112 protein-coding genes and 1 rRNA gene (1 of these 113 cut by a window edge) are annotated in these 110,986 nt (G+C 70.9%); 41 read left to right on the top strand and 72 right to left on the bottom strand.

Annotation, left to right across the window (positions count from 1 at the left end; all coding sequences use genetic code 11):
* The 6 genes from ACZ7CH_RS22780 to ACZ7CH_RS22755 all read right to left on the bottom strand — a co-directional run.
* Positions 1–605 carry the 5' end (the start) of a type VII secretion system-associated protein gene (locus ACZ7CH_RS22780; RefSeq protein ID WP_470374780.1) on the bottom strand. Its footprint begins 1,633 nt before the window's first position, so only the first 605 of its 2,238 coding nucleotides appear in the window; it begins with the start codon at positions 603–605; its stop codon lies beyond the left edge, outside the window.
* A gap of 11 nt (positions 606–616) precedes the next feature.
* Positions 617–1,210: a hypothetical protein gene (locus ACZ7CH_RS22775; protein WP_360396257.1), complete on the bottom strand. Its 594-nt coding sequence runs from the start codon at positions 1,208–1,210 to the stop codon at positions 617–619.
* 249 nt (positions 1,211–1,459) lie between these two features.
* A complete protein-coding gene (locus tag ACZ7CH_RS22770) occupies positions 1,460–2,827 on the bottom strand; it encodes an NAD(P)/FAD-dependent oxidoreductase (RefSeq protein WP_360396255.1) in 1,368 nt (455 codons plus the stop codon).
* Positions 2,824–3,651 (bottom strand): 4Fe-4S domain-containing protein, encoded by an 828-nt coding sequence (locus ACZ7CH_RS22765; RefSeq protein WP_458431302.1) that lies wholly within the window; start codon positions 3,649–3,651, stop codon positions 2,824–2,826. The genes ACZ7CH_RS22770 and ACZ7CH_RS22765 overlap by 4 nt, the downstream gene beginning before the upstream one ends.
* Positions 3,652–3,826: 175 nt before the next feature.
* On the bottom strand, positions 3,827–4,537 hold the full coding sequence (locus ACZ7CH_RS22760; protein ID WP_360396252.1) for a DUF4142 domain-containing protein: 711 nt from the start codon (positions 4,535–4,537) through the stop codon (positions 3,827–3,829).
* Between the two features lie 91 nt (positions 4,538–4,628).
* Positions 4,629–5,204, bottom strand: a complete 576-nt coding sequence (locus ACZ7CH_RS22755) for a hypothetical protein (protein ID WP_458431301.1) — start codon at positions 5,202–5,204, stop codon at positions 4,629–4,631.
* A 115-nt stretch (positions 5,205–5,319) separates the two neighbouring features.
* On the opposite strand from ACZ7CH_RS22755, the gene ACZ7CH_RS22750 reads away from it, so the two are divergent.
* From ACZ7CH_RS22750 to ACZ7CH_RS22735, 4 genes are all read left to right on the top strand, one after another.
* Positions 5,320–5,889: a sigma-70 family RNA polymerase sigma factor gene (locus ACZ7CH_RS22750; RefSeq protein ID WP_030468711.1), complete on the top strand. Its 570-nt coding sequence runs from the start codon at positions 5,320–5,322 to the stop codon at positions 5,887–5,889.
* On the top strand, positions 5,886–6,629 hold the full coding sequence (locus ACZ7CH_RS22745; protein WP_360396248.1) for an anti-sigma factor family protein: 744 nt from the start codon (positions 5,886–5,888) through the stop codon (positions 6,627–6,629). Before ACZ7CH_RS22750 ends, ACZ7CH_RS22745 begins: the two co-directional genes overlap by 4 nt.
* A 157-nt stretch (positions 6,630–6,786) precedes the next feature.
* Positions 6,787–7,128, top strand: coding sequence for a hypothetical protein (locus ACZ7CH_RS22740; protein WP_360396246.1), 342 nt, complete (start codon positions 6,787–6,789; stop codon positions 7,126–7,128).
* Between the two features lie 2 nt (positions 7,129–7,130).
* Positions 7,131–7,601 (top strand): YkvA family protein, encoded by a 471-nt coding sequence (locus tag ACZ7CH_RS22735; RefSeq protein ID WP_360396244.1) that lies wholly within the window; start codon positions 7,131–7,133, stop codon positions 7,599–7,601.
* On the opposite strand, the gene ACZ7CH_RS22730 is transcribed toward ACZ7CH_RS22735, so the two are convergent.
* Positions 7,536–8,021, bottom strand: coding sequence for a GNAT family N-acetyltransferase (locus tag ACZ7CH_RS22730; RefSeq protein WP_458434360.1), 486 nt, complete (start codon positions 8,019–8,021; stop codon positions 7,536–7,538). The two genes, ACZ7CH_RS22735 and ACZ7CH_RS22730, sit on opposite strands and share 66 nt — an antisense overlap.
* Before the next feature lie 65 nt (positions 8,022–8,086).
* On the opposite strand from ACZ7CH_RS22730, the gene ACZ7CH_RS22725 reads away from it, so the two are divergent.
* From ACZ7CH_RS22725 to ACZ7CH_RS22715, 3 genes are read left to right on the top strand one after another with little or no spacing between them, the layout of a single operon-like run.
* Positions 8,087–9,235: a PP2C family protein-serine/threonine phosphatase gene (locus tag ACZ7CH_RS22725; protein WP_360396240.1), complete on the top strand. Its 1,149-nt coding sequence runs from the start codon at positions 8,087–8,089 to the stop codon at positions 9,233–9,235.
* Between the two features lie 7 nt (positions 9,236–9,242).
* Complete coding sequence (locus tag ACZ7CH_RS22720; RefSeq protein ID WP_470374779.1) at positions 9,243–10,745, top strand: sensor histidine kinase; 1,503 nt, start codon at positions 9,243–9,245, stop codon at positions 10,743–10,745.
* Entirely contained in the window at positions 10,742–11,182 is a 441-nt protein-coding gene (locus ACZ7CH_RS22715; protein ID WP_360396236.1) for a response regulator, read from the top strand. Before ACZ7CH_RS22720 ends, ACZ7CH_RS22715 begins: the two co-directional genes overlap by 4 nt.
* A 119-nt stretch (positions 11,183–11,301) precedes the next feature.
* Here ACZ7CH_RS22715 and ACZ7CH_RS22710 read toward each other — a convergent pair whose 3' ends face one another.
* The 5 genes from ACZ7CH_RS22710 to ACZ7CH_RS22690 all read right to left on the bottom strand — a co-directional run bounded on the left by ACZ7CH_RS22710 (position 11,302) and on the right by ACZ7CH_RS22690 (position 15,059).
* On the bottom strand, positions 11,302–11,436 hold the full coding sequence (locus ACZ7CH_RS22710; RefSeq protein WP_360396235.1) for a hypothetical protein: 135 nt from the start codon (positions 11,434–11,436) through the stop codon (positions 11,302–11,304).
* On the bottom strand, positions 11,433–12,167 hold the full coding sequence (locus ACZ7CH_RS22705; RefSeq protein WP_458431299.1) for a lysophospholipid acyltransferase family protein: 735 nt from the start codon (positions 12,165–12,167) through the stop codon (positions 11,433–11,435). Before ACZ7CH_RS22705 ends, ACZ7CH_RS22710 begins: the two co-directional genes overlap by 4 nt.
* Before the next feature lie 24 nt (positions 12,168–12,191).
* A complete protein-coding gene (locus ACZ7CH_RS22700) occupies positions 12,192–13,523 on the bottom strand; it encodes a hypothetical protein (RefSeq protein WP_360396232.1) in 1,332 nt (443 codons plus the stop codon).
* 241 nt (positions 13,524–13,764) lie between these two features.
* Positions 13,765–14,754: an MBL fold metallo-hydrolase gene (locus ACZ7CH_RS22695; protein ID WP_470374778.1), complete on the bottom strand. Its 990-nt coding sequence runs from the start codon at positions 14,752–14,754 to the stop codon at positions 13,765–13,767.
* 35 nt (positions 14,755–14,789) lie between these two features.
* Positions 14,790–15,059: a GNAT family N-acetyltransferase gene (locus tag ACZ7CH_RS22690; RefSeq protein ID WP_360396228.1), complete on the bottom strand. Its 270-nt coding sequence runs from the start codon at positions 15,057–15,059 to the stop codon at positions 14,790–14,792.
* Positions 15,060–15,098: 39 nt separating this feature from the next.
* Here ACZ7CH_RS22690 and ACZ7CH_RS22685 point away from each other — a divergent pair, with 39 nt between their 5' ends.
* The 4 genes from ACZ7CH_RS22685 (at position 15,099) to ACZ7CH_RS22670 (ending at position 20,099) form a co-directional block, all read left to right on the top strand.
* A complete protein-coding gene (locus ACZ7CH_RS22685) occupies positions 15,099–16,076 on the top strand; it encodes an LLM class flavin-dependent oxidoreductase (protein ID WP_470374777.1) in 978 nt (325 codons plus the stop codon).
* Between the two features lie 46 nt (positions 16,077–16,122).
* On the top strand, positions 16,123–16,608 hold the full coding sequence (locus ACZ7CH_RS22680; RefSeq protein ID WP_360396224.1) for a hypothetical protein: 486 nt from the start codon (positions 16,123–16,125) through the stop codon (positions 16,606–16,608).
* 184 nt (positions 16,609–16,792) lie between these two features.
* A complete protein-coding gene (locus tag ACZ7CH_RS22675) occupies positions 16,793–17,584 on the top strand; it encodes an ABC transporter ATP-binding protein (protein ID WP_360396486.1) in 792 nt (263 codons plus the stop codon).
* The gene (locus ACZ7CH_RS22670) at positions 17,577–20,099 is read left to right on the top strand and encodes an ABC transporter permease (RefSeq protein WP_470374776.1); all 2,523 of its coding nucleotides are present in this window, start codon (positions 17,577–17,579) and stop codon (positions 20,097–20,099) included. Before ACZ7CH_RS22675 ends, ACZ7CH_RS22670 begins: the two co-directional genes overlap by 8 nt.
* 73 nt (positions 20,100–20,172) lie before the next feature.
* Here ACZ7CH_RS22670 and ACZ7CH_RS22665 read toward each other — a convergent pair whose 3' ends face one another.
* Positions 20,173–21,003 carry a dienelactone hydrolase family protein gene (locus ACZ7CH_RS22665; RefSeq protein ID WP_470374775.1) on the bottom strand — a complete coding sequence of 277 codons (831 nt, stop codon included), beginning with the start codon at positions 21,001–21,003 and terminating at the stop codon, positions 20,173–20,175.
* 184 nt (positions 21,004–21,187) lie between these two features.
* On the opposite strand from ACZ7CH_RS22665, the gene ACZ7CH_RS22660 reads away from it, so the two are divergent.
* On the top strand, positions 21,188–23,113 hold the full coding sequence (locus tag ACZ7CH_RS22660) for an endo-beta-N-acetylglucosaminidase (RefSeq protein WP_470374774.1): 1,926 nt from the start codon (positions 21,188–21,190) through the stop codon (positions 23,111–23,113).
* On the opposite strand, the gene ACZ7CH_RS22655 is transcribed toward ACZ7CH_RS22660, so the two are convergent.
* Entirely contained in the window at positions 23,097–24,800 is a 1,704-nt protein-coding gene (locus tag ACZ7CH_RS22655; protein WP_470374773.1) for a discoidin domain-containing protein, read from the bottom strand. The genes ACZ7CH_RS22660 and ACZ7CH_RS22655 overlap by 17 nt on opposite strands.
* A gap of 214 nt (positions 24,801–25,014) precedes the next feature.
* On the opposite strand from ACZ7CH_RS22655, the gene ACZ7CH_RS22650 reads away from it, so the two are divergent.
* Genes ACZ7CH_RS22650 through ACZ7CH_RS22640 form a run of 3 tightly spaced genes read left to right on the top strand, consistent with a single transcriptional unit; the run spans position 25,015 to position 27,292 of the window.
* A complete protein-coding gene (locus tag ACZ7CH_RS22650; protein ID WP_458431288.1) occupies positions 25,015–25,851 on the top strand; it encodes a DUF1996 domain-containing protein in 837 nt (278 codons plus the stop codon).
* On the top strand, positions 25,848–26,315 hold the full coding sequence (locus ACZ7CH_RS22645; protein WP_458431287.1) for a hypothetical protein: 468 nt from the start codon (positions 25,848–25,850) through the stop codon (positions 26,313–26,315). Before ACZ7CH_RS22650 ends, ACZ7CH_RS22645 begins: the two co-directional genes overlap by 4 nt.
* A 5-nt stretch (positions 26,316–26,320) precedes the next feature.
* The gene (locus ACZ7CH_RS22640) at positions 26,321–27,292 is read left to right on the top strand and encodes a LacI family DNA-binding transcriptional regulator (RefSeq protein WP_360396212.1); all 972 of its coding nucleotides are present in this window, start codon (positions 26,321–26,323) and stop codon (positions 27,290–27,292) included.
* 4 nt (positions 27,293–27,296) lie between these two features.
* On the opposite strand, the gene ACZ7CH_RS22635 is transcribed toward ACZ7CH_RS22640, so the two are convergent.
* The 12 genes from ACZ7CH_RS22635 to ACZ7CH_RS22580 all read right to left on the bottom strand — a co-directional run bounded on the left by ACZ7CH_RS22635 (position 27,297) and on the right by ACZ7CH_RS22580 (position 38,870).
* The gene (locus ACZ7CH_RS22635) at positions 27,297–27,956 is read right to left on the bottom strand and encodes a hypothetical protein (protein WP_470374772.1); all 660 of its coding nucleotides are present in this window, start codon (positions 27,954–27,956) and stop codon (positions 27,297–27,299) included.
* Positions 27,953–28,828 carry an ATP-binding cassette domain-containing protein gene (locus tag ACZ7CH_RS22630; RefSeq protein WP_470374771.1) on the bottom strand — a complete coding sequence of 292 codons (876 nt, stop codon included), beginning with the start codon at positions 28,826–28,828 and terminating at the stop codon, positions 27,953–27,955. Before ACZ7CH_RS22630 ends, ACZ7CH_RS22635 begins: the two co-directional genes overlap by 4 nt.
* Complete coding sequence (locus ACZ7CH_RS22625; RefSeq protein ID WP_458431283.1) at positions 28,828–29,193, bottom strand: GntR family transcriptional regulator; 366 nt, start codon at positions 29,191–29,193, stop codon at positions 28,828–28,830. Before ACZ7CH_RS22625 ends, ACZ7CH_RS22630 begins: the two co-directional genes overlap by 1 nt.
* Positions 29,194–29,519: 326 nt before the next feature.
* The gene (locus ACZ7CH_RS22620; RefSeq protein ID WP_458431281.1) at positions 29,520–29,714 is read right to left on the bottom strand and encodes an MbtH family protein; all 195 of its coding nucleotides are present in this window, start codon (positions 29,712–29,714) and stop codon (positions 29,520–29,522) included.
* A gap of 41 nt (positions 29,715–29,755) precedes the next feature.
* Positions 29,756–31,024, bottom strand: coding sequence for a lysine N(6)-hydroxylase/L-ornithine N(5)-oxygenase family protein (locus ACZ7CH_RS22615; protein ID WP_470374770.1), 1,269 nt, complete (start codon positions 31,022–31,024; stop codon positions 29,756–29,758).
* 80 nt (positions 31,025–31,104) lie between these two features.
* On the bottom strand, positions 31,105–32,463 hold the full coding sequence (locus ACZ7CH_RS22610) for a GH1 family beta-glucosidase (RefSeq protein ID WP_470374769.1): 1,359 nt from the start codon (positions 32,461–32,463) through the stop codon (positions 31,105–31,107).
* Positions 32,456–33,412 (bottom strand): ABC transporter ATP-binding protein, encoded by a 957-nt coding sequence (locus ACZ7CH_RS22605; protein WP_470374768.1) that lies wholly within the window; start codon positions 33,410–33,412, stop codon positions 32,456–32,458. The genes ACZ7CH_RS22610 and ACZ7CH_RS22605 overlap by 8 nt, the downstream gene beginning before the upstream one ends.
* Positions 33,409–34,227, bottom strand: a complete 819-nt coding sequence (locus ACZ7CH_RS22600) for an ABC transporter permease (protein ID WP_360396198.1) — start codon at positions 34,225–34,227, stop codon at positions 33,409–33,411. Before ACZ7CH_RS22600 ends, ACZ7CH_RS22605 begins: the two co-directional genes overlap by 4 nt.
* Before the next feature lie 6 nt (positions 34,228–34,233).
* Positions 34,234–35,214 carry an ABC transporter permease gene (locus ACZ7CH_RS22595; RefSeq protein ID WP_360396197.1) on the bottom strand — a complete coding sequence of 327 codons (981 nt, stop codon included), beginning with the start codon at positions 35,212–35,214 and terminating at the stop codon, positions 34,234–34,236.
* Positions 35,211–36,119 carry an ABC transporter ATP-binding protein gene (locus ACZ7CH_RS22590; protein ID WP_458431274.1) on the bottom strand — a complete coding sequence of 303 codons (909 nt, stop codon included), beginning with the start codon at positions 36,117–36,119 and terminating at the stop codon, positions 35,211–35,213. The genes ACZ7CH_RS22595 and ACZ7CH_RS22590 overlap by 4 nt, the downstream gene beginning before the upstream one ends.
* Entirely contained in the window at positions 36,116–37,759 is a 1,644-nt protein-coding gene (locus tag ACZ7CH_RS22585; protein WP_470374767.1) for an ABC transporter substrate-binding protein, read from the bottom strand. The genes ACZ7CH_RS22590 and ACZ7CH_RS22585 overlap by 4 nt, the downstream gene beginning before the upstream one ends.
* A 115-nt stretch (positions 37,760–37,874) precedes the next feature.
* Positions 37,875–38,870, bottom strand: coding sequence for a LacI family DNA-binding transcriptional regulator (locus tag ACZ7CH_RS22580; RefSeq protein WP_360396193.1), 996 nt, complete (start codon positions 38,868–38,870; stop codon positions 37,875–37,877).
* A 285-nt stretch (positions 38,871–39,155) separates the two neighbouring features.
* Between ACZ7CH_RS22580 and ACZ7CH_RS22575 the strand changes: the two genes are divergently transcribed.
* The 3 genes from ACZ7CH_RS22575 to ACZ7CH_RS22565 all read left to right on the top strand — a co-directional run bounded on the left by ACZ7CH_RS22575 (position 39,156) and on the right by ACZ7CH_RS22565 (position 40,758).
* The gene (locus ACZ7CH_RS22575; RefSeq protein ID WP_360396192.1) at positions 39,156–39,695 is read left to right on the top strand and encodes an MOSC domain-containing protein; all 540 of its coding nucleotides are present in this window, start codon (positions 39,156–39,158) and stop codon (positions 39,693–39,695) included.
* Positions 39,696–39,761: 66 nt separating this feature from the next.
* Positions 39,762–40,607, top strand: a complete 846-nt coding sequence (locus ACZ7CH_RS22570; RefSeq protein ID WP_470374766.1) for a helix-turn-helix domain-containing protein — start codon at positions 39,762–39,764, stop codon at positions 40,605–40,607.
* Positions 40,582–40,758: a DUF397 domain-containing protein gene (locus ACZ7CH_RS22565; protein WP_458431271.1), complete on the top strand. Its 177-nt coding sequence runs from the start codon at positions 40,582–40,584 to the stop codon at positions 40,756–40,758. The genes ACZ7CH_RS22570 and ACZ7CH_RS22565 overlap by 26 nt, the downstream gene beginning before the upstream one ends.
* Here the strand turns inward: ACZ7CH_RS22565 and ACZ7CH_RS22560 are convergent.
* The gene (locus ACZ7CH_RS22560; protein ID WP_470374765.1) at positions 40,755–41,489 is read right to left on the bottom strand and encodes an alpha/beta fold hydrolase; all 735 of its coding nucleotides are present in this window, start codon (positions 41,487–41,489) and stop codon (positions 40,755–40,757) included. The genes ACZ7CH_RS22565 and ACZ7CH_RS22560 overlap by 4 nt on opposite strands.
* Before the next feature lie 274 nt (positions 41,490–41,763).
* Between ACZ7CH_RS22560 and ACZ7CH_RS22555 the strand changes: the two genes are divergently transcribed.
* The 3 genes from ACZ7CH_RS22555 to ACZ7CH_RS22545 all read left to right on the top strand — a co-directional run bounded on the left by ACZ7CH_RS22555 (position 41,764) and on the right by ACZ7CH_RS22545 (position 44,845).
* Positions 41,764–42,663, top strand: coding sequence for an anti-sigma factor RsbA family regulatory protein (locus tag ACZ7CH_RS22555; RefSeq protein ID WP_470374764.1), 900 nt, complete (start codon positions 41,764–41,766; stop codon positions 42,661–42,663).
* A gap of 61 nt (positions 42,664–42,724) precedes the next feature.
* Positions 42,725–44,023, top strand: coding sequence for a wax ester/triacylglycerol synthase family O-acyltransferase (locus ACZ7CH_RS22550; RefSeq protein WP_470374763.1), 1,299 nt, complete (start codon positions 42,725–42,727; stop codon positions 44,021–44,023).
* A gap of 156 nt (positions 44,024–44,179) precedes the next feature.
* Positions 44,180–44,845 carry an HAD family hydrolase gene (locus ACZ7CH_RS22545; protein WP_470374762.1) on the top strand — a complete coding sequence of 222 codons (666 nt, stop codon included), beginning with the start codon at positions 44,180–44,182 and terminating at the stop codon, positions 44,843–44,845.
* Between the two features lie 154 nt (positions 44,846–44,999).
* On the opposite strand, the gene ACZ7CH_RS22540 is transcribed toward ACZ7CH_RS22545, so the two are convergent.
* From ACZ7CH_RS22540 to ACZ7CH_RS22530, 3 genes are all read right to left on the bottom strand, one after another.
* Positions 45,000–46,289: a serine/threonine-protein kinase gene (locus ACZ7CH_RS22540; RefSeq protein WP_470374761.1), complete on the bottom strand. Its 1,290-nt coding sequence runs from the start codon at positions 46,287–46,289 to the stop codon at positions 45,000–45,002.
* Between the two features lie 210 nt (positions 46,290–46,499).
* On the bottom strand, positions 46,500–47,117 hold the full coding sequence (locus tag ACZ7CH_RS22535; RefSeq protein ID WP_360396178.1) for a ScbR family autoregulator-binding transcription factor: 618 nt from the start codon (positions 47,115–47,117) through the stop codon (positions 46,500–46,502).
* Positions 47,114–47,527 (bottom strand): nuclear transport factor 2 family protein, encoded by a 414-nt coding sequence (locus ACZ7CH_RS22530; RefSeq protein ID WP_360396176.1) that lies wholly within the window; start codon positions 47,525–47,527, stop codon positions 47,114–47,116. The genes ACZ7CH_RS22535 and ACZ7CH_RS22530 overlap by 4 nt, the downstream gene beginning before the upstream one ends.
* Positions 47,528–47,778: 251 nt before the next feature.
* Here ACZ7CH_RS22530 and ACZ7CH_RS22525 point away from each other — a divergent pair, with 251 nt between their 5' ends.
* Positions 47,779–48,087 carry a helix-turn-helix transcriptional regulator gene (locus ACZ7CH_RS22525; RefSeq protein WP_360396174.1) on the top strand — a complete coding sequence of 103 codons (309 nt, stop codon included), beginning with the start codon at positions 47,779–47,781 and terminating at the stop codon, positions 48,085–48,087.
* A 446-nt stretch (positions 48,088–48,533) separates the two neighbouring features.
* On the opposite strand, the gene ACZ7CH_RS22520 is transcribed toward ACZ7CH_RS22525, so the two are convergent.
* Positions 48,534–48,995, bottom strand: coding sequence for a MarR family winged helix-turn-helix transcriptional regulator (locus ACZ7CH_RS22520; RefSeq protein WP_470374760.1), 462 nt, complete (start codon positions 48,993–48,995; stop codon positions 48,534–48,536).
* A 75-nt stretch (positions 48,996–49,070) separates the two neighbouring features.
* Between ACZ7CH_RS22520 and ACZ7CH_RS22515 the strand changes: the two genes are divergently transcribed.
* Positions 49,071–50,243, top strand: coding sequence for an FAD-dependent monooxygenase (locus ACZ7CH_RS22515; protein ID WP_470374759.1), 1,173 nt, complete (start codon positions 49,071–49,073; stop codon positions 50,241–50,243).
* Here ACZ7CH_RS22515 and ACZ7CH_RS22510 read toward each other — a convergent pair.
* A complete protein-coding gene (locus ACZ7CH_RS22510; protein ID WP_360396168.1) occupies positions 50,240–50,800 on the bottom strand; it encodes a dihydrofolate reductase family protein in 561 nt (186 codons plus the stop codon). The two genes, ACZ7CH_RS22515 and ACZ7CH_RS22510, sit on opposite strands and share 4 nt — an antisense overlap.
* Positions 50,801–50,887: 87 nt before the next feature.
* On the opposite strand from ACZ7CH_RS22510, the gene ACZ7CH_RS22505 reads away from it, so the two are divergent.
* Entirely contained in the window at positions 50,888–51,688 is an 801-nt protein-coding gene (locus ACZ7CH_RS22505) for an intradiol ring-cleavage dioxygenase (RefSeq protein WP_470374758.1), read from the top strand.
* On the opposite strand, the gene ACZ7CH_RS22500 is transcribed toward ACZ7CH_RS22505, so the two are convergent.
* Positions 51,662–52,927 (bottom strand): PucR family transcriptional regulator ligand-binding domain-containing protein, encoded by a 1,266-nt coding sequence (locus ACZ7CH_RS22500; RefSeq protein ID WP_470374757.1) that lies wholly within the window; start codon positions 52,925–52,927, stop codon positions 51,662–51,664. The two genes, ACZ7CH_RS22505 and ACZ7CH_RS22500, sit on opposite strands and share 27 nt — an antisense overlap.
* A gap of 81 nt (positions 52,928–53,008) precedes the next feature.
* On the opposite strand from ACZ7CH_RS22500, the gene gabT reads away from it, so the two are divergent.
* The 4 genes from gabT (at position 53,009) to ACZ7CH_RS22480 (ending at position 57,607) form a co-directional block, all read left to right on the top strand.
* Entirely contained in the window at positions 53,009–54,292 is a 1,284-nt protein-coding gene (gene gabT, locus ACZ7CH_RS22495; protein WP_470374756.1) for a 4-aminobutyrate--2-oxoglutarate transaminase, read from the top strand.
* On the top strand, positions 54,289–55,599 hold the full coding sequence (locus ACZ7CH_RS22490; protein WP_458431261.1) for an aldehyde dehydrogenase family protein: 1,311 nt from the start codon (positions 54,289–54,291) through the stop codon (positions 55,597–55,599). Before gabT ends, ACZ7CH_RS22490 begins: the two co-directional genes overlap by 4 nt.
* 23 nt (positions 55,600–55,622) lie before the next feature.
* Positions 55,623–56,585 carry a LacI family DNA-binding transcriptional regulator gene (locus ACZ7CH_RS22485; protein ID WP_360396160.1) on the top strand — a complete coding sequence of 321 codons (963 nt, stop codon included), beginning with the start codon at positions 55,623–55,625 and terminating at the stop codon, positions 56,583–56,585.
* A gap of 62 nt (positions 56,586–56,647) precedes the next feature.
* Positions 56,648–57,607, top strand: a complete 960-nt coding sequence (locus tag ACZ7CH_RS22480) for a zinc-binding dehydrogenase (RefSeq protein WP_470374755.1) — start codon at positions 56,648–56,650, stop codon at positions 57,605–57,607.
* A gap of 7 nt (positions 57,608–57,614) precedes the next feature.
* Here the strand turns inward: ACZ7CH_RS22480 and ACZ7CH_RS22475 are convergent, their stop codons facing one another.
* Positions 57,615–58,085, bottom strand: a complete 471-nt coding sequence (locus ACZ7CH_RS22475) for a hypothetical protein (protein WP_360396157.1) — start codon at positions 58,083–58,085, stop codon at positions 57,615–57,617.
* Positions 58,086–58,197: 112 nt separating this feature from the next.
* Here ACZ7CH_RS22475 and ACZ7CH_RS22470 point away from each other — a divergent pair, with 112 nt between their 5' ends.
* On the top strand, positions 58,198–59,511 hold the full coding sequence (locus ACZ7CH_RS22470; RefSeq protein WP_458431259.1) for an amino acid permease: 1,314 nt from the start codon (positions 58,198–58,200) through the stop codon (positions 59,509–59,511).
* A 48-nt stretch (positions 59,512–59,559) separates the two neighbouring features.
* On the top strand, positions 59,560–60,327 hold the full coding sequence (map, locus tag ACZ7CH_RS22465) for a type I methionyl aminopeptidase (RefSeq protein WP_458431258.1): 768 nt from the start codon (positions 59,560–59,562) through the stop codon (positions 60,325–60,327).
* 28 nt (positions 60,328–60,355) lie between these two features.
* Here the strand turns inward: map and ACZ7CH_RS22460 are convergent, their stop codons facing one another.
* The 3 genes from ACZ7CH_RS22460 to ACZ7CH_RS22450 all read right to left on the bottom strand — a co-directional run bounded on the left by ACZ7CH_RS22460 (position 60,356) and on the right by ACZ7CH_RS22450 (position 61,692).
* Positions 60,356–60,610, bottom strand: coding sequence for a helix-turn-helix domain-containing protein (locus ACZ7CH_RS22460; protein WP_360396151.1), 255 nt, complete (start codon positions 60,608–60,610; stop codon positions 60,356–60,358).
* A gap of 295 nt (positions 60,611–60,905) precedes the next feature.
* Positions 60,906–61,535 carry a UdgX family uracil-DNA binding protein gene (locus ACZ7CH_RS22455; RefSeq protein ID WP_470374754.1) on the bottom strand — a complete coding sequence of 210 codons (630 nt, stop codon included), beginning with the start codon at positions 61,533–61,535 and terminating at the stop codon, positions 60,906–60,908.
* Complete coding sequence (locus tag ACZ7CH_RS22450; protein WP_458431256.1) at positions 61,513–61,692, bottom strand: CsbD family protein; 180 nt, start codon at positions 61,690–61,692, stop codon at positions 61,513–61,515. Before ACZ7CH_RS22450 ends, ACZ7CH_RS22455 begins: the two co-directional genes overlap by 23 nt.
* A gap of 221 nt (positions 61,693–61,913) precedes the next feature.
* On the opposite strand from ACZ7CH_RS22450, the gene ACZ7CH_RS22445 reads away from it, so the two are divergent.
* Positions 61,914–62,258, top strand: a complete 345-nt coding sequence (locus tag ACZ7CH_RS22445) for an ANTAR domain-containing protein (protein ID WP_360396146.1) — start codon at positions 61,914–61,916, stop codon at positions 62,256–62,258.
* Here ACZ7CH_RS22445 and treZ read toward each other — a convergent pair.
* The 6 genes from treZ to ACZ7CH_RS22415 form a co-directional block, all read right to left on the bottom strand.
* Positions 62,177–63,850 carry a malto-oligosyltrehalose trehalohydrolase gene (gene treZ, locus ACZ7CH_RS22440; RefSeq protein ID WP_360396145.1) on the bottom strand — a complete coding sequence of 558 codons (1,674 nt, stop codon included), beginning with the start codon at positions 63,848–63,850 and terminating at the stop codon, positions 62,177–62,179. The two genes, ACZ7CH_RS22445 and treZ, sit on opposite strands and share 82 nt — an antisense overlap.
* Positions 63,847–65,940, bottom strand: a complete 2,094-nt coding sequence (gene treY, locus ACZ7CH_RS22435; protein WP_458431254.1) for a malto-oligosyltrehalose synthase — start codon at positions 65,938–65,940, stop codon at positions 63,847–63,849. Before treY ends, treZ begins: the two co-directional genes overlap by 4 nt.
* Positions 65,940–68,048, bottom strand: coding sequence for a glycogen debranching protein GlgX (glgX, locus tag ACZ7CH_RS22430; protein WP_470374753.1), 2,109 nt, complete (start codon positions 68,046–68,048; stop codon positions 65,940–65,942). Before glgX ends, treY begins: the two co-directional genes overlap by 1 nt.
* 171 nt (positions 68,049–68,219) lie before the next feature.
* Complete coding sequence (locus tag ACZ7CH_RS22425; protein WP_360396140.1) at positions 68,220–68,522, bottom strand: hypothetical protein; 303 nt, start codon at positions 68,520–68,522, stop codon at positions 68,220–68,222.
* 87 nt (positions 68,523–68,609) lie between these two features.
* On the bottom strand, positions 68,610–70,436 hold the full coding sequence (locus tag ACZ7CH_RS22420) for a 4-alpha-glucanotransferase (RefSeq protein WP_470374752.1): 1,827 nt from the start codon (positions 70,434–70,436) through the stop codon (positions 68,610–68,612).
* Between the two features lie 105 nt (positions 70,437–70,541).
* Positions 70,542–70,967: a RidA family protein gene (locus tag ACZ7CH_RS22415; protein WP_360396137.1), complete on the bottom strand. Its 426-nt coding sequence runs from the start codon at positions 70,965–70,967 to the stop codon at positions 70,542–70,544.
* A 63-nt stretch (positions 70,968–71,030) separates the two neighbouring features.
* On the opposite strand from ACZ7CH_RS22415, the gene ACZ7CH_RS22410 reads away from it, so the two are divergent.
* On the top strand, positions 71,031–71,405 hold the full coding sequence (locus tag ACZ7CH_RS22410) for a hypothetical protein (protein ID WP_360396135.1): 375 nt from the start codon (positions 71,031–71,033) through the stop codon (positions 71,403–71,405).
* Here the strand turns inward: ACZ7CH_RS22410 and ACZ7CH_RS22405 are convergent.
* Positions 71,398–72,309: a LacI family DNA-binding transcriptional regulator gene (locus ACZ7CH_RS22405; protein WP_360396484.1), complete on the bottom strand. Its 912-nt coding sequence runs from the start codon at positions 72,307–72,309 to the stop codon at positions 71,398–71,400. The two genes, ACZ7CH_RS22410 and ACZ7CH_RS22405, sit on opposite strands and share 8 nt — an antisense overlap.
* 32 nt (positions 72,310–72,341) lie before the next feature.
* On the opposite strand from ACZ7CH_RS22405, the gene ACZ7CH_RS22400 reads away from it, so the two are divergent.
* Entirely contained in the window at positions 72,342–72,791 is a 450-nt protein-coding gene (locus ACZ7CH_RS22400) for a peroxiredoxin (RefSeq protein ID WP_360396134.1), read from the top strand.
* On the opposite strand, the gene ACZ7CH_RS22395 is transcribed toward ACZ7CH_RS22400, so the two are convergent.
* The 15 genes from ACZ7CH_RS22395 to ACZ7CH_RS22325 all read right to left on the bottom strand — a co-directional run bounded on the left by ACZ7CH_RS22395 (position 72,788) and on the right by ACZ7CH_RS22325 (position 88,447).
* Positions 72,788–73,291, bottom strand: a complete 504-nt coding sequence (locus ACZ7CH_RS22395; protein ID WP_470374751.1) for an MmpS family transport accessory protein — start codon at positions 73,289–73,291, stop codon at positions 72,788–72,790. The genes ACZ7CH_RS22400 and ACZ7CH_RS22395 overlap by 4 nt on opposite strands.
* Before the next feature lie 43 nt (positions 73,292–73,334).
* Positions 73,335–73,904 carry a TetR/AcrR family transcriptional regulator gene (locus ACZ7CH_RS22390; protein ID WP_360396131.1) on the bottom strand — a complete coding sequence of 190 codons (570 nt, stop codon included), beginning with the start codon at positions 73,902–73,904 and terminating at the stop codon, positions 73,335–73,337.
* Positions 73,905–73,906: 2 nt separating this feature from the next.
* Entirely contained in the window at positions 73,907–74,860 is a 954-nt protein-coding gene (locus tag ACZ7CH_RS22385) for an LLM class F420-dependent oxidoreductase (RefSeq protein WP_470374750.1), read from the bottom strand.
* A gap of 51 nt (positions 74,861–74,911) precedes the next feature.
* Positions 74,912–75,568 carry an O-methyltransferase gene (locus ACZ7CH_RS22380; RefSeq protein ID WP_360396127.1) on the bottom strand — a complete coding sequence of 219 codons (657 nt, stop codon included), beginning with the start codon at positions 75,566–75,568 and terminating at the stop codon, positions 74,912–74,914.
* Positions 75,569–75,581: 13 nt separating this feature from the next.
* Complete coding sequence (locus tag ACZ7CH_RS22375) at positions 75,582–76,340, bottom strand: L-tyrosine 3-hydroxylase (protein WP_470374749.1); 759 nt, start codon at positions 76,338–76,340, stop codon at positions 75,582–75,584.
* Positions 76,337–77,863, bottom strand: coding sequence for an HAL/PAL/TAL family ammonia-lyase (locus ACZ7CH_RS22370; RefSeq protein WP_360396123.1), 1,527 nt, complete (start codon positions 77,861–77,863; stop codon positions 76,337–76,339). The genes ACZ7CH_RS22375 and ACZ7CH_RS22370 overlap by 4 nt, the downstream gene beginning before the upstream one ends.
* A 193-nt stretch (positions 77,864–78,056) precedes the next feature.
* Entirely contained in the window at positions 78,057–78,779 is a 723-nt protein-coding gene (locus ACZ7CH_RS22365; RefSeq protein WP_470374748.1) for an SDR family NAD(P)-dependent oxidoreductase, read from the bottom strand.
* A 209-nt stretch (positions 78,780–78,988) separates the two neighbouring features.
* Positions 78,989–79,777, bottom strand: a complete 789-nt coding sequence (locus tag ACZ7CH_RS22360; protein WP_360396120.1) for a M23 family metallopeptidase — start codon at positions 79,775–79,777, stop codon at positions 78,989–78,991.
* 744 nt (positions 79,778–80,521) lie between these two features.
* Entirely contained in the window at positions 80,522–82,606 is a 2,085-nt protein-coding gene (locus ACZ7CH_RS22355) for a transglycosylase domain-containing protein (RefSeq protein ID WP_360396118.1), read from the bottom strand.
* A gap of 134 nt (positions 82,607–82,740) precedes the next feature.
* Entirely contained in the window at positions 82,741–83,769 is a 1,029-nt protein-coding gene (locus ACZ7CH_RS22350; RefSeq protein ID WP_360396117.1) for a carbohydrate kinase family protein, read from the bottom strand.
* A gap of 68 nt (positions 83,770–83,837) precedes the next feature.
* Positions 83,838–84,527, bottom strand: coding sequence for an RNA polymerase sigma factor ShbA (gene shbA, locus ACZ7CH_RS22345; RefSeq protein ID WP_360396115.1), 690 nt, complete (start codon positions 84,525–84,527; stop codon positions 83,838–83,840).
* Between the two features lie 146 nt (positions 84,528–84,673).
* Positions 84,674–85,903 carry a cyclopropane-fatty-acyl-phospholipid synthase family protein gene (locus ACZ7CH_RS22340; RefSeq protein WP_360396113.1) on the bottom strand — a complete coding sequence of 410 codons (1,230 nt, stop codon included), beginning with the start codon at positions 85,901–85,903 and terminating at the stop codon, positions 84,674–84,676.
* Positions 85,904–86,581 carry a DUF1365 domain-containing protein gene (locus ACZ7CH_RS22335; RefSeq protein ID WP_360396111.1) on the bottom strand — a complete coding sequence of 226 codons (678 nt, stop codon included), beginning with the start codon at positions 86,579–86,581 and terminating at the stop codon, positions 85,904–85,906.
* Positions 86,578–87,816, bottom strand: coding sequence for an NAD(P)/FAD-dependent oxidoreductase (locus ACZ7CH_RS22330; protein WP_470374747.1), 1,239 nt, complete (start codon positions 87,814–87,816; stop codon positions 86,578–86,580). Before ACZ7CH_RS22330 ends, ACZ7CH_RS22335 begins: the two co-directional genes overlap by 4 nt.
* A complete protein-coding gene (locus ACZ7CH_RS22325; protein WP_470374746.1) occupies positions 87,809–88,447 on the bottom strand; it encodes an alpha/beta fold hydrolase in 639 nt (212 codons plus the stop codon). The genes ACZ7CH_RS22330 and ACZ7CH_RS22325 overlap by 8 nt, the downstream gene beginning before the upstream one ends.
* Positions 88,448–88,571: 124 nt before the next feature.
* Here ACZ7CH_RS22325 and ACZ7CH_RS22320 point away from each other — a divergent pair, with 124 nt between their 5' ends.
* The 4 genes from ACZ7CH_RS22320 to ACZ7CH_RS22305 all read left to right on the top strand — a co-directional run bounded on the left by ACZ7CH_RS22320 (position 88,572) and on the right by ACZ7CH_RS22305 (position 92,814).
* On the top strand, positions 88,572–89,396 hold the full coding sequence (locus ACZ7CH_RS22320) for an alpha/beta fold hydrolase (RefSeq protein ID WP_360396106.1): 825 nt from the start codon (positions 88,572–88,574) through the stop codon (positions 89,394–89,396).
* A gap of 137 nt (positions 89,397–89,533) precedes the next feature.
* Positions 89,534–90,187, top strand: a complete 654-nt coding sequence (locus ACZ7CH_RS22315) for a nucleotidyltransferase family protein (RefSeq protein ID WP_470374745.1) — start codon at positions 89,534–89,536, stop codon at positions 90,185–90,187.
* Positions 90,188–90,376: 189 nt separating this feature from the next.
* A complete protein-coding gene (locus tag ACZ7CH_RS22310) occupies positions 90,377–91,117 on the top strand; it encodes an SIS domain-containing protein (RefSeq protein WP_360396103.1) in 741 nt (246 codons plus the stop codon).
* Between the two features lie 125 nt (positions 91,118–91,242).
* Complete coding sequence (locus ACZ7CH_RS22305) at positions 91,243–92,814, top strand: penicillin-binding transpeptidase domain-containing protein (protein ID WP_470374744.1); 1,572 nt, start codon at positions 91,243–91,245, stop codon at positions 92,812–92,814.
* Between the two features lie 652 nt (positions 92,815–93,466).
* Here ACZ7CH_RS22305 and ACZ7CH_RS22300 read toward each other — a convergent pair.
* From ACZ7CH_RS22300 to ACZ7CH_RS22285, 4 genes are all read right to left on the bottom strand, one after another.
* Entirely contained in the window at positions 93,467–95,353 is a 1,887-nt protein-coding gene (locus ACZ7CH_RS22300) for an ABC transporter ATP-binding protein (RefSeq protein ID WP_470371290.1), read from the bottom strand.
* Positions 95,354–95,439: 86 nt separating this feature from the next.
* Positions 95,440–96,255 (bottom strand): enoyl-CoA hydratase/isomerase family protein, encoded by an 816-nt coding sequence (locus ACZ7CH_RS22295; protein WP_360396099.1) that lies wholly within the window; start codon positions 96,253–96,255, stop codon positions 95,440–95,442.
* Between the two features lie 58 nt (positions 96,256–96,313).
* Positions 96,314–96,523, bottom strand: coding sequence for a helix-turn-helix domain-containing protein (locus tag ACZ7CH_RS22290; protein WP_030473247.1), 210 nt, complete (start codon positions 96,521–96,523; stop codon positions 96,314–96,316).
* A 175-nt stretch (positions 96,524–96,698) separates the two neighbouring features.
* Positions 96,699–98,327, bottom strand: coding sequence for an ABC-F family ATP-binding cassette domain-containing protein (locus ACZ7CH_RS22285; protein ID WP_360396095.1), 1,629 nt, complete (start codon positions 98,325–98,327; stop codon positions 96,699–96,701).
* 139 nt (positions 98,328–98,466) lie between these two features.
* Between ACZ7CH_RS22285 and ACZ7CH_RS22280 the strand changes: the two genes are divergently transcribed.
* Positions 98,467–99,219 (top strand): SDR family oxidoreductase, encoded by a 753-nt coding sequence (locus ACZ7CH_RS22280; protein ID WP_470374743.1) that lies wholly within the window; start codon positions 98,467–98,469, stop codon positions 99,217–99,219.
* 78 nt (positions 99,220–99,297) lie between these two features.
* On the opposite strand, the gene ACZ7CH_RS22275 is transcribed toward ACZ7CH_RS22280, so the two are convergent.
* Positions 99,298–100,188 (bottom strand): LysR family transcriptional regulator, encoded by an 891-nt coding sequence (locus tag ACZ7CH_RS22275; protein WP_470374742.1) that lies wholly within the window; start codon positions 100,186–100,188, stop codon positions 99,298–99,300.
* A 79-nt stretch (positions 100,189–100,267) separates the two neighbouring features.
* Here ACZ7CH_RS22275 and ACZ7CH_RS22270 point away from each other — a divergent pair, with 79 nt between their 5' ends.
* The gene (locus tag ACZ7CH_RS22270) at positions 100,268–101,149 is read left to right on the top strand and encodes an EamA family transporter (RefSeq protein ID WP_458431240.1); all 882 of its coding nucleotides are present in this window, start codon (positions 100,268–100,270) and stop codon (positions 101,147–101,149) included.
* Positions 101,146–101,763, top strand: a complete 618-nt coding sequence (locus ACZ7CH_RS22265; RefSeq protein WP_470374741.1) for an NAD(P)-dependent oxidoreductase — start codon at positions 101,146–101,148, stop codon at positions 101,761–101,763. The genes ACZ7CH_RS22270 and ACZ7CH_RS22265 overlap by 4 nt, the downstream gene beginning before the upstream one ends.
* On the opposite strand, the gene ACZ7CH_RS22260 is transcribed toward ACZ7CH_RS22265, so the two are convergent.
* From ACZ7CH_RS22260 to ACZ7CH_RS22240, 5 genes are all read right to left on the bottom strand, one after another.
* Entirely contained in the window at positions 101,747–102,220 is a 474-nt protein-coding gene (locus tag ACZ7CH_RS22260) for a GNAT family N-acetyltransferase (RefSeq protein ID WP_470374740.1), read from the bottom strand. The genes ACZ7CH_RS22265 and ACZ7CH_RS22260 overlap by 17 nt on opposite strands.
* A gap of 16 nt (positions 102,221–102,236) precedes the next feature.
* On the bottom strand, positions 102,237–102,734 hold the full coding sequence (locus tag ACZ7CH_RS22255) for a hypothetical protein (protein WP_470374739.1): 498 nt from the start codon (positions 102,732–102,734) through the stop codon (positions 102,237–102,239).
* Entirely contained in the window at positions 102,734–103,186 is a 453-nt protein-coding gene (locus ACZ7CH_RS22250; protein WP_360396084.1) for a SigE family RNA polymerase sigma factor, read from the bottom strand. The genes ACZ7CH_RS22255 and ACZ7CH_RS22250 overlap by 1 nt, the downstream gene beginning before the upstream one ends.
* 61 nt (positions 103,187–103,247) lie before the next feature.
* On the bottom strand, positions 103,248–103,655 hold the full coding sequence (locus ACZ7CH_RS22245; RefSeq protein WP_458431234.1) for a hypothetical protein: 408 nt from the start codon (positions 103,653–103,655) through the stop codon (positions 103,248–103,250).
* 29 nt (positions 103,656–103,684) lie between these two features.
* Positions 103,685–104,362 (bottom strand): acVLRF1 family peptidyl-tRNA hydrolase, encoded by a 678-nt coding sequence (locus tag ACZ7CH_RS22240; RefSeq protein ID WP_470374738.1) that lies wholly within the window; start codon positions 104,360–104,362, stop codon positions 103,685–103,687.
* A gap of 415 nt (positions 104,363–104,777) precedes the next feature.
* Between ACZ7CH_RS22240 and ACZ7CH_RS22235 the strand changes: the two genes are divergently transcribed.
* Positions 104,778–105,680: a hypothetical protein gene (locus tag ACZ7CH_RS22235; protein ID WP_232837002.1), complete on the top strand. Its 903-nt coding sequence runs from the start codon at positions 104,778–104,780 to the stop codon at positions 105,678–105,680.
* A gap of 132 nt (positions 105,681–105,812) precedes the next feature.
* Here ACZ7CH_RS22235 and ACZ7CH_RS22230 read toward each other — a convergent pair whose 3' ends face one another.
* The 3 genes from ACZ7CH_RS22230 to rrf form a co-directional block, all read right to left on the bottom strand.
* Positions 105,813–108,605 (bottom strand): S8 family serine peptidase, encoded by a 2,793-nt coding sequence (locus ACZ7CH_RS22230; RefSeq protein ID WP_470374737.1) that lies wholly within the window; start codon positions 108,603–108,605, stop codon positions 105,813–105,815.
* Positions 108,606–108,754: 149 nt separating this feature from the next.
* Positions 108,755–110,296, bottom strand: a complete 1,542-nt coding sequence (locus ACZ7CH_RS22225) for a deoxyguanosinetriphosphate triphosphohydrolase family protein (protein ID WP_360396077.1) — start codon at positions 110,294–110,296, stop codon at positions 108,755–108,757.
* Between the two features lie 599 nt (positions 110,297–110,895).
* Positions 110,896–110,986, bottom strand: a 5S ribosomal RNA gene (rrf, locus tag ACZ7CH_RS22220); the annotation flags it as partial.

Raw genomic sequence — 110,986 nt, 5'->3', positions numbered from 1 at the left:
ACCTGCACCGCGGCACGTTCCCCGGTGGCACCGTTCCCCATCGAGGTCTCCGCGGTGACCGCGAGCCCGGCGGTGACCGCGGCCGTGTCCTCGCCGCGGCGCAGGTGCACGACCAGCGTCCACCGCACCAGGTCGACCACGTTCGTCACCGGGGCCAGCACCAGCTCGGCGACCTCCCCCGCCGCCACCCGCAACGGCAGGGTCGTGGCGCCGTCGAGTCCGCGCGTGGTGCCGCGGTCCAGGTCCACCTCGACGTCGGGAGCCGCCAGCGGCGCGTACGCGGCGCCCGACCGCACCACCTCCTCGACGAAGTCCGGTGTCAGCGGCGCGGTGTGGTGGTTGTGGACCAGGCTGACCCCGTCGGCGTCCAGCGGCAGCTCCAGGACCTGCGCGATGCCGACCCGTTCGACCACGACCGCGCCGCGCACCCGCAGCACGACGTTGTGCCCCGTGAGCGGGACGTGCTCGGCCACCGGCCCGGTGACCGGTCCCGGAGCGATGACCGCGCTCATGTGGGTGCGGGTGCTGACCTCGACCACGCCGGCGAACGCGGGGTTCTCGACCACCACCGGCACGACCCGGACGGGGTGGGTCAGCACGTACACGCGACCTCCCGTCACCGCACCGCCCCGGGGTAGCGGGCGGCGGTGCGGAACGGCCAGTGCCCGAGCCCGACGCGCAGGGACCCGCTGCGCCGCCCGCACACCCAGTCCAGGTGCAGCACCCACTCGACGTCGCCCTGCTCGGTGACGACCTTGAGGTCGAACGCCTCCGACTCGTGCAGGCCGACCTCGTAGGGGAAGTCGGTGTCCCCCAGCGCACGCAGCCGTGGAGGCGTGGCGTCGAGCAGCACCTCGAACCGGCGGCGGGGCACCGCGGCGGCGTGCCGGTTCAGCGGCCCTGACCGGTCGGTCCTGGTGAGCACCTCGACCCGCAGCTCGGCGAGCACCACCGGAGTCCTGGACACGCCGGTGACGATCAGCTGCACGGAGTGGCCGCTGGCCGGCACGTCCACGACCCGGTCGCCGTCGGTGAGGGAGACGTAGTCGAGGTTGCGCAGCCGCACGTCGACCACGAGCGGGTCGGCGCCGGGATCGTCCTCGGGCACCTCGGGTGGCACGTGCACGGTGACCGGGCCGTTGATCGTGCCCACCTGGAGGGCGACGCCGTTGACGGTTCCGATCTCGTTGCGCACCGGCGGATCGCTCATGGCGACGACGTTATCGGGGCACCGGCGGGCCCAGTGGTGGATTCCACCTGACCGCGGGACTGGAAAGGCCGGTGTGGCGGCCCGGGAGCCCACCGGGCCGCCACACCGCTGTGGACGCGAGAGGGCGAGGCCGGCCCCACCGGCGCGGTACGAGCGCACGCCGCGGGCGTCTGGTCCGCCACCTGGCCGCGCGGCGCGTCGGAGTCGCTCGTCTCCGCTTGCCCTGTACCGGTGGGGCCGGCCTCGGATCTAGGGCCTCGCGCGTCCTCCGCCCGAGCGCACCATCTCCGGCCTCGACCGCGAGTGCCTCCGCCGCTGCAAAGGCGGGGACGTCGACGACGAGACCGACGGGGGAACCGACGATGCGCGGGCGGCGACTGGTTCGGGAACGGGGATCTGGGTGGTGGGCAGCGGCTGCGGGGTCTCCTCGGCCGGCTGGGTCCACACCGGACGGCTGAGGTCCACGGTGTTCTGCCGGAACAGCTCCGGCGTCTCGGTGATAATCTTGCCGGGTTGTTCGAGGCCGACGATGCCGACGAGCTTGCCGTCGGCGATGAAACCGGTCAGGCCGTTGACGTCGGTGGTGTCGGTGCCCAGCACGGGCAGGCCCGCGCCCTGCACGCGCATGCCGTACTGCTCGGTCCAGAACCGCGGGACCGGCGTGTAGGGCTTGGCGGAGTTGCGGCCCACCAACAGGTTCTCGGCTGCCGCGCGGCCGCCCTCGACCGCGTTCAGCCAGTGCTCGACGCGGCGGACGACGCCGTTGAAGCGCAGGTTCGGCCACCGGGCCACGTCACCGCAGGCCACGATGTTCTCGGCGCCGACGACGTGGTTGGTCGCGTCGCAGAGCACGCCGTCCTCGATGACGAGGCCGGAGCCGCGCAGCCAGTCGACAGCGGGCGAGGCGCCGACGGCGAGCACGACGCAGGAGGCGAAGAACACCTGGCCGTCGCTCAGGTGGATGCCGATGCCGCCGGGCTGGCGCACCCAGTGCTTGATGCCGACGCCGGTGGCCAGCCGCACGCCGTGCTCGACGTGCGCCTCGGTGATCTTCTTGCCGATGTCGTCGCCGACGACACCGCCCAGCAACGCGGGCGACCGGACGATGAGGGCCACGTCGCGGCCCATGTGCCGCACGGAGCAGGCGAGCTCGCAGCCGATGAAGCCACCGCCGATGACGGCGACGAGCCCCTGCGACTGGCGGATGTTCCTGCGGATCGCGACCGCGTCGTCCAGCGTGCGCAGCACGTGCACCCGCGGGTCGTGGCGCGGCGCCCCGCCCATCGCCCTGGCGTCCACGCCGGTGGCGATGATCATGCCGTCGTACTTGATCTCCTCACCGCCGGGCACCCAGACGGACTGCGTCTTCGGGTCCAGGTGCAGCGCGGGGGAGTTGAGGCGCCACTCGGCGTCGAGGTCGCCCGAGTACGACAGCAGCGAGTCGTCGGGGTGCCACTCCCCCGTGATGATCTGCTTGGACAGGCATGGGCGGTGGTACGGGAGGTGGCGTTCGGCCGACAGGATCGTGATCCTGCCGTCGAAGCCCATCTCGCGCAGCCGTTCCGCGGAGCGGACTCCACCGAGTCCGCCGCCGACGACCACAATCCGCTCGCTCACTTCACTCGCTCCCTGATCTCGATCGCGCGCATGGGGCACGCGCGGGCGGCCGACCGCGCCTGGGCGAAGTGCTCCTCCGGCGGGCGGCGGTTGTAGGTCAGGCGGTTGTCCTCGATCAGCTGGAAGACGTCGGGGGCCTCCGCCTGGCAGGTGCCGTAGCGGTGGCACTTCTCGTTGTTGACGCTGACGTCCATCGCGTCGCCCTCGCCGATGCCGGGCTCCTTGCCCCGCTCGGGCTCCAGCATGCCGATGCGCATCAGCACCTCCGGGGGCAGGAACCGCGCCAGGGCGAGGGTCGCGGTGGGGACGAGGATCGTGAGACCGGCGAGCCACAGCACGGCCAGGTTGCCGTTCGCGATGGCGCCGAACCAGGAGTGCACAACGGTGATCGCCACGGCGATGTACGCCGTCTGGTGGAACCGCAGCCACTTGCGGTAGAAGACCTTGTGCCGCATGGACGCCAGGATGGCGATAGCGGCCATGACCTCCAGTCCGAGGATGCCGAGGGCGTGCCGGAAGAGGCCGCCGTCGACGAAGGGCAGGATGAGCTTGACGTAGCTGAACGCCCCGTTCTGCAGCAACGTGAACGCAAAGGCGTGCACCGCACCGAACGCGATCGCGAGCGACGCGAGCACCATGTGCCCGTTCTTCAGTCCTTCCCGGCCGGTGAGCTTCTCGGCCCACCCGGTCGCGATGAGCACGCCCCAGGACAAGGTCGCGCACATGAAGACGTAAGCCAGCCTGGCGGAGAGTTGGGCCATCTTCTTCAGGCCCGAGTCGAACTCGGACGCCTGGGCCACCAGGAGCGGAATCTGGCTGGACAACAACACTTCCTCCGAACGAACTCCGAACGGGTGAAACTCTCGCGGGAACCCGCCCGGTCCTGCGGTGCAGGAGTGGGCACAGCAGGGCCGGGCGGGTGGGAACAGGTCCGCGTTGGAGTGCCTCTGACCTGGGACACCACCTCCGTTTCCCGTTTTCAGACGGGGTCTTGCAGACTCACCGCACCGGCCGTCGCGGGCGGAGGACTCGGAGCAGGAGGATCGTCAGGACCACTCCCGCGGCGGTGACCGTGAGGATCACCCACATGTTCGGCCCCTCACCGGAGGCCAGGGTCGCGTTGATGATGCCGCCGGCGGGCACGGGCTCGGCGAACGCGGCGTCACCCGCGAGGCCGGTGCTCTCCAGCAACGTCATGTGCTTCATCACCACGTCGATGCCGACCTGCGCGAACGGCCGGATGAGGTCGTTGCGGGTCTGGATGCGCACCTTCGCGACGAACGCGAACACCGATCCGTGCGCCGCGCGCAGCCGGTCGGCGAACGCCTGGTCGAACGCGGCGCCCTCCAGGCCGTTCAGCTCGTCCATCCAGGACTGCTGCGCCGCGCTGGGCAGGTCGGGGATCGGGACGTTCAGCTGGGCCGAGAGCTTCTTCACCGCCTCGTCCAGCTTCATGTGGTCGAGCATCAGCTGCTTCCCGACCACCTTCACGCGCGGGTTCTGCGCCTTGGTCTGGGCGAGCTCGCCCATCGGCATCTCCCACAGACCGGCCTGGCGCACCTTCACCAGGAGGTCCCGGTCGTTCGCGGTCAACGGGCCGCCTTCGGCCTGCACCGTTCCCCCGGTGTCCGCGGGCTGGGCGGACGCGGTGACCGCACCGCCGGAGAACAGGAACAACATCGCCAAGACGGTGGCGAGGGCTCTGGTCATCGTCTTGAAGTCCTCGTTGTCCAGGAAGTTGGTTCTGGGAGTTGGTTCTGGGAGTTGGTTCAGGAAGTTGGTTCCGGGGATCGGCACGAGGTCAATAACCGGGTGCGGCCGCGGACGACGAGGGCGGTGGCGCCGTCGGCGTGGCACCGGTCGTACCGGTTTTCGCGTTGTTCTGGGCCTTGCCGCCGGTGATCTTGGCGCCGTTGGGGGCGGTGGCGAACCACACGCCGCCCTTGGCCTGGCCCTTGAGGTCACCGGCCGTCTCGTCCTCGGCGAACGTGTACTGCGGCCACCCGGCGATCGTGAGCTGCTTCGTGCCGTCGGACCTGGTCACGGTCCCGATGAGACCGGGGTCCACGCCGGCGGCCATCGGGTCGTTGTCGGCCTTCACCGGCTTCCACGCCTTCGCGCACTCACCCTCGCAGTTGGACTTCGCGGGTTTGGGCGTGTCCTTGTCGTACCGGTAGAGCGGCAGGCCGTCGCCGTCGGTGACGTGCCAGCCGACCTGCGCGGACTCCGCCACCGCGAGCAGCGTGACCTTGCTCAGGTCCGCCGGTGCGGCCTTGAGACCGCCATCGGGCGTGGTGGCGGGCGTTTGCGAGCTGCCGCACGCGGTGAGGCTGAGAGCCAGTGCCGCCAGGGCGGTGACGGCCTGTCCACGTCGCATCGGCAGGGTCCTTTCTCGGCTTGGGTACCGAGGAGTACGGACACGATCCGGCAACGGTTCACGAACTTCGTGAGGAATATTTGCCTCTCGACTTGAGACGGTTGATGGGGCAAGGATGTCCCCCGTGGCGCGGCATAGACGTCAACGTGAGTTAGACGAACAATCACCAAGACCGGGATCTCTCGAAGAAGAGTTGATCCGTCGGCTGTACGAGGAATTCGGCAGCGCCCTGCTGGGACACTGCATGCGGTTGACCGGCCATGATCGTCAATGGGCCGAGGACATCGTGCAGGAGACACTGGTCAGGGCTTGGCGCAACGCCGAGAAGCTCGAACGTGACCCCGTGCTCCTGCGGTCGTGGTTGTTCACGGTGGCAAGGCGGTTGGTCATCGACGACAGGCGAAAGCGGAGCGTCCGTCCGCAGGAGTTCGAACTGACCCCTTCGGACGAGTCGCCCTCGGGCGGTGAGGAGGACCGCACCCTCGCGGCGATCGTCGTCGCCGAGGCGATGAACGGTCTCTCCGAGGAGCACCGGGAGGCTATTCTCGAGACGTACCTGCGGGACCGCACCGTCGGTGAGGCCGCGGCGGCACTGGGCGTGCCACCGGGGACGGTCAAGTCGAGGGTGTACTACGCGCTGCGTGCGTTGCGGCGTGCGTTGCACGATCGGGGAGAGACGCGGTGACAACGGCACCAGACCACCTCGACGTCGCCGCCTACGTGCTCGGCATCCTCGATGCCGATGAGGTGGAGGCGTTCGAGAACCACCTGACCGAATGTCGGCGGTGTGCTCTTGACCTGCGCGACTTCGCGGTGGTGCCGGACCTCATCGACGAGGCCGACGCGGGCGGGATGCTGAGGGGGACGGCTCCGGAACGCCCGGACGGCAAGTCGGTGCGGGTCATGCTCGACGCGGTGGCGGCCCGGCGCAAGCGCAGGCGGTGGTTCATCGCGCAGGGCGTGGCCGCCGCGGCAGCCGGTGTCATCGCGGTGACCGCCGTGGTCACCACGCTGGTCGTCGGTGGCGACGACGGGTCGAACCAGGCGGGGGGCGGGCAGAACCCCAGCACGTCGACCTCGCAGACGCGGGTGGCCAACAACCAGGCCGACTCGTCGATGCAGGTGCAGCAGCAGGACCCGAACAGCGGTGTGTTCACGAAGATCACCGCGTCCGACGAGCCGTGGGGCACGTCGATGGACATCGAGGTCAGCGGGATGTCCGGCCCGTCCAAGGGCTCGCTCGTCGCGGTCGGCCGCGCGGGCCGCGTCGCCCAGGTCACGTCCTGGTTCGCACCGGAACCCGTGGCCGGCGACAAGAAGACGATCCGGTTGCAGGCGAACGTGGCCATGCGGTGGCACGAGATCGCCACCTTCCGCATCCACGACGAGAACGGCAAGGTGTTGCTCGAGGTCGTCGCTTCCTGACCCGAGCGGCGAAAAGCGCCCGGACCACCTGCCCCCGCTCGATCCGTGAGATCCTGTGGGGGCGGTTGTCGTTCTCGGGGAGGCTGTGCACGTGGCGATTGGCCCGTCAGCGGTCGAGCGTTGGCTCGATCTGTCCACATCGGAGCTGCGCGCTCAGGTGACGAAGCTCGTCTCGGCCCGGTTGCCGGGTGATCACGCGGTGTGGCAGGCGGTCCGGCGGCATCCCGCGCTGGTCGCGCGCATCCGCGGTGTCCTCTCCGGACTCGCGGCGTCCGCGGCCGGCAGCAAGGACGAGGCGATGCAGAAGGTCTGGATCTCCAAGGCGCGGCAGGCGCTCGACGTGTCCGCGCCACCACCGGTGAAGGCGGCGCGCAAGCCGGTGGTCAAGGAGGTTCCCGCGGAGGAGGCACCGGAGCAGGTGTTCGACTTCGCGCAGCCGGAACCGCAGCGGCAGCCGCCGAAGTCCATCCCGACGATGCTGTTCCAGGAGCCGAGTTAGCGATGGTCGTCTTCGGAGCGTTCATCTCCCTGTCCGGCCTGTTGATCCTGCTGCTGCGCGACGCGCCGCTCGGTGGCCTGAGCCCGACGCCGGTCGGCTGGGTGATGACGGCACTGGGCCTGGTGTTCCTGGCGCTGGGCGTCGTGCGCTACCGCCGCAGGCGCGCGCAGGGCCTGCCGGGGCCGGTCGGCAACCCGATCACCCGCGCCAAGGCCCTCCCGCGGTTGTGGAAGGCCTGGCGCAGCGGCGCGTACCGGGGGCTGCCCCGCAACCAGCTCGCCCTGTGGGCGGTGGCGCTGGTGTACCTGGTCTCGCCGATCGACCTGGTGCCGGAGCTGCTGCCGGTGATCGGCGTGACCGACGACGCGGGGGTGCTGGTGTGGCTGCTCAGCAGCCTGTCGGTGGCGTCAGGGACGTTCGTGCGCTGGGAGAAGGACCATCGCGACCCTGGTCGCGGGATCGAGGCCCCGTGAGGCCTCCTCGCGCATGAGCTCCGCGAGCCCCGGTGACGGCTCGGTGACCGTCCGGAACCCGAGCCGCTCGTAGTAGGGCGCGTTCCACGGCACGTCGCGGAACGTCGTGAGCGTCACAGCGCGGTCGGCCGGCGTGACGTGCTCGATCAACGCCGCGCCGATGCCCTGCCGTGCGCACGACGGGTGGACGCTCACCTGGTGGATGTGGGTGGCGTCGTCCACGGGGCCGACCGCGATGAACGCCACGGGCACCCCGCTGCCGCCCACCGCGACCCAGACCTCGTGCTCTGCCAGGGCTTCCAGCGACATCGGGGCGTCGGCGGCGATCTCGGGCATGCCGACGTCGGTGAACGGTTCGCCGGAGGCGACTTCGATCTCCTGGAGGTACGGCAGTTCGGCTGGTTGGGCGAGGCGGATCAACACGCCCGCCATCCTGGTAGGCCGGACACCGACCGCGCAGCCGAATCGCGTTAAAGTCCGACGTGATGCGAACCAAGACCGTGCGCGTCCTCTTGGTCGAGGACGACGATGGTGACGCGGTCCTCGTCGAGGCGCTCCTCGAAGAGGCGAACGCGCCATTCCAGCTGACGCGTGCCCGCACGCTGGCCGAAGCGGAGACCCTGCTGGCCGACGCGGAGTGCGTGCTGCTCGACCTCGGCCTGCCCGACTCCCACGGCCTGAACGGCCTGCACCGGCTGCTGGGCATACCCCGCGCGCCCGCGATCATCGTGCTCACCGGCCTGGACGACGAGGGCGAGGGCATCGACGCGGTCGCGGCCGGTGCCGAGGACTACCTGGTCAAGGGTCAGGTCGACGGCGAGCTGCTGCTGCGCGGCGTGCGGTACGCGGTCGAACGGCGCCGGGCCGACGACGCCCAGCAGAAGCTGCGCGAGGCCACCCTGGTCGCCCAGGAACGCGCCCGCCTGGAACGCGGCCTGCTCCCTCCCCCGCTGCTCAAGGGCTCCGACCTGGACCTGGAGGTCCGCTACCAGCCCGGTGGCCAGCGGATGCTGCTCGGCGGTGACTTCTACGACGCGGTCGGCCTGCCCGACGGCACGGTGCACGCGATCATCGGCGACGTCTGCGGCCACGGCCCCGACGAGGCCGCGCTGGGCGTCTGCCTGCGGATCGCGTGGCGTGCGCTGGTGCTCGCGGGCGAACCGCCGGAGAAGGTGCTGCGGACGCTCGACCAGGTGCTGGTCGCGGAGCGGCACGGTGAGGGCATCTTCACCACGGCCTGCACCGTCACCGTGGCACCGGACCGGCGCTCGGCCCGGTACTTCCTCGCCGGTCACCCCGAACCGCTGCTGGTGGCCGGTCAGCAGATCGTGGACCTGCCCCAGTCGAAGATCGGCGTGCCGCTGGGCGTGCTGCCCGACTACGCGTGGACCGGCGTGGACGTGCCGCTGCCGCCCGGCTGGTCGCTCATGTGCTTCACCGACGGCCTGATCGAGGGCCGGGTGCCCGACGACACCGACCGCCTCGGTGTCGAGCGCCTGTGCGAGATCATGCAGGACGAGCTGCGCCGCGGCACCGCGTCGTGGCTCGATCCGGTGATCGCGGAGGTTACCCGGCTCAACGGCGGGGAACTAGACGACGACATGGCCGTCCTGCTGCTGAAAGACCCCAGGTGAAGCTCACGTGAAACTGTCCGACCGGATGCCGGCCAGCCGGATGCTGGTCGTCATCGTCACGGTGCTGCTCGTGATGACGGCGGTGGCGATCTCCTCGACCGTGGTGGCGCTCGACTCGCTTTCGACGGCCCGCCAGCGCGCGGTCGACGCGGTCGAGCCGGCCGCACGGGAGGCGAAGGACCTCAACCGGGCGTTCCTCGACCAGGAGACCGGCCTGCGCGGGTTCGTCCTCACCGGTGAGGACGACTTCCTGCGGCCCTACCTCGACGGGCAGAACGCCGAGCGGGAGGCCGCGCAGCGGGTGCGCGACCACGTCGGTGACCCCGGCGGCCGGCTCGACCGCATCGGCCGGCTGGCGGACCAGTGGCGTGCCGAGTACGCGGAGCTGACGATCACCGCGGTCCAGCTGTCCGGTCCCGGCAGCCCGAGCGACATCGAGCGCGGCAAGGTGCTGTTCGACCAGATCCGCGCCGAGCTGGCCGGGTTGCAGACCGACATCGGCGAGCTGGGCCGGCAGGCCAGGCAGGACCTGAGCGCCGCGGCGAACGTGGTGTTGTGGCTGGTCATCGGCATGGGCGTGCTGCTGGTCGCGGTGATCGGCGGCCTGTCGGCGCTGCTGCACCGCATGCTGATCGGTCCGCTCGCGAGCCTCGCCGAACAGGTCAGGGAGGTTGCGAACGGCGACTTCCAGCGCCGCATCGACGTGCACGGCCCGCGCGAGACGGTGATGCTCGGCGACGACGTCAACGCGATGCGCCACCGCATCGTGCAGGAGCTGGCGACGCTGGAGGCGGCGAAGACGGAGCTGCAGCGCTCGAACGCCGAGCTGGAGCAGTTCGCCTACGTGGCCTCGCACGACCTGCAGGAACCGCTGCGCAAGGTGGCGTCGTTCTGCCAGCTGCTGCAACGCCGTTACGGCGGGCAGCTCGACGAGCGCGCCGACCAGTACATCGACTTCGCCGTCGACGGCGCCAAGCGGATGCAGGGCCTGATCAACGACCTGCTGGCGTTCTCCCGCGTGGGCCGCATCACCCGCGAACGCACGATGGTGGACCTCAACCAGGTGGTGCGCCAGCTGGAGGACAGCTTCTCCGAGCGGATCGAGGAGACCGGCGCGACCCTCGTGGTCGCCGACCTGCCCCCGGTGCGCGGCGAGGCGACGCTGCTCAGCGCGGTGTTCCAGAACCTGATCAGCAACGCGCTGAAGTTCAGGGGCGAGGACCCGCCGGTCGTCACCATCGCGGCGGAACGCGACGGCGACATGTGGAGGTTCTCGGTGCACGACAACGGCATCGGGATCGAGCCGGAGTACGCTGACCGGATCTTCGTCATCTTCCAGCGCCTGCACCCGAAGGACGCCTACCCCGGCACGGGCATCGGACTGGCGATGTGCCGGAAGATCGTCGAGTACCACGGCGGCACCATCTGGCTGAACACCGGTGTGGACTCCGGTACGCGCTTCGAGTTCACGCTGCCCGCCACCGACGCACTGCCTGAGGAAACCGCATGAACGAGGCACCGCTGACCGTGATCGACGTCCTGCTCGTGGAGGACGACCCCGGCGACGCGCTGATGACGCAGGAGGCGTTCGAGCACCACAAGATCCGCAACCAGCTGCACGTGGTGAAGGACGGTGTGGAGGCGCTGGAGTTCCTGCGCCGCGAGGGCCAGTACGCGAACGCGCCGCGGCCGGGCCTGATCCTGCTGGACCTGAACCTGCCCCGCAAGGACGGCCGCGAGGTGCTGGCCGAGGTCAAGGCGGACGCCGAGCTGCGGTCGATCCCGGTGGTAGTGCTGACGACGTCGGAGGCGGAGGAGGACATCCTGCGCAGCTACAGCCTGTACGCGAACGCCTACGTGACCAAGCCGGTGGACTTCGACCGGTTCATCGACGTGGTGCGCCAGATCGACGACTTCTTCGTCACCGTGGTGAAGCTGCCGCGCTGATCACGGGCGGTTTCCCGGACAGCGCGGGCAGCCCCGCCGTTCTGGCGGGACTGGTCCACGGGGATGCCTGCTCCGCCGAGCCCACCAGAGCTGGGCGGTAGCGGGTCCGTCGCCGGCGGTCAGTCGACGCTCAGCACGATCAACGGGTCGTCGTCCGCCTGCACGACCCACTGCTGCTCCTCGCGCGGTTCCGGGATCACGGAAGCCCACAAGCCGTCGCCGCCGGGCCTGATGCTTTCCTTGGGCAGAGTCATGTCCTTCGGCTACCCGGTTCCCCGGAACGTATGCCGGACAACGTGACCGCAATCGCATCCATGACCCGCGCGGTCGCCTCGTCCAGCACCTCGGCGGTCAGTTCGCGGTCGTAGAGGTCGCTCAGGTCGACCGGCGCACCCGCGACCACCTCGACCCGTTTGCGCGGCAGCAACCGCGGCAGCACGGTGCCCCTGGGCAGCAGGTCCTGGGTGCCCCACTCGGCGACCGGGACGACCGGGGCGCGGCTCTCCAGGGCCATCCGCGCGACGCCGGACTTGCCCTTCATCGGCCAGTTGCCGGGGTCGTCGGTGAACCTGCCCTCGGGGAACACCATCACGCACTCCCCCGCCTTCAGCGCCTCCACGGCCGGGCGCAGCGCCCTGGCGGCCTTGACGGTGCCGCGTTCGACCGGGATGTGGCCGCCTGAGCGCATGACCCGGCCGAAGAGCGGCGTGCGCCAGAGCGAGGCCTTCGCGAGGATGCGCGGGACGCGGTCCGACATCAGCGCGAAGACGACGGCGGCGACCGTGTCCGAGTTCGACAGGTGGTTGAACGCGAGGATCACGCCACCGGTGCCGGGCACGTGCTGACGGCCCCGCACGCGCAGGCGGACGAACAGCACGACGATCGGCCACAGGACGTCGATGGCCAGGGAGAACCAGAAACCTCTGCCTCGTCGTGGCATCTTCCACGTCCAGGCGGCGAGCTCGAGCGGGGTCACGCCCGCCATTCCAGCACGCGAGCCCGGGACGGATCAGGGATTGACGGAAAGATCGACGATCGTGACCGCGGGGCGGGTGCACCGGTCGAGTGCGGCCTGCGCCTGGCTCAGCTCGGCTTCTCCCGCTCTCCCGACGACGTCGTCGAGAACGGGTTCGAGCCTGCGCTCGGTCAGTCGTTTGACGACGCTTTCGGTCATGCCCGTGATGCCGGCGTCGTTGGCCACCGCGGTCACCTCCAGGCCGGGGCGCTCGCCGGCCGGTGCCGAACGACGCCGGGGGACGAAGAGGAACCTCCTCGCCAGGCCCAGGTGCGCGGCGGCGCACAGGCCTGCCGCACGGTGGACAGCCCGTACCGCGAGCACGCCGGACAGCACCTGAGCCCGCCGGCTGCCGCCGCTGTCGTGGTCGGAGGAGAGGTGGCGCAGGCAGGCCCGCCGCACGACCTGTTCCAGGGAGGGGGACCGGAGGGCGTCCTCGACGCCTCGCACATCCCCTTCCAGCAGCTGTGGATACCTTCGGCGCACTTGGTCCACGTACTCGGGCGAGCGCTGACCGAGCATCATGTCGCGCTTGAGCCACTCCGCCTCGTGCGGACCGCTGGGGGCCTCCGCCCCGGGGTCCCAGGGAACGCCGTACTGGCGGATCTCACCCATGAAGACCTCGACCGACATGGAACCGCCGCCGGTCGGCCTCCTGACGGTGAACGAGCGCATTTCTTCGCGCATCCTGTCGATCAGCTCCGCGGCGAGGAGAGCCCGCCGGACGAACTCCGGGGACTCCACCTCCACCTCACCGGAGATCAGCGGCGACAGCAACTCGTTGGCGGCGGCACCGAGGGCGACGCTCTTCTTGAACAGCCTCCAAAGATTCGATTCGTCGCTCGTGCCCGTCCAGGTCCTCGTTCTTCCGTCGCCGTACGCGGATGCGATTCGGACGTCCGGCATGCCGTCGGCGCTCACGACGACCGTGGGCGCGTTCCACGTGACGACGGACGCGAAAGCCTGGCGTGGCGGATGCCCGGCTCCGGACGCTTCCGCCAGGTCGGCGTAGTAGCGCCGGAACGCGCACGCGGACCGCCCGACGCGGAGGTGCCCGAACGCCTGCTCGACCTCCTGCCCGGTCTCCACGGCGAACCGCGCCACCGCGCTGCCGCAGAACCCCAGGCCGACGAGCAAGCGCCGCGCCTCGTCCCGGCTGACCTCCGCCACCTCGGGCAGGCCGGCGAGCACTTCCGAGCTCAGCTCCCTCACGAGGTCCTCGGCCGCCGCCGCGCTCTTCCCGGCACCCCAGGCCGCCGTGGGCAGGCGCCGCAACACCCACTCGTCTGCCCGTGCGACGGCTCCCGATGCCGCTAGACCAATCATCGCAAACTCCACCGTGGGCCTGGAACACGACGAGTCGAAGAACAAAAGATGTGCGCCGTATACCGGCGGAATTCACGACAAAGCCCGAGAACCACTGACGCGGTTCTGTCGAGGAAAGCCGGTGAGTCACCTCACCTCGTGGTGTCGACTGTAGTTTCCCCGTCAGGAAGAATGAAGCGAAAATGGAGGAATGCCCGTTTGGTCATCGCTCTTGCCCGAAACTCCCTCAGGCCCTCCGCCGTCAGGGCAAGTATTCGAACACGCCCCCGGACTCCGTCCGGGTCAGTTCGCCGCGTTCGACGAGGACGTCGAGGTGCGCGGCGGTCTCGCCGATCGCGAGCACCTGGTTGAACATGTCGAGGTCGTCGAACCGGCGTTGCCGGCGGGTCCAGCCGATCTTGCGGGCGGTCTCGAACGCGGTGCCCGCGACGGCCTTGCCGATCTCCTCCAGCCGCTGCTCGTGGAAGCTCAGCAGCTCGTCCACGCGGGCGTGGACGCTGTCGGTCACGGGACCGTGCGCGGGCAGGAGCTTGAGGTCGGGCAACCCGCGCGTGAGCCGCAGCGAGGTCATGTAGTCGCCCAGGGGCAGTTCGGGGCGCAACGGCTCGAAGCCGATCGACGGGGTGATGTGCGGCAGGACGTGGTCGCCGGAGAACAGGACCTTCGCGGTGTGGTCGACGAACACGACGTGGCCGCGGGTGTGTCCCGGCGTCGGGATGACCTCCAGGCTGCGGTGCTCCAGGTCGAGGGTCGACGCGGTGAGCCACTCGTCGGGTTCCTCGTAGTCGCGCAGGGCCTCGCCGCGGTCGACGCTGTGCATGATCTTGACCCACGTCTCCGCGAGTTCGCCGGCACCCCACTTGCGCAGGTCGGAGACGTGCTGGTCCTCCTGGCCGTGCAGCATGTGCCGCAGTGACGGCTGCTCGCCGAGGCCCAGGCCGATCTTGCTGCCGAACACCCTGCGCAGCGACACCGCCATCGTGAAGTGGTCGCGGTGCACGTGCGTGACGAGGAACCGGCGGATGTCCTCGAAGCCCTTGCCCAGGGTGCCGAGCGCGGCCTCCAGCTGGTCGCGGGCCTCGTCGAGGGCCCAGCCGGAGTCGATCATCACCAGGCCGTCGCCGTCCTCGACCGCGTACACGTTGACCGCACGCAGGCCGTCGTTGGGCAGCGGCAGCGGAATGCGGTGCACACCTGGTGCCACCTCGAACGCGCCCGGCTCACTCCACACGCCCGCTCACCCCGATCGTTAGCGCTCGCAACTATCTACCGGACGGTAACACGGTATTCGGGGTGCTTGTCGATGTACTTCGCCACGAACGGGCACAGGGGCGAAATCTTCACCCCGCGGGCCTGGACGTCGTCCAGTGCGAACTTCGCGAGCTGCCCGCCGAGGCCCTGCCCGGCGTAGGCGTCGTCGACCTCGGTGTGCACGAGCGCGAGGACGCCGCCCACGTCCCGGTACTCCAGGAAGCCCGCGAGCTTCCCGTCGACGTGGACCTCGTAGCGGCTCTCCGCGCGGTTGTCGGTGACCATGTCGACCATCTAACCCCGCGCGCTGGAAAAATGTCCGTCATGGACGTCTACCTGCTGATCCTCGGCGACCACCTGCCCAACCCGTGCACGGGCCGGGAGGTGCCGCAGGCCGAACGGCTGCGGGCGATGGTCGAGCAGGCGGTGGTGGCCGAGGAGGCGGGGTTCGCCGGCGTCGCGATCGGCGAGCACCACTTCACCCGCTACATCGTGTCCGCCCCCGAACTGCTGCTGTCGGCCGTGGCGGCGCGGACGTCCACGCTGCGGCTGTCCACGGGCGTCACGCTGCTCGCCCACCGCGACCCGGTCCTGGTGGCCGAGGCGCTGGCGACGCTCGACGTGCTGTCGAGCGGCCGCGCGGAGCTGATCGTGGCGCGCGGGGTGGACCAGCAGACCGACGCCGCGTTCGGGGTGCAGCCCGGTGAGCTGCGGGCCCGGTTCGAGGAACACCTGCGGCTGCTGCTCAAGCTGCTGGAGGAGCCGGAGGTGAGCTGGGACGGGCGGTTCCGCGGCCAGCTGACCGAGGTGACGACGACGCCGCGGCCGGTGCAGACGCCGCGCCCCACGGTGTGGATCGGGTCGGGATCGGCGGTGTCGGCCGACCTCGGGGCCGAGCTGGAGATGCCGCTGATGCTGCCCTCGACCCTGCGCGACCCGTCGATCTACCAAGACGTCGTGCAGCGCTACCGCGAACGCTTCCCCACCGGCCGCGTCGGGGTGCCCAGCCACGTGTTCGTGGCGGAGTCCGACGCGCGCGAGCGGTGGCGGCCGCACCTGGCCGAGTACGCGCGGTTCGCCGACCCGTGGCGCGGTGACGGTGACATCGATGTCGACGAGATCATGGAGGGTGCCGCGGTCTGCGGGACGCCCGACGAGGTGGCGGCGCGGCTGAACGCGTTGGCGCGGACGCTGTCCATCGACACGCACCTGGTGATGGTGGACATCGGGGGCATGCCCCACGAGTCGGTCATCGAGACGATCCGGCTCTTCGGTGCCGAGGTGCTGCCGAAACTTGTTTAACACCAACGGCGCCAAGGCTTAACACGGGCCGGTCAGGATCTGTCCCGTGGGCATCACCGTCATCGGCATCACGCACCCGGACCAGGTCGGGGCACTCCCCGGCGGCACGAACGTGCTGGTGCTGGCCGATGACGGCACGTGCGCCGACGAGTTCCTCGACACCGACTTCGGCGCGCACCAGCTGGTGGTACGGGCCTCCGGGCGCGGGTCGGCGTTCTTCGCGGTGGCGGACAAGGCCCGTGAGGTGGGCGCGGACCGGGTCCTCTTCGGTGGCGTGCACGAGACCGCCACCGGGTTCGTCACCGGGGAGGACCCCGTGCTCGTGCTGGGCGTGCGCCCGCCGGGCGGACCGATCGCGCTCAACGCCGCGTTCGGGCGGTGGCTGGACCGCTGGCCGCGGCCCGCGAGCGCCTACCTCGGCGACGTGGACCACTGGCTCGCCGCGAACGCGCTGCGCGAAGGCCTGCGGGTGGAACTGGTTTCGTGGCGGATGGAACCCACCGTCCCCATGCGACGGAAGTTGACCGCCTAGTCATCCGAAGGCGGAAGACACTGTGCCGCCTGTGGAATACCGTTCCCCTCGCGACCACGCGATGACGCGCACCCGCCGGGGCTGAGAGCTCTCTCAGCATGCCGGTGCTGAGGTGTGGGGGCACACTGGTTCAGGGTTGATCTCAGGGGAAGACCTGACCCTCCGGTACGCCGCGTCGTCGAAGATGGTGCGCAAGAAATCCCACAGGAGGGGACAGACAGTGAGCACGTCCGATGGAGTCGCGGCGAGAGCCGTCGACGTGTGGAAGGAATACGGGTCCGGCGACGCCGCCGTGACCGCGCTCGCGGGGGTGAGCGTCGAGCTGGAGCGGTCGCGGTTCACCGCGATCATGGGACCGTCGGGGTCGGGCAAGTCGACCCTGATGCACTGCCTGGCGGGGCTGGACGACGTGACCCGCGGCGAGGTGTGGATCGGTGACACCAAGGTCACCGGCCTGAAGGACCGGGGGCTCACCGAGCTGCGGCGCGACCAGGTCGGGTTCATCTTCCAGCAGTTCAACCTGCTGCCGACGCTGACCGCCGAGGAGAACATCACGCTGCCGCTCGCCATCGGCGGCAAGAAGGTCGACCGGGAGTGGTTCGACGTCGTCATCGACACCGTCGGCCTGCGCGACCGGCTCTCGCACCGCCCGACGCAGCTGTCGGGTGGCCAGCAGCAGCGCGTGGCCTGCGCGCGTGCCCTGGTGTCGCGGCCCGAGGTCGTGTTCGCGGACGAGCCGACCGGCAACCTGGACTCGCAGTCCGGTGCCGAGGTGCTCGCGTTCCTGCAGCGGTCCGCCCGCGAGTTCGGGCAGACGATCGTGATGGTCACGCACGACCCGAACGCCGCGTCGTACGCAGACCGCGTCATCTTCCTCAAGGACGGCCACATCGTCCGCGAGCTGCTGGCGCCCTCGGCCGACGAGGTCCTGGAGACGATGAAGCACCTCGACGGTGTCGTGGTGCCACATGCTTAAGGCCACTATCAAGAGCTTGCTGTCGCGCAAGCTCCGGCTGGTGCTGTCCGCGCTCGCGGTGGTGCTGGGCGTGATGTTCGTGTCCGGGTCGTTCGTGCTGACCGACACGCTGCAGCGGTCGTTCACCGACCTGTTCTCGTCGGCGTTCGCCAACGTGGACGTCTCGGTGTCGCCGAAGCAGGAGAAGGGCAAGGAGCCCCAGCCGCTCACGCCGCAGGCGATCGCCGACGTGAAGGCGGTGCCGGGCGTGGCGTCCGCGGTCGGCGAGGTGCAGGGGTCCGCGCGGCCGATCGGCAAGAACGGCAAGGTCATCACGACCTCCGGCGCACCGCGGTTCGGCACCAACTGGACCGGCACCGGCCAGGAGAAGATCCGCGACGGCAAGGCTCCCGCGGCCGACGACGAGGTCGTCGTCAACGCCTACCTCGCCTCGACCGGTGGCTTCAAGGTCGGCGACGAGATCGGGCTGCTCACGCTGGAGCCGAAGAAGACCTTCAAGATCGCCGGCATCTACGAGTACGCCGGTGGCCGCGAGTCGCTGGGCGGCGAGCTGTCCGTGGCGTTCACCGAACCCGTGGCGCAGCGGCTGTTGCTGGGCAAGCAGGACGCGTACTCCTCGGTCACCGTGACCGCCGCGGCCGGCACGTCCGACGACGCGCTGCGCGACGCCGTGGCCGCGAAGCTCGGCTCCGGCTACGACGTGAAGACCGGTGCGACGCTCGCGAAGGAGCAGGCCGACCAGATCAACGAGGGCCTGAAGTTCTTCAACTACGTGCTGCTTGGGTTCGCCGGCATCGCGTTGTTCGTCGGCATCTTCATCATCCTCAACACGTTCTCCATCATCGTCGCCCAGCGCACGCGGGAGCTCGCGCTGCTGCGGTCGATGGGCGCCTCCCGCGGCCAGGTCATCGGCTCGGTGGTGCTGGAGGCGTTCGTGATCGGCCTCATCGCGTCGATCGCCGGCCTCGGGGCAGGGGTCGGCGTCGGGGCGCTGCTGGCGACGATCTTCAGCTCGGTGGGCGGCACGAACCTGCAGCTCGCGGGCATCGGGGTGCCGGCGTCCGCGGTGATCTCGTCGTTCGCGGTCGGCATCGTCGTCACCGTGGTCGCGGCGGTCCTGCCTGCGCTGCGGGCGTCGCGGATCGCACCGGTCGCGGCCATGCGCGAGGCGGCCACGCCGGACCGGCCGCTGACGAAGATCACCATCACCGGCGCGCTGGTCGCGGCCGCCGGTGGCACGGCACTGGCCTTCGGCTTCCGGCAGGCGTCGTTGTCGTTGATCTTCGGCGGCATCCTGGTGGCGTTCGTGGGCGTGGCGCTGCTGACGCCGATCCTGTCGCGGCCGATGGTGTCGCTGATCGGCCGGCTGCTGTCGTGGTCGATGCCGGGCCTGCTGGGCCGGCGCAACTCCGCCCGCAACCCGCGCCGCACCGCCATCACCGCCGCCGCGCTGATGGTGGGCATCTCGCTGATCACCGGCGTGAGCGTGGTGCTGACGTCGGCGACCAAGTCGATCGAGAAGCTGGCCTCCGGTCAGCTGCAGACCGACCTGATCATCTCCGGTGAGGGCCAGGCGGAGGGCCAGCCGGCGACGTTCCCGCGGGACGTGCTGTCGGAGGTCGAACGGACCGAGGGCGTGAAGTCGGCCGTCGGCTGGTCGCAGGACGGTGTGCTCCAGGGCGACAGCCAGCTGTTCGCGGTCGGCGTCAACGACGTGCCCGCACTGGCGACGATGTTCGCGCTGAAGCCGAAGTCCGGTGAGATCGCGCCGCTGAAGGACGACCAGCTCGCGCTGTCCGAGGAGATGGCGGCCGAGAAGGGCTGGACGGTCGGCAGCACGGTGTCGCTGCAGCTGGCCAGGGCCGCGCAGCCGCAGACCTTCACGGTCGGGTTCATCTGGGCCAAGTCCCAGGTGCTGCAGGGTGCGCTGGTGCTGCCGGAGTCGGCGGGCAAGAACTTCCGCTCCGACCGGGTCGCCCAGGCGTTCGTGCAGGTGAACCCCGGCACCAGTGCGGCGGACGTGCAGAAGCGGGTCGAGCCGCTGTTCGCCGACAACCCCGAGATCACCGTGCAGGACCGCAGCGCGTTCGTGAAGCAGACGACCTCGCAGTTCGACACGGTCCTGCTGATGATCCAGATCCTGCTGGCGCTCGCGATCCTCATCGCGGTGCTGGGCGTCATCAACACCCTGGCGCTGTCGGTGATCGAACGGACCCGCGAGCTCGGTCTGCTGCGCGCCATCGGCATGCGGCGCTCGCAGGTGATGCGGATGATCACCGTCGAGTCGGTGGTGATCTCCGTGTTCGGTGCGGTCCTCGGTCTCGCGGTCGGCTTGGCGCTGGGCGTCGCGACCGTGCAGGCGCTGAAGGACCAGGGCATCTCCGAGCTCGGCTTCCCGTGGGCCACGATGGTCCAGTACCTGGTGGTGGCCGCGTTCGTCGGCGTGGTCGCGGCGATCCTGCCGGCCATCCGCGCCGCACGGCTCAACGTCCTGGACGCCATCGCCTACGAGTGATCCTTGTTCTGGCGTCTGCAAGTACTGCCGACCGCCGTGTCGGTAGTACTTGCAGACGCCTTGCCCACCGGGGTCAGGAGTGCGGGCAGGTGTCGCGGTACGCGCTGATGGCGGTGTTCGGCGCGGGGGCCGGGCACAGGAACTGGTCGTAGCGCAGGTCGTCGTCGACGAACCGCTTGAGCCACGACAGCGTGAACTTGCGGACGGTCACGTTGTCGCTGCGCGGGTCGGAGTGGTCGCCGCCGCGCAGTTCGAGGAACGCCTTGTCCGGTGCGGCGGTCATCGAGGTGTAGAACGGCAGCGAGTGCTGCGAGTTGGGTGCGGTCGGGTCGCTCTGGCCGCCGAGCACGAGGGTCGGGACGCCGACGGCCGACCAGTTCTTCGTGGTGTGCCAGGCGGCCAGCGGGATGGAGGCCTGCAGGGCGGGCCGGGAGACCGAGGCGCGCAGTGCGCCGCCGCCGCCCATCGAGTGACCCATCACGGCCAGGCGCGAGGCGTCGACGCGGGGGTTGGTGCGGACGGCGTAGTCCAGTGCCGCGAGCAGCTGGCGGCCGCGGCTGTCGGGGTCGTCGAAGCCGGACAGGGTGTTGATGGTGACCACCACGAACCCGAAGGACGCGAGCCGGGGACCGAAGTGCGCGACCGACGTCTGGGTGGCGGTGAAGCCGGGTGAGACGGCGACAGCGCCGAACTTGAGGTCGCTGGTGGGGGTGTAGACGGTGCCGCCGCCGAAGTCCGGCTGGCGGGCGATGGTGGTCTGGGTGACGGCGAAGGTGCCGCGCGACGCCTCGACCGATGCGGCCGTGGGTGCCGGACCGCGTTCATGGGGGTTGGCGACCGCGGTGGCGGTGGTGGTGGGGGCGAAGGCCAGGACGAGTGCCGCGACAACGACTTTGATGCGCACGACGAATACACCTCAATTGGTTGCAGGGGAACCAAAACGGCGTCCCCAACGCTACCGCTCGGTAGGCTCGTCCGATTCGTCCGGTCGGATGGTTACCGAGCGCAGCTGAGCAGGGAATTGTCGTCCGATCAGGTCACCGTAGAGGCGGTATGCGACGAATCAGATGCCGCACAAGGGTGAGCGCGTGCCCACCAGGAGACAGTTCCTCGTACTGAGCTCAACGGCAGCGCTAACAGGTCTGCTGCCCGACGCCCCCGCTTCCGCGCTGGCCGATGTCGCCCAGCCGTACGCGTCCTACTGGCACCCCGCCACGATCCTCGACTGGGATCCGGCGACGGACCGGGACGCGCGGTACAACCGCAGCTCGGTCCCGCTCGCCCGGCGCGTCGTGCCCGCCCAGCCGGCCAACCCGCACGCCCGCGCGAACGAGGCGCGGGTGCAGGCGCTGGTCGCGTACGCGCCGACGAGCGGCAACCCCGCCCAGGGCGCGCTCGACATGAACTACTACGCCACCAACTACTGGCAGTACGTCGACGAGCTGGTGTTCTGGGGCGGCAGCGCCTCCGAGGGCCTGATCCTCGCGCCGAACCCGACCGTCACCGACGCCGCGCACCGCAACGGCGTGAAGGTGATCGGCAACGTGTTCCTGCCGCCCACCGCGTACGGCGGTCAGCTGCAGTGGGTGCGCGACCTCGTCCGGCGCGAGGGCGACCGGTTCCCGGTGGCGGACAAGATGGTCCAGGTGGCCCGCCACCACGGTTTCGACGGCTGGTTCCTCAACCAGGAGACCGCCGGCGGCAACGCCCAGCTGGCCGCCGACATGCGCGACTTCATCGTCTACCTGAAGAGGAGCGGCCTGCGGATCATCTGGTACGACGCGATGACCGACACCGGCAGCGTCTCCTGGCAGAACGCGCTGACCGCGCGCAACCGGATGTTCTTCGCCCCCTCCGACGAGATGTTCCTGAACTTCTGGTGGAGCGCGCAGGGCTTGCAGAACTCGGCGAACCTCGCCCGGCAGATGGGTCGCAGCCCGTACGACCTGGCGTCCGGTGTGGACGTCGAGTCGAACGGCTACAACACCAGCGTCGCCTGGGCCTCGATCTTCCCCGAGGGCGGGCCGCACACCACCTCGCTCGGCTTCTACCGTCCGGAGTGGACGTTCAAGTCCGCGACCGGTCCCGCCGACTTCTACGCGCGGGACAACAGGTTCTGGGTCGGTCCGAACGGCGACCCGGCCAACACGACGACAAACGCGGCGTGGAAGGGCGTCGCCCACCACATCACCGAGCTGACGCCGATCACCTCCCTGCCGTTCGTCACGAACTTCAACACCGGGCACGGCCGCAAGTTCGCCGTCGGCGGCACGGTCCGTTCGACGCAGCAGTGGAACAACCTGGCGTTGCAGGACGTGCTGCCGACCTGGCGGTGGAGCGTCACCGGCAGCGGCACGAAGGTCGTGCCCTCGCTGGACTGGGACGACCCGTACGACGGCGGCACCGCGCTGAAGATCACCGGCACACCCGCGTCCGCCAACGACGTGCGGCTGTTCGCGACGGCGCTCCCCCTCACCGGCAGCAGCCAGTTCGAGGTCGTGCACCGCACCGGCACCGGTCCGTCGCGGTTGCAGGCCGTGCTGCGGATCGGGACCACCGAGCGGGTGCTCGACCTCGGCGGCGTCAGCGGCGGGTGGCGGCGCAGCGTGTTCCCGCTCGGTGAGCACGCCGGTGCGACGCTCACCGAGATCGCGCTGCGGGTGCTGCCCGGCGGCCCGGTGACCGCCCTCGTCGGCCGCATCGGCGTCACCGACCCGGCCATGACCGCACCCGCCGCACCGGCGAACCCGCGGGTGGAGCTGGTGAGCCGCACCGACGCCGCCACGGTGTCGGCACGGCTCACCTGGACCCGCTCCCCCGGCCGGGTCCGGCAGTACCGGGTCTACAAAGCCGGTCCCGAACGGCTCTTCCTCGGTGGCACGCCGAACGACGCGTACTTCGTGCCCGCGATCCCGCTCACGAACGGCGAGACGGCGCAGATCGAGGTCGAGGCGGTCGACGAGGCGTTCGACGTCTCGCCACCCGCTCGCACGACGATCACTGGTACACCCTGACGTAGTCGAGCACCATGTCCTGCGGCAGCTGCGTCCCGGCCCCCGGCGGGCCGGGCCAGTCGCCGCCCACGGCGTTGTTGATGATCAGGAAGAACGGGTGGTCGTACACCCACGGCCCGCGGGTGGTCTCCAGGACGTTGCGGTCGACGGTGAAGAACCGGTTGCCGTCCACGCTGAACGTCATGTGGCTGGAGTCCCACTCGACGGCGAACGTGCGGAACGCCGCCGCCGCGGGCTGGCCGAGGTCGAGCGGGGAGCCGTACCCGCCCGCGCCGAAGTACGCCGGGGCGTGCAGCGTCGAGTAGACCCGGTTCGGCTCCTTGCCGACGTGCTCCATGATGTCGATCTCGCCGGTGTGGGGCCACGGCCGGCGCTGGTCGAAGAAGTCAGCGCCCAGCATCCAGAACGCGGGCCACAACCCCTGCGTGGACGACACCTTGATCCGCGCCTCGACCCGGCCGTAGGTGAACGTGAACTTGCCGTAGGTGTTGAGGCGCGCGGAGGTGTACTGGCAGGTCGTGCTGCCGCTGACCGGGTCGACCGGGCAGGCGCTGCCCGGCGTGACCTCGCGGCGGGCCTGCAGCACCAGGTTGCCGTTGCCGTCGTGGCGGGCGTTGTTGTTGTTCGTGTAGTACTGCAGCTCGTTGTTCACCCCGGGACCGGTCTCCGGCTGCCACTTCGAGGCGTCCGGCGCGGTGCCCGCGGGGGCGTTGAACTCGTCGGACCAGACGAGCCGGCCGGGGAACGACGGGTTCGGGGGCAGCGGTGGCGCGGGCGTCGGGTTGCCGCCGGTGCCGTAGACCTGGAACTCCCACAGCGAGTAGCCGTAGCCGTTCGACCGGGCCGTGCCGTACATCCGCACGTACCGGCCGGTGCCGCTGACGGTCAGCGTCTCCTTGAACCCGCGGCCGGTCGTGGTCGAGTAGAGCTGCCGCCAGGTCGCGTTGTCGTCGGACACCTCGATCCGGTACGCGGTCGCGAACGCCGGGTCCCACTGCAGCACGACCTTGGAGATCCGGGCCGTGGCGCCGAGGTCGACGGAGATCCAGCCGGGGTCGACCCAGCCGGTGGTCGCGCTGGTCGCCCACCGGGTGGCGGGGTCGCGGTCGAACGCCTTGGCCGGGGTGCAGCCGCCGCAGTTCGGGTCGTCCTGGAACGTCGAGGCGGACCCGGTCTTCCCGTACGACAGCAGGGTTTCCGCGCTGCCGGAGTCGCGGGTGCCGAACACCTGGAACTCCCACAGCGAGTAGCCGTACTGCGTGGCGCGCTGGGTGAGGTCGAGCCGCACGTACCGGCCGGTGCCGGAGACCGCGAGCGTCTCCGTGCCGCCGGGCCCGGCGGTGGTGCGGCGCAGCTCCTGCCACGAGTTGCCGTCGGCGGAGATGCTGAGCGTGTACGCCCTGGCGCTCGCGGCCTCCCAGGCCAGCACGACCTGGTCGACCTTCGCCGGGGAGCCGAGGTCGACCTGGATCCACTGCGGGTCGCTGAACTGGCTGGACCAGCGGGTGCCGGGGTCGCCGTCGACGGCGGCCGTCGCGCTGAACGCGGCGTTCTCGCTGCTGGAGGCGGTGACGGGACGGTTCTGGGAGAGCAACGGGCCGGCGGCCTGCGCCGGCGTGATCGTGGCCGCGACCAGCGCCGCGGCGACGAACAGGGGCAGTCTCGTGCGGTGGGGCCTTCCTGACATGGGTGCTCCTGAAGCCGATGAACGGGCGACGAGGCGTGAGAGAGCGCTCTCTGCGACAGGAGTTCAGCACCGAGAGTCAGGGCACGGGTGCGTGGTGTCAAGAAAACCGGGACTTCTGAACGTTTCTTGCGGATTGACGCCCGTTTGCGACCTGCGCCATGCTCGAACGGCGTGAGAGCGCTCTCCCAATCCTGCTGCGGAGAGGAAAGCTTCAATGAGGAAGCCTTTGTTCCACCTGGCCACGATCCTCGCACTGGCCGCCGGGGTGCTGAGCGTCCCCGGCGCGGCGCAGGGAGCACCGGTGCGCGTCGCCGAGTTCCTCGCGGAGTGCCCGATCAGCCACCGGCTCCCGGACGACCCGATCGTCCTGCCGAACCTGCCCGGTGCCTCCCACTCGCACGACTTCTTCGGCAACCGCTCGACCAACGCCCGCACCACCCAGCAGTCGCTGGAGGGCTCGACGGGCAACTGCAACCCGGCGGCGGACATCTCCTCCTACTGGGTGCCGACGCTCTACCGCGACAACACCGCGATCGCACCGACCGGCGTCACCTTCTACTACCTCGGCGAGGGCGTGAACAACCCGGCGGCGATCCAGCCGATGCCCTACGGGCTGAAGATCGTCGCGGGCAACGCGAAGGCCACCGGCGACGGCGACAGCAACGCGCGGTGGTCGTGCCTGCACGCCGGGCACGTGAACCCGTCCAAGAACTTCGTCGAATGCCCGTCCGGCACGATGCTGGAGACCTACCTGGACTTCCCGCAGTGCTGGAACGGCCGCGACCTCGACTCGTCCGACCACAAGTCGCACCTGTCGTACCCCGTCGCGGGCGGCTGCCCGTCCTCGCACCCGGTGCCGGTGCCGAAGCTGCGGATGGTGCTGCGCTACCCGGTGAACGGCACCACCTCGGGCCTGCGACTGGCCTCGGGCACCGGACAGACCATGCACGGCGACTTCTTCAACGTCTGGCCGCGTGCCGAGATGGAACGCCGTGTCCGCAACTGCATCAACGTGGTGATCAAATGCGACCACAACGGAAACCACGGGTGATCCTCTGCCTGCTGGCCGGCCTCCTCGCGGGCTGCCAGCAGGCACCTCCCCCCACCCCTGACACCCCGGTGAGCTCGGAAGCGCAGGGCGCGTTCGGCCAGACCGAACGCGCGTTCGTGGAGCTCTCGATCGGGACCAACGAACAGGTGCTGAAGCTGCTGGAGAACGGCGGCCCGGCCGAGATGGTGGCGCACCGCCGTGAGGAGCTGGAACGGTTGCGCGCGGTGCTGGACGTGCCGTACGTGAACAACCACGTCGGGCACGACATGCCGGGCATGCCGACCGACGCGGAGATCCAGCTGGCGGCGACCGACCCGCAGGCGCGTGACCAGTTCGTGCGCGCGCACCTGACGGAGTCGTTGAAGGTCCTGGAGAACGCGCGCGTGGACCTGAAGCACCCGCCGACGGTGGAGATCGTCGAGCTGATGGAACGCCACCGCACGGCGGAGCTGGCCGCCAGGTGAAACGCGTGACGCTGGAGGAGGTGGCGCGCGTCGCCGGGGTGTCGCGCGCCACCGCGTCGAGGGTTGTGAACGGCCTCGGCACGGTCGACGAGGCGCTGCGGCACGCGGTGCAGCGCGCCATCTCCAGCACCGGGTACCTGCCGAACATCGCGGCGCGCTCGCTGGTGACGCGGCGGGCCGACGCGATCGGGCTGGTGCTGCCCGACGAGCACCGGATGCTCGGCGACCCGCACCTGGCGAGCGTCGTGAGCGGCGTGACCCGCGTGGTGCGGCCGCTGGGCATCCACCTGGTGCTCATGATGACCGGGCCGGGGACGCGCGAGCAGGCGGTGAGCGACCTGCGCTGCGGCCGGTTGGACGGGGTGGTCCTCGTGCACACCGACCCGGCGGACCCGGTGCCCGGTCAGCTGATCGCGGCCGGGTTGCCGGTCGTGCTGGCCGGGCGGCCGTGGCAGCCGATGCCGATCACCTACGTCGACGTGGACCAGGCGGCGGGCGGTGCGCTGGCCGGCGAACGGCTGCTGGCGCTCGGCTGCCGGCGCATCGCCACGATCACCGGCCCGCAGGACATGCCCACGGGCCGGGACCGCGTGCGCGGCTTCCTCGACGTCGTGCCGGACGCGGTCGTGGTGCACGGTGACTTCACCAGGGAGTCCGGGATCGCCTCGACCGAGGAGCTGCTCGCCCGCTGCCCCGACGTCGACGGCGTGTTCGCCGGCTCCGACCTGATCGCGACCGGTGCGATCGCGGTCCTGCACCGCCACGGCCGCACGGTGCCCGGTGACGTGGCGGTGGTGGGGTTCGACGACAGCAGCGCGGCGCTGACGTGCGAGCCGGAGCTCACGACCGTCCGCCAGCCGATCGCCGACATGGCGCAGGAGATGGCCCGTCAGCTGCTGCGGCAGATCGCGAACCCCGCCACGCCCGTCACGTCGGTGGTGTTCGCGCCTTCGCTCGTCGTGCGGGCGAGCGGCTGACCGCTCACGCGCTCTTGGACCTGACCGGCATGTTCTTGGCGATCAGCCACGTCGCCGCGACCGCCAGCAGCCACGCGACCGCGGACGCGACGTGCCAGCCGGCGCCGAGCAGGCTCATCTCGTTGCGCAGGAACGGGAGCTCGCCGGAGCCGGGTATCCGCACCTTGGCCATGACCGCGAAGGCGATGCCGAACGGCAGTGCGACGAGGCCCGCCGGTCCGGACGTGTCGAACGCCGCGGCGAGGAGCATGCCGACCGCGCACCACACGAGGTACATCAGGAAGTAGGCGTACGGCAGCCCGCGGTCCCCCGCGGTCCAGTCCATCAGCGCGTAGACGCCGCCCTCGACGGCGAACCCGAGCCACGCGACCGCGGCCATCGCGGCCGCGAACACCACGCTGAACCCGGTCGCGGCGCCCAGCAGCTCCCGGCGGGTGCGGCCGTGCGCGACCGCGACGGGCAGCACGTTGTGGATCACGTGGACGCCGACGAAGAGCACGAACCAGGGCCCGACCTGACCGGCGGCCACCGACCACCCGCTGATCACGACGTCCTTGAAGAGCGACACGGCGAACGTGAGGGCGACGGTGAAGGCGAACACCCCGGCCGCGACGAGCGCGCTGAACCCGGCGAGCGACGTGGCCAGGTGGCGGAAGACCCTCACCGCAGCCCCCCGACCGGTTCGGTGAGGTGCACGAACAGGTCCTGCAACGCGATCGGCCCTAGCTCCAGCCCCAGCCGGCGGGCGTGGACGAGCTGCGCGTCGTCGAGCGTGCCGTAGACCATGACCGACTTGGTGCGCCCCAGCGACTTCTCGCTCAGCACGGTGAGCCCTGCGGTGAACGCGTCGACGTCGTCGGCGGTCCCGGTGACCTCGGTGCCGCGCGAGCGCAGGACGTCGGCCTCCTCCTGGAGCACGAGCCGGCCGTTGTCGATGATCAGGACCTCCTCCAGCAGGGAGGCCAGCTCCTCGATGAGGTGCGTGGAGATGACGATGGTGCGCGGGTGCCGCATGAAGTCCTGCAGCAGCGCGTCGTAGAAGGCGTACCGGGTCGGCGTGTCCATGCCGAGGTGCGACTCGTCGAGCATCGTCAGCGGTGAGCGGCTGGCGAGCCCGATCGTGACGCCGAGCGCGGACCGCTGCCCCAGCGACAGCTCGCCGACCTTGGTCTTGAGTGGCAGCCCGAAGAGCTCGACGAGCTCGCGGGCATAGGTGTCGTCCCACGTCTCGCGCCACGCCTTGCCGTACTCCAGCGCGTGGACGACCTTGTCGCCCTTGTCGGCGGCGTCGGTCGTGTGCCGGACCAGGCAGACGTTCCGCATCGCCCGCGCGTTCTCGAAGACCGGCGCACCGTCGAGCAGCACCGAGCCGACGGGCCTGCGGTAGCCGGCGAGAGCGGACATCAGGCTGGTCTTGCCGGAGCCGTTGCGCCCGAGCAGACCGTAGATCTTGTTGCCGGACAACGAGAAGCTCATGTCGTCCACAGCGGTGATGGTGCCGTAGCGGACCGTTAAACCCCGCACGTCGACCTGCATCACACTTCCCCCCTGTCGTGCTGCTCGATGCGCCGGATGACGTCGGCGAGCGGAATGCCGATGGCGCGCGCCTCGGCGACCATCGGGTCGACCACCTCGCCGAAGAAGGTCTCCCTGCCCTGTGCCCGCAGCATGTCGCGAGCCCGCGTGCTCACGAACATCCCGATCCCCCTCTTCTTGTAGAGCACCTTCTCGTCCACGAGCTGCTGGAACGCCTTGGCCGCGGTGGCCGGGTTGATCCGGTAGTAGGCGGCGTACTGGTTGGTCGACATGACCTGCTCGTCCGCCTTCAGCGCCCCGCTGACCACGTCCGCCTTGATCCGGTCGGCGATCTGCCGGTAGATCGGACTCCGGTCGTCGAACACGACTACTTCCCTGGTTCGTTACTCATGTAATGAACCATAGCACCGCCGAGGCACGCCGGTCACCCGGTCCGACTCATGACTGGGGTGGTGGCCTTCATGTCGATCACCGCGGGCGCGACAGCCGGGCGCCCCGCCTCCACAAGCATCTGCAAGTACCACCAACTCAACATCAACAGGCACTTTTCTACTACCAACAGCGCTTCCGGCCGCCCGCGAACCCCAGTCCTGGTTCGGCGAGCGGTGAACATGTTGGTGGTAGTCAGCGGCGATTTGATCAAGTGTTGGTGGTACTTGCAGATGCCGGAAGAGCAGGAGGGGGAGAGGGGCTAGCGGATTGAGAGGGGGCGCATGTCGGTCCAGTTCTCCTCGACGTAGGCCAGGCACGCCTCGCGGCTCTCCTCGCCGAAGACCTTCGTCCACCCGGCGGGCACCTCCGCGAACACCGGCCACAGCGAGTGCTGCTGCTCCTCGTTCACCAGCACGAAGAATCGGCCCTGCGGGTCCTCGAACGGGTTGGTCATGGCGTTGGTCCTCTCCGGTTCCACTGACGAGTTAGGTCACCCTAACTCACGGGCGCGGCCACCTTCGCCACAGCGTCCTGCCCGACCGCGGGCACGGCCTGCGTCCGCCGCAGGATCGAGTCGAGGATCTCCCCCGCCCGCACCGCGGTGTTGGACAGCAGCGACGACGTGATGCCGTGCGTGTGCTCGGTGCCGCCCTGCAGGTAGATCCCGCCCGTGACGCCGGCGTCGGTGACCACCCGGTAGTCCCTGGTGACCTTCAGCCGCCCGAGCTCGTCCCGCTCGCACCGGTCGCCGAGCTCCCCCAGCACCCGCACGGGGTCCGCCGGCCGGTACCCGGTCGCGTAGACGATCACGTCGGCGTCGACCGGCACACGCGCGCCGTCGGCCAGCGACTCGATCACGCACCGGCCGTCCGCGGTCACGTCCGTGAGCCGCGAGGTGTTGTGCAGCACCAGCCTTTGGCGGCCCAGCACCTTCTCCCGGTACACCCGCCGGTACAGCTCCTCGATCAGGTCCTGGTCCACGACGCCGTAGTTGGTGTTGGCGTGGTAGCCCATCAGCTTCTTCTTCACGCCCTCCGGCGCGCGGTAGAAGTCGTCCACCGCCGCGGGGTCGAAGATCCGGTTGGCGAACGGGCTGTCGTCCGCCGGGCTGTACCCGTACCGCGCGAACACCCCGTGCACCTCGGCGCCGGGGAACCGGTCGTGGAAGAACGCTACGGTCTCCGCCGCGCTCTGGCCCGCCCCGACCACGACGACGCGCCGCGGGTCCTCCAGCTCACCGACGCGGTGCAGCAGGTCGCGGTTGTGCCAGATCCGCTCCCCCGCCTCGACCCCCTCCGGCAGGTTCACCTCCAGCCCGGTCGCGAGCACGAGGTTGCGCGTGCGCGTGACCTGGCCCTTCGCGACGAGCTCGAACCCCTCGGCGCACGGTCGGACGTCGGTGACCTCGCTGCCGTACGACACCTGGTGCGCGACCCGTTCCGCCGCCCACTCGAAGTAGTCGTGGAACTCCTTGCGCAGCGGGAAGAGGTTCTTGTGGTTGACGAAGTCGACCAGCCGCCCGCGTTCCCGGAGGTAGCACAGGAAGCTGAACCCGCTCGTCGGGTTCCGCAGCGTCACCAGGTCCTTGAGGAACGACACCTGCATCGTCGCGTCGTCGAGCAGCATGCCCCGGTGCCACCCGAACCGCGGCTGCCTCTCGAAGAACCGCGCCAGCACCGGCCGCTCGTGCTCCTGCACCGCGATGGCGAGCGCGAGGTTGGACGGCCCGAGGCCGATCCCGGCCAGGTCTGTCACCGGTTCCATCGCGCGGTCCTCCCGTGGCCGGATCCCTGTGCGTCGCGGTTCTCGCACGCAAAGTGACCCTAACCTAACTAAGGCACGCCTTAGCTAGTGCTTTCGGACGTGATCTGCACCGCCCGGAGCTCCGCGATCAGGTCCCGGAACCACAGCGCGCTCTGCTTGAGCGTCCGCTCCTGGGTCTCGTAGTCGACCCGCACGATCCCGAACCGCTTCTCGTACCCGTAGGCCCACTCGAAGTTGTCCATCAGCGACCACGCGAAGTAGCCGCGCACGTCCGCACCGCCCCTGACCGCCTCGGCGACGGCGGCGACGTGCGTGCGGAAGTACTCGACCCGGTCGGCGTCGTCGACGAACCCGGACGGGTCGGCGGAGTCCTCGAACGCCGCGCCGTTCTCGGTGATCGCCATCGGCACCCCGTAGTCGCGGTGCAGCCGCAGGAGCAGCTCGGTGAACCGCTCCGGCACGATCTCCCAGCCCATGTGCGTCACCGGCCGCCCGGTCGGCACCACCTCGGGTGCGGCGGGGTCGTCGGTCGCCTTCACGACATGCGACGAGTAGTAGTTCACGCCGACCACGTCCAGCGGCGTCGAGATGACCTCCAGGTCGCCCTCGTGCACGGGCAGCGCGGCGCCGCGGGCGGCGATGTCGGCCAGCACGTCCTCGGGATACCGCCCGTGCACCAGCGGGTCCAGGTAGATGCGGGTGCCCAGGCCGTCGGCGCGGCGGGCGGCGTCCACGTCGCGCGGGTCGGCGGAGGCCGGGGTGGAGACGCCCAGGTTCAGCGTGATGCCGAGGTCGGTCACGCCGCGCGAGCGCAACGACCGCGCCGCGAGGCCGTGGCCCAGCAGCAGGTGGTGCACGGCGCGCATCGCGTCGGCGAAGTCCGTGCGACCGGGTGCGTGCCGGCCCACGTCGTAGCCGAGCATCGCCGAGCACCACGGCTCGTTCAGGGTCGTCCACGTGGAGACGCGGTCGCCCAGTGCGTCGTGCACCAGCTCCGCGTACTCGGCGAAGCGGTGGGCGGTGTCGCGTTCCGGCCACCCGCCCGCGTCCTCCAGCTCCTGCGGCAGGTCCCAGTGGTAGAGCGTCAGCCACGGTGCGACGCCCGCCTCCAGCAACGTGTCCACCAGGCGCGAGTAGAAGTCCATCCCCGCGGGGTTCACCGGGCCGCGACCGCCCGGCTGCACGCGCGGCCACGACACCGAGAAGCGGTACCGGTCGACGCCGAGCGAGGCGATCATCGCCACGTCGGCGGGCATGCGGTGGTAGTGGTCGCACGCCACGTCACCGTTCTCGCCGTTCACGACAGCGCCGGGCCGGCGGCAATATGTGTCCCAAATGGACGGTGTACGGCCGTCCTCGTCGTGCGCGCCCTCGATCTGGTACGCGGACGTCGCGACGCCCCAGTAGAAGTCGGCGGGCAGACCGGCGAGCTCAGACATGGACCTCCTCCAACCAGCACGCCACGCGGCGGCGCTCGTCCACGGCGGTCAGCCGCGGCATCTCGGCGCTGCACACGTCGAGCGCGGACGGGCAGCGCGGGTGGAACGGGCAGCCGGACGGCATCGACCTGAGGTCCGGCGGGGAGCCGGGGATGCCGCGCAGCTCGCGGCGCGGACCGCGCAGGGCCGGGAACGAGCCGAGCAGGCCCTGCGAGTACGGGTGGCGTGCGGCGCGGTAGATCTCCGCCGCCGGTGCCTCCTCGACCACGCGGCCGCCGTACATGATCGCGATGCGGTCGGAGAACTCGACGAGCAGCGAGATGTCGTGCGTGATGAAGATGATCGAGAAGCCCAGCGTCTCGCGCAGCCGCATCATCTGGCCGAGGATCTGCCGCTGCACCACCACGTCCAGCGCGGTCGTCGGCTCGTCCATGATGACGACCTCGGGTTCCAGCGCGAGCGCCATCGCGATCATCACGCGCTGGCGCATGCCACCGGAGAGCTGGTGCGGATAGGCGGTCAGCCGGTCGGCGGGGATGCCCACGAGCGACAGGAGCTCACGGCCGCGAGCGGTCCGCGCGGACCGGTCCATCGAGGGCCGGTGCGTGCGCAGCACGTCGTCGAGCTGCGCGCCGACCGAGATGACCGGGTTCAGTGCGTTCATGGCGCCCTGGAACACGATCGCGATCTCGTTCCAGCGCAGCTCCCGCAGCTGCCGGTCGGTGAGCGCCAGCAGGTCGTGGCCCTTGAACCGCACCTCGCCCGACGGCACCCGGCCGGGTGGTTGCAGCAGCCGGGTCGCGGCGTAGGCCAGGGTCGACTTGCCGGACCCCGACTCGCCGGCGAGGCCCAGCACCTCACCGGCGTTCAGGGTCAGCGAGACGTCGTGCACGGCCCGCAACGAGCCGTAGTCGACCGAGAGGTCGCGGATCTCCAGGACCGGGCTCATGCGCGCACCTTCCGCAGGCGGGGATTCGCGTACTCGTCGATCCCGAAGTTGATGAGTGCCAGCGCCGTGCCGAGCAGTGCGATGCACAGGCCGGCGGGGACGAACCACCACCACGCGCCCAGGCCGAGCGCCTGGTTCGACTGCGCCCAGAACAGGACCGTGCCCCAGTTCCAGGTCGACAGCGAGACGACGCCGACGAACGACAGCGTGATCTGCAGCATCACGGCGAAGATCACGGTGCCGACGAAGCCGGAGGCGATGACGGCCGTGAGGTTCGGCAGGACCTCGAACACGATGATCCGCCAGGTCCGCTCACCGGACGCGCGGGCGGCTTCCACGAAGTCCCTGCGGCGCAATGACATCGTCTGCGCCCGCAGCACCCGCGCACCCCACGCCCACGCGGTCAGCGAGATCACCGCCGCGATCAGCACGGTGTCCGCCGACGGCAGCATCGACGCCACGATGATGATCAGCGGCAGCGCCGGGATCACCAGGAAGACGTTGGACAGCATGGACAACGCCTCGTCGGCGGCGCCACCGAGGAACCCGGCGGTCACACCGACCACGATGGACAGGATCGTCGCGAGCACACCGCAGACGAGCCCGACGACCATCACGCCGCGGGTGCCGACGAGCACCTGCGAGAAGATGTCCTGCCCGGTCATCGTCGTGCCGAACCAGTGCGCGGCCGACGGCGGCGACAGCAGGTCGTTGCCCATCTCCGACGGGTCGTACGGCGCGATCCACTCGCCGACCACGGCGATCACGGCGAAGAACGCGAGGATGCCCAGTCCCAGGCGGGTCTTGAAGTTCATCTCGGCTCAGCCCTCCCGCCGGGTGCGCGGGTCCAGCAGCAGGTAGCCGACGTCCGCCAGCAGGTTCGCCACCAGCACCGCCAGGGTGATCACCAGGAACACGCCCTGCATCAACGGGTAGTCCTTCGCACCGATGCCCTGGAACAGCACGTAGCCGAGTCCCGGGTAGGAGAACACCATCTCGACCAGCAGCGCGCCGCCGACGATGAACCCGAGCGACAGCGCGAAGCCCGAGATCGACGGCAGGACGGCGTTGCGCGCCGCGTAGGCGAACATGATCCGCCGCTGCGACAGCCCCTTGGCCCGCGCGACCAGGACGTAGTCCTCGGCCGACACGGTGACCATCATGTTGCGCATCCCCAGGACCCAGCCGGCGACCGACGACACGACGATCGTGATGCCGGGCAGCACGGCGTGCTCCAGCACGCTTCCGACGAACTCCCACGACCACTCCGGCACGAGCCCCGCCGCGTAGCCGCCGGAGGCGGGCAGCAGCGGGAACGTCACCGAGAACACCGAGATCGCGATCAGCCCGAGCCAGAAGTACGGGATGGACGACAGGAACGTCGTCACCGGGATCAGCGAGTCGAGCCACGACCCGCGCTTCCAGCCCGCGTACACCCCGGCCAGGGTGCCGAGCACGAACGCGATGACCGTGGTGACGCCGACCAGCCCGAGCGTCCACGGCAGCGACTGCGACAGCACGTCGGCCACCGGCGTGGGGAAGAACGTGAACGACAGCCCGAGGTCACCGCGCAGCAGCGCGCCCCAGTAGTCGACGTACTGCTCCCACAGCGACTTCTTCTCGTCCAGCCCGAACAGGACGTACAGCGAGGCCATCGCGTCGCTGTTCAGCCGGCCGCCGAGCTTGGTGATCATCGCCTGCACCGGGTCGCCGGGCAGCAGCCGGGGCAGCAGGAAGTTCGCCGTGATCGCCGCCCACAGCGTGACCAGGTAGAACACGGCACGGCGCAGCAGGAACGTCATGCCGCCGCCTCCACGTACAGCCAGCAGGCCGCCCAGTGCCCGCGGGAGTCGACGTCCACCCGCGGTGGCGCGTCGGTCCAGCACCGGGCCTGCACCTTCGGGCAGCGCGCGGCGAACTGGCACCCTGCGGAGACCTCGGCGACGTCCTCGGCGGGCGCGTCGAGTGCGACGACGGCCCGGTCGGGGTCGGGCGCCGACTCGATCAGCAGCTGCGTGTACGGGTGCGCGGGCCGCTGCGTGACCGTCTCGCTGTCGCCGCCCTCGACGAGCTGCCCGCCGTACATCACGAACGTCTCGTCGGCGAAGTACCGCGCCGACGCGATGTCGTGCGTGATGTAGAGGATGGCCAGCTTGAGCCGTTCCTTGAGGTCCAGCAACAGGTTCAGCACCCCGAGCCGGATGGAGACGTCCAGCATGGACACCGGTTCGTCCGCGAGCAGCACCTCGGGGCTGGCGGCCAGCGCCCGCGCGATGGCGACGCGCTGGCGCTGGCCCCCCGACAGCTCGTGCGGGTACCGGGAGAGGAAGTCTGCGGGCAGGTGCACCCGCTCCATCAGCTCCTCCGGCGTCTCGGTCCGCTTGTGGATCTTCAGCGGCCGGACGAGGTGGTAGCGGATGGTGTGGACCGGGTTGAGCGAGGCGAACGGGTCCTGGAACACCATCTGCACCGAACGCCGGTACTCCCGGACCCGCCGCACCTGCCTGCCGTCCAGCAGGATCTCGCCGGACGTGGGTTCCACCAGCCGCGCCAGCAGCTTCGCCACCGTCGACTTGCCCGACCCCGACTCACCGACGAGGGCGGTCACGCGCCCGCGGCGCAGGACGAGGGAAACGTCCTGCACCGCGCGCACGCGCTTGTAGGTCTTGACCAGACCCCGTGCTTCCAGCGCGACCTCCTGAGTCATGACGCCGGCTGCAACTTCATGACGATCTGCAGGGCGTTGGGCAGCGTGGCCTGCGGCGGACCGTACGGGTCCTCCTCGGACGGCCAGCCGACCCAGCTCTTCGTGCTGTACTCCGCACCGATCGGACCGGCCGAGGTCGGGATCATCGGCACCTGCTCCACCATGATCTTCTGCAGCGTCGCCAGGCTCTTGGCACGGGCCGCGTCGTCCGTGGCGTTCGCGTACTCGGCCAGCGCGGCCGTGGCGTCGGGGTTGTTGTAGCGCCCGAAGTTCACCGCGGCGGTCTGGCCCAGCGCCTTGAGCTCCGCGCCGTCCATGATGTTCTGGTACATCTCGTACGGCGTCGCACCGGTGTTCGTCCACCGCAGCGAGCCCTGGAACTGGCCGTTCGCGAAGTCGGTGGTCCAGGCGTCCGCGGTCTGCGTGCGGACGGTCGCCTCGATGCCGATCTTCTTCAGGTCGCTCTTGATGATGTCGAGCACGGTCAGGTAGTCCGACCAGCCGGACGGGTTGGTGAGCTCAATCGTGACCGGCTTGCCACCGGGCGCCTTGAGCACGCCGCCGTCCAGCGTGAACCCGGCGGACGTGAGCTTCTGCTTGGCCTTGTCCACGTTGATCTCGAACCGGGCGTCCTTGTACTCCGGCGCGAGGAACGAGTCACCGGCGGGCAGCGGCATGCCGGTGGGCGACTCCAGCTTCGGGAACAGCCGCGCCTCACCGCGGACGAAGATCGCCTCGCGGTCGATCACGTCGCTCATCGCCGAGCGCAGCGCGGCGTTGTCGAACGGCGCCACGGTGTGGTTCAGCCACAGGCCGTGGATGCCGAGACCGGCCGGGAACCACAGCTTGTGGTTCTTCGGGTCCTTGTCGACGTAGAGCTTCTGGTAGTCCGGGATGAAGACGTACGACCACTGGCTCGCGCCCGAGGCCAGCGCCGTGGTCTGCGCGGTGTTGTCGTTGTAGGAGGTGTACTGGATCTGCGGGACCTTGGGCAGTTCCTGCCAGTACTCGGCGCGCCGCTCGATCGTGACGGTCTGCGAGGTGAACGACTTCAGCTTGTACGGGCCGGTGCCGACGGGGTCGGGGTTGGTGTAGGTCGTCGGGTCGGCGATCGTGCTCCAGATGTGCTGGGGCACGACCATCGCGCTGATGACCTTGTTGCGGGTCACGAACTGCGGGGTCGCGAACGTGACCTCGACCTTGCCGTCCGGCGTCGCCGTCGCGGTCTCGACCTTGAGCGAGTCGCGGTTGTTGAGCGCAGGGAACTTCTTCAGGATCTCGAACGAGAAGGCGACGTCGGCGGCCGTGAACGGCTTGCCGTCGGACCACTTCACGTTCTCCCGGAGCGTGAAGGAGACCTTCTTGTAGTTGTCGGTCCAGTCCCACTTGGTCGCGAGCCACGGCACGGGCTCCTGGGCCGGGCGCGTGTTGTTCACGAACGCCAGCGGCTCGTAGATCTGGTAGCGGTAGCCGAGCGAACCCGCCGCCGACGTGGGCAGGAACGGGTTGTGGTTCTCGGTCAGCGGCCCGTTGGGCATGCCCACCGTCAGTACTCCGGACGCCTTGGTGGTGCTGCCACCGGAGGAACACCCGGCCGCCGCGAGCGCCAGTGCCAGCGCGACGATGACTGTTCTGCGCATGGGGACTCTCCCGATACGAATGATGTGAGAGCGCTCTCTCACAGGCAGGCCGAAGACACCGGTCGCGTGCGGTGACCGGTGGGTTCGGTATTCGGATTTGTGTTCGCGTGCTTTTCTAGGGCGCGGATTCGCGCACGATCAACGAAGTCGGCAGCACCAGCGGGTGGTCGGGCATCGGCTGTCCTTCGAGCGTGGAGAGCAGCATCCGCGCGGCGGCGGCGCCCATCTCCTGGCCGGGCTGGCGGATCGTCGTCAGCCGGGGTTCGGTGTGGCCGGCGACCGGGACGTCGTCGAAGCCGACCACGGCCACGTCGTCCGGCACGACCCGGCCCGCCTCGCGCAACGCCCGCAGCACGCCGACCGCCGAGAGGTCGTTGTGCGCGAAGATCGCGTCGAACGGGATGCCGCTCGCGAGGAGCTTGTCGACGGCGACCTCGCCGCCCTCGGTGGTGAAGTCGCCGTCGACGATGAGGTCCGGGTGCAGCGTCAGGCCCGCTTCCGCCAAAGCGAGCCGGAACCCGTCCAGCCTCGCCTGGGTGCACCCGAAGTGCGGGGGCCCGGTGACGACGGCGAACCTGCGGCGGCCCGCCGCGACGAGATGCCGTGCGACATCCGCGCCTCCCTGCCGGTTCGTCGTCGTCACCGAGGGGAACTCCGGGTGCGAGCCGCGGTCGTCGATCATGACGACGGGCAGCCCGGCCCGGTAGAGCGTGGAGATGTAGTGCAGCGTGTCCGGCGGCTCGACCACGAGCAGGCCGTCGAAGGCGTTGGCGGACACGTGGTTCGCGAACTGGTTCAGCGACTCCGGCCCGCGGTTGATCGTGTAGAGCAGCAGCCCGTAGCCGTCGGCCTCCAGGGTGTCGACGATGCCCTGCAGCACCTCGCCCATCCACGGCCAGGTCAGCGACGGCGCGAGCATGCCGACCGTGCGGGTGCGGCCCCGCGCCAGCCCGACCGCACGGGCGCTGGGCACGTAACCGATCTCGTCGATGACCTTGCGGACGCGCTGCGCGGTGGAGGCGTCCACGTCGGGCTTGCCGTTCAGCACACGTGACACGGTCGCCTTGGACACCTGGGCGCGTTGGGCGACCTCAGCGATCGTGACACGCATGCCGAACTTCCTTCCGCCGCCTCTGGAACCGGTTCCGTAACCGGTTCCGCCGAGGTGTGACGCAGTCAACAGCCTCACGTGAGGATTAGTCAATAGTTCAGACGGAAGTTCGTGAGAGCGTTTCCACGCTCTCCGTGATCACCGCAGGTGACACTCCCGTCGCGTGGACGGAACCGGGACGTCCCGGTCTGCGCAATGCGTGCGGCAGCAACATTTTCCGGACGAATTCCGTTACGTCGAACGGCCCAGCAGCACGCCTCCGGATCATCGTGCACAATCGACGTCATGGGGGTTGTGACGGCGGTCAGCCGCAGCGAGGAGTACACGTTCACCAAGCCCGTCCGCGAGAGCATCACGCTCCTCGCCGGCCTTGGTGTCGAGGGCGACGTGCACCAGGGCGTGACGGTCAAGCACCGCTCGCGCGTCGCGCAGGACCCGACGCAGCCGAACCTGCGCCAGGTGCACCTCATGCACGAGGAGCTGTTCGACGAGCTGCGCGCCAAGGGTTACGCCATCGAGCCGGGCGCGATCGGCGAGAACGTCACCACCCGCGGCATCGACCTGCTCGGCCTGCCCACCGGCACGCTGCTCCACCTCGGGCCGGAGGCGGTCGTCGAGGTGACCGGCCTGCGCAACCCGTGCGTGCAGATCGACCGGTTCTCCACGGGGATGCTCAAGGAGGTCGTCGGCAAGGGCCCCGGCGGGAAGCTGGTCCGGCGCGCGGGGATCATGTCCGTGGTGCTGACCGGTGGCGTCGTGCGGCCGGGCGACGAGATCCGGGTCGAGCTGCCGGCGGAGCCGCACCGGCCGCTGGAGAAGGTCTGACCTGGTCCGTTTTCACCCGAACGAGCCAGTACCTTGTTTTGAAATCAACGCTTAGCGTCCCTGGCCATGACCGCGATCTACTCCACCGCGTACAGCCGGGACCTGGGTGACGAGCTCCGCCTCATACGGGAGTCGTCGACGTCGATGCACGGCCGCGCCATGGCGGCGCGGCTCGGCTGGGACCCGAGCAAGGTGTCCAACATCGAGCACGGCAAGGCGCACGCCAGCGAGATCGACATCGTCCAGTTCCTCAGCACGTGCGGCAAGGACATCGACTTCATCGAGGCCTTCCGGCAGCGCTACCGGCACGCCTTCGACCCGTACTTCGCGCAGATGCCCGAGAACCTGCGCACCCTTGCCATGACCGAGTCGCTGGCGACGAAGATCACCAGCTACGACCTCATCACCCCACCCGGCCTGCTCCAGACCCGGAACTACTCACGCGAACTTCTTGCCGGTGGTGAACCGCAGGAAGAGGTGGAGAGGTTCGTCGAGGCGCGAGGTGAACGACAGACGATCCTGCGGCGCGTTTCGCCTCCCCAGTGCGTGTTCTACGTCCACGAGATCGCTCTGCAGGCGCAACTCGGCAGTGCGCGGGACATGGAGGAGCAGTACCTCCGGCTGATGTTCAACACGCACATGGTGCGGCTGATCCCCGCGGACGTCCGGATCTCCGCCCTGGGGCCGGGCTGCGTGCTGTACGAGTTCGAGAAAGCTGCCCCGATCGTGTACAGCGAGACCAGCACCGCTCAGATCTTTGCGCAGGACGCAGCAGCAGTGAAGCGGAGCAGGCGTCTCTTCGAGCGACTGTCGGCCGTTGCCTTGGATGAGCAACAATCGAAGAGCAAGCTGATGGAGTACGTCAGTGGACTTCGAGAGGAACCTCATGGCTCAGGAACGGATCTGGCGTAAGAGTTCTCGCAGCGGCTCCAACGGCGCGGGCAACTGCGTCGAGGTCGCCCTGTCGCAGGACGCGCTGGTGCGGGACTCCAAGAACGCGGACGGCGAGGTGCTGGCGTTCTCCACGACCGCGTGGCGTTCGCTGGTCGGCTGGATCGCCTAGGCGTCACCGAGGTGGCCGTCGAGGATCACCGAGATCGTCCTCGGTGCCTCCACGACGGCCAGGTGCGCGGCGTCGCCGACGATGTAGAGGTCGGAGTTCGGCAGGTCCTCCGCGATCTGCCGCGCGCACTCCGGCGGCGTCTCCTGGTCGCGTGCCGCGGCGATCACCACGGTCGGAGCGTCGATCTTCGCGAGCTCCGGCCGCAGGTCCGCGTCCCGGACGGCCCGCGCGCACACGAGGTAGGAGGCGGTGTCGACCGCCAGCAGGTCCGTGCGGAAGCGCGTGACGGCGGCCGGGGAGAACGCCGGCGTGAACCAGCGCGAGACGACCGCGTCGGCGACCGCTGCCAGGCCCGACGAGCGGACGGCGCTGATCCGCTCGTCCCAGCCGGACTTGTCGGGCTGCCACGCGGACGTGCACACGAGCGCTAATCGGTCGATCCGGTCGGTGTTGGCGGCGAGCCACATGCCGAGCATGCCGCCGAGCGACACGCCGCAGTAGTGCACCCGGCGCAGCCCGAGGTGGTCCAGCAGCTCGACCACCCCGGACGCGAGCGACTCGACCGTGGCGTGCTCGGCGGGTGCGCTGCCGCCGTGGCCGGGGAGGTCGAAGCGCAGCAGCCGGAACGGGAGCGGGAAGTCGTTCCACAGGGCGGTGGTGGTGCCGGGAGCGTTGCCGAGGACCAGCACCGGGGCGTCCTCGTGGCCGCTCAGCGTGAAGTGCGGAATCATGCCCCTCGCCTCCTCTTCGCCGGGATGATGCGCCGGTCCGCCGGCCTGCCGCAACTCCGCTCCACTTCGGACGTTCCACCGGTCGGGCGCCGCCGTCCGCGTGACGGGAGATACCCGTGGGCCGGTGATCGAGAACAGGATGCGCAGGTCCGCACCGCCCGTCCCGCACGGTGGGCCGCCGTCTGCCGAAACCACCGGGCTGGCCCCCGCCGAAACGGTGTTACGGGTAGCAGAATGAAGCGTTGCCCACGCCACCGAAGCCCTCAGGTTGCTGATGAACTCCATTGCTCCGTTCGCACACGAGGCCCTGTTCTACCGGGATGAGGACGAGTTCCTCGTCAGCACGGCCAGATTCGTGGCAGACGGGGTCGACAGCGGCGAGCCGGTGCTGGTGGCCGTGCCGGAGCGCAAGATCGCGCTGTTGCGGGCGCGGCTGGCCGAGCGGGCCGACCAGGTGCACTTCATCGACATGACCGAGGCGGGCCGCAACCCCGGCCGGATCATCCCCGGTGTGCTGATGGCGTTCAGCGCGTCGGCGCCGCAGCGCCGCGTCCGGATGGTCGGCGAGCCGATGTGGCCGGGTCGCAGCGACCTCGAATATCCGGCGTGCATCCAGCACGAGGCGCTCGTCAACACGGCGTTCGAAGGGCGCCAGGGCGTCATTTTGTGCCCGTACAACGCCGGTTCGCTGCCGGAGCACGTGCTGGCGGACGCGCGCAGGACGCATCCGGTGGTGATCGACGGGTCGCGGCGGGTCGCGTCCGAGTCGTACACGGACCCGGCGGGGCTGTCGGAGGTCTACAACGTGCCACTGCCGCCGCCGCCCGCGACGGCCGAGGAGCACGCGTTCTCCGTCGGGACGCTGGCGCACGTGCGCAAGCTCGTGTCCACGTACGCGCAGTGGTTGCGCCGCGAACAGGTTGACGACCTGGTGCTCGCGGTGAACGAGCTGGCCACGAACAGCATCCTGCACGCGTCCGGGCGGGGCGTGCTGCGGTTCTGGCGCGAGGGCGACACGGCGGTGTGCGAGGTGAGCGACTCCGGAACCGGCTTCCCGCCGTCGTTCACGGGCCTGTCGGGCTTCGGGATCGTGATGGTGAACCTGCTGTGTGACCTGGTTCGCACTCACACGAGTCACAGCGGCACCACCGTTCGGGTGTACTTGGGGCGGTAGGGAGTCGCCGCCATCTCATCGCAATGCGCAGGACACGCGGACCTGTTTTCCTTGCACACCTATGACCGACCACCTCTCCCCCCTCGACGTCGCCTTCCTCGCCATGGAGGGCAACAGCAATCCGCTGCACCTCGGCGCGGTGGCCACGTTCACGCCCACTAACCTCGTGCACCCGGCGCGCATCGCCGCCGTGCTCTGCGAACGCGCCGCGGAAGTCCCCCGCCTGCGCGCCCGCGCCCGCACCGGCCTGCTCGGCGGCGCGCGCTGGGTGGAGGATCCCGGTTTCGCGGCTGAAGATCACGTGTTCACGCACCACGTCCGTGGCCGCGACCGCTTCGCCACGCTGATCTCGCACCTGATGGCCCAGCCGCTCGACCTGGCGCGCCCGCCGTGGGAGCTGCACGTGGTCACGGGCCTGGCCGGCGGCCGGTTCGCGGTGTTCGCGAAGCTGCACCACTCGTTGTGCGACGGCATGAAGGCGGTCGGCCTGGGCCTGCGCCTGTTCGACGCGTCCCGACTGTCCATTCCGGATGCAGCGGAACCGGCGCCGCGCCCGCTGTTCCCGTCGCTGCCGTCGTTGCGGGACATCAGGGACACCCTGGACATCGCGTCCGCCGTGCTGCAGAACACCCGCCCGCCGACGCTGAACTCGCCGGTGCTCACCTCGTCCACGCGCCCGCGCCGGGTGGTCATGTCGCGTGTGGACCTCACCGACGTGCACCGCATCCGCCGCGCGCACGGCGGCACGGTGAACGACGTGCTGCTGGCCCTGGTGACCGGTGCGCTGCGCCACTGGCTGACCGCGCACGACGCGGCCGGCCCGACCGCCGCGGTGCGCGCGCTGATCCCGGTGAACCAGCGCACGCGCTCCGGTGACGGCGCGGCCGGCAACTCGATCTCCGGTTTCCTGGTGTCCCTGCCGGTCGGCGAACCGGACCCGCTGGAACGCCTGCGCTCGGTGCGCACCCAGATGGAGTCCGCCAAGGCCGCCGGCCCCGACCGCGGCGCAGGCGCCCTCCCGCTGCTCGCCGACAAGGTCCCCGCCCTGCTGCACCGCCTGGCCGCCCCGGTAGCCGCGCGCTGCGCACCCCTGCTGTTCGACACGCTGGTCACCTCGGTCCCCCTGCCGTCCGTGCCGCTGTCGCTGGACGGCGCCGCACTGGCCGAGATGTACCCGGTCGCACCCGTCGCCCCAGGTCACGCGGTCGGGGTGGCGCTGTCGGTGTACCGGTCGTCGGTGCACGTCTGCCTGCACACGAACCAGTCGTGGATGTCGGACCCGCAGTGGCTCGACGGGGTGCTGCGGCGCGAGCTGGCGGCGTTGAGCGGAACCCGTTCGCTGGTGGGCTCGGTGCGCTGAGGTCTCACCCGACCGGGTGAAGCTCGTCCGGATTCACGCTGGGGCCCGTCTGGTAGATGTCCGAAACAGACCACCTCGCGCGCCCCGCAAAACGGAAACGCGGGAAGGAGGGCCCACGGGAGTTTGCTCCGACGAGGACACGGGCAGCCCACGCCCATGAGCAACACCCTGGTCCTCGACGTGGACGGAACCCTGGTCGACACCAACTACCACCACACCGTGGCGTGGCTGCGCGCGTTCCGCAGCATCGACCTGACGGTGCCGGCCTGGCGCGTGCACCGCGCGATCGGCATGGGCGGCGACCGCATGGTGGCCGCGGTGGCCGGCGACCACGTGGAAGAACAGCACGGCGACACCCTCCGCACGACCTGGGAACGCTACTTCGACGAGCTGATCGACGAGATCCAGCCCTTCGAAGGCGCCCACCGCCTGATCCACGCCGCCACCGACATGGGCCTGTCCGTCGTGCTGGCGAGCTCCGGCAAGAGCAAGCACATCGAGCACTACCTGAAACTCCTCGACCCCGGCGACGTCGCCTGGACCACCTCCGACGACGTCGACGCCAGCAAACCCGCCCCCGACATCATCCAAGCCGCCCTCCGCGAGGCGAAGGGCAACCGAGCGGTGATGATCGGCGACTCGGTCTGGGACTGCGAAGCCGCCCGCCGCGCGGGCCTGCCGTCCATCGGCATGCTGACGGGTGGGGTGAGCGAGGACGAGCTGATCGACAGCGGGGCGTCGGCGGTGTACCCGGACCTGGACACGGTTCGCGGGGAGCTGGCGGATCTGCCGTTCGGGGAGGTGGACGAGTCGGCCAGCTGATGGGCTGGGTGGCGGCGAACGGCGGTTGAGCCGGGGCGGCTGGGGTGGAGCTGCGGCGACCGTTGGGGTGCGCCGAATGCCGCGGCGGCTGTTGAAGCGAACAGAGCCGAGCCACTCCGAGCCAGAACCGTGCCAAGCGCGACCAGCCGACGCCCTAAGGCTTCTGCCCCTGCGTGGGCCGGGGCTTCGAAGTGGTCGCCGCCCGCTCCTTGCTCCGCCGAGTCGTGTCCGTCTCCTCCGCCACGACGACCTCACTGGTGGGCACGACGTCCGTGGTGGTCACCTCAGGTGGCACCACCCCGGGCGCCGAAGACCCGCTCGGCCCCGCACTCCCCGACTGCCCGGTGGGACGGACCACCCCGGGTTGGCCGGATTCCGCCGTGTGCACCACGGTCACCGTCGACGCTGAAACGGTCACGACCTGCGTGGACGGGTCGGGTGCCACCTGCGGTGCCGCCGGGGCGTTGTCGCCGCCACCGGCCAGCGCGAACACCACGGCCGCGACACCGACGGCCCCGACGGCGAACGCGGCGGCGGCGGTCAGGGCCCAGCGGCGGGAGCGGGTGGGTGGGGTGGGGGTGTCGTGGGCGGCCACCGGTGCGGTGGGCAGGAGGGCGGGTACGCCGCGGCTGGCCTCGTGGGCGGCTTCCAGTGCGGTGCGGCACTCGGCCGCGGTGGGGCGGCGGGACGGGTCGGAGGCGGTCATCGCCGTCAGCAGCGAGATCCAGGACACCGGCAGGTCGACGGGGACGCGGGGTGGGCGGGCGAGGCGGGCGAGGGCGGCCTCCGCGTCGCCGCCGGGGTACTCGGCGCGGCCGGTCAGGCATTCGAGCAGGACCAGGCCGAGGGAGTAGATGTCGGCCTTCGGGCCCACCTCGGCGCCGCGGACCTGTTCGGGGGCCAGGTAGCCGGCGGTGCCGACGAGGATGCCGGAGGAGGTGACCCTGGTGAGCTCCGGCAGGAGGGCCAAGCCGAAGTCGGCGAGGTAGGCCTGCTTCTCGGCGTCGTCGAGGAGGATGTTCGACGGCTTCACGTCGCGGTGCACGACGCCGAGGCCGTGGACGTGGTCGAGGACCGCCGCGACCTGGCCGCCGATGCGGGCGATGAGGCGCGGGGGCAGGGGTTCGCGCATGCGCTGGCGCAGGGTGCCGCCGGAGATCTCGCGCATCACGAAGTATGGGCGGCGGGCGACCTTGCCGGAGCTGTACACGGGGATGATGCCGGGGCACTCGACGGAGGCGAGCATCGTCGCCTCGCGCTGCAGGCGGATCTCGTCGTCGGGCAGGCCGGGGCCGGAGAACACCTTGATGGCGACCGAGCTCGTGGTCGAGCGGTCGTAGGCGCGGTAGACCTCGGCCATGCCGCCGGAACCGAGCAGCGAACCGACGACGAAGCGGTCGTCGATCACCGACCCGGTCAGGTCGCCGTCCCACGGCTCGTTCATGCGCCTCCGCTCATCGCGCAGCAACCTAACCGGTCGCGTGGAATCCCGGCTACCCGGCCACCGTGAAGATCAACCGGGTGGCGGACGGCCCGTGTGCCGTCCCACCAGCTCCTCATCGGTTCAGGCGGGGCCGGCGTAACTGAGCGGGACCTGAAGAAAATTCCACGTGCACCGGGTGCAGTAACGCCTTGATGGGCCGATCGGGTGACGTCACTCGAAGCGCAGCTGGTGGCCGACGTCCGCCGTCACCAGGCAGCCGGACATCGACCGCCACAGCCGCACGAGCCGGGACCGCAGGTCGCTGCCGCCGCTCAGCGCCTGGGCGACGAGCTGCGCGCCGAGCAGCTCCGCGACCATCTGCTCGGCGGCGTGCCGGATGTTCACGTCGGCCCTGAGCTCGCCGCGTTCCTGGGCCAGCGACAGCACCTCGCGCACCACCGCGACCCAGCCGACGACCTGGGCGGCGGCTGCGATGTCGAAGAACACGGCCTCCCGCAACAGCTTCGCGCTCACCCGCACGCCGAGGTCGGTCTCCAGCCTGCGGACGAACTCGAACGACATCAGCACCAGCGCCTGCACCGGTGACTTCTCCGCGTCCAGGTACTCGTCGCGCAGCCGGTGCCACAGCAGGGACTGCTCCTCGACCAGGGCGACGCCGAGCGCCTCCTTCGAGCGGAAGTGGCAGTACAGCGCGCCTTTCGACACATCCGCCCTGGAGCACACGTCGGTCAGGCTGGAGCCGGCGAAACCGTCGCGGTCGAACACCTCGGCCGCGGCGGCGAGGAGCTTGGCGCGGGTACGTGCGGACTGCTCACGCCTGCTGTTCATGCCCCGGTCCGCGCGGCGGCACCGGTCGCGGTCGCGACGGCGAGGGTGTCGGGCATGTGCCAGTACTGCTCGATCTCCCCCAGGTGCACGGAGAGGACCGCGGCGAACTGCGCCAGCACCCGCTCGCCCGTCGCGAGCACCCGCCAGCGCGCCCTGCCGAACACGGCCGCGTCGCCTCCGTCGACGACGACCTGCCGCACCGCGAGCTGTTCCAGGTCGAACGTGGCGAACAGCGTCAGGAAGTGGGACTCGACCTCTCGCCGGGTGCGCGCGCCGAGGGCCCACCGGACGCCGTTCGGGTCGGCCGCCTCCCATTCCACGGTCGGTGCGCACAACCGCGCGATGCCGGAGGCGTCCTGTGCCGCGAGGCGCGCGAGGAACACCTGCACCACTTCGACCGTCGAGAGCATTTTTCCTACCTTGTCATCCAGGTCATTGTCTCGGCAACGATGCCCATGGCGGTCACACTACTGAGGGGTGCGGAATCCGAGTGCGCACACCCCATTGGCCCAGCTCAGTTCGGCCGAACATCCGATCGGTTGATTCCTGCGGTACGCGAACGTTCAACGACCGGCGGTATCACCGCAATGCACGGACCGAACTCCCGCGCTTTGCGGCAGTCTGGACGCACACCGGCATCTCACCGAAACGGAGCAGAACCGTGCTCAAGGCAGTCCGTGCAGCCCACGAGCACCAGGAGACCCCGCCGATTACCGCCTTGATTCCGCGGGCGCGGCGAGAGCAGGGCCTGACCCAGCGCGAACTGGCGGACCTGTTGTGCGAGATCTCACAGAACGACAGCGTGACCCGCGAAGAAGTGTCGAGGTGGGAACGCGGGAAGCGCATTCCCGGGCCCTACTGGCGCGCGTGGATCAGCGCCGCCCTCGACGTGCCGCACGACGAGGTCGACCGGGCAGCGCTGCTCGAACGGGAGTCGCGCAGGGCCAGGGCAGAGGACCACCCCGGTTAGCGGGAGCGGGTGGACGGCAGGGGTCCACCCGCCCGCGGGAGGGGCGGCGCCCGGTGGCCGTCACGGGCGCCGCCCCTCCGCAAGCCCTCGAAAGAAAGTCTTCGACCCTTCTCCGGGATTTGCACTACTCGCGAGTAGCACGATTGGCGGTATGGCGGGGCCTTTCCCGGTGAAGGTGAACAGGATCGCACTCGGGTGAATACTTCGCCGTTGTCGGCAGCGCGTTCAGCGGTACGGTGCCGAGCGCACGCCGGCAGCGACTCGCGTGACACCGGCTACAACGCCACGAGCTTCGGCTTCCACATTCTCTCTCTGGGCGAGAACGAGCTCTGAGCTGTCTTCACAGACTCCTTTCGAGTCCGAACGAGTGAGCCGGAGCCCATCCAGCGGCAAGACCGGTGGGAATTGTCCCGCCCACTCTTCGAAAGGACAGCACGCGGCGCCCGTTATTCGGCGGCGAAGTGCGCTTGGACGTCCTCCACGAACCGACCGAGCAGCCGGCCGAAGGTCTCCTGGTCCTCGGTGGACCAGTCGGCGATCGCGTCGGCGAACGACCCGAGCACCGCCTCCAGGTACCGCCCGGCCGCCGCGTCACCCGGCTCGGTCAGCTCGACGAGCCGCGCCCTCTGGTCGCCGGGGTCGGTGACGCGGCGGACCAGACCCGCGCGTTCCAGGTCGTGCAGGTGCCTCGTGACGTGCGGACCGGCGACCTGCATCCGCGTGGCGATCTCCCCGACCCGCAGCGGCTGACCGGTCATGCGCAGGGTGATCAGCACGGTCAGGCCCGGCCGGTCGAGCGGGATGCCGACGCGTTCCACGGCCCTCTCGACCAGGCGGCTCCGGTTGAGCACGGTGCCCAGGCGCAGGAGGTGCGGCAGCATCGCCGCGGGGTTCAGGCCCTCACCCACAACTTACCTACCTAACTTAGGTATATGCTTGCGTCGGTCGTGAAACGATACCTAAGTTAGTTAACGGAGGCTTTCGTGAGCTCAGTCCTGATCTCCGGCGCCAGCATCGCCGGTCCGTCCCTCGCGTTCTGGCTGCGGCGGCACGGCTTCGACGTCACCGTCGTGGAGCGGTCCCACACCCTGCGCGGCGGCGGCTACCCCATCGACATCCGCGGCACGGCGCTCGGCGTGGTCGAGCGGATGGGCCTGCTCCCCCGGCTGCGCGAGGCGCACGTCGACACCCAGCGGATCACGTTCCTCGACGCCGGTGGTGAGCGCGTCGCGTCGATCCGGCCGGAGACGATCACCGGCGGCGACGACCACCGCGACCTGGAGGTGCGGCGCGGTGACCTCGCCGAGATCCTCTACGAGGTCGTGCGCGACGACGTGGAGTTCCTGTTCGACAACTCCGTCGTGGCCATGGACGACCACGACGGCGGTGTGGACGTGACGTTCCGCAGCGGCCTTCAGCGCACCTACGACCACGTCGTCGGCGCCGACGGGCTGCACTCCGCGGTGCGCGCGCTGACGTTCGGCCCGGAGGAGCAGTTCCACCGCTACCTCGGGTACTGCTTCGCGGGCTTCACCCTGCCCAACCACCTCGGTCTCGCGCACGAGGCGCTGCTGTGGAACGAACCCGGCCGCGCCGCCGCGCTCTACGCCGTGGGCGAGGAGCCGACCGTGCACGGGTTCCTGAGCTTCACCCGCGCCGAGGCCCCGTTCGGCGCCTTCCACGACCCGCTGGCCCAGCGCGACCTGGTCGCGGAGGTCTTCGCGGGCGACGGCTGGGAGGTGCCGCGGCTGGTCGCGGCGATGCGGTCGGCCGAGGACCTGTTCTTCGACACGGTCAGCCAGATCCGCATGCCGCACTGGTCGTCCGGTCGCGTCGCGCTCGTCGGTGACGCCGCGTACGCCCCGTCGTTCCTCACCGGGCAGGGGTCGAGCCTCGCGCTGGTCGGCGCGTACGTGCTGGCCGGCCACCTCGGCACGGCACCGGACCACGCGGCGGCGTTCGCGGCGTACGAACGCGGCACCCGGCCGTTCGTCGAGGCGAACCAGAACCTCGTGCGGGAAGGCGACGCGGAGCTGTTCCCCGGCACGGCGGAGGCCCTCGCCGCCCGCAACGCCGCGTTGCGGGAGCGGGAGACCATGGCGACGGGCGGCAGCCGTCCCGAGCACTCCGCGCTCGTGCTCCCCGAGTTCGGCTAACGCCGCTCGTAGCGGGTCATGACCACCCCGCCGGGGAACGTCCGCGTCTCCACGAGGGCGAGGTCCACCCGGCCGTCGAAGACGGGGAAGAACGGCGTGCCGCCGCCGACCAGGACCGGGTGGGTGACGACCTGGTACTCGTCGACCAGCCCGGCCCGCACGGCCGCCGCGGCCAGCGCCGCGCCGCCGACCCGCATCGGCCCGCCGTCGCCGTCCCTGAGCCGGGTGATCTCGGTGACCGCGTCGCCGGGCACCACGCGGGTGTTCCAGCCGGCCTCCCCGACCGTGGAGGAGAACAGCACCTTCGGCGTGTCCCGCCAGTTCCGCGCGAACTCGACCTCGGCCGGGGTGGCGCCCGGCCGCTGGTCGCCCGTCGGCCAGTGGGAGCTCATCGCCTCCCACAACCCGCGCCCGTACAGGAACAGCTCGATCGCCTGCTCCTGTTCGAGCCACCACTCGAACAGCTCGTCGCTCGACACGCCCCAGCCGATGTCACCACCGGTCGCGGCGACGTGGCCGTCGAGGCTCACGTTCATGCCGTAGGTCAGCTTCCGCATGACGCCATCTTGCCGTCGAGGTACCGCACAACCGAGGAACAGGTTCCCCACAGGTGCCTCACAGGAACCGGCCGCAGTCTGGGTGCCATGACGGACAACCACGACCGCGGCCTCCAGTACGACCTCGCCACGCTCCTCGGGCGCCGGCGGGCGCTGACGCTGTTCGGCGGCGCGGGCCTCACCCTCGTGGCCTGCGTCCCGTCGACCACCACGACCACGTCGTCCCCCACGACCTCCACCTCCGCTGCCGCCCGGGGCGTCGCGCTGGAGGCGATCCCCGAGGAGACCGCCGGGCCGTACCCCGGTGACGGCTCCAACGGCCCGAACGCGTTGACGCAGAGCGGCATCGTGCGGTCCGACATCCGCTCCAGCTTCGGCTCGTCGACCCGCACGGCCGAGGGCGTGCCGCTGACGATCGAGCTGACCGTGCGGCACGAGGACGGCACGCCGTACCCCGGTGCGGCCGTCTACCTGTGGCACTGCGACATCAACGGCGACTACTCGATGTACTCCGACCGCGTGAAGGACGAGAACTTCCTGCGCGGCGTGCAGGAGACCGACGCGAGCGGGAGGCTCAAGTTCGTGAGCGTGTTCCCCGGCGCGTACTCGGGGCGATGGCCGCACGTCCACTTCGAGGTCTACCCGAGCCTTTCCGAGGCCACCGGGGCGGGCAACAAGATCACGACCTCGCAGCTCGCACTGCCGGAGTCGACGTGCAAGGAGGTCTACGGCACCACCGGCTACACGCAGTCGGTGCGCACCATGTCACGATCCTCGTTGCAGCAGGACATGGTGTTCCGCGACGGCGTGGACCAGCAGATGGCGACCATGTCCGGGAGCGTGTCCGCCGGATACACGGCCTCACTCACCTTCGCGGTGCAGGGCTAGCCACAGCTCGGCGCGCAGGCCGGGCGAGTCCAGGGAGCGGCCCAGCGCCTGCTCGGCCCTGCGCACGCGGCTCTTCAACGTGTGCCGGTGCACGCCGAGCCGGGCCGCCGCCGGGTCCCACGCGCCGTGGTGGCCCAGCCAGACCCGCAAGGCCTCCCTCGCCCCGGCGTCGAGCGGCCGCAGCAGCGCGGCGGCGAACCCGTCCGGCAACGGGATCCGGCCGGCCAGGTCCTCGAACGCGCGCACCCCCGCTTCCCGCGCCCGCATGGCCTCCCGGTAGCCGCGCGCGACCTGCGTTCCGTCCACTTCGGACGACGAGAAGCCGTCGGACTCGGCCGCCAGCACCACGACGTCACCGTCGTGCTCGGCCCAGAACACGTCGTCGTCGTCCGGTGGCGAGGTGACGAGGTGGACGCGGAACCGCTCGGGCAGGCCGTCGACCGGCAGTCCCGCGAGGAGCAGCCGGAACTGCGCGGCGCGCAGCTCCCCGCGGGCCGCGTCGACGGCGTCGTTCCGCGCCAGGGCGAGGGTGAGCAGGGACGCCGCGGTGTTGACGATGCCGGGTTCGGGCCGGGTGGTGCCCACGGCGAGCACACCGCGTGCCCGGCTGCCGAGCACTTGGAGGAACACGTGGGTCCCCGCGAGCTCGAACGCGGCGCTCGCGAGCCCGCCGGCGGTCCGCAACCGGGCCAGCTCGGCGGTCAGGTCGGGCACCAGGCGCGGGTTGTGCGCGTGCACGGGGTGACCGGCGGCGTCGAGCAGCACGACCCAGCCGTCGACCCACTGGCCGAGCCGGCGCACCACACCCCCGACCCCGGCCCTGACCGCGGCACGGGTGAGCGCGCGCTGGGCCTCGCTGGTGCGGGTGAGGGCGGCGTACTCGTCGGCGGCCACGGCCCTCGACACGGCCTTGCTGATCGCGATGAACGGCACCTCGCGCGGCACCTCCACCAGCCCGAGCCCGGTGCGGCGGGCGGCGTCGACGAGCGCGGGCGGCACGGCGGCGTGGCTGAGCCCGGTGCCGAAACCGAGGCCGACGACCCCCGCGCGCACCAGCCGGTCGACGTAGTCCTCCCCCGGCTCGCCCAGTCCGGTGGTCAGCAGCAGCTCACCGCCCTCCAGGAACGGCGCCGGGTCGGCGAGCTCCGTGCCGTGCACCCAGCCGACCGGTCGTGACACGTCACCGGCGAGCACCGGCAACCGCAGCGCGGACGCGAGCTCCCGCAACGTGATCGGCATGTGCCAGTTTGTACAGCGAGGCCGCAGCTGATCGCCATTTCCGCCACTGCGCACCGCGCTGACCAGGACCATGCTGACCCCATGACCCGACTGCGCACCTCGCTGCCCGGCCCGAAGTCGCTGGAGCTCCAGGCGCGGCGCACGAACGCCGTCGCCGCCGGGGTCGGCTCCGCGCTGCCCCTCCACATCGACTCCGCCGACGACGGCCTGCTCGTCGACGTCGACGGCAACCGGCTGATCGACCTCGGCTCCGGCATCGCCGTCACGAGCGTCGGCAACCCCGCGCCCGCGGTGGCCGAGGCCGTGCACGCGCAGATCGACCGGTTCAGCCACACCTGCTTCATGATCACCCCCTACGAGGGGTACGTGGCGGTGTGCGAGGAGCTCAACGCCCTTACCCCCGGCACGCACGAGAAGCGGTCGGTGCTGGTCAACTCGGGCGCGGAGGCTGTGGAGAACGCGGTCAAGATCGCCCGGCACGTCACCGGCCGGGCGGCGGTCGTCGTGTTCGACCACGGCTACCACGGGCGAACGAACCTCACGATGGCGCTGACGGCCAAGAACATGCCGTACAAGCACCGCTTCGGGCCGTTCGCGCCGGAGGTGTACCAGGTGCCCACGTCTTACCCGCTGCACGACGGCCTCACCGGTGCCGAGGCGGCCGAGCGGGCGATCACCGCGATCGAGAAGCAGGTCGGCGGCGACAACACCGCGGCCGTCGTGGTCGAACCGGTCCAGGGCGAGGGCGGGTTCATCACACCCGCGCCCGGTTTCCTGCCCGCCGTCGCGCGGTGGTGCCGCGAACGCGGGGTGCTGTTCGTGGCCGACGAGATCCAGACCGGGTTCTGCCGCACCGGGGAGTGGTTCGCCTGCGACCACGAGGGCGTGGTGCCGGACCTGGTCACCACGGCCAAGGGCATCGCGGGCGGTCTCCCGCTGGCCGCCGTCACGGGACGGGCCGAGATCATGGACGCCGTGCACGTGGGCGGACTCGGCGGTACCTACGGCGGCAACCCGGTGGCGTGCGCTGCCGCGCTGGGCGCCATCCGCACGATGCGCGAGCGGGACCTCAACGCCGCCGCACGCCGCATCGAGGAGATGGTGCTTCCCCGGCTCAGTGCGGTCGCGGAGAAGACCGGCACGATCGCCGAGGTCCGCGGCCGTGGCGCGATGCTCGCCGTCGAGCTCACCGAACGCACGCCCGAAGTCGCCGCCCGCGTGGCGAAGGCGTGCCACGAACAGGGTGTCGTCGTGCTGACGTGCGGCACTTACGGCAACGTGATCCGTCTGCTGCCCCCGCTCGTCATCCCGGACGACCTGCTCGCCGAAGGCCTCGACGTTCTCGAAGGAGCTTTGCTCGCATGACCGACTTCCACACCCCAGAAGACGTCGAGAACGCGGTCGCGCAGGCGCACGCGGTCGCTCCCGAGCTGGCCGCCCTGCCGGCCCACCGCAGGGCCGCCGCGCTCGACCACGTGTCGACGCGGCTGGCCGAGCGCGCGGAGGAGTTCGCGCAGGCCATCACCGACGACTCCGGCAAGCCGCTCAGGTGGTCGCGGGTCGAGGTGACCCGCGCGGTCTCCACGTTCCGCTGGGCCGCCGAGGAGGCCCGCCGGTTCTCCGGCGAGCTGCAGCGCCTCGACACCGACCCGGCCGCAGAGGGACGGCTCGCGCTGGTGCGGCGGGTGCCGCGCGGGCCGGTGCTGGGCATCGCGCCGTTCAACTTCCCGCTGAACCTGGTGGCGCACAAGGTCGCGCCCGCGCTGGCCGTCGGCGCGCCGATCGTGCTGAAGCCGGCGCCCGCCACGCCGAAGGCCGCGTTCCTGCTCGGGGAGCTGCTGGCCGAGACGGACCTGCCCGGGGGCGCGTGGGCGGTGCTGCACCTGGCCAACGAGGACACCGCGCGGCTCGTCGAGGACCCGCGGCTGCCGGTCGTGTCGTTCACCGGCTCCGGCCCGGTCGGGTGGGGCATCAGGGACCGGGTGCCGCGCAAGCACGTCACGCTGGAGCTCGGCGGCAACGCGGCCGCGATCGTGGCGCCGGACTGGACCGACGTCGAGTTCGCCGCGCAGCGCATCGCCACGTTCGCCATGTACCAGGCCGGGCAGTCGTGCATCTCGGTGCAACGCGTGTACGTGCACACCGACGTCTACGACGCGGTGGCGGACGCCGTTGTGGCGCAGGTGAAGAAGCTCGACGTCGCCGGCGACGTGGGTCCGTTGATCAACGACGCCGCCGCCGACCGGGTCGAGGCGTGGGTGGCCGAGGCGGGGGCCACGGTGCTGACCGGCGGCACCCGCGACGGCCGCACCTACGCGCCGACCGTGCTCACCGACGTGCCCGCGACCGCGAAGGTCAACGCCGAGGAGGTGTTCGGCCCGGTCGTCACGCTGACCCGCGTCGACAGCGTCGAGGAGGCCTTCGACCTGGTCAACGCGTCCCGGTACGGCCTGCAGGCCGGGGTGTTCACGACCGACGTGCGGCTCGCCTTCCGCGCGGCGCACCGGCTCCAGGTCGGTGGCGTGATCGTCGGCGACGTGCCGAGCTACCGGGCCGACCAGATGCCGTACGGCGGGGTGAAGGAGTCCGGTGTCGGGCGCGAGGGGCTGCGGGCGGCGATGGAGGACCTGACCGAGCCGCGCGTGCTGGTGCTGACGGGCCTCGAACTGTGAGCTGAGCCGGTCGCGGTGCTGCCATGATGGCTCGCGTGGCCGTCACGATCAGGGATGTCGCTCGCCAGGCGCAGGTCTCCGCGTCGACGGTCTCGCGCGCGCTCAGCGCACCCGGTCTGGTCAGCGAGGCCACCCGGCAGCGGGTGCTGGAGGTCGTGCGCGGGCTGGGCTACCAGCCCAACCGCGCCGCCCGCAGCCTGATCACCGGGCGCACCGGCAACCTCGGCATCGTGGTGCCCGACCTGGAGAACCCGTTCTTCCCCGCGGTGCTGCGCGGCGTGCAGACGCGGGCGGGCGAGGCGGGCACCTCGGTGTTCTTCTGCGACAGCAGGAAGGACGCGCTGGTCGAGGCCGAGCTGGTGCGGACGATGGCCGCGCAGGTCGACGGCCTGGTGCTGTGCGGGTCGCTGCTGTCCGACGAGCAGGTTGCCGAGCTGGCGGACGCCACACCGCTGGTGCTGCTCAACCGCGTCGTGCCCGGTGTGTCGTCGGTGCTGATGGACAGCGCCCTCGGCATGGACCAGGTCGTCGCGCACCTGGAGTCGCTGGGGCACGCGCACCACGTCTACCTCGGCGGCCCGGCCGGTTGGTCGAACCACCGGCGGGAGCAGGGCCTGCGGGGCCGTGCGGAGCTGCTCGGGTCGTTCGAGCCGAACTTCGCCGGCGGGCTGGTCGCGGCCGAACGGGCGCTGGCGACCGGTGCGACGGCGTTCATCGCCTACAACGACCTGGTCGCGCTCGGCGTGCTCAGCCACCTGGCGGCGCGCGGCGTGCGGGTGCCCGAGCAGGTGAGCGTGACCGGGTTCGACGACATCCTGTACGCGGCGATGTGCTCGCCCGCGCTCACGACCGTGACGATGCCGACCGAGGAGGGCGGTCAGGTCGCCGTCGACCTGCTGACGGACCTCCTCGGCGGTGGCGAGGCCCGGACGCGGGAGCTCCCGACGACGCTCGTGGCCCGCGCGAGCACCGGGCGAGCGCCTTGATCTCCAGCCAAGTGGAGCTCCTGGGGTCGGCGTCCTGACCGGTCGTCGAGGTGGGGGTTGTGATGCGGGCTGTTCGCGTGCACGGGTTCGGTGGTCCCGAGGTGCTCGTCGCGGGAGAGGTGCCGGACCCGGTCGCCGGGCCGGGACAGGTCGTGGTCGGGGTGGCGGCCGCGGACGTGATCTTCCTCGACACGCTGCTGCGGCGGGGCTGGGGCCACGAGCACTTCCCCACGCACCCGCCCTACGTGCCCGGTGGGGGCGGTGCCGGACACGTGCTGTCGGCAGGCGAGGGCGTGGCCCCGGCGTGGGTCGGCCGGCACGTCGTCGCGCGCGGCCCCGCGGGGTACGCGGAGCAGGTCGTCGTGCCGGTCGGTGACGTCGTCGCGGTGCCGGACGGCCTGGGCTCGCCCGAGGCGGCGGCGCTGCTGCACGACGGCGTCACGGCGCTGAACCTCCTGCGCCGCGTGGAGATCAGCGAGGGTGACTGGGTGCTGGTGGCCGCCGCGACGGGTGGCGCGGGCTCCCTGCTCGTGCAGCTGGCCCGTGCCGCCGGGGCCCTGGTCGTGGCGGCGGCCCGCGGTGACCGCAAGCTCGCCCTGGCGGAGGACCTGGGAGCGCACGTCACCGTCGACTGCTCGGCCGAGGGCTGGCAGGACCGCGTGCTCGACGCGACCGACGGCGTGCAGGTGGCCTTCGACGGTGCGGGCGGGCCGCTCGGCCGGGCCGTGTTCGAGATTGTGGCCGCGGGTGGGCACTTCGTCACCTACGGCACGTCGGACGGCTTCGCGGACATCGACCCCGAGCTCGCGCGGCACCGGCAGGTGCACGTGGACAACCCGTTGGCAGACGGTCCACCCGCTCCGGCCACGGTGCACGAGCTGCTCACGGAAGCGCTCGCGCTCACGGCACGGGGCCGGCTCCGCCCGGTGATCGGTGCGACCTACCCGTTGACGCAGGCCGCGAAGGCGCACCGGGCGCTGGAGGAGCGCACGACGCTGGGCAAGTCGCTCCTGCTCGTCTGAGGCGGGGTCAGCGCAGCGCGGCGGTCTCCGTGACCGCCCGCAGCGCGGCCACCACGGCCGAGAACGGCGGCAGGAACGGCCGGTCCACCGGCGTCTCCCCCAGCCAGCCGACACCCCCGCGGTCGATCCGCGACGGCGGCAGCGGCACGAGCGTGCCCAGCCGGTGCGTCAGCGCACCGCGGGCCCGCAGGCGGATCAGGTTCACCTGCGACGCCTCGTCGGCGGACTCGGTGAGCAGGAGCCACCGCCCGGGAGCCCCCGGCAGCGCCACCACCGGTCCGCCGAGCATCCGCAGGGCGAGGTAGTGCCGCACCTCCTCGCCGATCGCGGAACCGAGCTCGACGGCGGAGACCTGGTGGTCCGTGGTCAGCAGCAGCCTGTTCTCGGAGCGCAGCACGAGCCAGCCCCAGTCCGAGTAGCGCTGCTGGGCCGCGGAGAACGTGTCGGGGTGCGGTAGTACTCCCTTAGGCGAGCTCATGGATCTCACCCTCACTTGATCGAGGTGTAACGCCGATCACACGATTTGACTCCCCGCCGCCATGAACTCACTATCGGGCCGCCATCGGCACACTCGAACGGGGCTGGAGAGCGTGACTCACCTGCGTGAACGCCACCTGACCATGATCGCACTGGGCGGCGTGATCGGCGCCGGTCTCTTCGTCGGGACAGGGGCGGGCATCGCGATCGCCGGACCGGCCGTCCTCATCTCGTTCGGGCTCGCCGGGCTGCTCGCGCTGCTCGTGATGCGCATGCTCGGGGAGATGGCGGCCGAACACCCCAGCGGGGGCGCGTTCTCGGTGCACGCGGAGAAGGCGATCGGGCCGTGGGCCGGGTTCACCGTCGGCTGGGGCTACTGGTCGGCGGTCGTCGTGGTGCTCGCGGTCGAGGCGACCGGGGCGGCGAAGATCGCGTCCGGGTGGCTGCCCGCCGTGCCGCAGTGGGCCTGGGTGCTGGTGTTCATGTCGGTGCTGACGGCGGTGAACCTGGCGAACGTGCGGAACTTCGGCGAGTTCGAGTTCTGGTTCGCGGGCCTCAAGGTCGCCGCGATCGTGCTGTTCCTGCTGCTCGGTGGTGCCGCGGTCCTCGGTCTGCTGCCCGGTGTGGACTCCCCCGGCGTGAGCAACCTGCGCGACTTCCTCCCGCACGGCTGGGGCGGCGTGGTCGCCGGGCTGATGGCGGTCGTGTTCGCGTTCGGCGGCCTGGAGGTCGTCACGATCGCCGCCGCCGACGCCGAGGACCCCAAGCGCGCCATCGGCAAGGCGGTGCGCACGTCGGTCACCCGGCTGCTGGTGTTCTACCTCGGCTCGATGGCCGTCGTCGTGACCCTGTTGCCGTGGAACGACTCCGAGGTCGGTGCGAGCCCGTACGTGGCGGTGCTCACCAGGATCGGCATCCCGGGCGCGGCGCAGATCATGAACGTCGTCATCTTCGTGGCGCTGCTGAGCGCCATCAACGCCACCCTGTACGGCGCGGCCCGGATGCTGTCCTCGCTCGCCGACCGCGGCGAGGCGCCGAAGTCGTTGCTGCGCCGCAGGAACGGCGTGCCGCGCAACGCCGTGCTGGCGTCGGTGGCGTTCGGCTTCGTGTCGGTGGGGCTCAACTACCTGTGGCCGGACACGGTGTTCCTGCTGCTGCTCAACGCCGTCGGCTCGGCCCTGCTGGTCGTGTGGGGCTTCATCGCCGTGTCGCAGCTGCGGATGCGCCGCGGCATCGCCGACCCGGTCGTGCCGATGTGGGGCTACCCGTACCTGTCGTGGCTCGCGCTGGCGGCGATCGTGGGGATCGTCGGATTGATGCTGGCCGACTCCCAGGCCCGTGGCCAGATCCTGTCGACCGGCGTGCTGTTCGCGGTCATCGCGGCCGTCGGCGTGGCCAGGTCGGCACGGCGGAGCACCGCTGGCTGAACCGCTTGCGGCACAGGCCCTGCTTGCCCGGTTCGGTATAGTTATACCGTGATCGAACTGAAGTCCGCCGCCGAGCTGGACGTCATGCGCGAAGCGGGTCGCGTCGTCGCACGGGCCCTCGCCGCGTGCCGTGCCCACGCCGCACCGGGGGTCACCCTGCGCGAGCTCGACGAGGTGGCCAGGGAGGTGATCTTCGGGGCCGGTGCGACGTCGCCGTTCCTCGACTACCACCCGCGGTGGTCGCCCAGCCCGTTCCCCGGTGTCATCTGCGCGTCGGTGAACGACGCCGTCGTGCACGGCATCCCGGGCCCGCAGGTGCTCGGTGACGGCGACCTGGTCAGCATCGACTGCGGCGCCGTGGTCGACGGGCTGTGCGGTGACGCCGCCACCAGCTTCGTGATCGGCACCGCCACCGACGCCGACCTCGCGCTCATCGACTGCACCGAACGCGCCCTGCGGGCCGGGATCGACGCCGCCCGGCCGGGCGCGCGGATCGGTGACATCTCGCACGCCATCGGTTCCGTGGCCCGTGCCGGCGGCTACGGCCTGCTCCGGCACCACGGCGGTCACGGCATCGGCCGCGCGATGCACGAGGAACCGTTCGTCCCCAACGAGGGCAAGCCCGGCGAGGGCCTGAAGCTCGTGCCCGGCGTCGTGCTGGCCCTCGAACCGATGCTGCACGCCGGCGGCCGTGACGGCTACAGCAGCGACGACGACGGCTGGACCCTGCGCACCGACGACGGCTCACGCGCCGCCCACGTCGAACACACCGTGGCCATCACCGTCGACGGCCCCACAATCCTGACCCTGCCCTGACTCCCTCTTGCCTGAACAGCAGAGGTGGTCAGGCTGACTTTTGAGGGGTCAGGAGTTCGTTGAGCGCGTCCAGGGAGATGCCCAGCGCGCCGGCGAGCGCCGCGATCGTGAAGAAGGACGGTGTGGGGGCGCGACCGGTCTCGATCTTGCGCACCGTCTCGGCGGACAGACCGGCCCTGGCGGCGATCTCGACCATGCTCTCCTGGCCGCGCGCGTCGCGCAGCAACTGCCCGAGCCGCCTGCCCCGCTCCCGCTGCAGCGAACTCAAGGGGATGCGCACCATGCCCGCGGATTCTACGCGAACTCCGCCCTCCGGTCGGCGTGAGAAAAGTCCGTTGCACGGGCGGCCGACCAACGCATAGGTTCGAAGTACACAAGAGAGGAGGTGGTCCAAAGTTGTATAGCTATCGGACTCGTGAGGTGGCTGTCCGCTAGGACCAGCCCTCGGTGACGCCTGGCGAAACCCAGGCAGCCACCCGACCCCCGGACTTCGAGCGCTGGTCCCGCTCGGCCCGCTCACGCGGGAGTCGTCCGGGGGTTGTCCCATTTCCGGGGAACCGCACCGAGACGACCGAACCTCAGAGCGCCTTCTTCAGCACCGTGAGATCGGCGACGAACGCGTCGTAGGACTCGGTGAAGTCCTCGGCCCTCAGCACGGCCGACGGGTGCACGGTCACGCCGACCCGCAGCCCGTCGTGCTCCACCACCCGGCCCCGGTTCTCGGTGAGCTTGAACGACGGCCCCAGCAACGCCTTCGCCGCCACGGCACCCAGGCACACCACCAGGTCGGGCTTCACCACCCGCAGCTCCTCGCGCAGCCACGGGAAGCACGCGACGACCTCGGAACGCCGTGGCTGCTGGTGAATCCTGCGCTTGCCGCGCGCGGTGAACCTGAAGTGCTTCACCGCGTTCGTGAGGTAGACGTCCGGCCGGTCGATGCCCGCGGCAGCCAACGCCTTGTCCAGCAACCGGCCCGCCGGGCCGACGAACACGTGGCCCTCGACGTCCTCGCGGTCGCCGGGCTGCTCCCCCACCATCATCAGCCGGGCTTTCACCGGCCCCTCGCCGAACACCGTCTGGGTGGCGTCGCGGTACAGCTCGCACCCGCGGCAGCCGGCGGCAGCAGAACGCAACGCCGCCCAGCTCTTCCCCTCGGGGACGAACTGGGCGGCGGACGCGGTGTCTTTACTTGTTCGACCGGAAGGCATCCTTGACCTTCTCGCCGGCCTGCTTCAGAGCGCCCTTGGCTTGCTCCGCGCGGCCCTCGGCCTGCCACTGCTCGTTGTCCGTGGCGTCGCCGACCGCGGCCTTGGCGCGGCCCTTGAGCTCCTCGGCCTTGTTCTCGAACTTCTCGTCGGCACCCATGGATCAGGCTCCTCCACTAGCGGTCAGCTACGCCGACCGGTTACCCGGCGAGCAGCGATCCAAACAGTTGATAAGGTGATCACTCGCGGTTGAGAACCCAGCCGCAAGCCGATGAGACGGCTTGCTCTGGGTGTGCCCGCCCTTCGCAAGATGAGCTACCTGGAGCGTCGTCGTCCCACCGGCATGCCGCTGTGACCATGACGACGTGAAAGGAGCCGGCGGTGTCGTCCGCGAGAATCACCGCCCTCGAGGCCGAGGTGGCAGGGTTGCGCAAGGCCCTGGCGTCACGGACCGTCATCGGGCAGGCCACGGGCCTGATCGCCGCACGCAAACCCTGCACACCCCAGCAGGCGTTCCAGCTGCTGGTGCAGATATCACAGCACCACAACATCAAGCTGCACGTCGCGGCCGACCGCCTGGTCGCCGCGTTCGTGCACGCCCACCTCGGCCGGCCGGTGAACCCGGCCGACCAGGTGTTGTGGGATCACGTCAACGCGACCACGGCGAACGAGTCCGGAGGAAGCGACGACGGGTTCGCCGAGGAGGTCAGCAGCACATCCCCGTGAGGCAGCGGGACGGGGGTCGTGCCCAGGTTGACCACCACGCGGGTCTGCCCGCGGTGCAGCACGAAGCACTCCCCGTCCTGCTCCACCACGAACCGGTCGAGTCGCGGATCGGCCAGCTCGGGGCGGGAGCGCCGCAACGCGATCAGCGCGCGATAGGTCTCGTACACCTTCGCGTGCTCCCCCTCACCGACCTCGTCCCACCTCAGCCGCGAGTTCTCCACGGTCTGCGGCGACATGGGGTCCGGTACGTCTGATTCGCCCCACCCGTGGCGGGAGAACTCCCTGCGCCGCCCGGTCCTGACCGCCTCGGCGAGCTGCGGGTCCGGGAAGGACGCGAAGAACTGCCACGGCGTGGAGGCCGCCCACTCCTCCCCCATGAAGATCATGGGCGTGTAGGGCGAGCACAGCACGATCGCCGCCGCGCACAACAACTTCCCGGTGGGCACGGATGCGGGCAACCGGTCACCGGCCGCCCGGTTGCCGACCTGGTCGTGGTTCTGGGTGTAGGCCAGGAACCGGTGGCCGGGGATCAACGCCGTGTCGACCGGCTTGCCGTGGTGCTTCTCCCGGAACGACGACCAGGTGCCGGCGTGGAAGAAGACACCCTCCAGCGTGTTCTTCAGCGCTCCCGGTGCCGCGAAGTCCGCGTAGTACCCGAACGTCTCACCCGTCAGGGCAACGTGCAGGCAGTGGTGCAGGTCGTCCGACCACTGCGCGTGCAGGCCCGTTCCCCCGCCCTCCCGCGCGGTCACCAGTCTCGCGTCGTTCAGGTCGGACTCGGCGATCAGCGTCAACGGCCGCCCGACCGCCGCCGACAACGCGTCCACCTCGACCGCGAGCTCCTCCAGCAGGTGCACCGCGCTCCGGTCGGCCAGTGCGTGCACCGCGTCGAGCCGCAGCCCGTCCACGTGGAAGTCGCGCAGCCACTGCAGGGCGTTGTCGAGCACGTACCGGCGCACCTCGTCGGAGCCGGCGCCGTCGAGGTTGAGGCCGGGACCCCAGTCGTTGCTGCCCGCGAAGTACGGGCCGAACCGGTCGAGGTAGGCCCCCGACGGACCGAGGTGGTTGTAGACGACGTCGAGCAGCACGGCCAGGCCGCGGGCGTGGCAGGCGTCGACGAACCGCTTGAAGCCGTCCGGCCCGCCGTAGGGCTCGTGCACCGCGCCCCACAGCACGCCGTCGTAGCCCCAGCCCTCGACGCCGTCGAAGCTGTTGACCGGCATGACCTCGACGAACGTGATGCCCAGGTCCACCAGGTGGTCGAGCTTCCCGATCGCCGCGTCGAACGTGCCCTCGGGCGTGAACGTGCCGATGTGCAGCTCGTAGATCACCCCGCCGGGCAGCGCGCGGCCGGTCCAGCCGCCGTCCTGCCACTCGTAGGTGTGCTCGTAGACGCGGGACGCCTCGTGCACGCCGTTCGGCTGCCACAGCGACCGCGGGTCCGGCAGCGCCTGGCCGTCGACCACGAACGCGTAGTCGGTGCCGCTCACGTCGCAGTGCCACCAGTCGCCGTCGCGCTTCATCCCGTGGTCGACGCCGTCGACCCGGACGTGCACGGACTCGGGCTTCGGTGCCCACACGGAAAAGCTCACGATTCCCCTCGCACGAGCAGAGCCACCGGGTAGCGGTCGAGCAGCGCGGCCAGGTCCTCGGTCGCCGGCCGCCCGGTGAGCACGTCCGTCCACTCCGGACCGGGCAGCGGCAGCGCGGTGCCCTGCCAGCCCTTGCGCGCCAGCCCGACCGGGAGCCGGGTCGCGACGGTGATGACGTGCTCGCGCTGGAACGCGAGCACGTGCTCGGCGGCGGGTCCCTCCGCGCGCAGCGGGCGGTAGCCGTGGAAACCGCGGGCCTTGGCCTGCAACGCCCGGTGCACCACCAGCAGCTTCGCGGCGCCGGTCTCGTCGACCTCCGGCACCCAGCCGTCCTCGATGCGGGCCAGCAGCTCCCTGCGCAGCTCGTAGTCGACCGGCCTGCGGTTGTCCGGGTCGACCAGCGAGTAGTCCCACAGCTCGGTGCCCTGGTAGATGTCCGGCACGCCGGGCGCGGTGAGCTGGACCAGCTTCTGGCCCAGCGAGTTCGACCAGCCCGGCACCGTGAGCCGCTCGGCGAACGCGGCGACCTCGGGCAGCCCGAGCACCTTCGCGGGCCACGCGGCCACCTCGGCGTCGAACTCGGCGTCGCGGTCGACCCACGAGGTCTTGACCTTCGCCTCGCGCGAGGCCTTCTCCAGGTACTGCGCGAGGCGGTCCTCGGTGATCGGCCACGCGCCGAGCAGCGACTGCCAGGCCAGCCGGTTGAGCGACGGCTCGGACAGCCCGTGCCGCGCGGTCATGGTCTCCTCGAACGCCAGGTACTCGTCCGGGATCTCGGCCAGCACGGCGAGCCGGGCCCGCACGTCCTCCGACCGCTTGGTGTCGTGGGTGGTCAGCGTCGTCATCGACCGCGGCCAGCTGGCCTCGCGGGCGGCGGCGCGCTGGTGGAACTCCTCCACCGGCATGCCGAACCGGTCCGGTGAGCCACCGACCTCGTTGAGGGCCACGAAGTTCGTGTACCGGTAGAACGCGGTGTCCTCGGTGCCCTTGGCGACGACCATGCCGGAGGTCTGCTGGATGCGGGTGGCCAGCTCGCCGTGCGGGTCGGCGCGGACCTGCTCGTCCAGCGCCTCGACCGCGGGCGAGGACGACAGCCGCACCGCGGTGTCCCAGTGCTCCAAGCCCTCCGGCAGGTAGGACCGGTACACCGGGAAGTTGACCATCACCTCGGCGACGGCCGCGCACGCGTCCTCGAACGGCACGTCCTTCACCAGCCGCGCGATCCGGCGCACCTCGGCGACCAGGATCGAGTCGGCGACCTGGCGGCGTGACGCGTGCTCGACCTCGTGGAAGGTCGGCTGCCCGTCACGGGGTTCGAACGCGTCCGTCGGCGCGATGAACACGCCGCAGATCTCGCGCAGCGCGTCGTAGCCCGTGGTGCCGTCGACCGGCCAGCTCTGCGGCAGCGTCTCGTCCGGCCCGAGGATCTTCTCGACGACGATCCAGCCGTCGAACTTCGCGCGCAGCGCCCGGAAGTAGCCGCCGGGGTCGGCGAGGCCGTCCGGGTGGTCGATCCGCAGCCCCTCCGCGCCCCACCGCAGCACCTCGTGGTGGGTCATGTCGAACACGTCCGGGTCCTCGACCCGGATCGCGGCCAGCTCGGTGATGTCGAAGAACCGGCGGTAGTTGAGCTCCTGGTTGCCGCGCCGCCAGTTCACCTTGACGAAGTGGTCGTGCTCCTCGTCCTCGGCGTCCTCGGCCAGCACCGGCAGCAGCACCCGCCCGGAGGACCAGTCGATGTCGAAGTACTTGGCGTACTCCGACTCCTGGCCCTTTTCGAGGACGTCCTCCCACCACGGGTTCGGCACGGCCATGTGGTTCGGCACGATGTCGACGTACAGGCCGATGCCGAGTTCGGTCAGCTTGTCCTGCAACGCTTCGCGCGCCTGCTTGCCGCCGAACTCCTCCCGCGTGCGGGTCGGGTCGGTGACGTCGTAGCCGTGCGTGGAGCCTTCGCGCGCCTCCAGCAGCGGTGACGCGTAGAGCCCGTGCACGCCGAGGCGGTGCAGGTAGTCCGCGATGTTCTCGGCGTCGGCGAAGGTGAAGCCGGGGGTGAACTGGATGCGGTAGGTGGAGTACGGGGCGCCCATCAGGCGGTCCTCTCCAGCACGACCAGCGAGCGCGCGGTCAGCGCGAGGCTGCCCGCCGCCGCGATCGGCTTCTTGCCGGCACCGCCGACCTGGCCGGTCGCGGTGTCGACCACGACCGTCCACTCGGTACCGTAAGAGCTGTCGGGCAATGTCACCTGGATGTCCTCGTGGTGTGCGTTGAACGCCATCAGGAACGAGTCGTCGACCACGCGCATGCCGCGCGAGTCGAGGTCCGGCATGCCTTCGCCGTTGAGGAAGACGACGATGCACTTGCCGAAGTCGTCCTCCCAGTTCTGCTCGGTCATCTCCTCACCGGAGGGGGTGAACCACGCGATGTCGCGCAGCTCGTCGCCCTTGCGGATCGGCCGGCCCGCGAAGAACCGCTTGCGCCGGAACACCGGGTGGGCCTTGCGGAACGCGGTCAGCGCCGAGGTGAAGTCGACCAGCTCGGCGTGCCGCTCCAGCAGCGACCAGTCGACCCAGGAGACCTCGTTGTCCTGGCAGTAGGCGTTGTTGTTGCCGTTCTGCGTGCGGCCGAACTCGTCGCCGTGCAGGATCATCGGCACGCCCTGCGACAGGATCAGGGTGGCGATGAGGTTGCGCCGCTGGCGGGCCCGCAGGTCCACGACCTCCTCGTCGTCGGTCGGTCCCTCGACGCCGCAGTTCCACGAGCGGTTGTGGCTCTCGCCGTCGTTGTTGTCCTCGCCGTTGGCCTCGTTGTGCTTCTCGTTGTACGACACCAGGTCGTTGAGCGTGAAGCCGTCGTGGGCGGTGACGAAGTTGATCGACGCGTAAGGCCGGCGGCCGTCGTCCTGGTACAGGTCCGACGACCCGGTGATGCGCGAGGCGAACTCGCCCAGCGTCGCCGGCTCACCGCGCCAGAAGTCCCGGACGGTGTCGCGGAACTTGCCGTTCCACTCCGTCCACAGCGGCGGGAAGTTGCCCACCTGGTACCCACCGGGACCGACGTCCCACGGCTCGGCGATCAGCTTGACCTGCGACACCACCGGGTCCTGCTGCACGACCTCGAAGAACGTCGCCAGCCGGTCCACGTCGTAGAACTCCCGCGCCAGCGTCGCCGCCAGGTCGAACCGGAAGCCATCGACGTGCATCTCGGTGACCCAGTACCGCAGCGAGTCCATGATCAGCTGCAACGTGTGCGGCGTCCGCACGTTCAGCGAGTTGCCGGTGCCCGTGTAGTCCATGTAGAACTTGGGCTCGTCGTCCATCACCCGGTAGTAGGCCAGGTTGTCGATGCCCTTCATGGACAGCGTCGGCCCGAGGTGGTTGCCCTCGGCGGTGTGGTTGTAGACCACGTCGAGGATGACCTCGATGCCCGCCTGGTGCAGGGCGCGGACCATGCCCTTGAACTCCTGCACCTGGTTCAGCGGCATGGCCGCGTAGCCGTCGTGCGGCGCGAAGAACCCGATCGTGTTGTAGCCCCAGTAGTTGCTGAGCCTGCGCTCCTGCAACGTGTGGTCGCTGATGAACTGGTGCACGGGCATCAGCTCGACCGCCGTCACGCCCAGCTTGATCAGGTGGTCGATCATCACCGGGTGCGCGAGTCCCGCGTAGGTGCCGCGCAGTCGCGGCGGGATCTCCGGGTGGTCGATCGTGAGGCCGCGGACGTGCGCCTCGTAGATGACGCTCTCGTTGTACGGCGTCCTGGGCGAGCGGTCGTTCGTCCAGTCGAAGAACGGGTTGACCACCACGGACTTCGACACGAACGGCGCCGAGTCCGCGTCGTTGCGCTTCTCGGGCGCGCCGAACTTGTAGCCGTAGAGCGCTTCATCCCACGCGAGGCCGTTGGAGATGGCCTTCGCGTACGGGTCGATGAGCAGCTTGTTGGGGTTGCAGCGAAGGCCCCGCTCCGGGTCGTACGGCCCGTGCACGCGGTACCCGTACCGCTGGCCGGGGCCGACGCCGAGCAGGTAGCCGTGGTGCACGAAACCGTCCACCTCGGGCAACCGGACGCGTGTCTCTGTGCCGTCGTCGTCGAAGAGGCAGAGCTCCACGTACTCGGCAACTTCGGAGAACAGGGCGAAATTCGTTCCTACGCCGTCATAACCAGCGCCTAGCGGATACGGCCTGCCGGGCCAGGGTCGCACGATGCTCCTCACGCGGTAGCGATACCCACACGACCCTATCCGTCTAACCGAGATGCGGCATTCCGCGCGGGTGGCGTTGCGCGGAAGCGCGGGTCAGTTCCCGCGGCCGTGCCGGGGTCCGGTCCACCGTGCGGGCAGCACGGGGTGCACCAACCCCGGCGCGTCGAGCGGTCACGCCCTTGCGTGCGCCAGCACCAGCTGCCCACGTGCGGCCATGAGCAACGTGCGGGCTTCCTGGATCTCGCAGTACTTCAGGTGTTCGACCGCCGCCTCCGCGCACGCCAGCGCGTGGGTGAGGGCCTCGTTGTCCGGTGCGGGACCGGCGTCCCGCAGCGCGTCGCGCAGCGATTCCTCCGCACGCCGTGCCCCGGCCAGCGGGTCGCCGAGCGTGGTCGGCCGCACGGCGGCAAGGACCTGCTCGACAGCCAGTTCCAGCACGTCGGTCGGTGTCCGCGTGCTCACGGCTGAGCTCATCTGGTACGCCACCTCCAAAAGATCCGGGCTTCGTCGTCCGCCGTCGGGTGACGGCCCAACAGTACTCCGCAGGTCGGCGACCTGCCGTTAAGCGGGTGTTTCCGGTGTGCGTTGACGCAGGGGGCGGGTGATGTCCCTGACCAGTGGGAAGAACTCGTCCAGCGGCACGGGGAGGGGGATCCGCCAGTTCGGGTGCTCGTCGACCGTGCCCGGCACGTTGGGCTGCCGGGTCTCCCCCAGCGCGTCCTGCGGTGAGGTCAGCACCAGCGCGCAGGGCGCGTGGGCCAGCAGCTCGTGGGCACCGGCGACGCGGTCGCCGGGGTCGATGCCCTCCGCGCGCATCAGCTCGTCGAAGTCGGGACCGTCCTCACCGGCGAAGAACGTCGCGGCGGTCGGCAGGTCGTGGGTGGAGATGCTGGCCATCGCCTTCGGGTTCCACTGCGCGGGCGGGACCAGCGGGTGGCCCTCCGCGTAGTAGTCGCGCTGGAAGTAGAGGACGGCGCTGGTGAGCATGCCGTTCTCCTGCAGCGTCTTCGTGACGACCGGCTCGACCGTGCCGAGGTCCTCGCCGACGACCACGGCACCCGCGCGGTAGGCCTCCAGCGCGAGCACGCCGAGCATCGCGTCCGCGTCGTAGTGGACGTACGTGCCGCGCGACGGCGGTTCGCCCGGCGGGATCCACCACAGCCGCCACAGGCCGGCGACGTGGTCGATGCGGATGCCGTCGGCGTGCCGCAGCACGCTGCGCAGCACCTGGCGGAACGGCCGGTAGCCGGTCTCGGCGAGCTTGTCGGGGCGCCACGGCGGCAGTCCCCAGTCCTGGCCGTCGGCGCTGAACGCGTCCGGTGGCGCACCGACCTTGACGTCGATGGCGAACGCGTCCGGGTCGGCGAAGGTGTCGGCGCCGCCGGGGTGCACGCCCACCGGGAGGTCGTGGATGACGCCGACGGCCATGCCGGCCTCGTGCGCGGCGAGCCGGACGTCCTGCAGCTGGCGGGTGCACAGGTGCTGGACCCAGGCGTGGAACGCGACCCGTTCGGCCGGTGGTTCCGCGCGGTCGGCCGGCCACGTGCGCCAGTCGCTGCCGTGGACCTCGGCGAGCGCGCAGTAGGTCGCGAACCGCTCCAGGTCGGCGTCCATCTCGATCTCGCCGCCGGGGAAGAGCAGCTCCAGCGCCTGCCGCTTCGCGTCCCACACGGCGTCGTAGTCGATCAGGTCCTCGTTGGCGGGGCGCAGGTCGCGGATGAGCTGCCGGGTCCGCGGGCAGGCCTGCAGGAACTCGGCGGTGTCGGTGATGCGCAGGTACAGCGGGTTCGCGAACCGGCGGCTCGTCGGCGAGTACGGCGAGCGCTCGACCGGGTGCGTCAGGCTGGGCGCCTGCACCGGGTTGACCAGCACGACGCCCGCGTCGAGCTCCTGGCTGCTGCGCCGGGCGACGGTCGCGAGGTCGGCGAAGTCGCCCATCCCCCACGACTCCTGCGAACGCGCGGCGTACAGCTGGAGCATCCAGCCCCAGGTGTGCGGCACGTCCGGCAACGTCCTGGGCGCCACGGCCAGGGTGACGGTCTGCGTCGCGGTGCGGATCGTGTGCCACCCGAGCGGCAACGAGTCCGGCAGGTGCCGCTCAACGCTGACCGTCCCGCCGTCCTCCAGCTCGACGGTCGCGGGCCCGCGCAGGTCGTACGTCTCCTGCTCGCGGATCACGATCGTCGGCGGCAGCGCCTGCTCCGCCCGCCTGCGTTCGACCAGAGCCAGCTCGCGCTCGACGGAGTCCGGAGTGGACGCGTCCACGCCGAACTGCGCGAGGACAGCGACGACGACGTCCGTTTCGACGGTCACCTGCTGCTGATCGGAGTTCTCGTACCTCGTGGCGACGCCCCAAGCGTCCGCCAGCCGCGCCACCAACTCCTCCACAGGTACAAGCTATGTCACAGGTGCGCGTCCATTGCCAGAGCAAATGGACCCCGGTCACCCGAAGGGTGCACACCGGTCGGGCACCACCCCGCACACCTGTTTTCGTCAAACATCCGATCGCTGATCGGGAATGGCGACCACGGCCTCGACCTCGACGAGAAATTCCGGCCCGAACAACGCCGCGACCTGGACGAGCGTGCTCGCCGGGTTGTGCACGTCTCCCAGCACCGGCCGCAGCATTTCGTCACGCACGTCCCGGACGGTCTGCACTTCCGACGCGTCGAGCACGTACCACGTGAACTTCACGACATCCGACCAGTCGGCGCCAAACCTCGAAATGACGTGATGAAGATTGCTCAGCGCCTGCCTGGTCTGCGCCGCCAGGTCGTCCACCCCGACCACACGTCCCGTCTCGTCCACCGCGACCTGACCGGAGACGAACAGGAGCCTCCCGCTCACCGCCACCGCGTGGGCGTAGCCGGGGGTGTCCGGCAGGGCGGGCAGCCGGGTCAGGCGCTCTTCGGCGGGCATGGCGCCACAGTACTTTCCGCGGATGTGCCCGCGGGGTCGCGCGGCGGCGGTACCGTCGGCCCCATGGGGGCGTTGCGGATCGGCGTCAGGGTCGTGCTCGGTGTCGTGGCGCTCGTCGTCGTGGCGGTGCTGTGGACGGTGTTCTCCTGGGGTCTCGCGAGCACCCTCGCCGACCGCGAGGTCGACCGGATCACGGCGGCACTCCGGACGGCGGCGGCCGACGGCGAGCTGACCCCGGACGAGATCCGCTCGGCGGGCGGCTCCAGCTCGATGCGCTCCGGCGACGGCACCGTGTACGTGACCGCGGACAGCGGCGAGCCGCCGTGGTGGTCGCCGATCGACTGGCACCTCGTGCGGTACGCGGACTGCACGGTGCGCGGCAGCGCGGTCGAGGTCAGCCGCAGCACGCTCGGCGGCACGTACGGCGGGATCAGCTGACCGGGCCGCTGGAGTTGCGCACCACCAGCCGCGCCGAGTGCTCCACCGGTTCGATCTCGCCGCCCCTGATCAGCGTGAACAGGTCCGCGACGGCCCGCTCGCCCTGTTCCTTCGCGGCCCCCTCGACCGCGGTCAGGCCGACGACGCGGGTGAGCTCCTGGCCGTCGAGCGACACGATCGACAGCTCGTCCGGCACGGCCCGCCCGTCGCGCTGCATGCGCAGGAAGATCCCGACGGCCGCGGCACCGCTGGAGCTGATCACGGCGGTGGGCAGGCGCTCGCCGTCCAGGAGCACGTCGACCACCTGCTCGCCGCCGTCGACCGTGGGCGAGCACCAGACCGTCCACTCGGGACGCACGGTGAGCCCGGCGGCCACCAGGATCTCGTCGTAGGACTCGTCCACGCCGTCGGCGAGCACCAGCGCCACGTCCTCGTGGCCGAGCAGCTTCAGGTGCTCGACGGCGGTCTGCAGCGCGTGCCGCAGGTCGGTGTCGTCGACGGTCAGGTGCGGGACCTCCAGCGCCGTGAGCGCAGCCCGTTCCGCCTCGGCCAGCGCCATCGACAGCAGCAGCACCCCGTCGACCCGGCGGCCCAGCGGCATTTCGTCGAAGAACTTCGCGCGCGCCTCCCGCGTGCCCAGCACGTACAGCAGCACGTCGTACCCGGCCGCCCGCAGCGCGCCCTCGGCTCCGGCGAGCACCGGACTGACCTCGGCGGTCACGACCGCTATCGCATAACGCCGGCCACCGGCCAATGAGGAGGCATCACGCGCGATGGCGTACTTCATCCGCCGCGCGACCTCGCTGACGTGTTGCCTCGTCGCCTCCGACACACCCGGTTCGCCGCGCAGCGCGCGCGATACGGTCGCAGCGGACACCCCTGCGGCCTTGGCCACGTCGGACATGCTGGTCACGGCCCCGAGCGTATTGGAGATCCATGAAGCCCGGCGACCTCGCCCCCGACTTCACCCTGCCCGACCAGGACGGAGTCGCCCGCACGCTGTCCGAACTGCTCGGCGACGGCCCGGTCGTGCTGTTCTTCTACCCCGCCGCGATGACCACCGGCTGCACCGCGCAGAGCTGTCACTTCCGCGACCTGGCCGCCGAGTTCGCCGAGGCCGGGGCCCAGCGCGTGGGCATCTCCACCGACGACGTGGCCAAGCAGAAGCAGTTCGCGGAGCTCAACGGCTTCGACTACCCGCTGCTGTCCGATGTCGAGGGTGAGGTCGCCGAGCAGTTCGGCGTGAAGCGCCGGTTCGGGCCGCTGCCGGTCAAGCGGCACACGTTCGTCATCGGCACCGACCGCAGGGTAATGGAGGTCGTGAAGAGCGAGTTCTCGATGAACGCGCACGCGGACAAGGCGCTGGCCGCGCTGCGCGCGCGTTAGCTGTCGGTGATCGTCAGCACGCCGTAGGGCCCGGAGGCCTTGCCCTCCCGGACGGTGGTGCCGTCGATCGTGTACCGGCCGTGCACCTCGGCCCCGTCGGCACCGGCCACGACGACGAGCATCACCGACTTCGAGAGCTCGTCGGCGGGCACCTCGACGGTGCGGGTCCACGGCAGCCGGACACCGGTCTCGTTCTGCACGGACGCCCCGACGGTGGTGGCGACGGTGAACGCCGTGCCGGTGCCGGTCACCTCGAACACGACCACGCGCTTGCCGGGTGCGGACGGCGGTTCCTGACCGGTCGGTTCCGCGACCGCCACCTCGCCGCTCGTCATCCCGCCGGCCGCCTCCCGCACCGAGTCGACGACCTTGCCGCCGTGGAGCACTCCGCCCACGGCCAGCACCGCGACCACGAGCAGCAGGACCCACGGCCACCGCGGTGACGGCGGGACCTCGTGCATCGGCGGTGCGACGCCGTACTCCGGTGGCTGCTTCGACATCGGTGCCTCCCCAGCAGAGAGGTCGATCTCCCGCGGCTCCCCGTTACCGCAGCCCGGCCAGCACGAAGTCCGCGATCTCCCCCGCCAGGGCGGCCGGTGACTTCGGCCCGTCCGGCCGGTACCACGTGGGCAGCTGGTTCACGACGCCGAACGCGATCCGCGCGACGGTCTCCGCCGGCACCGTCGAGCTGAACTCGCCCGAGGCCTGGCCCTTCTCGACCACCGCGAGGAACGTCTCGTGGTAGCGGCGGCGCTCGGCGCGGAAGTCGGTCATCCGCTCCTCGCCGAGCCGCGGCATCTCCCGGACGAACACGGCGGTCTCGTCGGCCCGTTCCGCGGTGGAGACCACCAGCGACGTCAGGATCTCCCGCACCGTCTCGGCCGCGGGCAGGCCCGCGGCGATGATCCGGTCCATGTCCGCGGACTGGGCGGTGATGAGCAGCCGGTAGATCTCGAAGAGCAGGTCGTCCTTGGAGCGGAAGTAGTGGTACAGCGCGCCCTTGGTGACCTCGGCGGCCGCCACGATCTCCTGCACCGAGGTCGCGTCGTAGCCCTGCGACGCGAACAGGCGGACGGCCGCGTCGATGATCCGCTGCTCGGTGGTGCCCGGCACCGCTACCCCTTGGGTGCCAGCGCGCGCACCTGCTCGACCTGGTCGCCACCGGTCGGGAGCAGGGCGATGATCGGGGTGTCCACGCCGGCGGCCTGGTACTCGGCGACGCGCTCGCGGCAGCGGTCGGCGGAACCGTGCACGACCAGGGCGTCGACCACGGAGTCGGGGATCGACCCCGCGGCGGCCTTGCGGTCGCCCGCGGCCCACGCCTCGTGCATCGGGCGCAGCTCCTCGCCGCGGCCCAGCCAGTCGTGGAACGCCGCGTAGGCGGGCACGGTCAGGTAGGTGCTGATCAGCATGCGGCCCAGCGCGCGTGCGGCGTCGGCGTCCTCGGTCGGGCAGACGAAGATCCGGGCGGCCAGCTCGGAGTCCGCGCCCAGCTCGGACCGGACCTGTGCGACGTCGGTTGCGGCGAGCCAGTTCGTGATGGCGCCGTCGGCCTCGCGACCGGCCAGGCGCAGCATGTTCGGGCGCAGCGCCGCGAGCATGATCGGCACCCGCTCGGCCGGCGGGCGTTCCAGCTTGAAGCCCTTGACGGAGAACGTGTCGTAGTCGGCGCTGACCTTCTCCCCCGCCAGCGCGGACTTCAGGAACCGCAGGGTGTCGCGGGTGCGCTTGAACGGCTCCTCGAACGGGATCGCGTTCCAGCGCTGCACGATCGCGGGCGAGGACGAGCCGATGCCCAGCACGAACCGGCCGCCGGTCACCTCGGCCAGCGTCGCCGCCGTCATCGCGAGCGTCGCGGGACCGCGGGTGTAGACGGGGGCGATCGCGGGGCCGAAGCGCAGCGACGACGACCACTGGGCGGCCAGCGCGAGCGGCGTGAAGGCGTCCGTCCCGGTCGTCTCGGCCGACCACACGTCGGTGTAGCCGAGGTCAGCCAGCTCGCTGACCAGCGCGCGGTGGTCGAGCACCGGCACGCCGATCAGCGGCAGCGTGATTCCCCAACGAGCCATGAGCGCCTCCCAAGTCCACTTGGGCGACACCCTACCGACCGGTCGGTATGCCTACAACTTCCGCGCGAGCGTCAGGCCGTCGGCGATGGGCACGAGCACCGACTCCACCCGCGGGTCGGCCAGCACGAACCGGTTGAACGCGTCGATCGCCGCCGCGTTGCCCTCGGGCTGCTCGTCGGCGGCGCCGCCGTAGTAGAGGGTGTTGTCCGCGAGCAGCAGTCCGCCCTGCCGCACACGCGGCACCAGCAGGTCCCAGTAGTGCGCGTACCCGACCTTGTCCGCGTCGATGAACACCAGGTCGATCGTGGGCTCCTCGGGCAGCTCCGCGAGCGTCTGCCCGGCGGGGCCCAGCCGCAGCTCGATGCGGTCCCGCACCCCGGCGGCCTGCCACGCCTCCTCGGCGATGCGGGTCCACTCCGGCGAGACGTCGCAGGTGATGACCTTGCCCGACGGTGGGAGCGCCTGCGCGAACGCGAGCGTGGAGTACCCGGTGTAGGTGCCGACCTCGACCACGGTCTGCGCGCCGGTGAGCTTGACCAGCAGGGAGAACAGGACCGCCTGCTCGTGCGGTACCTGCATCTCCGCCGAGTCGCCGAGCTCCAGCGTCCGCGCGATCAGCTTCTCCTGCACCGCACTGGGCTGGCCTGCCTGCTCGCGCACGTAGCGGTAGATCTGCGGGGTCATGACCACGGCCTTGAAGTCGTTCACGCGCGGCCTTCTCTCATAGTCGGGTGGCGAACGTCCTGAGGGTGTCGGCGTACTCGGGTCGCACCGGGTGCTTCGCGAGGTCGCGGTCCATGGCGGCGAAGACGGCGGCGCGGTGTGCACGGTAACGGCTGGAGCACACGTTTTCGCGGCTGACCAGGAAGAACTCGTCGAACCTGTCTCGTTCTGCGTCGGTGGTGGACATGCGCGCACGACCGGACTCGCGCAGCAGCGAGTCGCCGTCCGGCACGAGTCTGCGCATGACCTCCATGTGTGCCAACAGGTTCGCCTTGCTCGCGGAGGACAGGGGTGCGGCCGCCGCGGGCCCCAGTGCGGCACGGGCCCTGCGCAGCAGACCGGGCACGGGCTCGTAGTCACGGGCCCAGCGCCCGCTGAACGCGGGGTCGAACGACGTCATCAACGGCCGGATGACGTCCTCGTAGACCTCACGGGAACAGCTGCCCGAATACGCCAGCAGCACCGAGTACACGTCGTATCCAAGCGCAGTGAGGCGGACTAGTTGCGAATCACGCTCGCGTATCAGCCTATCGAGTGAAGCCGAAAGAAACCTCCAGACGAAAAATGCGCCGTGGTGCCCCAGGAACCACCGGTGGACGGCCCGTCCGACCTCGTCATCGGGGACGCTGATCTCCAGCGGGATCTGGTAGCAGTCATCCGCGCACGGAATCAGTTCCGAACCGGGCATCGGCAGTCGCAGCACCGGCAGGTCGACGGCCGCGTGCCCCCAGACCGGGCTGAAAACGGGCGCGCTCATCCCACACCGTCCTTCTCCGTCGCGCTCTCGGCGGCGACGATCTCGTCCAGCAGGTCGGCCACCCGGCCGATCGCGGTGTCCAGCGGCCGGTCCTCCTCGATCGCCGGCACCTCGGCGGCGATCCGGTCGACCACGTCCGCGAGCCTCGGGGCGCGCGGGCGGCGGGCGCCGACGTGGACGGCCTGGCGCAGCGCGACGGCGAGCCCGCCGTGCAGGTAGCGCAGCAGCCTCGTCTGGTCGAGCGCGGTGAGCGCGGCCTGCGTGCCGAACGGGACGACGTCCTGGTTGTGCAGGTTGGTCGGCAGGCTCTGCGCCGAGGCGGGCAGCGTGGCCCTGCGCATGGCGGCGACCGTGGCGGTCGCGGAGATCTGGATGCCCTGCACCGCGTGCTGCTGTCCCGGCGCCGGGCTGAGCATGGGCGGGAGGCCGCCGGTGCGGTGCGGGTCGACCAGCAGGTCGAGCTGGCGTTCGGCCAGGTTGCCCAGCTGGGCCAGGGCGAGGCTGAGCGCGTCGGCGGCGAAGGCGCTGGGCTGGCCGAAGAAGTTGCCGCCGTGCAGCACCTCCCCGGTCTCGGGGAAGAACAACGGGTTGTCGCTCACGCCGTTGAGGTCGCGGCGCACCACCTCGTCGGCGTGCCGGATGCTCGTGCGGGCCGCACCGGCCAGCTGTGGCACGCACCGGATGCTGTACGCCTCCTGCAGGGGGCGTTGACCGGAGGGGGTGCTGCCGCGCAACCAGGTCCGCAGCGCGGCACCGACGTCGGCGACGTCCGGGTGGCCGAACGCGGCGAGCAGCGCGGGTGACGCGAACTCCGTGCCGCAGCCGAGGACGTCGGTCAGCAAGGCGGACAGCAGTTCCGCGACGCGGTGCGACCGCTGTGCCTGCGCGACGGCGAGACCGAGCACGGCGGCGGTGACCGAGATGCCGTTCACGACGGCGAGGGCGTCGCGACCGTCGAGCTCGACCGGGCGCAGACCGGCCTCGCGCAGCGCGTCGGCCGCGGGCACCAGCCGGCCGCCGAGGAACGCGTTCCCGTTGCCGCGCAACGCGTGTGCCACGTAGGCGAGCGGTTGCAGGTCGCCGCTCGCACCGACCGAGCCGAGCCGCGGCACGGCGGGCGCGAAGTCCGTCGCGAGCATGGCGACCAGCGCGTCGACGACGTGCTCCGAGACGCCGGAACGCCCGTGTGCCAACGAGAAGAGCCGGGCCAGCACCGCGGCCCTGGTGACCTCGGGCGGCAGCAGCTCGCCGTGGCCGACGATGTGGTGCAGGATCGTGTTGTCGCTCTGGCTGCCGCTGTCCTCGCGACCCCCGAACTCGACGAGCGGCCCGAAACCCGTTGTGACACCGTAGATCGCGCGGCCGGAGCCGCTGACCTCGAGCACGAACGCACGGCAGTGCGCGATCCGCGCCCGCACCTCGTCGGGCAGCGCGACGTTCAGCGGTCCTCTCGCTCGCTCCAGGTGCTCGGGTAGCAGGGCCGCCGTCAGGCTCAGGGCAGCAGCGGGTGTTCGCACGGGCACGACGCCTCCAGGGGGATCGGGCGTTGGTTCAGCGCATGTCGTTCGGCGCGACACGAAACCGTGCCGCGCAACGACCTCAGCAGCACCCGCGACGATCCCCGGTTGACCCGCCGGCGAGGAAGGGCCTTCCGTACCAACTGGTCAGATTGCCTGTTGACGATCGGGTGACAGCGCTCTCCCGTGCGGCGGTGTCTCAGTCCGCGGGAGTGACGAGCCCGCCGGAGCGGTGGTCGAACTCCCCGTCGACGATGCGCGCCAGGACGCCGGCCGACTGCTCCACGGGGGTGAACCTGCCCTGCTCCCGCTGCGACCTCGCCCACCGCGCGACGCTGCGCCCCGCTTCGTCGTCCGGTGCGGCCCTGCTGCCGCGGCCCATCAGGCCGACGTCGACCATGCCGGGGTCGTAGCTCAGCACGGCGATGGGCCTGTCCCTCAGCTCGGCGGCGAGGTTCTCCCCCAGCTTGAGCACGGCCGCCTTGGACACGGAGTACGCCGACAGCAGCGGCCAGCGGTGCACACCGGCGTTGCTGACGATGTTGACGATCCGGCCGCTGGTCATCGTGCGCAGCGCCGCGGTGGTGGCGAGCGCGAGCCCGCGCAGGTTGACCTCGAAGGTCCGCCACCACTCGTTCTCGTCGACCTCCCACGTCGGCCCGACCGGCCCGCCGAGCGCGGCGTTGTTGACGAGCACGTCGATCGGCCCGAGGCTCTCGATGAGCTTGGGCGTGGCCTGCGGGTCGGCGAGGTCGGCGACGTGTGCCTCGACCTCGACACCACGGGCCCGCAGCTCCTGCTCGGCCACGGCCAGCGCGCGTTCGTCGCGGCCGGTGATGACCAGCCGGTGCCCGCGCGCGCCCACGGCGTCGCTGAAGGCCCGGCCCAGCTCCTTGGCACCGCCGGTGATGAGAACGCGCATCAGCCGTCGTTCCCCGGCAGGCGGCGGAGGATCTGACCGGACGCGGACCTCGGTGTCTCGTTCACAGACACAACCTGGCGCACGTCCTCGCACGGCGCCACCTCCGCAGTCACGCACGGCCAGGTGACGTCGCCCTGCGTGACCGCGAACTCCTCGCCGTTGAGCCGATCGGGCCTACCGGCGTGAACCACCTCGGCGTCCGGCCGCGCTCAGAGCGAGATGCCCCGCGCCGCCAGCCAGCCCACCGGGTTGATCTTCTGCGACCCGTCGACCCACACCTCGAAGTGCAGGTGCGGCCCGGTCGACTGACCGCGGTTGCCCATGGTCGCGATCTGCTGCCCGGCCTTCACCACGGCACCCTGCGCGACGTCGATGGTGTTGACGTGCCCGTAGACGGTGATGGTGCCGTCCGCGTGCTGCACCCGCACCCACAGCCCGAACCCGCTGGCGGGTCCGGCCTCGACCACCGTGCCGTCCAGGACGGACAGGATCGGCGTGCCGATGGCGTTGGCGATGTCGACGCCGTTGTGACTGGTCCCCCACCGGGCACCGAAGCCCGAGGTGAACGACCCCTGCGCCGGCTTGACCGCCTTGGGCCTGCGGGCCTCTTCCTCCGCCGCCTTGCGCGCCGCCTCACGCGCCGCCTCGGCCGCCACGCGTGCCGCCTCGGCCCTGATGGCCTCCTGCCGCTGCGCGTACGCACCCTCCGCGGCCTTCATGGCCTCGCGGACGTTGAACTGCACCTGGAGCTGCTCGGCCTGCAACAGGTGGCGCGTCTCCACGGCGGTGTCGACGGCGTGCACCGTCTCCACCGCTCCTGGCTGGTGCTGCTGCTGGGTCATCGCCGCCGCCAACTCGGACGTGGCGGCGACGGGAACGATCCGGTCGACGGGGGTGACCGTGGCCATCGCCTGGGTGAAGCCGGCGCCGACGAGGGCACCTGCGGCGACGACCGCCGTGACGGCCTTCTTGCGGTCCAGGTCCACTCTGCCGATCACGTCGATCAGCGGACCCTTCGCACGATGCCGTGCCAAAACTGCCTCCATGCACACTCGGGGGGAGTCCGATCCGCCTGCTGTGCGTGCCGGGGTTTCGGGGACCCGGATGGCGCGCGGTGGACTGGACCCCTTCGGGGGTGGGTCCGCGTCCTGGCGGTTATCGAACCGTGACATGCGGCAGGGAACGTAACCTCGCGTTATCGCCGGAAGCAAGCGATGTGGTCATTTGGGTGACGGAGCCCACTCATGGCTACTTTGAGTAGTCGAGTGAGGTCAACGGTTGATAACGACCACTAGACCAATGCCGTTCTTCGGTGTTTGTACTGGTCAGTCGCTTTATCGAGAAAGGCCGACGGGGTGGTGTGAGGGGTCCGCCAGCCGTACGCGACCGGAAACCCCCGCTTGTCGCGCTTCGCGACGATCGCGGCGCCGACCTCGCGAAACTGTCAGACCCCGCGCGTACGTTGGGTCGCGGGGGACCCGAAACGCGAGGGGACCCCTGCGCGAGCGTGCCTGACGGCATCAGCCGAGCAAGACGGACGCCACGGACGCGATCGTCCGCCACCCGCCACCTGGCACCCATGCGCCGAAGCTCCCGCAGAGGCGCGAGCCCAGCCCTCGCCGCCCACCCCCTCCCCTCGTCCCCCAGCGAACCGAGGACGGGTGCAACCCCCACCCACCGGCGCAACGCAAAGGGCCGCCGGACGCATCACGCGTCCGACGGCCCGGAGAAAGCGGAAGGAGCTACTTGTAGCGTGCCGCCGCCGGGGGGAGCGGGGCCGGGTCCAGGCCCTCGTGGATCACCTTCATCGCGTTGAACCAGGTCGGCGCGGCCACCTGGCCGCCGTAGACGCCCGAGTTGGAGCCGGGGCAGAAGCGGATCGGGTTCGCGCAGATGACCTCGGGGCGGTTGCCGTCGGCGTAGGTCATGACGGCGCCCGCGTACTGCGGGGTGGCGGCCATGAAGGCGACCGACTTGTGCTCCTCGGTGGTGCCGGTCTTGCCGATCGTCGGGCGGGTCCAGCCGGCGGCGCGGGCGGCGTCAGCGGCGGTGCCGGAGCCGACCGTGTCGTGGGACAGGCCCTGGGCCAGCGAGTTGGCGAGGTCAGGGGTGACGGCCTGCTCGCAGGGCTTCTCCTTCAGCGGCATGGGGTTGCCGTGGCGGTCCAGGACCTGCTCCACCGGGGTGGGCGGGCACCAGCTGCCGTTCGAGACGATGGTGGCGGCGACGTTCGCCAGTTCCAGGACGCTGGTCGCGCCGGGGCCGAGGGTGTAGGAGCCGGCGTTGTTCTGCTTGGTCCAGTCGCCCTGGGAGGGGCCGTTGGAGCCGTCGGACTTCAGGGGCTCGGCGCCGCGGTTGTGGGTGGCGAGGGTCTCGCGCATGCCGAGGCGGTAGCCCATGTCGACGACGCGGTCGAGGCCGGTCTTCTCCTGCAGGATCACGAAGCCGGTGTTCGGCGACGTGGCGAGCGCCTGGGTCAGCGACATCTTCTCCGCGTAGCCGCTGCCCGCGTTCTCGACCTTCCACGCCGAGCCGCCGTTGGGGTACACGCGGGAGTAGTGGACCTTCGGGACCGGGATCTCGCGGTCGATGCCCGTCACGCCCTGCTCGAGCGCCGCGGCGGCGGTGAAGACCTTGTTGACCGAGCCGGGGCCGAACGGGAGCACCTCGGCGGGCACGGGGCGGGCGACCTGGCCCAGGTCGGCGTTGTTGCCGTAGTCGCGGGAGGCGACGAGGGCGCGGACGCGGTGCTTGTCCTTGCCGGGCTGGACCACGGACATGACGTTCGCGATGCCGTTCTGCATCTTCGGCACCTGCTGCTCGGCGGCCGTCTTGGCCGCCTTCGTGGCCTTCGGGTCCATCGTCGTCTTGATCGTGAGGCCGCCGCGCTGCAGCTGCGCCTTCGTGATGCCCGCGTCCTGCAGGTAGTCGAGCAGGTAGGAGCAGAAGAAGCCGTAGATCGGGCCGTCACCGGCGCCGACGCAGCCCTTGGGCAGGATCTGCAGGTCGTCGGTCACGCCCAGCGGCTCGGCCTTGTACTCGTCGGCCTTCTTCTTCGCCTCGGTCTCGTCTTGGCCGAACGCGCCGTTCTCGCGCATCTTGTCGATCACCGTGTTGCGGCGTTCGAGGGCCTTCTCCGGGTTCGCGCCGGGGTTCAGCGACGACGGGCGGTTCGCGATGGCGGCGAGCAGCGCCGCCTGCGGGACGGTCAGCTTGTCGGCGGTCGTCTTGAAGTACGCCTTGGCGGCGGCACCGACACCGTAGGTCTGGTTGCCCAGCGGCACGATGTTCAGGTAGCCGGCGAGGATCTCGTCCTTGGACATCTGCTGCTCGAGCTGCAACGCGACGCGCGCCTCGCGCAGCTTGCGGCCGACGGTCGCCTCGGTGGCCTTCTCCCAGGCCTCCTGCTCGTTGTCGGCGCCGAGCACGAACGCCATGTAGTTCTTGACGTACTGCTGCGTCAGCGTCGAGGCGCCCTGGGTCGCGCCACCGTCCACACCGGCCTTGGCGGCGGCACGGGCGATGCCCTGCCAGTCGACGCCGCGGTGCTCGAAGAACCGCTTGTCCTCGATCGCGAGGATCGCGGCCTTCATCGTGTCGGAGATCTGGTTCGACTCCAGCGGGATCCGGTACTGGTCGTACAGGTAGGCGATCGGCTCGCCGTTCATGTCCGTGATGGTGGTGACGAGCGGCAGCTCCCCCTTGGCGAGGTCACCCGACGTCTGGTCGACCTGGTCGGCGGCGCGGTTCGACGCGAGCCCCAGCCCTCCTGCGAACGGGAACACCATCGCTGCCAGGAGCACGCCCGCCGTCAGGCACAACCCCATCAACTTGACCAAGCCTGACGCGCGTGCGGCGAACAAACCGCAACTCCTTCCGAACCGAACCCCAGAGAAAGCTCTACGTATTAAGTCGCGCGGGAGACCCGTGAGGTTGCGTCCGCTGATCGACTGGTTTCAACCTACCGGAGCAACCGCAGTCCGATCGTCGGGCTGGCGCGCCGGACCTCGACCCCCGTGTGGTGGGGCAGCAGGTCGTCGAGGAACCCGTAGCGGGCGAGCTCTTCGTCGGGTCGCCGGCTCACCGTGCGCCACCAGACGGCGATGTCTCCCCAGCCCGGTGCCGACAGCGAACCGCCGAAGTGCTGCACTGACAGCGCCGCGCACAGGTTCGCGAAACGCACGCGGTGCTCCAGCGGCCACCCCGCGAGTGTGCCCATCACGAACCCCGCCCCAAACACGTCACCGGCTCCGGTCGCGTCCAGCGGCGCCACGTTCAGCCCCGGCACCTCCACGCATTCCCCGGTGGAGCTGTCGACGGCGACCGCTCCGCCTCCCCCGCGTGTGACAACCACCACGGGCACGTGCTCGGCCAACGCGCGCGCGGCGGCCTCCGGCGTGTCGGTGCGCGTGTAGCCCTGCGCCTCCACGTGGTTCGGGAGGAAGACGTCAAATCCGTCAAGACGGCGCAGCAGCTCCGGCGACCACGCCCCGGTGCGGTCCCAGCCGATGTCGGCGAACAGCTTCGCGCCGTTCTGCTTCGCCGTGCGCACCCATTGTTCGTCTTCCGCCTGAATGTGCACAAAACAGGCTTTTGCCGACGGCGGCGGCGAAAACAGGTCATCGGCGACAACGGGTGCCTTGTGCCCGTGCGTGACCATCGAACGGTCGTGCTCCATCGCCATCGACACCGTCACCGGTGAATGCCATCCGTAGAACCGGCGGCAGTAGGAGAGGTCGACGCCCTCCTGCTCGGCCAGCACGTCCCAGCAGAAGTCGCCGTAGGCGTCCTCACCGAACGCGGCCGCCAGCGCGGTCCTCAGCTCCAGCCTGCGCAACGCGACGGCGAGGTTCGCGATCCCGCCAGGGCACGACCCGAGCCCGTCCGCCCACACCTCGGTGCCCGCCGCCGGTGGCCGCGGCAGGCCGGTGAAGATGATGTCGAGGAAGACCGTCCCGGTGAGGAGCACGTCGAAGTCGGGTTCCGCCATGTGGTCCACGATGCCACCCGGCACCGACAATTCCACGCGGGGCCGCGCTCAGGAGGACGCCGCGGACCTCAGCCCGTCTCCTCCGCGATCATCTCCCGCATCCTGGTCAGCGCGCGGTGCTGGGCGACCCGCACCGCACCCGGCGTCGACGACACGGCCAGCGCGACCTCTTCGGCGGACAGGCCCACCGCCACCCGCAGCACGAGGATCTCGCGCTGGCGGGGCGGCAGCCGGTGCAGCAGCCGCGTGACCTGGGCCATCATCTCGCCGTTGACCGCGTGCTGCTCGGGGCCGGCCTCGTCGGAGGCGCAGTCGGGCAACTCGGGCACGACCTCGGCGCGGTTGCGGACCGCGCGGCGGCGGGCGTCGGCGACCTTGTGGGCGGCGATGCCGTAGACGAAGGCCAGGAACGAGCCGGGCTCGTAGCGGTACTTCGACAGGGCGCCGAGGACGGCGACGCAGACCTCCTGCGCGATGTCCTCCGCCGAGACGAGCGTGCGTTCCCGGCCGCCCACGCGGGCGCGGCAGTAACGCACGATGAGCGGCTGGATGCGGCCGAGCAGGTGCTCGACCGCCCGTCTTTCTCCTGCCAGGGCGGCGTCGACGAGGTCGGTGAACTCGGCTTCGGCGAGCCACTGGTTGGAGACCGGTTCCTGGCGCGCCCGGCGGCGCACGGGGACCGTTGGCGCGGTCCAGACCTCTTCGACTGAGAGGACGCCGACACCGCCACCGGACCGCACGGCTGTGGGCTGAACCATCCCGGCGACCTCCTCCACTACAGCGACACTAGGGGCTTCACTGGAGAAGAGAGCGCAGCGAGCCATTTGATACCGCCTGCGTGCAAGAGGACCACGAAGTCCCCTCAGGTGGGCGAAGCAGCACCCTTTTGAGGGAGAACGTGGTCCTAATGGCCCAGTCGTTCGGCCATGGCGAACTGCTGCACGCCGAGGTGGCCGACCCGGAACCCGGCCTCCGAGTAGGCCAGGTAGAACTCCCACATCCGGCGGAACGTGTCGTCGAAGCCGAGACCGGAGATCTCGTCCCAGCGGCCCAGGAAGCTCTCGCGCCACCGCCGCAGCGTCTCGGCGTAGTCGTCGCCGAACGAGCGCATCTCGGTGATCTTCAAGCGGGTGTGGTCGCGCACCGACTCCTCGACCGAGCGCACCGACGGGATGAGCCCGCCGGGGAAGATGTACTTGTGGATCCAGGTGTAGCTGGCCTTGCTCGCGATCATCCGGTCGTGCGGCATGGTGATCGCCTGCAGCCCCACCCGGCCGCCGGGGGCGAGCACCCGGTCGAGCACCGAGAAGTAGTCGGGCCAGTACTCGGCGCCGACCGCCTCGATCATCTCGACGCTGACGACGGCGTCGTACCGCCCGTGCTCCTCCCGGTAGTCGCGCAGGTGCACCGCCACCCGGTCGCGCAGGCCCGCGGCCGCCACCCGCTCCAGCGCCAGCTTGCGCTGCTCGGCGGAGATGGTCAGCGAGGTGACGGTGGCACCGCGCCGGGCGGCCCTGATGGCGAGCGCGCCCCAGCCGGTGCCGATCTCCAGCACCCGCGACCCCGCCCGCACGCCCGCGTAGTCGAGGACGCCGTCGATCTTGCGCAGCTGGGCGGCGTGCAGGTCGAGGCCGCGGTCGCCGTCGAACAACGCCGACGAGTAGGTCATCGTCTCGTCCAGGAACCGCTCGAACAGGTCGTTGGACAGGTCGTAGTGGCGGTGGATGTTCTGCCGCGAGCCCGCGATGTCGTTGACCTCGGTCTGCCGCCGCTCCGCCCACCGCCGCAGCCGCTGCAGGCCGGGCGGGATGAGCGTGGACAGCCGCGCGGCGAACGCGGTGAGCACGTCCGCGAGCTCGTCGGACTCCCAGTCGCCCACCATGTAGGCCTCGCCGAAGCCGATCTTGGCGTCGGCGCCGAGGCGGTGGAAGAACGCCGCGGGCCGCACCAGCCGCATGACCGGCCCGCCCGCGCCCCACGTCCGTCCGTCCGGGAACCGCACGGTCACCGGCAGGGTGCGCACGGCGTTGCGGAACAGCGACTCGGCGAGGCGCGCGCGCAGGGGCGAGCGCGGTGCGGTGAACAGGCCCGGCCAGACGCCCTGGTTCGGAAGGGGCAGGGACAGCGTGCTCATCTACTCACTCCTGGGAACGATCGGCAGGCGCCGCAGGTACAGGGCGATGCCATGGCGGCGGATCAGCGCGGAGACGCGCTGGGGCATCAACGGCCGGCGCAGGAGCATCCGCAGCCCGGAGGTGCGGGTCCCGCGCATGGTGGCGCTGAAGGTGGTCTTCCCGTTCTGCCGCAACGCGATGGTCACGGACAGCCGCTCCCCCGGTGCCGGCAGCCTCATCACGTAGTGGCCGTCGACGCCGAGGAACGGGGAGACGTAGAACTCCTTGTCCACCGACGCGCGGCCGTGCTCGTCGGTGCGGAGCAGGTAGCAGTGCCGTCCGCCGTACGTGTTGTGGACCTCCGCCACCACACACACGAGCTCGCCATCGGCGTTGTGGCACCAATAAACGGACAGCGGGTTGAACACGTACCCCAGCACGCGGGCGTTGGCGAGCATCAGGACCCGGCCGCCGCCCAGCTCGATCCCGCGTTCACCGAGCCACTCCTCCAGGTTCTCCCTGATGGACCGGTCCGGTGACCCGAGGTGGTCGCGCGCCTCGAACCGGGCGAACGGCCGCGCCCACCACGGCAGCCGCGGCATCCCGTCGAGGTCGACGAGCCACAGGTAGGCGCGGTGGCGGAACGCCCGGTCGATCAGCTCGCGGCGGGTGTGCGTGATGACGACGTCATAGATCACCAGTCCACCCCGAAGTGCCGGGCGGCGCGCACGCCGGACGCACAGCCGTCCTCGTGGAAGCCCCAGCCGTGGTAGGCACCCGCGTACGCGGTGGTGCCGGTGTTGAGCTCGGGCAGACGTCTTTGCGCGGCAACGGAGCCGGGCGTGTAGACGGGATGCTCGTAGGTCATCCTGGCGAGCACCCGGCCGGGGTCGACGTCGTGCGGGTTGAGGGTGACGACGTACTCGCGCGGTTCCCGCAGCCGCATCAGCCGGTTCATGTGGTAGCTGACGAGCACTTGGTCGCCGTCCTCGCGGCAGGCCCGTTTGTAGAGGTTCCACGACGCCCGCGCGCCGCGGGTGCGCGGCAGGACCGACGCGTCGGTGTGCAGCCAGGTCTCGTTGCGGGAGTAGCGGAAGGCGCCCAGCACCTCCTTCTCCTCACGCGTGGGGTCGGCGAGCAGGCCGAGCGCCTGGTCGGGGTGCGTGGCGACGACGACGTGGTCGGCGGTGTGCAGCACGTCGTCCTCGTCGCGGATCTCCACGCCGCCGCCGGTGCGGATGACCGCGCGGACCGGGGTGCCCACGTGGACGGCGCTGAGGCCTTGCACCGCGCGGTCGACGTAGGTGCGGGAGCCGCCGGTCACGGTTTTCCACTGCGGGGTGCCGCCGACGGCGAGCATGCCGTGGTTGGCGAGGAACTCGAACAGGTACCAGGCCGGGTACTCCGTGCTGAGCGCGGCGCCGGCCGACCACACGGCGCTGACCAGCGGGACGATGAAGTGGTCGACGAAGTAGCGGGAGTAGCCGCCGATCGCGAGGAACGCACCGAGCGTGACGTCGTGCGCCTCCTCGTTGCGCAGGACGCGCTGGGCGTGCCGGTAGAAGCGGGTGACCTCGGCGAGCATGCGCACGTACCGGGCGTTGGCTGCGTTGGAGCGCTTCGCGAACAGACCAGGCAGCTTCTTCGCCCCGGCGTACTCCAGCCCGCAGCCGTCGCAGCGCACGCTCATGGACATCTCGGAGTCCTGGGTGGGCACGCCGAGCTCGCGGAACAGCCTGACCAGGTTCGGGTAGGTGCGTTCGTTGTGGACGATGAACCCGCTGTCGACGTGGACGCCGTCCAGGTCGTGGGTGTGCGCGTGCCCGCCGAGCCGGTCGTCGGCCTCGAAGAGCGTGACGTCGTGCGCGCGTTGCAGCACGTACGCGGCCGTGAGCCCGGCGACCCCGGCTCCGATGACGGCAACCTCAGCCACGCGACCCTCCCAGGGGGACGTCGAGGCCTCGCGGGGAGGCTTCCCGCATCGCGTTCGCGATGTCCGCCGCCACCGGTTCGAGGCCGAGCTCACCGTGGACGAAGTTGACGGTGAGCCGGGTCCAGTCGCGGGCCCGGCGCAGCATGGCGTGGTCGCCGCCCTCGACGGTGAACCGCGCGACCCGGTCGGTCACGGTCTTCGCCTGCCGCGCGTACGCCAGCGACTTCGCCGGGTCGGTCATCCGCTCCCGGTCGCCGTGCGCGATGAGCAGCGCCTTGCCCCTGAGCTGGTCGAAGGGCTCCCCCGGCACGATCCACGGTGCGAGCGCGCACACCGCCACGACGCTCGGGTCGCCGGCGACGCGCAACGCGGTCCGGCCGCCCATGGAGTGCCCGACGAGCACGACCGGTGCGCCGGGGTGCAGCTCGCCGATCCGGTCGAGCGCCCACCGGGCGTCCCTGACCGGGTCGAGGCTCGGCGCGTTCCAGCCGCGCATCCGGTAGCGCAGGTTCCACACCTCGACGCCCGGCGCGCGCAGGGCCCTGGCCAACGGGACCATGCGCAGGTGAGCGAGGTTGTGGCGGCGCACCGGCTCGGTGCTGCGCTCCCGTCCGCCGTGCAACACGAGCACGACGGCATTCGTTCTGCCCGATGGTTTCGCCACGTCGACTTGCGGATGCACACCAGGCCTTCGGCACACGGCCCCGTTCGGCTCGGACCTTGAGATCCAGGTCACACAGGTAGGGTTCGCACCCGTGATCGAGCACCTCAGCATCCCCACCGAGGCGGGCACCTTCGACGCGATCGCGGCCGGTCCGGAGGACGGCCGCCCGGTGCTGCTCCTGCACGGCTTCCCCGAGGCCGCGATCGAGTGGGAGCACCAGGTCGCGGTCCTGGGCGCCAACGGCTTCCGCGCCGTCGCGCCCGACCAGCGCGGCTACTCCCCCGGCGTGCGGCCGGAGCGGTACCAGGAGTACACGACGACGCACCTGGTCGGGGACGTGCTGGCGATGGCCGACGCGCTGGGCTGGGGCACGGTCGACCTGGTCGGCCACGACTGGGGTGGCGCGGTCGCGTGGTGGACGGCGATCGAGCACCCGGACCGGCTGCGCACGCTCACCGTGTTCTCCACCCCGCACCCCGGCGCCCTGCGGACCGCGTTGCAGACCGACGAGGAACAGCGGATGCGGTCGCAATACGTGCTGGACTGGCGTGAGCGCAGCACCGAGAGGCGGATGCTGGACAACAACGCCCACGCGCTGCGGCAGATGTTCGAGTACCGCGTGCGGCCCTCGCACGTCGACGAGTACGTCCAGCGCCTCTCCGAGCCGGGCGCGCTGTCGGCGGCGCTCAACTGGTACCGCGCGGGCAGGCCGGACGGCGTCGCGGACAAGGTCGGCGTCAAGACCATGTACGTGTGGAGCACCGAGGACGTGGCGTTCGGGTCGGTGGCTGCGTTCGAGACCGAGAAGTGGTGCACGGGCGCGTACCGGTTCGAGATGGTCGAGGACGTCAGCCACTGGATTCCCGAGGAGGTCCCGGAGGCCGCGTCCGGCCTGATCCTGGAGAACCTCGGCTGAACCTGCTCCTCCGCTGGCGGCAACTGCCGGAAGAGGAAGCTGTTCTGGCTGGTCAGCGGCTGCGGCAGCGCTTCGGCACCCGGTCGCGCACGGCGCTCGGCTTCCGGCCGGCCCGCCGCACCGACTAGGTTCGGGGCATGCGCGTCGCCGGGCTCCTGCTGGCCGCGGGGGCAGGCCGCCGGTTCGGCACCCCGAAGGCCCTCGTTGCGGTGCACGGCAAGCTCTTCGTCGACATCGCGGCCGAGGCGCTGCGGGCAGCGGGCTGTGCTCCCGTGGTCGTGGTGCTGGGTGCCGCGGCCGGTGAGGTGCGGGCGAGGGCGGCGCTGACCGGGGTGACCGTCGTCGACAACCCCGGCTGGGAGTCGGGCATGGGGTCGTCGTTGCGCACCGGCCTGCACGCGGTGGGCGTGGTGGACGCCGTGGTGGTGCTGCCGGTGGACACCCCCGGTGTCACGGTCGCCGCACTGCGCCGGCTGATGGCGCTCGCCGCTCCGGACGTGCTGGCGCGGGCGGTGTACGACGGCGAGATCGGTCATCCGGTGCTGATCGGCAGCGACCACTTCCCCGGTGTCATGTCGTCGGCGGCGGGCGACCAGGGCGCCCGGGAGTACCTGAGGTCGGCCTCCGTGCGGCACGTCGAGTGCTCGGACGTGGCGGACGGCGCCGACGTGGACCGGCCGGAGGACCTGAGCACCGGCTCTCAGGGCCGTGCGCAGACAGCGGCCCGCGCGCACCCGACCGCGACCACGAGCTGCGCCAACGCCACCCACACCGGCCACAGCTCGGCGTAGGTGACCGCCAGTGTGATGTGCGTGGCGGCTGCGGCGGTGAACACGGCGGTCAGCACGACCCAGGTGACGAAGTACCGCCTGATCCGACCCACCCCCCGTCCGCCGCCGACTGCCCTCATGGCGCGTATCGGCAGTTGTGGTGCTCGGGTTACTGGTGAGGCCTCCGGCAATCGGGTACTACTGGGCCGCATGACGACCGACACCGTGACCGGGTCCGACTACGGCACCTTCGTGCGCACGCACCTGACCCGCGTCGAGCAGCACAACTCCAGCGCGCTGGACGACGTGGCGGAGCTGGTGCTCGCCGCAGTGCAGGCCGACGGCACGATCCTCACCGCCGGCGCCGGCCACTCCCTGGCGGCGGTCGCCGAGACCTTCTACCGCGCGGGTGGCCTGGCCTGCGTGCGCCCGATCTACCACCCCGAGCTGCTGCCGATGCACGGTGCGATCAGCAGCACGGCCGCCGAACGCCGCTCCGGGCTCGCGGGCGAGGTGCTGCGGGAGGCCGGTCTGGCGCCGCACGACGTGCTGTTCGTGTTCTCGACCTCAGGCGTCAACCACTACCCGGTGGAGCTGGCGCTGGAGGCGGCGGAGGCCGGCTGCCCGGTCGTGGCCGTCACCTCGGTGTCGGCGAGCTCCCAGGCCCCGCGCCGCGCGGGCACGACGCTGGCCGAGGTCGCGACCGTCGTGCTGGACAACCTGGTGCCGCCCGGTGACTCCACCTACCCCGAGCAGGCACCGGTGACGGCCGCGGTGTCGACCATCGCGACGGCGTTCCTGTGGAACCTGTTGATGGTGCGGCTGCTCGACAAGGCGACCGAGACGGGTGTGCAGCTGCCGTTGTGGCGCAGCGCGAACGTCGAGGGCGGCGACGCGGCCAACGCCGACATGCTGCGGCACTACCAGACCCGGATTCCCCAGCTGGGCTAGTCCTATCGGCCGGTGCTCGTCCTAACGGCCAAAAGCTGTCACAGCAACGGGAACTTCCACAGGATCTCCACATCGCCGCGTTAGCCTCCCACCGGGGAAAGACCTACCTGGGGGGAGCTTCACCGGTGGAACGCAGGACACGCAGACTCGTGTTGATCGGCGGAACGCTCGTCACGGCCACCGTTGTGGGCGTGGCGGGCGTCATGCTGTGGGGTGGCGGTTCGGCCAGTTCGAGCGGACCGGGCGGGACACCGGCCAAGCCGGTGGTCGACTCACCGGGCTCGGTGGCGCAGTCGTTCGCGACCAGGCTGTTCTCGAACGACTCGACCGCCGCCGCCGCGTTGACGGACGCACCCGACGTGGCCGGCAAGGCGTTCGCCGCGACCAGGACGGGCATGGGGTCCTCGGCCTACCAGGCCAGGCTGCTCACCGCGCCCACCGTCGCGGAGGACGCGACCACGACCGAGGTCCCGGCCGCGGTGACGTGGTCGCTGCCGAACTCGGCGGTGCTGAAGTACGAGGTCAGGATCGGCCTGCAGCGCGCGGGCACCACGTGGAAGGTCCACTGGACCCCCGCGCTCATCCACCCGCAGCTCACCGAGGGCGGTTCCTTGGTCTACCGCGCCGCGCTCGCGGACGGGGCACTGCTGGGCCGCGACGGCAAACCGCTGGTGCCGGGTGCGCTGCCGGAGGGCCTGTACACGACGATCACCGGTGCCGCGGGTGACCTGAAGGGCACCGACGGCTGGGAGGTCGGGCTCCAGTCGCCCGCCGGGTTCGTGCCGCTCGACGGCAAGAAGCCGGAGATGGGCGAGAAGCTCACCGTCACGATCGACCCGGCCCGCCAGGCCGCAGCGCAGGCCGCCGTCGACGCCCTGCCGCAGGGCGCCGCGATCGTCGCACTCGACCCGGCCACGACCGAGGTCCTCGCGGTGGCGCAGAACAAGGCGCTGGCCGGCACCAACCCGTTCATCGGCCGCTACGCCCCCGGCTCGACGATGAAGATCGTGACGGCGGCCGCGGCGATGGACGCCGGCCTGGTGCAGCCCGGCACCACCGTGCCGTGCCCGGCGCGCGCCACCATCGGCACCCGCACGGTGAACAACGACGGCTTCGGCCACGAGACCCTGCCGTTCCACACCGCGTTCGCCCTGTCCTGCAACACGACCTTCGGCCAGCTCGGCCTGAAGCTCGGCCCGCAGGCCCTGCCCGCGATGGCCAAGCGCTTCGGCCTCGGCGCCGACTGGGACATGGCCGGCGCCACCACCAACACCGGCAAGGTGCCGCCCGCCACCGGCGACCAGCAGGTGGAGAACAGCTTCGGCCAGGGCAACGTCGAGGCCAGCCCGTTCGGCATGGCGCTGGTCGCCGCCACCGTGGCCTCCGGCCGCACCCCGACCCCGACCCTGCTGCGCGGCCGCACCGGCGTACCGGGCGACGTCGGCGCGCCCCCGCCCCGCGCCGCACTGCCCGCGCTGCGGCAGATGATGTCCGAGGTCGTCACCAGCGGCACGGCGAAGCAACTGGCCGGCCTCCGCGGCCTGGCCGGTAAGACCGGCACGGCCGAGGCCGGTGGCGGTACGGCGCACGGCTGGTTCGTGGGCTACCAGGGGAACGTGGCGTTCGCGGTGTTCGTCGAGAAGGCCGGATCGTCGCAGAGTGCGGTGAACGCGGCTGGCGCGTTCCTCCGGGGGTGATGCTGCGGGTGGTCCGCCAGAGGTGATGCCGGGGGGTGGTTCGCCTGGGGTGAGCAGGTTTCGGCGGAACGCTCGTGGGTCCGGAAGGCTAAGGGGCGCGGCGGCGGTCTCCTTGGTGCCCGCGTGCCGCGTGCGGCGCGCAGTGAGGCGCGTGGGGTGGCGCGGCGAGGTGCGCGGCGCGAGGCGAAGTGCGGCGCGTGGCGCGCAGTGCGGCGCGAGGCGAAGTGTGGCGCGAGGCGCGGTGCGGGGCGTGAGGCGCGGTGCGGGGCAAGGCGTGGCGTGCGGTGCGAGGTGCGCGGCGAGGCCCGGCGGCGTGTGGCGCGCGGCGTGGCGAAGCCTGGCGCGTGGCGAGGCGCGGCGCACCGGGCGGCGGAACGGGCGCGCAATGCCTCGCCCAGCGGGACGCCTCGGGCACGACCGCGGCCGCCCGGTCGTCGTGCGACGGCGCGCGCAACGCCGCGGTGACCGGGGCGTTGCGTCGGGCGTGCGCCCCCGTGGTGCGCGCGAGCGACGACGCGCCGCCTGACGACGTCACGCGCGGCGCTCACGCCAGCTCGTCGCGCGGCGACACGAGCGCCGCCGCGCCAGCGGAGCCCCGTCAAGGCGGCCGACCAACGGCACCCACGACGCGAGCGCCGTGGCGCGGGTGCCGTCAGGGGGACGTGGCCTCCGCGTGGGCGCTGAACTGCGGCGTCGGGTACACCCCGACGACCGGGGGTTCGGCGAACTGCGTGTTGTACAGGTCCGCGTACCGCCCCTCGGCCCGCATCAGCTCGGCGTGCGTCCCCCGCTCCACGATCTCGCCGTGTTCCAGCACCAGGATCTGGTCGGCGTTGCGGATGGTCGACAGCCGGTGCGCGATCACGAGCGCGGTGCGGCCCTTCAACGCCTCGGTCAGCGCCGCCTGCACCGCCGCCTCGGACTCCGAGTCCAGGTGCGCGGTGGCCTCGTCGAGGATCACGACGCGCGGCTTGGCCAGCAGCAGGCGCGCGATGGTCAGGCGTTGGCGTTCGCCGCCGGACAACCGGTAGCCGCGTTCGCCGACGACGGTGTCGAGCCGGTCGGGCAGCGACTCCACCAGCTCGACCAGGCGGGCCCGCCGCAGCGCGTCCCACAGCTCGTCGTCGGACGCGCCGGGGGCCGCGTACTCCAGGTTCGCGCGGATCGTGTCGTGGAACAGGTGCCCGTCCTGCGTCACGACGCCCACGGTGCCGCGCAGCGAGTCGAAGCTCAGGTCGCGAACGTCCACATCGGACAGGCGCACGGACCCGGAGTCGATGTCGTAGAGCCGGGGTACGAGGGAGGCCAGCGTCGACTTGCCCGCGCCGGACGAGCCGACGACCGCGACCAGCTGACCGGCCTCCGCCTTGAAGCTGACGCCGTGCAGCACCTCCTCGCCGCCGCGGGTGTCCAGGGTGGCGACCGACTCCAGCGAGGCGAGCGACACCTTCGCGGCGGCCGGGTAGCCGAACCGCACGTCGTCGAACTCGACCGACACCGGCCCGTCCGGCACCGCACGCGCGCCGGGGCGTTCCTGGATCATCGGTTCCAGGTCGAGCACCTCGAAGACCCGCTCGAACGACACCAGCGCCGTCATCACGTCGACGCGGGCGTTCGCCAGCGCCGTCAGCGGGGCGTACAGGCGGGTCAGCAGCAGCGCCAGCGACACCACGGTGCCCGCGGCCAGGTGGCCGGTCAGCGCCAGGTAGCCGCCGAGGCCGTAGACCAGGGCCTGCGCGAGCGCGGACACGAGCGTCAGCCCGGTCATGAACCAGCGGGTGGCCATGGCGGTGCGGATGCCGATGTCGCGGACCTTCGCGGCCTTGTCGGAGAACTCCTGCTCCTCGCGGTCCGGGCGGCCGAAGAGCTTCACCAGGGTCGCGCCGGGAGCGGAGAAGCGCTCGGTCGACTGGGTGACCATCGAGGCGTTGAGAGTGGAGGCCTCGCGCTGCATGTCCGCCATCCGCCGGCCCATCCGCTTGGCGGGCAGCACGAACACCGGCAGCAGCACCAGGGCCAGCGCGGTGACCTGCCACGACAGCGTGAACATCACGCCCAGCGACAGGACCAGCTGGATGATGTTGGTGACGAACCCGGACAGCGTCGAGGTGAACGCGCGCTGGGCGCCGATCACGTCGTTGTTCAGCCGGGAGACGAGCGCGCCGGTGCGCGTGCGGGTGAAGAACGCGACCGGCATCTTCTGCACATGGCCGAACACGGCCCGGCGCAGGTCGTAGATCAGGCCCTCACCGATGCGCGTGGACTGCCACCGCTCCACCACGCCCAGACCGGCGTCGACCACCGCGATGAGCGCGATGGCCACCGCGAGCCACACCACCACCGAGGGCGCGGACCCACCGACGATCGCGTCGACGACGCGACCGGCCAGCAGCGGGGTCGACACGGCGAGGACCGAGGAAATCACCGTGAGCAGGAGGAACACGACGAGCTTCGCGCGGTGGGGCCGGGCGAAGGCCAGCACGCGCCGGAAGGTGCCGCGGCGCACCTTGGCCGGTGCGTCCGAGGTCACCCCCATCATGAATCGCCAGGAGCTGTAGCCGTCCACGCCTTCTAGAACAGCACAGCGGTCTGACAATTCCTGCACAGAACGCCTGGAGCTGCGGTTCAGCTCTGAGCGGACGCCAGTGCCGCGAGCGAGCGGATGCGGCGCAGCTGCGCGGCGCGTTCCGCGGCCAGCTGGTCGGCGAAGGGCACGCCGGAAGCCGCCGACGCCACCAGCGCCAGCGTCTCGGTGACCGCGCCCGCCATCGGCTTGAGCACGGAGGCCACCAGCGCCTCGACCGTCGCGTCCAGCTCGGCCGCGGGCACGACGGAGTTCGCGAGGCCGATCCGCAGCGACTCGTCGGCGGGGACCCGCCGGGAGGTCACGCAGATCTCGGCCGCGCGCGAGTACCCCACGAGGCGCACCAGGGGCAGTGTGCCGCCGAGGTCGGGCACCAGTCCCAGCCCGGTCTCGGCCATGCAGAACTGCGCGTCCTCGGTGAGCACGCGGAAGTCGCACGCCAGCGCCAGCTGGAAGCCCGCGCCGATGGCGTGCCCCTGCACCGCCGCGATCGTCACGCGTGCCGGGTCGCTCAGCCACGTGAACCCGGCCTGGTACGAGGCGATCCGCGCGTCCGCCTCCTCGGGCGGCAGCGCGAGCATCCCCGGCAGGCCACCGGGTTCTCCGTCGACCGGCTCACCGGTGAACATGCGCCGGTCCAGCCCCGCCGAGAAGGCGCGGCCGGCACCCCGGACGACCACGACGCGGACGTCCGGGTCCAGCTGTTCACCGATGTGCCGCAACGCCTGCCAGGTGGCGGGCGTCTGCGCGTTCAGCACGTCGGGACGGTCGAGCGTGACGGTGGCGAGCGGTCCGGCAAGAGCGAGCCGGACGCCACCGCGCTCGAGCACACCAGCGTCGACAGCGGGCACTGGCATGTCGGTACCTCCGGCGGACTAGAAGCTAGTTACCGGAGAGTAGCAGTCTGGTGGGGTACTACTTCTTCTTCGTCCGGGTGGCGCCACCGCGACCGCGCAGCGTGACGCCGGATTCCGACAGAACCCGGTGCACGAAGCCGTAGGAACGCCCGGTGCTTTCGGCCAAAGCCCGGATGCTCGCGCCCTTTTCGTACTTCTTCTTCAGGTCAGCGGCCAGCTTGTCCCGCGTGGCGCCGGTGATCCGGGCACCCTTCTTCAGGTCAGCCACCTCGTCCCGCCTTCCGTACGAGCAGGTCGGGCCGTTCGACGGCCCCTGTCGTCGCAATGATCGAACAGGTTCACGCAGAACGCCAGGTGATCAAGCAAAGAGATCGCCGAACGGTCGATTCGATCACACTCAGTTGATCACAGGGTGCGCACGGTAGTCCTTTGACGCGTGGAGATCACGCGAGCTGCACGAGCTCCAGGTAGTCCTCGGACCAGTGGTCCTCCGTGCCGTCGGGCAGCAGGATCACCCGCTCGGGCTCCAGCGCCTCGACCGCGCCGGGGTCGTGCGTGACGAGGACGACCGCGCCCTCGTAGCGCCGCAGCGCGTCGAGCACCTGCTCGCGCGAGGCCGGGTCGAGGTTGTTGGTGGGCTCGTCGAGCAGCAGCACGTTCGCCGCCGAGGACACCAGGCCGGCGAGCGCCAGCCGGGTCTTCTCGCCGCCGGACAGGGTGCCGGCGGGCTGGTCGAGCTGCTCGCCGCTGAACAGGAACGTGCCGAGCAGCGACCGCAGCCGCTGTTCCTGCTCGTCCGGTGCCATGTGCCGGATGTTCTCCCACACCGACGCGCCGTGGTCGAGCGTCTCGTGCTCCTGCGCGAAGTAGCCGATCTTGAGACCGTGGCCGGGCACGACCTGGCCCGCGTCCATCTTCTCGCTGCCGCCCAGCAACCGCAGCAGCGTCGTCTTGCCGGCGCCGTTGAAGCCGAGCACGACGACGCGGGAACCCCGGTCGATCGCGAGGTCCACGCCGGTGAAGATCTCCAGCGAGCCGTAGGACTTGCTCAGACCCTCTGCCATCAAAGGGGTCTTGCCGCACGGGGCCGGCGCCGGGAAGCTGATCTTCGCGACCTTGTCGCTCTGGCGCACGTCGTCCAGACCGTCGAGGAGCTTCTGCGCGCGCTTCGCCATGTTCTGCGCCGCAACGGCCTTCGTGGCCTTCGCGCCCATCTTCGCGGCCTGCGTCATCAGCGCGCCGGCCTTCTTCTCGGCGTTCGCGCGCTCGCGGCGACGGCGCTTCTCGTCCGTGGCGCGGGCTTCGAGGTACTTCTTCCAGCCGAGGTTGTAGATGTCGACCTCGCCGCGGATCGCGTCGAGGAACCACACCTTGTTCACGACGTCGTCGAGCAGCTCGACGTCGTGGGAGATCACGACGAGGCCGCCGTCGTGGGACTTGAGGAAGCCGCGCAGCCAGGTGATCGAGTCGGCGTCGAGGTGGTTGGTCGGCTCGTCGATCAGCAGGATCGTGCTGGACTTCGCGCCGATGCCCGCCTCGGAGGCGGCGAACAGGATGCGCGCCAGCTCGACGCGGCGGCGCTGACCGCCCGACAGCGTGCTGAGCGGCTGCGCGAGCACCCGGTCGGGCAGGCCGAGGTTGGAGCAGATGCGGGCGGCCTCGGACTCGGCCGCGTACCCGCCGAGCGCGGCGAACCGCTCTTCGAGCTTGCCGTAGCGGGTGACGGCCTTCTCGAGCTCGTCGGGGTCGACCAGCTCGGACATCTTCGACTGGGCCTTCTCCAGGTCGCGGAGCAGCTGGTCGAGGCCGCGGGCGGACAGGACGCGGTCCTTGGCGATGACGGACAGGTCGCCCTCGCGCGGGTCCTGCGGCAGGTAGCCGAGCTCGCCCTTGCGGGTGATGGTGCCGCCGTAGGGCTGGCCCTCACCGGCGAGGACGCGCAGGGAGGTGGTCTTGCCGGCGCCGTTGCGGCCGACGAGGCCGATCCGGTCGCCGGGCTGGACGCGCAGGTTGGCGCCGCTCACGAGGATGCGTGAGCCCGCGCGCAACTCCATGTCGGTTGCGGTGATCAAAGAAGACTCCGGGTAGGTGGGTACGGCAAAGGGGCGGCACGTACTGCGGCGGCCTACTCCAGGAGGATCACGCGAACCATTCTACGGGTCGCGGGCCACCGGATTTCCCACCTGTGTCCAGACGCATAGATTGCCGGCCATGAGCGACGACTTCTCCGGCAAGACCGCGCTGGTCACCGGTGCCTCCCGCGGCATCGGCCTCGGCATCGCGCGCGAGCTGCTCTCCCGCGGCGCGTCCGTCACGATCACCGGCCGCAAGGCCGACCAGCTCGCCGCGGCCGCCGCCGAGCTCGGCGGCGGGGTGCTGACGGTCCAGGGCAACGCGGGCGACGACGCGTCCCGCGAAGAGGTCGTGGCGCGCTCGATGGCGGAGTTCGGCAGCCTCGACGTGCTGGTGAACAACACCGGCATCAACCCCCAGTTCGGTTCCCTGATGGACGCCGACCTGGCCGCGGTGCGCAAGATCTTCGACGTGAACGTGGTGGCGGCACTGGGTTTCGTGCAGCTCGCGTGGAAGGCCTGGATGGGCGAGCACGGCGGCGCGGTCGTCAACGTCGCCTCCGTCGGCGGCATCCGCTCGACCGGTGTGATCGGCGCGTACGGCGCCTCGAAGGCGGCGCTGATCCGCCTGACCGAGGAGCTGGCGTGGCAGCTGGGCCCGAAGGTCCGCGTCAACGCCGTCGCACCGGCCGTGGTGAAGACGAAGTTCGCCGAGGCGCTCTACACCGGCCGCGAGGAGGAGACGTCGCAGCAGTACCCGATGAAGCGGCTCGGGACGCCGCAGGACGTGGCGGGGCTGGTGGCGTTCTTGTGCTCGGACGCGGCGTCGTGGATCACCGGGGAGACCGTGCGGGTCGACGGCGGGCTGCTGGCGACGGGCACGGCGGGCTGAACGGCCCGCCAGCGCGACATGAGACGCGGCGGCAGGTTCCCCGGAGGCCCGGACCACCTGATGCGGCTCACACGGCTCTCAGGACGGCTCCGCGGCCTCCCCCGGCACCCCGAGCACCTCCAGGAACGCCGCGGCGGCCGGTGTCAGCCCGGCCGTGCTCCACACCAGGTGCTCCACCCGTGCCGGCCCGTCCACGACCGGCACGGTCACCACCCCGCCCAACCGCGGCGCGTACCGCGACGGCAGCACCGCGACCGCCAGCCCCTCGCGGATCAGCCCTGCCATCAGCTCCGCCGTCGTCACCTCGAACGCGACCTCCCGAACCAGCCCGGCCGCCGCGAACGCCTGGTCGGACTGCGACCGCCCCGGTGAGCCCGTCGGGAAGTCCACGAACGGCTCCGCGGCCAGCGCCTCCAGCCCCACCTCGTCCCGCTCCGCCAACGGGTGCGATGGCGCGAACACGGCGACATGCCGGTCGCGCGCCAGTTCACGCCCGCGCACCCCCTCGGGGCGCGCGGTGGGTGGCAGGCCGAGGAACGCCAGGTCCAGGGCGCCTTGGCGGACCTGCTCGACGAGCTCGTGGCTCGGCTGCATCCGCAACGCCACCCGCACCTGCGGGTAGCGCTCCCGGAACACCTTCAGCGCCGCCGGCAGGTCCACGGCCGCCACGGTCGGGATCACGCCGATCAGCACCCGCCCGCGCACCTCCCCCACGGCCGCCGCCACCTCGGCCGCGGTGCGGTCCGCGAAGTCGAGGCACTGGCGTGCGGCGGGCAGGAACGCCGTGCCCGCCGGGGTCAGCCGCACGCTGCGGCTGGTGCGGTCGAACAGGCGCGCGCCGAGCTCGCGTTCGAGGCGGGCGACCTGGTGGCTCAGCGCCGACTGCACGACCAGGCAGCGCTGGGCGGCGCGGGTGAAGCTGCCGGTCTCGGCGACCGCGACGACGTAGCGCATCTGCTGGAGTTCCACCCATCCATCTTGAACCACGATGGATGACGTGACAAACATGCGTTGGACTCATCCACGCTGGTCACCAACACTGGGAGGCGTGCAGAACAACGACCTCTCCCGCACCGCGCTCGCGGCTTTCGCGCCGGTGGTCTGGGGCTCGACCTACGTGGTCACCACTGAACTGCTGCCCGCGGGGCACCCGCTGTTCGCCGGGTTGCTGCGCGCGCTGCCGGCGGGCCTGGTCGCGCTGGCGTTCACCAGGACGCTGCCGCGCGGGTCCTGGTGGTGGCGGGCCGGCGCGCTCGGCGTGCTCAACATCGGCCTGTTCTTCCCGTTCCTGTTCATCGCCGCCGAACGCCTGCCCGGTGGCGTCGCGGCCACGCTGGGGGCGGCCCAGCCGCTGGTGGTGGCGCTGCTGGCGGTCGGGGTGCTCAAGGAGAGCCCGTCGGCGTGGCGGTGCGCGTGGGGTGTCGTCGGCGTGGTCGGCGTCGGTCTCGTGGTGCTGGGGCCCGCGGCCGGGTTCGACCTCGTCGGCGTGCTGGCGGGCCTCGGCGGGGCGGCGACGATGGCGCTCGGCGTGACCTTGACGAAGAAGTGGGGGCGGCCCGCCGGTGTGGGGCCGACGGCGTTCGCCGGGTGGCAGCTGACCGCGGGCGGGCTGTTCCTGGTGCCGGTGACGTTCCTGGTCGAGGGGCCGCCACCGGCGGTCGGGCCGGCGGCGGTGATCGGGTACCTGTGGCTCGGCGGTGTCGGCGGGCTGCTCGCCTACGTGCTGTGGTTCCGCGCGATCACCACGCTGCCGGTCACCTCGGTCTCGGTGCTCGGCCTGCTGTCCCCGATGGTCGCGGCGCTGCTGGGCGTGGTGGTGCTCGGCCAGACGCTCGGCCCGGTGCAGCTCACCGGTTTCGCCCTCGCACTGGCCGCGATCGTCGCGAGCCAGCGTCCCGCGCCCGTGCTCGCCAGGGGCGTTCTCCGGTGAAGATCGCAGTGGTCGGCGCCGCGGGCATGGTCGGCGCCGAGGTGGTGGCCGAGGCGGCACGGCGCGGGCACGACGTGACGGCGGTGGTCCGCAGCACGGTGCCCGTGGTGCCGGACGGGGTGCGGGTGGTGCGCGGTGACGCGACCGACCGCGCGCTCATGGCCGACGTGCTGTCCGGAGTGGACGGTGTCGTCGCCGCCACCCGGCCGCGGCCGGGGCAGGAGCAGAGCGCCGGGCCGGCCACCGCGGCACTGCTGGACGCCGCGCTGGCCGCCGGGACGAGGGTGCTGGTCGTGGGTGGTGCCGCGCCGCTGCGGTCACCGGGTGGCACGGGGCTCGTGCTCGACGACGACCGGTTCGTGCCGGCGCACGTCCGCCCCATCGCGGCGGCGAGCGTGCGGCAGCTGGAGGTGTGCCGGGCGCACGCGGCGGACTGGGTCTACCTGAGCCCACCGGCGTTGCTCGAACCCGGTGAGCGCACCGGCACCTACCGGCGCGGCGGCGACGAGATGCTCACCGGTCCGTCCGCGATCTCGGCGGCGGACCTGGCCATCGCGGTGGTCGACGAGCTCGAACGGCCCCGCGGCGACCGGCACTTCACGGTCGCGAGCTGAGGTCCAGCCGCAGCACGACCTCGCCGTCCTCCACCTCGCCGGTCGGCACGAAGCCGTAGCCGAGGTAGAACGGCCCCGGCGTGCCCTCACCCGGCACGTAGCTGGTGAGCAGCTCGGGAACGCCGTGCGCGCGCAGCAGTGCCACGACCTCGTCGAGGATCGCCGTGCCGTAGCCGCGGCCCTGGTGCTCGGCGCCGATGAGCAGGCGCCACAGGAAGTACGGCCCCAGCAGGCCCGGTCCGGGCGTCACGTCCCAGCTGAGCATGACGAACCCGACCGGTACGTCACCGGTGTGGGCGGCGCGGTACCAGGGGTTGCCCTCCGGGTGGTCCTCCGCGTCCTGGAACGACTTCTCGACCGGGGCGACGAAGCGTTCCTGGGACGGGTGCACGCGCACGGCCGCCACGGCGGCGCGGTTGGCGTCGGTGACCTCGACGAGGCGGATCCGGGTGGTCATGCCCGGATTGTGCCGCTCAGCAGCACGACGTGGGCGTGGTCGGCAGGAACTGCCCCGAGGCGGAGGTCGTGGTGGCCGGTGTGCCCGGCGGGGGCACCGCGTTCGACGTGTCCGGCGTGCCGGGTGGGCTCGACGCCGGCGGCGGCGTCTGCGGTGGCGGGGTCTGCTGCGTGCCCGACTGCGGGGTGGTGCCGGGTGGCAGCGTCGTCGTCTGCGGCGGTGTCCGCTCGGCCGACTCCGGTGACGGTGAGGTGCTCGCCGGGGCCGGCGCGCTGGTCGACGACGAGGGTCCCGGTGTCAGCGGTTCCGGTGGTGCGGCGCCGGGCAGCACGGCCAGCGCCACGGCCACGACACCGACGGTCGCGAGCCCGGTGCCGGCCACGGCGACCGCACGCCGCCGGGACCGCACGGCCCGCCCGCGCCGGATGAGGTCGGCGGCCGTGACGGCGGGCGGCGGCGTCCCCTCCGCGTGCAGGGCGGAGAAGGTCTCCCGCAGGTCGTCCTCGCGAACCATCACACCTCCAGCCTCAGGTGGTCGAACTCCGGTCCCAGCTTGCGCCGCAGGGTCTCCAGCCCCTTGCTGGCCTGCGACTTCACCGTGCCCGCGGAGCACTTCAACGCGGCGGCGGTGTCCTCGACGCTCAGATCGTGCCAATAGCGCAGCACGAGCACGGCGCGCTGCCGTGCGGGCACGGCGGACAGCGCCTGCCAGACGACGAGCCTGTCCTCCGCCCCTGCGGCGGAGGACAGGCCCTCTGGAGGCGTGTCGGTGAGCTTCTCCCTGCGCCAGCGGACCTTGCGGCGTTCGGCGAGGAACGTCCGCACCACGATCTGCCGCAGGTACGGTTCGAGCCCCGACCGGTCGGCGAGCTTCGGACCGGCCAGGTAGAGCTTCAAGAACGCCGACTGCACGACGTCCTCCGCTTCGTGCCAGCTACCGCACAGCAGGAACGCGGTGAACCGCATCGAGTCGGCTGACCGGTCGAAGCAGTCGGTGAACTCGGCCTCCCAGTTCAGCGGTGACTCCTCACCCGGCGGGCTGCGACGAGACCGGCGGCGTCGTCGCGGGCGGCGTCCAGGTCGTCGGCGGCAGCGCGGGGCTCGTGGCCCAGGTGGTCGTCGGCGGCTGCTGCGGGGTGGTGGGCAGCGGCGTCGGCAGGATCGACGACGGCGGCGGCGTGGTCGGCGGCAGGCTCGTCCCGGGGGACGTCGGCAGCACCGTCGTCGACGGCGGTTGCTCCGGCGTGCTCGACATCGAGGTGGGCGCCGGCGTGGTCGGCGGGGCCTGCGCCGTGGAGGAGGTCGGCCGCGGCGCCGAGGACGTCGGCGCGTGGTCCGGTGTGCCGCCGCCACCGTTCAGGGCGAGCGCGGGCACCGCGATGCCCACCGCTCCGAGCGCGACGGCACCCGCCACGATCACCATTCGTTTGCGCACTTGCGACTCCAGCAGGTCGGTGGCGCCCTCTAGGCACCCTCACCCCCATCCATGCGGTCGGCGCCCGGCCGGGTTGCCCGCGTGTCCTGGATCACGATCTCGACGCACCGGGCGCGGCGGGCGGCCTCGTCCAGCACCGCGCGCCGCGGTTCAGGCACGTCGAGCACCCGGTCCTCCGCCCTGGTGAAGACGCCGGCGAGCCTGCGGTCGTCGCGCAGGACGTCGAGCGCCTGCCGGTCACCGCCCAGCACCACGCCGTCCAGCTCCGCGAGCCGGGGCACCAGGACGCGGGCCACGTCGTCGGCGGCGGCCCGCAGCGCGACGCGCGCCTGCCCCTCCCGGCGGCGGGCGAACCGCTGCTGCGACCAGCCGCCTGCCCGGATGCGGCCGTGGACCTGCTTGCGGTCGGTCGCGGACACCTCGACCCGGTCACCGAACGCGACACCGACGCTGTGACCGCCGAGCCGGACGAGCACGAGTCCGACCCGCCGCGGTTCGGCGAGCTTCTCCACCACCTCGTCGAGGGTGGTTCCGCCGCGCGTGACGAAGGTCGCTGTTGCTCCGTCTGCCGCGGTGATGACGACGTTGCCATCAACCCGCACGTCAACGGGCCCGTGACGCTCCGCGAACCGTGCGACCCACCCGTGCACGCGCTCGGGTTCGACCTCCACCGCGCGCCCTCCGGGAACGGGCCGGACCCGGCTCACCGCCCCGCCACCCTGCGCGACATGCGGAGTTTCCCGGTCGTTTCCCATCCGGCGGTGCGCGCGGGCCGCGTCCGGACCACCGGAACGGGCGGGGAACCTCCGGGCGCGTGGTCCCGTCGGAGGGGGGTCATCGTGCACACACTAGAACCACCTCGACACGGCGCGTGAGCAGCACGCGGATGTTACTGATCGGTTCATGACGCTTGACAGATGAGCCTCGAAAGCGTGAACTCGTGAACCGTATGGATTAACCATTGACTCCATCCGGCGCCGACCAGCGCAGTTCACGGGCGGGTAGGGTCACTGGGGCGTGATCTTATGACAGCGGGGAGTCACCATGACCACTGCTGCCGGTCGACCAACACTGACTGTTGACGACACCGACTCAACGGGCCACGGCAGCCTTACGCAGCTCTTGACCACCGGACCGTTTCCGGAGGCTCTTCGAGCCGCGATCAAGGCCAGTCGACTCAGCCTCGACCGCATCCAGCACCGGTTGGCACTGCGCGGCGTGACGATCAGCGTCGCGACGCTCAGCTACTGGCAGTCCGGGCGGCGCAGGCCAGAGCGCCCGGAGTCGCTGGAGGCGCTTCGTCACCTCGAGTCGGTCCTCGGCGTACCTCAGTCCGGTCTCTCGGCGCTGCTCGGCCCACCTCGACCACGGGGACGCCGGTGCCGCCCGACGACCATGATGCCCATCGACGCACTGTGGGCTCGCCGCGAACGCGTGGCGAACCTGCTCTCGAAGGTCGACACCTCGTCCGACCTGAAGCTCGGCCGGATCAGCCAGCACGACCGCATCGAGATCTCTGCCGACGGCGGGCAGAAGTCCGTGTGGGTGCGGCAGATCCTGCGCGCGGAACAGGACGGCCCCGACCGCTGGGCGCTCGTCTTCGAGACCGAGGAGTCCGACGTGCTCCCCGAGATCGTGAACGTGCGCAACTGCCACCTGGGCCGCATCGCCCGTGACCACGAGGCCAACATCATGGTCGCGGAGATGATGTTCGAGCGGCCGCTGACCCGCGGCGAGACCCTCATCATGGAGTACCAGCTGGTGTTCCCCGAGGGCCACGCCCCGAAGGGCAACAACACGTTCGCCCGCAAGTTCCGGCTGCCGGTCCGCGAGTACGTCATCGAGGTGCGCTTCGACGAGGCGAACCTCCCCTCGCGGGTCCAGCAGTACAGCGTGCCCGCCGGTGACGAGACCCCGTCCCGCCGCCGCAACCTGACGCTGGACTCCGGCGGCGGGGTGCACGCGGTGGCGCTCGGGTTCGGTCCCGGTGTGTTCGGCATCCGCTGGGAGTGGCCGAACCGCTAGTCCTTCCGCTTCGCCCAGGAGGGCCGCTTCCCCGGTGGGGAGGCGGCCCTCCTGCGTTGAGCGGCCGGTGAGGACGTGACGGGGCCCTGGCACCCGTGAGCTCGGTGCCAGGGCCCCTGTCAGCCGTTCAGGTCACACCCAGCCGGCGACGTGCAGCGTCACCGCCCGGACCGAGCCGCGGTCGGAGCTGACCACGTCGGCGACCTTGAACGTCCAGGTGCCGTCCGCCGCCTCGCCGAGCAGCGACGACAGCTGTCCGGCCGGCCGCCAGGTGCCGGTGAACGGCTGGTCGGCCGAGGTCAGCGTCGAGAACGCCCGCGCGGCCGAGTCGTCGAACACGGCCTGGCAGATGTTGTTGCCGAGGCTGCCGGTGCGCGAGAACAGCGTGACCGACTTGCCCGAGGGCGCCGTCAGCGTGCCGACCAGGTCACCGACGAACGTGTGGTCGATGCCGACGGTCGTGGCACCGTCCGCGGTCGAACACGTCGCACCGTCGACGGAGAGCTTCAGGTTCGACGCCGCACCCACACCCGTGACGGGCAGGGAGATGGACGCGCCCGTCGGGTCGTTGTCCGGGATCGCGACCGGTGCGCCGGTGTAGGCGAACGTCTTGAAGTCGCGTGACGGCTCACCGACGCGGAGGGTGAACGACGCCGTGGTCGGCGACGTCGAACCCGCGTAGGTCACCCTGGCGTCGAGCCGGACCGCGGAACCGAGGCCCGCGGAGGCCGGCACGGTCACCTTGAAGGTGTTCGAGGCCGTCTGGCCGACCTCGATGGTGCCGTAGAACTTGGACCGCGGCGCGATGGTCACGCCGGCGGTCGGCGAGGTCAGCACCAGGGACGTCGACGCGGCCGGGCCGTCGCCGCCGTTGGTGACCGGCACGGTGACCGTGGAGGTCGTGCCGGGCTTGAGGAAAGCGCTTCCGTCGTTGTCGTTCACGACGGTCGGCTTCTGCGCGCGGGCCAGTGCCTGCGGGGACGCACCGGTGTAGGCGAGCGCCCGGTCGGCCATGACGATGCCGGCGCCGGTGCGGTTGTCCACTCCGGACTCGACGATGTCGATCGCCGTGGTGACGAGGGCTTCCTTGACCTCGGCGGGCGTGAGCGTCGGGTTGCCGGACAGGATCAGGCCGGCGATGGCGGCGGCGTTCGGCGCGGCGGCCGAGGTGCCGAAGAACGGGTTGAAGCCGCTGACCGAGGTGGCGACGCCGTCGGCCGCGGTGATGTCCGGCTTCTGGCGGGTCTCGGCGAGGGGCGTGCCGTCGGCGGCGAAGAACGTCTTGCGCGGGCCGTCGGAGGTGAAGCGCTCCGGCTTCTGCGCGCTGTCGAAGGCACCGGGGTACGGGCCCTTCGGGTTGGCCGGGTCACCGGGTTCGAGGTCGAACGGCAGTGCCCCGGCGGCCGGGGCGGCCGCGACCGAGATCGCGCCCTTGGCGGCGGAGTGACCGCGGGTCACGCCGGGCGTGACGAACTTCTTCAGCCCGTCGTTCGAGTCGGCGAAGCGGCCGCCGAACAGCGTGAGCCCGAAGTGCACGTCCTCACCGCGGAACTTGACGACCGCGAGCCGCGTGCCGGTCGAGCTCGTCGGGGTGTTGAGGCGCTCGTACGGGTCCTGGGCGCCGTCCTGGTTGTTCTGGCTGAAGGTGACGACGTTGCCCTGGGCGTTGACCAGGTACAGGTCGTAGTCGTTGAACGACTGGCCCAGCGGGTCGGCCCAGTGCAGCGTGACCGGGGCGTCACCGGAGTAGTTCGACAGCGGGTTGAACAGCTGCTTGGCGTTCGGGTCGGGGTTGAAGTCGTGGGCGGTGCCCGCGAACTTGCCGACGCCGACACCGGAGTCGACGAACTTGCCCTCCCAGTAGCCGGCCGTGCCGTCGGCGACGTTGCCCTGGTTGCCGGCGCTGGAGAAGAACACGGCACCGTCGGCGGCGACCGCGTCGACCGCGCGGGCGATGATGCCGTCCTGGAACGGCGACTCGTTGAAGTAGATGACGTCGTCGACGATGACGTCGCAGCCGAGCTGGAAGCGCAGCTTCCTGATGTTGTCGGCGAAGCTCGCGTCGCCGTTGAACGCCGTCGCGAATCCGAGCTCCGCGTTGGGCGCGAGGTCGTGGAGGATCTCGAGCATCGCCGTGCCCTCGTCGCCGGAGCCCTCCTGGCCCGGGACGACGTCGACGGCGGGCAGCTCACCCGCGGCCTGCGACACGGCCAGCGACGAGATGCCGTCGGACAGGGCGCACAGCTTCACGCCGACGCCGGTGACGTGGAACGAGCCGCGCGCGACGTCGGCGCTGTGGGCCTTGTCGCTCTCGGCGGTCTTGGCCGCCAGCACCGCGGTCCGCTGCTCGGCGAGCCGGCGCTCGATCTGCCGCGCCTTGTCCTCTTTGGACGGAGCAGCCTTCTTGCTCTTGCGGTCCCGCTTGTTCTCGACGCTCTGCGTCATCGCGTCACTGCCCCGCTCGACGCGGGCGACGTCGGCGCGGCCGGCGATGTCGGCGAGCTTGGTCAGCGGCAGCTCGGCGCGAACCGTGCGGTTCTCAGGGGACACCGCCCGGATCTGCCCGCCCGCGGCGCGGACGGCGTCGACCAGGCCCTCGGAGTACTGCTTCGCGCGGACGTCGACGACGGTCGTCGAGCTCGACGACACCGCGACACCGGTCTGGACTTGCGGGAGGGCGCTGGTGACGCCGACCTGGACGCGCTTGCGGGCCTCGACGACCAGAGCGCTGTCTACTTTGGACTCAGCTGGGGTGAGCGACTTCTTGATGCTCTGCAACGCGGCGATCTGTGCCGCCGTGCGGTCGTTGATGGACTTCGACGCCTTGACCGGATCCGCGCTCGCCGGCGCGACCGCGGTCAGCGCGGCCAGCAGCACCGCGGTGCCCGCCGTGACCAGTGTCGTGCCTCTTCGAGATGGGCGCACAGGGCTTTCCCCCCGAACGTTGGCGTGTCCCCCGAGAACACGCGGCCTACGACCGGATGATCCCGGTCGAGGCGCCAACGTATGGTGCACGACTGATCACAGTCAGCATCCTTTTGGGCTACTTCCCACTGAGCAGGCGCAATCACAGTTCACAGAACAAACGCGTCAGTCCACAACTGACCGGTTCGTCCCGACAGAGCTTCCAGCAACGCGGCCGCCTGGTTGTCGGTGAGGGACGCGACGAAGTCCACGACGGCCCTTCCCCTTGCCAGGCCTCGCACGACGTCCGGTCCGACCGACAGCTCACCCGCGGGACCGACCAATGTGGACGGCTCCGTCCGGGCGAGCGCCGCGTACTCCGTTTCGGCCAACTCGACGAGGTCGTGCAGCCTGCGCGGCAACCGGTCCGCCTCGGTGCGGTCCGTGACCCACTGGTCGAGCGCGTCCACGAGCGAGGTCAGCAACCGCGCCTGCCCGCGCTGGTGCAGCGCCAAGTCCGGCCGCAACAACACGAACCGCCGGTGGACGAACTTGAGCACCTGCACCTCGTGCCACTGCGCGACCGCCAGCACCACGTGCCCCGACCGCGGCGTCGGCTCCTCGATCACACCGACCGCGTCGACCAGTCGGCGCGTCCACCGCGCACTGAACCCGGCCACCGCCTGCTCCGCCTCGACCGACCCGTCGAACGGCACCGCGAGCAACCCGTCGACCAGCTCCTTGCTGACCTTGCGCACCGCCATCGCGAACGCCTCGTCGTTCATCACCCACGAGTCCTTGAGGTGCATGCGCCGCCGCAACGTCTCCAGCGACCGCCCCGGCATCCGGATCTCGGCCTCGAGCTCCGCATCGCTCAACCCGGCGAGCTCCAGCGCCTGCGCCTGCCACGTGCCGAGCTCCGCCGCGACCGTCGCGTGCTGCAACACCCCGACCCGGTGGAAGTCCTCCAGGTCGTGGATGGCGTAGGCGATGTCGTCCGCGGTGTCCATGACACTCGCCTCGACCGTCTGCTGCCACGCCTCGATCCGCCCCTCGAACGGCTCGCGCGCCTGCTGCAGGTCGCTCATCTCCGTGACGTAGGCGGAGAACTTCGCACTGCCGGTCCCCGGCATGTCAGCCGGCTCGGCCGCACCGCGGGGCGCGATGGCGAGCCCCAGGTCCTGGTGACGGGTCCACGGGTACTTGAGCATCGCGGCACGGACGGCGACGGTCAGGTCCAGCCCGAGCGCCTTGGGCCCGCGCACGTCGGTGGTGGTGATGATGCGGAACGACTGCGCGTTGCCCTCGAACCCGTCGGGCAGGGCGAACCGGTGGCGGGCCAACCGGTCGAGCACCTGCTCGCCGAGGTGGCCGAACGGCGGGTGGCCCAGGTCGTGGGCGAGGGCGGCGGCCTCGACGACATCGGGGTCGCAACCGCCGAGCTTCTCCAGCACCGCGGTCAGCTCGGGGCGGTTCGTGAGGCGTTCAGCGATGGCGCGGGCGGCCTGGGCGACCTTCAGGCTGTGGGTCAGGCGGTTGTGCACGAGCAGACCGGAGCCGGTGGAGCTGACGACCTGCGTGACACCGCCGAGCCGCGCGAAGAACGGGGAGCTCGCGACGCGGTCGCGGTCCACCCGGAACGGGTTGGTCGCGAGGTCCGCGGTCTTGCTCGTGCCCCCGGACCGGCGGGCGGTGCGCTGCTCGTTGTGCATGTGCAGAAGGTACCTGTGGCGGGTCGGCTGTTCGGTACGGCTCTGGGGTGTCCGGGGTTGGGCAGTGATTCCGGTTGCAGTGGCTGGGATTGGGCGGCGATTGGCGTTGCGGAGGCTGGGGTTGCGGTGACTGGGGGTTGGGATGGCCGGGGTCGGGTGGCTGAGGTCTGGCGGCTGAGGTCTGGGCGGCCGAGGCCTGGGCCGGCTGGGTTCGGCTTCGGGGTGATCGAGTTCGTGGGATGACTCGGCTTGAGGGCGACTGGGTTCGGTGGGCTCTGCGGTGGGTGAGTTCCGGAGGGGCGGCTTGGGGCTCAGCTCGGGAGTGGTCGGGTTGGAGTCGTTGAGGACATGCGGCCTCCCCCACGCGGTTCCATATTGGCGGGCGAAGATGACCATGAGTTCCGGACAGCTCGGATGGGTGGACATCTACAAGACGGAGGAAGGACGAGATCCGGACAACGTTCACCCGGTCGAGTGAGCCCTGGGCGCAGGGGCGGCTGGAGCGCGGCTGCGGGAGTGCTGAGGGGGTGAGCCGGCAAATGCAGAAAGCCCCTGAGGGGAGCGGCTGGCGCTCGACCCTCAGGGGCTTCTGTACGTAAGTTCGGCGGCGACCTACTCTCCCACACCGTAACCAGTGCAGTACCATCGGCGCAGAAGGGCTTAACTACCGGGTTCGGAATGGGACCGGGT

It is taken from the genome of Lentzea sp. NPDC037011 (assembly GCF_055607425.1).
This window is presented reverse-complemented; position numbering and strand designations above follow the sequence as displayed.

What these genes read in the sequence shown, in the direction of transcription:
- ACZ7CH_RS22475 (WP_360396157.1), bottom strand. Translation starts at nt 58,085, where the DNA reads ATGAGCTCGCCTAAGGGAGTACTACCGCACCCCGACACGTTCTCCGCG.
- ACZ7CH_RS22760 (WP_360396252.1), bottom strand. Translation starts at nt 4,537, where the DNA reads ATGACCAGAGCCCTCGCCACCGTCTTGGCGATGTTGTTCCTGTTCTCC.
- ACZ7CH_RS22500 (WP_470374757.1), bottom strand. Translation starts at nt 52,927, where the DNA reads ATGCCGATCACGTTGCGGGAGCTCGCGTCCGCGCTGCGGTTGCCGGTG.
- ACZ7CH_RS22450 (WP_458431256.1), bottom strand. Translation starts at nt 61,692, where the DNA reads ATGGGTGCCGACGAGAAGTTCGAGAACAAGGCCGAGGAGCTCAAGGGC.
- treY (WP_458431254.1), bottom strand. Translation starts at nt 65,940, where the DNA reads ATGGGCGCCCCGTACTCCACCTACCGCATCCAGTTCACCCCCGGCTTC.
- ACZ7CH_RS22650 (WP_458431288.1), top strand. Translation starts at nt 25,015, where the DNA reads ATGAGGAAGCCTTTGTTCCACCTGGCCACGATCCTCGCACTGGCCGCC.
- ACZ7CH_RS22545 (WP_470374762.1), top strand. Translation starts at nt 44,180, where the DNA reads ATGAGCAACACCCTGGTCCTCGACGTGGACGGAACCCTGGTCGACACC.
- ACZ7CH_RS22400 (WP_360396134.1), top strand. Translation starts at nt 72,342, where the DNA reads ATGAAGCCCGGCGACCTCGCCCCCGACTTCACCCTGCCCGACCAGGAC.
- ACZ7CH_RS22735 (WP_360396244.1), top strand. Translation starts at nt 7,131, where the DNA reads ATGGTCGTCTTCGGAGCGTTCATCTCCCTGTCCGGCCTGTTGATCCTG.
- ACZ7CH_RS22690 (WP_360396228.1), bottom strand. Translation starts at nt 15,059, where the DNA reads ATGGTCACCGACAACCGCGCGGAGAGCCGCTACGAGGTCCACGTCGAC.
- ACZ7CH_RS22595 (WP_360396197.1), bottom strand. Translation starts at nt 35,214, where the DNA reads ATGACGTTCCTGCTGCGCCGTGCCGTGTTCTACCTGGTCACGCTGTGG.
- ACZ7CH_RS22385 (WP_470374750.1), bottom strand. Translation starts at nt 74,860, where the DNA reads ATGGCTCGTTGGGGAATCACGCTGCCGCTGATCGGCGTGCCGGTGCTC.
- ACZ7CH_RS22300 (WP_470371290.1), bottom strand. Translation starts at nt 95,353, where the DNA reads ATGATGGGGGTGACCTCGGACGCACCGGCCAAGGTGCGCCGCGGCACC.
- ACZ7CH_RS22750 (WP_030468711.1), top strand. Translation starts at nt 5,320, where the DNA reads ATGTCCCCCGTGGCGCGGCATAGACGTCAACGTGAGTTAGACGAACAA.
- ACZ7CH_RS22550 (WP_470374763.1), top strand. Translation starts at nt 42,725, where the DNA reads ATGACCGACCACCTCTCCCCCCTCGACGTCGCCTTCCTCGCCATGGAG.
- ACZ7CH_RS22575 (WP_360396192.1), top strand. Translation starts at nt 39,156, where the DNA reads ATGGGGGTTGTGACGGCGGTCAGCCGCAGCGAGGAGTACACGTTCACC.
- shbA (WP_360396115.1), bottom strand. Translation starts at nt 84,527, where the DNA reads ATGGTTCAGCCCACAGCCGTGCGGTCCGGTGGCGGTGTCGGCGTCCTC.
- ACZ7CH_RS22620 (WP_458431281.1), bottom strand. Translation starts at nt 29,714, where the DNA reads ATGACCAACCCGTTCGAGGACCCGCAGGGCCGATTCTTCGTGCTGGTG.
- ACZ7CH_RS22250 (WP_360396084.1), bottom strand. Translation starts at nt 103,186, where the DNA reads ATGCGGTTCACCGCGTTCCTGCTGTGCGGTAGCTGGCACGAAGCGGAG.
- ACZ7CH_RS22350 (WP_360396117.1), bottom strand. Translation starts at nt 83,769, where the DNA reads ATGGCGGAACCCGACTTCGACGTGCTCCTCACCGGGACGGTCTTCCTC.
- ACZ7CH_RS22255 (WP_470374739.1), bottom strand. Translation starts at nt 102,734, where the DNA reads ATGGTTCGCGAGGACGACCTGCGGGAGACCTTCTCCGCCCTGCACGCG.
- ACZ7CH_RS22280 (WP_470374743.1), top strand. Translation starts at nt 98,467, where the DNA reads ATGAGCGACGACTTCTCCGGCAAGACCGCGCTGGTCACCGGTGCCTCC.
- ACZ7CH_RS22755 (WP_458431301.1), bottom strand. Translation starts at nt 5,204, where the DNA reads ATGCGACGTGGACAGGCCGTCACCGCCCTGGCGGCACTGGCTCTCAGC.
- ACZ7CH_RS22365 (WP_470374748.1), bottom strand. Translation starts at nt 78,779, where the DNA reads ATGCGCGTTCTCATCACCGGCGGTGCCAAGGAGCTGGGCCGGGCCTTC.
- ACZ7CH_RS22675 (WP_360396486.1), top strand. Translation starts at nt 16,793, where the DNA reads ATGGTGCGCAAGAAATCCCACAGGAGGGGACAGACAGTGAGCACGTCC.
- ACZ7CH_RS22685 (WP_470374777.1), top strand. Translation starts at nt 15,099, where the DNA reads ATGGACGTCTACCTGCTGATCCTCGGCGACCACCTGCCCAACCCGTGC.
- ACZ7CH_RS22710 (WP_360396235.1), bottom strand. Translation starts at nt 11,436, where the DNA reads ATGACTCTGCCCAAGGAAAGCATCAGGCCCGGCGGCGACGGCTTGTGG.
- ACZ7CH_RS22630 (WP_470374771.1), bottom strand. Translation starts at nt 28,828, where the DNA reads ATGCAGGTCGACGTGCGGGGTTTAACGGTCCGCTACGGCACCATCACC.
- ACZ7CH_RS22405 (WP_360396484.1), bottom strand. Translation starts at nt 72,309, where the DNA reads ATGTCCGACGTGGCCAAGGCCGCAGGGGTGTCCGCTGCGACCGTATCG.
- ACZ7CH_RS22460 (WP_360396151.1), bottom strand. Translation starts at nt 60,610, where the DNA reads ATGGTGCGCATCCCCTTGAGTTCGCTGCAGCGGGAGCGGGGCAGGCGG.
- ACZ7CH_RS22600 (WP_360396198.1), bottom strand. Translation starts at nt 34,227, where the DNA reads ATGAACTTCAAGACCCGCCTGGGACTGGGCATCCTCGCGTTCTTCGCC.
- ACZ7CH_RS22425 (WP_360396140.1), bottom strand. Translation starts at nt 68,522, where the DNA reads ATGAGCTCAGCCGTGAGCACGCGGACACCGACCGACGTGCTGGAACTG.
- ACZ7CH_RS22225 (WP_360396077.1), bottom strand. Translation starts at nt 110,296, where the DNA reads ATGCACAACGAGCAGCGCACCGCCCGCCGGTCCGGGGGCACGAGCAAG.
- ACZ7CH_RS22315 (WP_470374745.1), top strand. Translation starts at nt 89,534, where the DNA reads ATGCGCGTCGCCGGGCTCCTGCTGGCCGCGGGGGCAGGCCGCCGGTTC.
- ACZ7CH_RS22560 (WP_470374765.1), bottom strand. Translation starts at nt 41,489, where the DNA reads ATGATTCCGCACTTCACGCTGAGCGGCCACGAGGACGCCCCGGTGCTG.
- ACZ7CH_RS22340 (WP_360396113.1), bottom strand. Translation starts at nt 85,903, where the DNA reads ATGAGCACGCTGTCCCTGCCCCTTCCGAACCAGGGCGTCTGGCCGGGC.
- ACZ7CH_RS22670 (WP_470374776.1), top strand. Translation starts at nt 17,577, where the DNA reads ATGCTTAAGGCCACTATCAAGAGCTTGCTGTCGCGCAAGCTCCGGCTG.
- ACZ7CH_RS22540 (WP_470374761.1), bottom strand. Translation starts at nt 46,289, where the DNA reads ATGAACGAGCCGTGGGACGGCGACCTGACCGGGTCGGTGATCGACGAC.
- ACZ7CH_RS22375 (WP_470374749.1), bottom strand. Translation starts at nt 76,340, where the DNA reads ATGAGCGCGCCCGTTTTCAGCCCGGTCTGGGGGCACGCGGCCGTCGAC.
- ACZ7CH_RS22530 (WP_360396176.1), bottom strand. Translation starts at nt 47,527, where the DNA reads ATGCTCTCGACGGTCGAAGTGGTGCAGGTGTTCCTCGCGCGCCTCGCG.
- ACZ7CH_RS22775 (WP_360396257.1), bottom strand. Translation starts at nt 1,210, where the DNA reads ATGAGCGATCCGCCGGTGCGCAACGAGATCGGAACCGTCAACGGCGTC.
- ACZ7CH_RS22700 (WP_360396232.1), bottom strand. Translation starts at nt 13,523, where the DNA reads ATGATTGGTCTAGCGGCATCGGGAGCCGTCGCACGGGCAGACGAGTGG.
- ACZ7CH_RS22485 (WP_360396160.1), top strand. Translation starts at nt 55,623, where the DNA reads ATGATGGCTCGCGTGGCCGTCACGATCAGGGATGTCGCTCGCCAGGCG.
- ACZ7CH_RS22455 (WP_470374754.1), bottom strand. Translation starts at nt 61,535, where the DNA reads ATGCCTTCCGGTCGAACAAGTAAAGACACCGCGTCCGCCGCCCAGTTC.
- ACZ7CH_RS22480 (WP_470374755.1), top strand. Translation starts at nt 56,648, where the DNA reads ATGCGGGCTGTTCGCGTGCACGGGTTCGGTGGTCCCGAGGTGCTCGTC.
- ACZ7CH_RS22580 (WP_360396193.1), bottom strand. Translation starts at nt 38,870, where the DNA reads ATGCGTGTCACGATCGCTGAGGTCGCCCAACGCGCCCAGGTGTCCAAG.
- ACZ7CH_RS22355 (WP_360396118.1), bottom strand. Translation starts at nt 82,606, where the DNA reads ATGGGGTTGTGCCTGACGGCGGGCGTGCTCCTGGCAGCGATGGTGTTC.
- ACZ7CH_RS22655 (WP_470374773.1), bottom strand. Translation starts at nt 24,800, where the DNA reads ATGTCAGGAAGGCCCCACCGCACGAGACTGCCCCTGTTCGTCGCCGCG.
- ACZ7CH_RS22395 (WP_470374751.1), bottom strand. Translation starts at nt 73,291, where the DNA reads ATGTCGAAGCAGCCACCGGAGTACGGCGTCGCACCGCCGATGCACGAG.
- ACZ7CH_RS22510 (WP_360396168.1), bottom strand. Translation starts at nt 50,800, where the DNA reads ATGCGGAAGCTGACCTACGGCATGAACGTGAGCCTCGACGGCCACGTC.
- ACZ7CH_RS22590 (WP_458431274.1), bottom strand. Translation starts at nt 36,119, where the DNA reads ATGACTCAGGAGGTCGCGCTGGAAGCACGGGGTCTGGTCAAGACCTAC.
- ACZ7CH_RS22260 (WP_470374740.1), bottom strand. Translation starts at nt 102,220, where the DNA reads ATGACCACCCGGATCCGCCTCGTCGAGGTCACCGACGCCAACCGCGCC.
- ACZ7CH_RS22570 (WP_470374766.1), top strand. Translation starts at nt 39,762, where the DNA reads ATGACCGCGATCTACTCCACCGCGTACAGCCGGGACCTGGGTGACGAG.
- ACZ7CH_RS22410 (WP_360396135.1), top strand. Translation starts at nt 71,031, where the DNA reads ATGGGGGCGTTGCGGATCGGCGTCAGGGTCGTGCTCGGTGTCGTGGCG.
- ACZ7CH_RS22535 (WP_360396178.1), bottom strand. Translation starts at nt 47,117, where the DNA reads ATGAACAGCAGGCGTGAGCAGTCCGCACGTACCCGCGCCAAGCTCCTC.
- ACZ7CH_RS22605 (WP_470374768.1), bottom strand. Translation starts at nt 33,412, where the DNA reads ATGAGCCCGGTCCTGGAGATCCGCGACCTCTCGGTCGACTACGGCTCG.
- ACZ7CH_RS22585 (WP_470374767.1), bottom strand. Translation starts at nt 37,759, where the DNA reads ATGCGCAGAACAGTCATCGTCGCGCTGGCACTGGCGCTCGCGGCGGCC.
- ACZ7CH_RS22565 (WP_458431271.1), top strand. Translation starts at nt 40,582, where the DNA reads ATGGCTCAGGAACGGATCTGGCGTAAGAGTTCTCGCAGCGGCTCCAAC.
- ACZ7CH_RS22310 (WP_360396103.1), top strand. Translation starts at nt 90,377, where the DNA reads ATGACGACCGACACCGTGACCGGGTCCGACTACGGCACCTTCGTGCGC.
- gabT (WP_470374756.1), top strand. Translation starts at nt 53,009, where the DNA reads ATGACCCGACTGCGCACCTCGCTGCCCGGCCCGAAGTCGCTGGAGCTC.
- ACZ7CH_RS22490 (WP_458431261.1), top strand. Translation starts at nt 54,289, where the DNA reads ATGACCGACTTCCACACCCCAGAAGACGTCGAGAACGCGGTCGCGCAG.
- ACZ7CH_RS22610 (WP_470374769.1), bottom strand. Translation starts at nt 32,463, where the DNA reads ATGTCTGAGCTCGCCGGTCTGCCCGCCGACTTCTACTGGGGCGTCGCG.
- ACZ7CH_RS22505 (WP_470374758.1), top strand. Translation starts at nt 50,888, where the DNA reads ATGACGGACAACCACGACCGCGGCCTCCAGTACGACCTCGCCACGCTC.
- ACZ7CH_RS22415 (WP_360396137.1), bottom strand. Translation starts at nt 70,967, where the DNA reads ATGCCCGCCGAAGAGCGCCTGACCCGGCTGCCCGCCCTGCCGGACACC.
- ACZ7CH_RS22705 (WP_458431299.1), bottom strand. Translation starts at nt 12,167, where the DNA reads ATGGCGGGCGTGACCCCGCTCGAGCTCGCCGCCTGGACGTGGAAGATG.
- ACZ7CH_RS22615 (WP_470374770.1), bottom strand. Translation starts at nt 31,024, where the DNA reads ATGGAACCGGTGACAGACCTGGCCGGGATCGGCCTCGGGCCGTCCAAC.
- ACZ7CH_RS22555 (WP_470374764.1), top strand. Translation starts at nt 41,764, where the DNA reads ATGAACTCCATTGCTCCGTTCGCACACGAGGCCCTGTTCTACCGGGAT.
- ACZ7CH_RS22295 (WP_360396099.1), bottom strand. Translation starts at nt 96,255, where the DNA reads ATGCCAGTGCCCGCTGTCGACGCTGGTGTGCTCGAGCGCGGTGGCGTC.
- ACZ7CH_RS22725 (WP_360396240.1), top strand. Translation starts at nt 8,087, where the DNA reads ATGCGAACCAAGACCGTGCGCGTCCTCTTGGTCGAGGACGACGATGGT.
- ACZ7CH_RS22715 (WP_360396236.1), top strand. Translation starts at nt 10,742, where the DNA reads ATGAACGAGGCACCGCTGACCGTGATCGACGTCCTGCTCGTGGAGGAC.